This window comes from Nocardia sp. NPDC056100, from assembly GCF_042266325.1.
In the GTDB taxonomy this organism is placed as follows: domain Bacteria; phylum Actinomycetota; class Actinomycetes; order Mycobacteriales; family Mycobacteriaceae; genus Nocardia.
The window spans coordinates 1-86,930 of record NZ_JBHJVY010000008.1; the positions used below are offsets into that span (position 1 = coordinate 1).

The 86,930-nt window shown below is 66.6% G+C and carries 80 protein-coding genes and 1 other RNA gene; 42 read left to right on the plus strand and 39 right to left on the minus strand.

The window, feature by feature from the left end; translation table 11 throughout:
* Positions 1 to 346: 346 nt before the first annotated feature.
* From ACFC0O_RS43860 to ACFC0O_RS43875, 4 genes are all read right to left on the minus strand, one after another.
* Positions 347 to 937 carry a hypothetical protein gene (locus ACFC0O_RS43860; protein WP_375968252.1) on the minus strand — a complete coding sequence of 197 codons (591 nt, stop codon included), beginning with the start codon at positions 935 to 937 and terminating at the stop codon, positions 347 to 349.
* Positions 938 to 979: 42 nt separating this feature from the next.
* On the minus strand, positions 980 to 2,011 hold the full coding sequence (locus tag ACFC0O_RS43865) for a ParA family protein (protein ID WP_375968253.1): 1,032 nt from the start codon (positions 2,009 to 2,011) through the stop codon (positions 980 to 982).
* Positions 2,012 to 2,099: 88 nt separating this feature from the next.
* Positions 2,100 to 3,035, minus strand: coding sequence for a hypothetical protein (locus ACFC0O_RS43870; protein ID WP_375968254.1), 936 nt, complete (start codon positions 3,033 to 3,035; stop codon positions 2,100 to 2,102).
* Between the two features lie 116 nt (positions 3,036 to 3,151).
* The gene (locus tag ACFC0O_RS43875) at positions 3,152 to 4,024 is read right to left on the minus strand and encodes an alpha/beta fold hydrolase (RefSeq protein ID WP_375968255.1); all 873 of its coding nucleotides are present in this window, start codon (positions 4,022 to 4,024) and stop codon (positions 3,152 to 3,154) included.
* Between the two features lie 209 nt (positions 4,025 to 4,233).
* On the opposite strand from ACFC0O_RS43875, the gene ACFC0O_RS43880 reads away from it, so the two are divergent.
* Positions 4,234 to 4,857, plus strand: coding sequence for a hypothetical protein (locus tag ACFC0O_RS43880; RefSeq protein WP_375968256.1), 624 nt, complete (start codon positions 4,234 to 4,236; stop codon positions 4,855 to 4,857).
* Between the two features lie 16 nt (positions 4,858 to 4,873).
* On the opposite strand, the gene tuf is transcribed toward ACFC0O_RS43880, so the two are convergent.
* From tuf to ACFC0O_RS43895, 3 genes are all read right to left on the minus strand, one after another.
* Positions 4,874 to 6,070: an elongation factor Tu gene (gene tuf / locus ACFC0O_RS43885; RefSeq protein WP_375968257.1), complete on the minus strand. Its 1,197-nt coding sequence runs from the start codon at positions 6,068 to 6,070 to the stop codon at positions 4,874 to 4,876.
* Between the two features lie 163 nt (positions 6,071 to 6,233).
* Complete coding sequence (locus ACFC0O_RS43890) at positions 6,234 to 6,791, minus strand: RNA 2'-phosphotransferase (RefSeq protein ID WP_375968258.1); 558 nt, start codon at positions 6,789 to 6,791, stop codon at positions 6,234 to 6,236.
* A gap of 44 nt (positions 6,792 to 6,835) precedes the next feature.
* Entirely contained in the window at positions 6,836 to 7,441 is a 606-nt protein-coding gene (locus ACFC0O_RS43895; RefSeq protein ID WP_375968259.1) for a GNAT family N-acetyltransferase, read from the minus strand.
* Between the two features lie 91 nt (positions 7,442 to 7,532).
* Between ACFC0O_RS43895 and ACFC0O_RS43900 the strand changes: the two genes are divergently transcribed.
* The 6 genes from ACFC0O_RS43900 (at position 7,533) to ACFC0O_RS43925 (ending at position 12,797) form a co-directional block, all read left to right on the plus strand.
* Positions 7,533 to 8,306, plus strand: a complete 774-nt coding sequence (locus ACFC0O_RS43900) for a TetR/AcrR family transcriptional regulator (RefSeq protein WP_375968605.1) — start codon at positions 7,533 to 7,535, stop codon at positions 8,304 to 8,306.
* Between the two features lie 91 nt (positions 8,307 to 8,397).
* On the plus strand, positions 8,398 to 9,903 hold the full coding sequence (locus ACFC0O_RS43905; protein ID WP_375968260.1) for a leucyl aminopeptidase: 1,506 nt from the start codon (positions 8,398 to 8,400) through the stop codon (positions 9,901 to 9,903).
* A 123-nt stretch (positions 9,904 to 10,026) separates the two neighbouring features.
* Positions 10,027 to 10,365 carry a WXG100 family type VII secretion target gene (locus ACFC0O_RS43910; protein WP_375968261.1) on the plus strand — a complete coding sequence of 113 codons (339 nt, stop codon included), beginning with the start codon at positions 10,027 to 10,029 and terminating at the stop codon, positions 10,363 to 10,365.
* Positions 10,358 to 10,645 carry a WXG100 family type VII secretion target gene (locus ACFC0O_RS43915; RefSeq protein ID WP_375968262.1) on the plus strand — a complete coding sequence of 96 codons (288 nt, stop codon included), beginning with the start codon at positions 10,358 to 10,360 and terminating at the stop codon, positions 10,643 to 10,645. Before ACFC0O_RS43910 ends, ACFC0O_RS43915 begins: the two co-directional genes overlap by 8 nt.
* A gap of 160 nt (positions 10,646 to 10,805) precedes the next feature.
* Positions 10,806 to 12,182, plus strand: coding sequence for a hypothetical protein (locus ACFC0O_RS43920; protein ID WP_375968263.1), 1,377 nt, complete (start codon positions 10,806 to 10,808; stop codon positions 12,180 to 12,182).
* A gap of 18 nt (positions 12,183 to 12,200) precedes the next feature.
* A complete protein-coding gene (locus ACFC0O_RS43925) occupies positions 12,201 to 12,797 on the plus strand; it encodes a hypothetical protein (RefSeq protein ID WP_375968264.1) in 597 nt (198 codons plus the stop codon).
* Here the strand turns inward: ACFC0O_RS43925 and ACFC0O_RS43930 are convergent.
* A complete protein-coding gene (locus tag ACFC0O_RS43930; RefSeq protein WP_364650579.1) occupies positions 12,787 to 13,113 on the minus strand; it encodes an oxidoreductase in 327 nt (108 codons plus the stop codon). The two genes, ACFC0O_RS43925 and ACFC0O_RS43930, sit on opposite strands and share 11 nt — an antisense overlap.
* A gap of 390 nt (positions 13,114 to 13,503) precedes the next feature.
* On the opposite strand from ACFC0O_RS43930, the gene sucB reads away from it, so the two are divergent.
* The 6 genes from sucB (at position 13,504) to ACFC0O_RS43960 (ending at position 21,060) form a co-directional block, all read left to right on the plus strand.
* Complete coding sequence (gene sucB / locus ACFC0O_RS43935; RefSeq protein ID WP_375968265.1) at positions 13,504 to 15,282, plus strand: 2-oxoglutarate dehydrogenase, E2 component, dihydrolipoamide succinyltransferase; 1,779 nt, start codon at positions 13,504 to 13,506, stop codon at positions 15,280 to 15,282.
* Between the two features lie 8 nt (positions 15,283 to 15,290).
* On the plus strand, positions 15,291 to 16,190 hold the full coding sequence (locus tag ACFC0O_RS43940; RefSeq protein WP_375968266.1) for a TIGR01777 family oxidoreductase: 900 nt from the start codon (positions 15,291 to 15,293) through the stop codon (positions 16,188 to 16,190).
* A gap of 97 nt (positions 16,191 to 16,287) precedes the next feature.
* The gene (locus ACFC0O_RS43945; RefSeq protein WP_364650629.1) at positions 16,288 to 16,800 is read left to right on the plus strand and encodes an N-acetyltransferase family protein; all 513 of its coding nucleotides are present in this window, start codon (positions 16,288 to 16,290) and stop codon (positions 16,798 to 16,800) included.
* On the plus strand, positions 16,797 to 17,558 hold the full coding sequence (gene lipB / locus ACFC0O_RS43950; RefSeq protein WP_375968267.1) for a lipoyl(octanoyl) transferase LipB: 762 nt from the start codon (positions 16,797 to 16,799) through the stop codon (positions 17,556 to 17,558). Before ACFC0O_RS43945 ends, lipB begins: the two co-directional genes overlap by 4 nt.
* A 115-nt stretch (positions 17,559 to 17,673) precedes the next feature.
* On the plus strand, positions 17,674 to 18,657 hold the full coding sequence (gene lipA, locus ACFC0O_RS43955) for a lipoyl synthase (protein WP_375968606.1): 984 nt from the start codon (positions 17,674 to 17,676) through the stop codon (positions 18,655 to 18,657).
* A gap of 210 nt (positions 18,658 to 18,867) precedes the next feature.
* Positions 18,868 to 21,060: an elongation factor G-like protein EF-G2 gene (locus ACFC0O_RS43960; protein ID WP_375968268.1), complete on the plus strand. Its 2,193-nt coding sequence runs from the start codon at positions 18,868 to 18,870 to the stop codon at positions 21,058 to 21,060.
* Here the strand turns inward: ACFC0O_RS43960 and ACFC0O_RS43965 are convergent.
* A complete protein-coding gene (locus ACFC0O_RS43965; RefSeq protein WP_375968269.1) occupies positions 21,057 to 23,051 on the minus strand; it encodes an exonuclease domain-containing protein in 1,995 nt (664 codons plus the stop codon). The two genes, ACFC0O_RS43960 and ACFC0O_RS43965, sit on opposite strands and share 4 nt — an antisense overlap.
* 243 nt (positions 23,052 to 23,294) lie before the next feature.
* Here ACFC0O_RS43965 and ACFC0O_RS43970 point away from each other — a divergent pair, with 243 nt between their 5' ends.
* The gene (locus ACFC0O_RS43970; RefSeq protein WP_364650561.1) at positions 23,295 to 24,041 is read left to right on the plus strand and encodes a DUF4191 domain-containing protein; all 747 of its coding nucleotides are present in this window, start codon (positions 23,295 to 23,297) and stop codon (positions 24,039 to 24,041) included.
* A 173-nt stretch (positions 24,042 to 24,214) separates the two neighbouring features.
* Positions 24,215 to 25,081, plus strand: coding sequence for an alpha/beta fold hydrolase (locus ACFC0O_RS43975; protein WP_375968270.1), 867 nt, complete (start codon positions 24,215 to 24,217; stop codon positions 25,079 to 25,081).
* Positions 25,082 to 25,150: 69 nt separating this feature from the next.
* On the opposite strand, the gene ACFC0O_RS43980 is transcribed toward ACFC0O_RS43975, so the two are convergent.
* The 5 genes from ACFC0O_RS43980 to ACFC0O_RS44000 all read right to left on the minus strand — a co-directional run bounded on the left by ACFC0O_RS43980 (position 25,151) and on the right by ACFC0O_RS44000 (position 28,625).
* Positions 25,151 to 25,438 carry a DUF6510 family protein gene (locus ACFC0O_RS43980; protein ID WP_375968271.1) on the minus strand — a complete coding sequence of 96 codons (288 nt, stop codon included), beginning with the start codon at positions 25,436 to 25,438 and terminating at the stop codon, positions 25,151 to 25,153.
* Between the two features lie 2 nt (positions 25,439 to 25,440).
* Positions 25,441 to 26,250: a ferredoxin reductase gene (locus ACFC0O_RS43985; RefSeq protein ID WP_375968272.1), complete on the minus strand. Its 810-nt coding sequence runs from the start codon at positions 26,248 to 26,250 to the stop codon at positions 25,441 to 25,443.
* A 15-nt stretch (positions 26,251 to 26,265) separates the two neighbouring features.
* Positions 26,266 to 26,865 (minus strand): sulfite oxidase-like oxidoreductase, encoded by a 600-nt coding sequence (locus ACFC0O_RS43990; RefSeq protein WP_375968273.1) that lies wholly within the window; start codon positions 26,863 to 26,865, stop codon positions 26,266 to 26,268.
* A 111-nt stretch (positions 26,866 to 26,976) separates the two neighbouring features.
* The gene (locus ACFC0O_RS43995) at positions 26,977 to 27,876 is read right to left on the minus strand and encodes an alpha/beta hydrolase (RefSeq protein WP_375968274.1); all 900 of its coding nucleotides are present in this window, start codon (positions 27,874 to 27,876) and stop codon (positions 26,977 to 26,979) included.
* A gap of 215 nt (positions 27,877 to 28,091) precedes the next feature.
* On the minus strand, positions 28,092 to 28,625 hold the full coding sequence (locus ACFC0O_RS44000; protein WP_364650541.1) for an RDD family protein: 534 nt from the start codon (positions 28,623 to 28,625) through the stop codon (positions 28,092 to 28,094).
* Between the two features lie 437 nt (positions 28,626 to 29,062).
* Between ACFC0O_RS44000 and glnA the strand changes: the two genes are divergently transcribed.
* From glnA to ACFC0O_RS44020, 4 genes are all read left to right on the plus strand, one after another.
* On the plus strand, positions 29,063 to 30,499 hold the full coding sequence (glnA, locus tag ACFC0O_RS44005) for a type I glutamate--ammonia ligase (RefSeq protein ID WP_375968275.1): 1,437 nt from the start codon (positions 29,063 to 29,065) through the stop codon (positions 30,497 to 30,499).
* 433 nt (positions 30,500 to 30,932) lie between these two features.
* Positions 30,933 to 31,400: an SRPBCC family protein gene (locus ACFC0O_RS44010; RefSeq protein WP_375968276.1), complete on the plus strand. Its 468-nt coding sequence runs from the start codon at positions 30,933 to 30,935 to the stop codon at positions 31,398 to 31,400.
* 45 nt (positions 31,401 to 31,445) lie between these two features.
* Positions 31,446 to 31,841 (plus strand): hypothetical protein, encoded by a 396-nt coding sequence (locus ACFC0O_RS44015; RefSeq protein ID WP_375968277.1) that lies wholly within the window; start codon positions 31,446 to 31,448, stop codon positions 31,839 to 31,841.
* A 226-nt stretch (positions 31,842 to 32,067) separates the two neighbouring features.
* Positions 32,068 to 32,985 carry a tyrosine-protein phosphatase gene (locus ACFC0O_RS44020; RefSeq protein WP_375968278.1) on the plus strand — a complete coding sequence of 306 codons (918 nt, stop codon included), beginning with the start codon at positions 32,068 to 32,070 and terminating at the stop codon, positions 32,983 to 32,985.
* On the opposite strand, the gene kstD is transcribed toward ACFC0O_RS44020, so the two are convergent.
* The 9 genes from kstD to ACFC0O_RS44065 all read right to left on the minus strand — a co-directional run bounded on the left by kstD (position 32,978) and on the right by ACFC0O_RS44065 (position 44,119).
* On the minus strand, positions 32,978 to 34,645 hold the full coding sequence (gene kstD / locus ACFC0O_RS44025) for a 3-oxosteroid 1-dehydrogenase (protein ID WP_375968279.1): 1,668 nt from the start codon (positions 34,643 to 34,645) through the stop codon (positions 32,978 to 32,980). The two genes, ACFC0O_RS44020 and kstD, sit on opposite strands and share 8 nt — an antisense overlap.
* Before the next feature lie 43 nt (positions 34,646 to 34,688).
* Positions 34,689 to 35,282 (minus strand): TetR/AcrR family transcriptional regulator, encoded by a 594-nt coding sequence (locus ACFC0O_RS44030; RefSeq protein ID WP_375968280.1) that lies wholly within the window; start codon positions 35,280 to 35,282, stop codon positions 34,689 to 34,691.
* 103 nt (positions 35,283 to 35,385) lie between these two features.
* On the minus strand, positions 35,386 to 36,267 hold the full coding sequence (locus ACFC0O_RS44035; protein WP_375968281.1) for a LysR family transcriptional regulator: 882 nt from the start codon (positions 36,265 to 36,267) through the stop codon (positions 35,386 to 35,388).
* Complete coding sequence (locus tag ACFC0O_RS44040; RefSeq protein ID WP_364650518.1) at positions 36,264 to 37,034, minus strand: TetR/AcrR family transcriptional regulator C-terminal domain-containing protein; 771 nt, start codon at positions 37,032 to 37,034, stop codon at positions 36,264 to 36,266. The genes ACFC0O_RS44035 and ACFC0O_RS44040 overlap by 4 nt, the downstream gene beginning before the upstream one ends.
* 293 nt (positions 37,035 to 37,327) lie before the next feature.
* On the minus strand, positions 37,328 to 37,795 hold the full coding sequence (locus tag ACFC0O_RS44045; RefSeq protein ID WP_375968282.1) for a hypothetical protein: 468 nt from the start codon (positions 37,793 to 37,795) through the stop codon (positions 37,328 to 37,330).
* Between the two features lie 331 nt (positions 37,796 to 38,126).
* Complete coding sequence (locus ACFC0O_RS44050; protein ID WP_375968283.1) at positions 38,127 to 39,965, minus strand: hypothetical protein; 1,839 nt, start codon at positions 39,963 to 39,965, stop codon at positions 38,127 to 38,129.
* Positions 39,966 to 40,006: 41 nt separating this feature from the next.
* Positions 40,007 to 41,776, minus strand: a complete 1,770-nt coding sequence (locus ACFC0O_RS44055; protein WP_375968284.1) for a hypothetical protein — start codon at positions 41,774 to 41,776, stop codon at positions 40,007 to 40,009.
* Between the two features lie 148 nt (positions 41,777 to 41,924).
* Entirely contained in the window at positions 41,925 to 43,487 is a 1,563-nt protein-coding gene (locus ACFC0O_RS44060; RefSeq protein WP_375968285.1) for a flavin-containing monooxygenase, read from the minus strand.
* Positions 43,484 to 44,119 (minus strand): SRPBCC family protein, encoded by a 636-nt coding sequence (locus ACFC0O_RS44065; RefSeq protein WP_375968286.1) that lies wholly within the window; start codon positions 44,117 to 44,119, stop codon positions 43,484 to 43,486. The genes ACFC0O_RS44060 and ACFC0O_RS44065 overlap by 4 nt, the downstream gene beginning before the upstream one ends.
* Positions 44,120 to 44,294: 175 nt before the next feature.
* Here ACFC0O_RS44065 and ACFC0O_RS44070 point away from each other — a divergent pair, with 175 nt between their 5' ends.
* The 3 genes from ACFC0O_RS44070 (at position 44,295) to ACFC0O_RS44080 (ending at position 47,424) form a co-directional block, all read left to right on the plus strand.
* Entirely contained in the window at positions 44,295 to 44,963 is a 669-nt protein-coding gene (locus ACFC0O_RS44070; RefSeq protein WP_375968287.1) for a TetR/AcrR family transcriptional regulator, read from the plus strand.
* Between the two features lie 51 nt (positions 44,964 to 45,014).
* The gene (locus ACFC0O_RS44075) at positions 45,015 to 46,409 is read left to right on the plus strand and encodes an ABC1 kinase family protein (RefSeq protein ID WP_375968288.1); all 1,395 of its coding nucleotides are present in this window, start codon (positions 45,015 to 45,017) and stop codon (positions 46,407 to 46,409) included.
* A gap of 100 nt (positions 46,410 to 46,509) precedes the next feature.
* Positions 46,510 to 47,424, plus strand: coding sequence for an oxygenase MpaB family protein (locus ACFC0O_RS44080; protein WP_375968289.1), 915 nt, complete (start codon positions 46,510 to 46,512; stop codon positions 47,422 to 47,424).
* Here the strand turns inward: ACFC0O_RS44080 and ACFC0O_RS44085 are convergent, their stop codons facing one another.
* Positions 47,425 to 49,389, minus strand: coding sequence for a WD40 repeat domain-containing serine/threonine protein kinase (locus tag ACFC0O_RS44085; RefSeq protein WP_375968290.1), 1,965 nt, complete (start codon positions 49,387 to 49,389; stop codon positions 47,425 to 47,427).
* Positions 49,390 to 49,552: 163 nt separating this feature from the next.
* Between ACFC0O_RS44085 and ACFC0O_RS44090 the strand changes: the two genes are divergently transcribed.
* From ACFC0O_RS44090 to ACFC0O_RS44100, 3 genes are all read left to right on the plus strand, one after another.
* Entirely contained in the window at positions 49,553 to 51,205 is a 1,653-nt protein-coding gene (locus ACFC0O_RS44090; RefSeq protein WP_375968291.1) for a CocE/NonD family hydrolase, read from the plus strand.
* Entirely contained in the window at positions 51,202 to 52,608 is a 1,407-nt protein-coding gene (locus ACFC0O_RS44095; protein ID WP_375968292.1) for a M20/M25/M40 family metallo-hydrolase, read from the plus strand. The genes ACFC0O_RS44090 and ACFC0O_RS44095 overlap by 4 nt, the downstream gene beginning before the upstream one ends.
* Positions 52,609 to 52,757: 149 nt before the next feature.
* Positions 52,758 to 53,597, plus strand: coding sequence for an alpha/beta hydrolase (locus tag ACFC0O_RS44100; RefSeq protein ID WP_375968293.1), 840 nt, complete (start codon positions 52,758 to 52,760; stop codon positions 53,595 to 53,597).
* A gap of 4 nt (positions 53,598 to 53,601) precedes the next feature.
* Here ACFC0O_RS44100 and ACFC0O_RS44105 read toward each other — a convergent pair whose 3' ends face one another.
* Together ACFC0O_RS44105 and ACFC0O_RS44110 are read right to left on the minus strand one after the other, a co-directional pair.
* The gene (locus tag ACFC0O_RS44105) at positions 53,602 to 55,047 is read right to left on the minus strand and encodes a metallopeptidase (RefSeq protein WP_375968294.1); all 1,446 of its coding nucleotides are present in this window, start codon (positions 55,045 to 55,047) and stop codon (positions 53,602 to 53,604) included.
* 102 nt (positions 55,048 to 55,149) lie between these two features.
* Positions 55,150 to 56,187, minus strand: a complete 1,038-nt coding sequence (locus ACFC0O_RS44110) for an endonuclease/exonuclease/phosphatase family protein (RefSeq protein ID WP_375968295.1) — start codon at positions 56,185 to 56,187, stop codon at positions 55,150 to 55,152.
* A 199-nt stretch (positions 56,188 to 56,386) separates the two neighbouring features.
* Here ACFC0O_RS44110 and ACFC0O_RS44115 point away from each other — a divergent pair, with 199 nt between their 5' ends.
* From ACFC0O_RS44115 to ACFC0O_RS44125, 3 genes are all read left to right on the plus strand, one after another.
* Positions 56,387 to 57,205: a class I SAM-dependent methyltransferase gene (locus ACFC0O_RS44115; protein WP_375968296.1), complete on the plus strand. Its 819-nt coding sequence runs from the start codon at positions 56,387 to 56,389 to the stop codon at positions 57,203 to 57,205.
* Between the two features lie 3 nt (positions 57,206 to 57,208).
* Positions 57,209 to 57,541, plus strand: a complete 333-nt coding sequence (locus ACFC0O_RS44120) for a glyoxalase superfamily protein (RefSeq protein ID WP_375968297.1) — start codon at positions 57,209 to 57,211, stop codon at positions 57,539 to 57,541.
* Positions 57,542 to 57,607: 66 nt separating this feature from the next.
* On the plus strand, positions 57,608 to 58,996 hold the full coding sequence (locus ACFC0O_RS44125; protein WP_375968298.1) for a hypothetical protein: 1,389 nt from the start codon (positions 57,608 to 57,610) through the stop codon (positions 58,994 to 58,996).
* Between the two features lie 16 nt (positions 58,997 to 59,012).
* On the opposite strand, the gene ACFC0O_RS44130 is transcribed toward ACFC0O_RS44125, so the two are convergent.
* The 4 genes from ACFC0O_RS44130 to ACFC0O_RS44145 form a co-directional block, all read right to left on the minus strand.
* A complete protein-coding gene (locus ACFC0O_RS44130; RefSeq protein ID WP_375968299.1) occupies positions 59,013 to 59,501 on the minus strand; it encodes a hypothetical protein in 489 nt (162 codons plus the stop codon).
* Between the two features lie 83 nt (positions 59,502 to 59,584).
* A complete protein-coding gene (locus tag ACFC0O_RS44135) occupies positions 59,585 to 62,581 on the minus strand; it encodes a bifunctional [glutamine synthetase] adenylyltransferase/[glutamine synthetase]-adenylyl-L-tyrosine phosphorylase (RefSeq protein WP_375968300.1) in 2,997 nt (998 codons plus the stop codon).
* 143 nt (positions 62,582 to 62,724) lie between these two features.
* Positions 62,725 to 64,065, minus strand: coding sequence for a glutamine synthetase family protein (locus ACFC0O_RS44140; RefSeq protein ID WP_375968301.1), 1,341 nt, complete (start codon positions 64,063 to 64,065; stop codon positions 62,725 to 62,727).
* Positions 64,066 to 64,120: 55 nt separating this feature from the next.
* Complete coding sequence (locus ACFC0O_RS44145; protein WP_375968607.1) at positions 64,121 to 65,632, minus strand: alpha/beta hydrolase; 1,512 nt, start codon at positions 65,630 to 65,632, stop codon at positions 64,121 to 64,123.
* A gap of 261 nt (positions 65,633 to 65,893) precedes the next feature.
* On the opposite strand from ACFC0O_RS44145, the gene panB reads away from it, so the two are divergent.
* The 5 genes from panB to ACFC0O_RS44170 all read left to right on the plus strand — a co-directional run bounded on the left by panB (position 65,894) and on the right by ACFC0O_RS44170 (position 70,248).
* The gene (gene panB / locus ACFC0O_RS44150) at positions 65,894 to 66,745 is read left to right on the plus strand and encodes a 3-methyl-2-oxobutanoate hydroxymethyltransferase (protein WP_364650455.1); all 852 of its coding nucleotides are present in this window, start codon (positions 65,894 to 65,896) and stop codon (positions 66,743 to 66,745) included.
* A gap of 222 nt (positions 66,746 to 66,967) precedes the next feature.
* Entirely contained in the window at positions 66,968 to 67,447 is a 480-nt protein-coding gene (locus ACFC0O_RS44155) for a hypothetical protein (protein ID WP_375968302.1), read from the plus strand.
* Positions 67,447 to 68,403, plus strand: a complete 957-nt coding sequence (pip, locus tag ACFC0O_RS44160) for a prolyl aminopeptidase (RefSeq protein WP_375968303.1) — start codon at positions 67,447 to 67,449, stop codon at positions 68,401 to 68,403. Before ACFC0O_RS44155 ends, pip begins: the two co-directional genes overlap by 1 nt.
* On the plus strand, positions 68,404 to 69,351 hold the full coding sequence (locus ACFC0O_RS44165; RefSeq protein WP_375968304.1) for a CHAD domain-containing protein: 948 nt from the start codon (positions 68,404 to 68,406) through the stop codon (positions 69,349 to 69,351).
* 81 nt (positions 69,352 to 69,432) lie between these two features.
* The gene (locus tag ACFC0O_RS44170; RefSeq protein ID WP_375968305.1) at positions 69,433 to 70,248 is read left to right on the plus strand and encodes a methyltransferase domain-containing protein; all 816 of its coding nucleotides are present in this window, start codon (positions 69,433 to 69,435) and stop codon (positions 70,246 to 70,248) included.
* Here the strand turns inward: ACFC0O_RS44170 and ACFC0O_RS44175 are convergent.
* Positions 70,209 to 70,466, minus strand: a complete 258-nt coding sequence (locus ACFC0O_RS44175; RefSeq protein WP_375968306.1) for a hypothetical protein — start codon at positions 70,464 to 70,466, stop codon at positions 70,209 to 70,211. The two genes, ACFC0O_RS44170 and ACFC0O_RS44175, sit on opposite strands and share 40 nt — an antisense overlap.
* A gap of 120 nt (positions 70,467 to 70,586) precedes the next feature.
* Between ACFC0O_RS44175 and ACFC0O_RS44180 the strand changes: the two genes are divergently transcribed.
* Genes ACFC0O_RS44180 through ACFC0O_RS44190 form a run of 3 tightly spaced genes read left to right on the plus strand, consistent with a single transcriptional unit; the run spans position 70,587 to position 72,680 of the window.
* The gene (locus ACFC0O_RS44180; protein ID WP_375968307.1) at positions 70,587 to 71,084 is read left to right on the plus strand and encodes a pyridoxamine 5'-phosphate oxidase family protein; all 498 of its coding nucleotides are present in this window, start codon (positions 70,587 to 70,589) and stop codon (positions 71,082 to 71,084) included.
* A gap of 46 nt (positions 71,085 to 71,130) precedes the next feature.
* The gene (locus tag ACFC0O_RS44185; protein ID WP_375968308.1) at positions 71,131 to 71,538 is read left to right on the plus strand and encodes a YciI family protein; all 408 of its coding nucleotides are present in this window, start codon (positions 71,131 to 71,133) and stop codon (positions 71,536 to 71,538) included.
* On the plus strand, positions 71,535 to 72,680 hold the full coding sequence (locus ACFC0O_RS44190; RefSeq protein WP_375968309.1) for an RNA polymerase sigma factor: 1,146 nt from the start codon (positions 71,535 to 71,537) through the stop codon (positions 72,678 to 72,680). Before ACFC0O_RS44185 ends, ACFC0O_RS44190 begins: the two co-directional genes overlap by 4 nt.
* A 218-nt stretch (positions 72,681 to 72,898) precedes the next feature.
* Here the strand turns inward: ACFC0O_RS44190 and ACFC0O_RS44195 are convergent, their stop codons facing one another.
* The 4 genes from ACFC0O_RS44195 to rnpB all read right to left on the minus strand — a co-directional run bounded on the left by ACFC0O_RS44195 (position 72,899) and on the right by rnpB (position 76,504).
* Positions 72,899 to 74,446: an RNB domain-containing ribonuclease gene (locus ACFC0O_RS44195; protein WP_375968310.1), complete on the minus strand. Its 1,548-nt coding sequence runs from the start codon at positions 74,444 to 74,446 to the stop codon at positions 72,899 to 72,901.
* A 15-nt stretch (positions 74,447 to 74,461) separates the two neighbouring features.
* Positions 74,462 to 74,671 (minus strand): hypothetical protein, encoded by a 210-nt coding sequence (locus tag ACFC0O_RS44200; protein WP_375968311.1) that lies wholly within the window; start codon positions 74,669 to 74,671, stop codon positions 74,462 to 74,464.
* A gap of 523 nt (positions 74,672 to 75,194) precedes the next feature.
* Complete coding sequence (locus ACFC0O_RS44205) at positions 75,195 to 75,986, minus strand: slipin family protein (protein ID WP_364650422.1); 792 nt, start codon at positions 75,984 to 75,986, stop codon at positions 75,195 to 75,197.
* Positions 75,987 to 76,079: 93 nt separating this feature from the next.
* Positions 76,080 to 76,504: RNase P RNA component class A (gene rnpB, locus ACFC0O_RS44210), an RNA gene on the minus strand.
* Positions 76,505 to 76,534: 30 nt separating this feature from the next.
* Here rnpB and ACFC0O_RS44215 point away from each other — a divergent pair.
* Positions 76,535 to 77,422: an alpha/beta hydrolase gene (locus ACFC0O_RS44215; RefSeq protein WP_375968312.1), complete on the plus strand. Its 888-nt coding sequence runs from the start codon at positions 76,535 to 76,537 to the stop codon at positions 77,420 to 77,422.
* Between the two features lie 6 nt (positions 77,423 to 77,428).
* Here the strand turns inward: ACFC0O_RS44215 and ACFC0O_RS44220 are convergent, their stop codons facing one another.
* Both ACFC0O_RS44220 and ACFC0O_RS44225 read right to left on the minus strand, forming a co-directional pair.
* Complete coding sequence (locus tag ACFC0O_RS44220) at positions 77,429 to 78,628, minus strand: bifunctional RNase H/acid phosphatase (protein WP_375968313.1); 1,200 nt, start codon at positions 78,626 to 78,628, stop codon at positions 77,429 to 77,431.
* A gap of 225 nt (positions 78,629 to 78,853) precedes the next feature.
* Positions 78,854 to 79,591, minus strand: coding sequence for a zinc ribbon domain-containing protein (locus tag ACFC0O_RS44225; RefSeq protein ID WP_375968314.1), 738 nt, complete (start codon positions 79,589 to 79,591; stop codon positions 78,854 to 78,856).
* 167 nt (positions 79,592 to 79,758) lie between these two features.
* Between ACFC0O_RS44225 and ACFC0O_RS44230 the strand changes: the two genes are divergently transcribed.
* Positions 79,759 to 80,202: an OsmC family protein gene (locus ACFC0O_RS44230; RefSeq protein ID WP_375968315.1), complete on the plus strand. Its 444-nt coding sequence runs from the start codon at positions 79,759 to 79,761 to the stop codon at positions 80,200 to 80,202.
* A 137-nt stretch (positions 80,203 to 80,339) separates the two neighbouring features.
* Here ACFC0O_RS44230 and ACFC0O_RS44235 read toward each other — a convergent pair whose 3' ends face one another.
* Both ACFC0O_RS44235 and ACFC0O_RS44240 read right to left on the minus strand, forming a co-directional pair.
* The gene (locus ACFC0O_RS44235) at positions 80,340 to 81,470 is read right to left on the minus strand and encodes a Nif3-like dinuclear metal center hexameric protein (RefSeq protein WP_375968316.1); all 1,131 of its coding nucleotides are present in this window, start codon (positions 81,468 to 81,470) and stop codon (positions 80,340 to 80,342) included.
* 31 nt (positions 81,471 to 81,501) lie between these two features.
* Positions 81,502 to 82,593 (minus strand): pyridoxal phosphate-dependent aminotransferase, encoded by a 1,092-nt coding sequence (locus ACFC0O_RS44240; protein WP_375968608.1) that lies wholly within the window; start codon positions 82,591 to 82,593, stop codon positions 81,502 to 81,504.
* Positions 82,594 to 83,181: 588 nt separating this feature from the next.
* On the opposite strand from ACFC0O_RS44240, the gene ACFC0O_RS44245 reads away from it, so the two are divergent.
* The 4 genes from ACFC0O_RS44245 to sigJ all read left to right on the plus strand — a co-directional run bounded on the left by ACFC0O_RS44245 (position 83,182) and on the right by sigJ (position 86,814).
* Positions 83,182 to 83,673 (plus strand): low molecular weight protein-tyrosine-phosphatase, encoded by a 492-nt coding sequence (locus ACFC0O_RS44245; protein WP_375968317.1) that lies wholly within the window; start codon positions 83,182 to 83,184, stop codon positions 83,671 to 83,673.
* Positions 83,670 to 84,620, plus strand: coding sequence for an SURF1 family protein (locus ACFC0O_RS44250; protein ID WP_375968318.1), 951 nt, complete (start codon positions 83,670 to 83,672; stop codon positions 84,618 to 84,620). The genes ACFC0O_RS44245 and ACFC0O_RS44250 overlap by 4 nt, the downstream gene beginning before the upstream one ends.
* A gap of 79 nt (positions 84,621 to 84,699) precedes the next feature.
* Positions 84,700 to 85,635, plus strand: a complete 936-nt coding sequence (locus tag ACFC0O_RS44255) for a cobalamin biosynthesis protein (protein ID WP_375968319.1) — start codon at positions 84,700 to 84,702, stop codon at positions 85,633 to 85,635.
* 225 nt (positions 85,636 to 85,860) lie between these two features.
* Positions 85,861 to 86,814, plus strand: coding sequence for an RNA polymerase sigma factor SigJ (gene sigJ / locus ACFC0O_RS44260; RefSeq protein ID WP_375968320.1), 954 nt, complete (start codon positions 85,861 to 85,863; stop codon positions 86,812 to 86,814).
* Positions 86,815 to 86,930: the final 116 nt, after the last annotated feature.

Genomic DNA, 86,930 nt, shown 5'->3' on the forward strand with positions numbered 1-86,930 from the left:
ACCAATCCACACGGGGGTGTGGAAGGCCGGAACCAATAAATTATTGGCACTGACATTCATCGACACACTATTGAGTTCTCAAAGAACACACGCACACAAGATCTCACCACTCGGTAGAGCAGGGATTTCGTTGAGGCAACTTTTACAGCTTAGCCCACCCGCCGCAGCAGAACCAAATCCGCTGGTCAGGTCGAACTAGTGTGATAGTCAGGCGCTCCTCGTACAACCTCGTTTCCCAGGCCCTTGGGGCTCCGGGTCGGTGTCCGTGTCGCTCTGACTCGAATAAAGTTACGTATCGCTACGATCAAAGTCAAATCGCCTCCTGACCTGCAGGTTTTCCGGGCGATCACGATGCCGGGGTCTGCTCGTCCGCTTCCTCCCGGCGGATCTCCTCCACTTCGGCGAGAAGATCGTTCGCCAGCGCCGCGCAGTGATAGCGGGTGTAGGGGGATTGGCGGCGCATCAGGGTTCCGGTCAACTGCGCGGCCAGATAGTCGAAGTCCTGGTCCTGAAGGAGGGCATCGAAATCGATGTCGTCTTCCAGGAGCGCGGCGAGGTCGAGGTTCCAGGACCAGACCCGGGTGGTGCGGTAATCGGGGCAGCGAGTCCACACGCCTGCGGCCTCCAGGGCCAGTCGCTCATCGGACCAGCCGTCGGGGGCATCGATATTGATGGTGATCTCGACGGCGATGCCACCCTCCTGTTGGAGCTCGGTGACATAGAGGGTCTCCAGTCCCCCGCAGTTCAAGGTGAGCAGGCGACGCCGGCCCTTGGCCTTCTCGGTCGTCGGGAGCGCGGAGACGTTCCACTGCTCGGGTTGTGTGGCGGCCGGATTCGCGATCGACGCATGGATGTACGAGGCGACTACGCCGCGGATCTCCGGATAGACGGGATGGCTGCTCAGCTCCGCGAAGCGTGGATCCTGTTCTTGCGACACCGGATAGGAATACCAGGCGGGGCAACCACGGCGGATCCCTGGTCAGCGACCCCAGGCGAGCTTGATTCTGGTGGTGGCCATGAAGTCCGCCGTCAGCTCGCGCAGTGCCAGGAACTGGCCACCCTGACCGTACTTCTGGCGAAGGGTGCCGAAGTCGGTGAACTCGGCGGCCGCGGCGATCTGATTCGACTCGGGGATGCGGGTGGGGAAAAGACGCGGGAGGGTTGGGTTCTCACGCAGGGTCTCCAGGATGCGCTGATGGACCGTGGAGGAGCGGCGGTATTTGGTGATCACCACACCCAACTCGGTGATCGGCGCGGACCATGCGGTGGAGAGATGGCGCAGGTGCGATTGCAGCGGCGGGATGCTGTAGGTCGACATGACGTCGGGGATGGTGGGGATGAGATAGCCGTCGGCGATGCGCAGGCCGTTCTGGGTGATCGGGCCCAGGTTGGGCGGGCAGTCGATCAGGACGAAGTCATAGCCGGAGAGCACGCCGGTCAGGGCGGCGGCCAGCACGGTGGTCGGGTCCAACGTGGTTAGACGGGCCATATCGTCTTGCAGGGCAATCAGCTTCGGAGAGGACGCGAGCAGGTCCACTGACGTGACCGCCTGCATCGGCGATACCTGGCGTTGCACCAGGTCCACGGCATCGCGTGGGCGGCGGCCGGCCAGGGCGTCGGCGAAGACCGCGGCGAGTGTGTGGTCACCGGAATCCAGTTCGGCGGAGCGCTTTTCGCCGACCATCATGGTGGTCAGGTTGCGCTGCGGGTCCAGGTCTATGAGCAATACGCGCTTGCCGAACTCGGCGGACAGGATTTCGGCCAGGGCCGCTGTGGTGGTGGTCTTACCCACCCCGCCTTTGAGGTTGAACGTGGCGACCACGTACGGACGGGACTGGCCGGGAACGGCTTTGGTCTCCCAAATGCGCTGCGGGCGGTCGAAGTGCAGGGAGCGGTTCGGGGACTTGAGCCAGTCCCAGCCGAAACCCTCGGCCGCGATCGGCTGCGATCGCGCAGCATCATCCGGAACCACATCACCACGCAACTCCACCAAACCAGCACCCTTCATCACAGCGACCGCCGTGGCGGTCGGGCATCACACTAGTTACTCGAGGTCCGCCGAGGGGGCGCGACACGAGAAGCCGTGCGCTGGTGCTGGTTCATGTCCCGATGAGTTCCGGGTAGAGGCCCGGCAGCGGTGGTAGCGGTGTGCCGCGCCGTCGCAGCGTGATGATGAGCTCTTCGATGCGGCGGGCGGCGCGGAACCAATTGTCCAGGCGGTTGCGGGATTCCGTGCCGAGCACCGCTGTCGGGTCACAGCAGTAGGGCAGAAATGCCAGGTCGGCGGGATCGGTGATCGGTGCCGGGCGTGAATTCGCGGCAGCTGGGCCGACCGAGGCTCGCCACGCGCGTGCGGCGGCATCAACGGTGTCGAACGCATCGGCACGGAGTAGTTCGACAGGACCTGCGATGTATCGGCCGGACCAATCGATGGCGTTCGGCTCGAGTCGCTCATCTGGCTTGGCGCTCAGGTCGAAGAGGTAGACGTGCCGATCCGTGCCACCGGGATACTCGTAGCCCGCGATGAATGCGGTCCGGGCTCCATCAATGACGCTCAACCGCCATACCTCGCCGGTGGCCTGCACTCTGCTGGTGAGCGGGAGCCACGGCGGCTCGCAGTGCCCGGTGGTGGCGTCCAGCAGGTCCTGCACCGGATCGATGAGGAAGTCGACGGGGGCTATCGCGAGCAGGCCGTGCAATAACCACCAGGTGGATTGCTGATCCGGATCGGTGTGCGCCGCAGGGTCACTCGCGCAGGCGACCACCGTGGTGACCAATTCGGTGAACCACGAGTCGAAGTGCGGGGTGGCGGTGTGGGTGTTGAGCACCCGGTGCAGTTGTTCGCCGAGCAGCGCGGCGGTCGCCTGCTCCAACTCCCTGGGGCGTTTGGCGAACAGCACGGTGCGGCGGCGACGGAGGATATTCCGAATCGACGGGTCGAACCAGGACGGGTACGCCGCCGCGCGTTCGCGGCGGCGGGCGCGGGCCGCTATCTTGGCTCGGCGCTTGGACTTTCGAGCTCTCGAACTGGGCATGCATCGAGCTAAACAGGCTGGTGGGCCCGGGTCACGCGGGATCGAAGCTTCGCGCACCAACACGCCGAAATCGAATGGCGTGTTGGATGACGCGCGAGAGCTGATCGGACAAATCCCTACTCGGACAGCGACTTCCGCAGGGCAGCGGCGAAGCCGTCCGGATCACCCTGCTGGCCGTATTCGCCGCCCAGGAATCCGGCGTGATTGCTGGGGTACACCGTCGGCTCCACACCGATCAGCTCGGCCACGCCGAGGCCGCCGCGGTGCGCGAACTCACCCTCGGACTCGACTCCGACCGCGATCACGATGCGGGTGGACGCGGCGCGCAGAGCATCGAAATCATGCTCGTAATGGGTGCAGGAGATCAGGTTCTGGCCGAGTAGCGCGTCATTGCGGGTGCCGTCGTCCTCGGTGGGGAGGCCGAACATGGCGGGATCGACGGGCTGATCGCCGAAATCGGCCGGAATCTCACCCTTCAGGCCCACCACGGCGATGAACTGCGCCATCGCGGGGCCGAAACCCTTCTCCTGATAGGTCTTCGAGATGGCGGCCGTGGCGGCGAGCGCCTCCTCACGCTCCGGCAGCACTTGGGCGGCCGGAGGCTCGTGCGCCACCAGGACGCGGACCTGCTCCGGGTGCTTGGCCACCAGCGCAAGGGAATTCACCGCGCCGCCGCTGCTGCCGAACAGGTCGACCGGCGCGCCGCCGAGGTCGTCGATCACCCGGTGCAGATCATCGGCATGCTGATCGGGCGTGGATTCGGTGCTCGGATCGGCCTTGGTGCTGCGTCCGGTGCCGCGCGGGTCATAGGTGACGACCGTGCGATCGGGGAAACGGGCTGCGAGACTGACGAATCCGGAAGCGTCCATCGGCGACCCGACCACCAGCAGTGCGGGCTGATCGCCTGCCGTACCGGTCTCCGGCTGCCGCACGTCATAGGCGATTACCGCGCCGGGGGCTGCTACGGTGTAGGACTTGATCTCGGACATCGGGTGCTCCTTTTAGTTCGGTTGCTTAGTAGACGGGGCAGGCGAGCAGAACTAATCGGTCGGCCGAGAGGGACTCGCGACAGACGACGGTCTGTTGCGGTGGATCACCTGGCAAACACTCGGCGAGTCTGCCTGGGCGGACCGTCCGGGTGGTGCTTTCATGGGGCGGTTTAGGGAAGCGGTACAGCACAATCCGAGGAGATCCGATTATGCGTGGAAGCCGTTCTACTCGTCGTATTGCCGCCACGGCCGTGGCGGCTGCGGCATTTGTCGGAATCGCGAGCGCGCCCGCCAGCGGTGCGCCGGCGTTCGATTGGACTGCGGCCATTCAGGGGTTGCAGGCCACCGCGGCCGGGAATCCGGTTGCCGAGCAAGCTGTCAGCAGGCTGATCGCGTCGGGGCAGCGAGCCGGGGAGGTGGCGCTTCCCGCACAGCCGTTCCAGATTCCGGCGCAGTCCGATATCGGGCGCGGGGATGGGCCCGGGGTGACCGGATCCGGGATCGCGCTCGGGACCGATGGGTTCCGGTTCGGGTTCTTCGGCGGGCCGGGGACCATTTCGCCGAATCAGGGCGGGGCGAAGCTCGAGGTGATGTGGTTCAACCTGTCCAACGGTCGCAGCGGGACCAATCTGCTCATCGAGCATCAGGATGTGCCGGTGGACACCACGATTCGCACCGCGGTCATGGATCCGGGGCCGGGGATGATCGTGGCCGCGGTGTACGGCAGCGTGTGGCATCGCTGGTCGGTGCCGGTCAGCGATGCCAATCCCGACGGGTTCGCGTATCAGAAGAGCACCATCTCGGTGCCCTCGTTCGGAGCGGTCTACAACTGACGCGCGCGGGTGCGGGCTACTTGATGATCTTGGTGATTTGGCCCGCACCCACCGTCCGGCCGCCCTCGCGGATGGCGAATTTGAGGCCCAGTTCCATGGCGATGGGCTGGATCAGCACCACCGACATGGCGACATTGTCACCGGGCAGCACCATCTCGACATCCTTGGGCAGCGTCACCACGCCCGTGACATCAGTTGTGCGGAAATAGAATTGCGGACGGTAGTTGTCGAAGAACGGGGTGTGACGACCGCCCTCCTCCTTGGACAGGATGTACGCCTGGCCTTCGAATTCGGTATGCGGAGTGACCGATCCGGGCTTGATGACGCATTGCCCGCGCTCCACGTCCTCGCGTTTGATACCGCGCAGCAGCAGGCCGACGTTCTCGCCCGCACGGCCCTCATCGAGAAGTTTGCGGAACATCTCGATGCCCGTCACCGTGGTTTTCGTTGTCCTGGGCCGGATTCCGACGATCTCCACATCGGAGTTCACCTTCAGCACACCGCGTTCGATACGCCCGGTGCACACGGTGCCGCGACCGGTGATGGTGAAGACATCCTCGATCGGCATCAGGAACGGCTTGTCCACCTCGCGGACCGGGGTGTCTATCCAATTGTCCACCGCGTCAAGGAGATCGGTGATGCCGCTCCCCCATTCGCCGTCCGGATGCTCCAGCGCCTGATACGCCGAGATGCGCACCACCGGGGTGCTGTCACCGTCGAAGTCGTATTCGCTCAGTAGTTCGCCGACCTCCAGCTCGACCAGTTCGAGGATCTCCTCGTCTTCGACCATGTCGCACTTGTTCAGTGCCACAACCATTTTCGGCACGCCCACCTGGCGGGCCAGGATGACGTGCTCCTTGGTCTGCGGCATCGGGCCGTCCGTCGCGGCGACCACCAGGATCGCGCCGTCCATCTGGGCCGCGCCGGTGATCATGTTCTTCACGTAATCCGCATGCCCGGGGCAGTCCACATGCGCGTAGTGCCTGTTCTCGGTCTGATACTCCACGTGCGCAATGGAAATCGTGATTCCGCGCTGGCGTTCCTCCGGCGCCTTGTCGATGGCGTCGAACGGGGTGAACGGATTCAGATCCGGATATCTGCTGTGCAGCACTTTGGTTATCGCGGCGGTGAGCGTCGTCTTGCCATGGTCGATATGGCCGATGGTGCCGACATTCACATGCGGCTTGGTGCGCTGGAACTTCGCCTTCGCCACGGAGACCTCCTGTGCGATCCGAGGCGGGCACTCCATGGTCGTGGACACCGCGCGGTATGCCCGACAGCGGTGTCATATCCAGGGTATTTGCCGCATCCGGGCGGCGGGTTCGGATCCGGGTCAATCGGACGTCGATGCGGATTGACGGCTCGCGACGGGCCGATTACCGGGGTGTGGGCAGCAATTCGAGGAATTGCGGCGGCACCGCGTCCACCAGCCATACGCCATTGCCGGTGACGAAGAATTCGTGACCGGCGGCCCGCATGGCGACCGTATCGACCCGCAGCACCGCCGGACGGCCATGTCTGCCACCGACATTCACCGCGGTGGCGGTATCGGCGGACAGGTGCACCGCATGCCGCCGCATGGGCAGCAGACCCTCGGCCATGATCAGGCCGAGGGTCCGTTCGGCGGTGCCGTGATAGAGGATTTCCGGCGGTTCGGCGGGTGTGTACCCCAGATCGACCTCGATCGAATGACCCTGGCGGGCGCGAATCGAGGTACCGGAATCGTCGAATTCGAAGCGTTTCTTATTGTTCTGCTCGACCACCAGGTCGAGCTGGGTGCGGGTGAAACCGCGATTGTGCGCGGCCGCCTGGCGCAGCAGGTCCTGAACCCGCACCCACCCTGCCTCGTCCGGGCGCAAGCCGATGGCATCCGGGTTATGGCGGAGCCAGCTCGACAGGCGTTTGGACAGGCGGACCATTTCTTTCTCATTCATGTTCGGCCCACCGTCTCGCATCGGCGGGCCGGACGCAACCGAATTCAGCTCTGAAACCACATGGGGCGCAAGGTCGGACCGTTATCGGGGAGCACGATCTGATCGCCGATGCGGGCGAAGCCGCAGCGCTCGTACAGGCGCTGCGAACGCTCGGTGCTGGCTTCCAGATAGGCGGGGGTGGTGGCCGATTTCACGCGGTCGGTGATGATGGCCGCGCCTGCGCCCTTACCCCGGAACTCCGGGAGGGTCACGATGACCTGGAGGTACTGGTGCGGGAACTCGCGGGGATGACGCGCGGCCAGGGCCGTGGTGACCGCGGTGATGCGCTCGAACGGGCGGCCCGGCACCTGCCCGGCGAGGGCGCGCAGTTCCGCTGCTTCGACTTCGAAGCGGTCCGCGGAGGTGACCGTCTGCCAGATCGACACCGCCCAGATATCGGAGCCCGAACCCGCGAGCCAGACCTGATCCTCCTTCAGGGCATTGGTGATCATCTCCGGAGCGCGTTCGTTGCGGAAGTACTCGACGGCCTCGGGGCTGTCCTCCAGGACCCAGGCGGTGACCGCCTCATCGAGTGCGGCGCGGGCGAAGACGCGCGCCACCTCGGTCGCCTCGGACAGTTCGGCGCGACGGACCCGCGGCTGGTTCTGCATGCTTTTCCTCCTCGGTGCGAACGGTGTTCCGATTCCCAAAGTAGGGGTCGATACGAGGGTTTACGACCAATTCGTCACACTTGGTGGTGTGATGAAATGCGTGGTGTGCGGCGAGGAGATTCCGCAGCGGGAACGCGGACGGCGGCGGCAGTACTGCTCGCGGTCCTGCCAGGCCCGCGCGTACCGGGGGCGCAAGATCGCGACTCCCGCGCCGCGCAAGGTTCGGCCGGAGCGCCTCACGAATGTCGGAATTGTCAGGGCCGCAATCGAATTGGCGGATCGGGACGGGATCGACGGGCTGTCCATGCGGCGGCTGGCGACCGAGCTCGGGGTGGCCACGACCGGGCTGTACCGGCACTTCGCCGATCGGGACGCGCTGCTGGCGGAGATGGCCGAATTCGTGATCGGGGCACGGCCCGCGCCCACCGCCGCACCGGGGTGGCGGGCTCGGCTCACCGCCGAGGCGGTCGCAGAATGGCAGCTCTACCGGCTGCATCCGTGGATGCTGCCGGTGCTCGCCCAGACGCGGCCGCCGCTCGGGCTCGCGCTGCTGGACACCCTGGAGCGGTCGTTCGCGGCGCTGGATCTGCCGGGGATGAATCGGGACATCATGCTGTCGATCTATCTGTCGCTGTCGGGGCTGGTACAGGGGCTGGCACTGCTGCCCGGATCGGAGCGGACGCCCGTCGGGGTGAGTTCGGAGCATCCGATGCAGCTCGTCACGCCCGAGACGCATCCGACGCTCGTGCGCTATCTCGCCGATGACGCGGACGGGCTCGATACGGACTTCGATCGATTGCTCGCCGAGGGCATCGAGTTACTGCTCGACGGTGTCGAAGCCCGCTATTTCGCGCCGCGGGCATAACGGCCCGACCGGGGCGTATCGCGTTCACCGGGAGCGAATACGGGGCGCGCCGGGCGGGTGGGCGCGGGGGTCGCGCAGTAGCCTGGGGCGCATGACAGCTGTTGCAGATCGTTCGCTCGGGCCGGAACTGGTGCGCACCGAGAGCCTCGGCGCGGCCGATGCTCTGGTCATCGGACTCACGTCGTCGGAGGACGGGCCGGTTTTCGCGCCCGCGGACGCGTTCGAAGATGTACTGGATGCCGATACGCGTGCGGCGCTGCTGAGTTCGCTGCGGGCGGTCGGGGCCAAGGGCAAATCCGAGGAGATCACCCGGGTGCCGGCGCCGAGTGGGCTGGATGTGGATTTCGTACTCGCCGTCGGGCTGGGCGCGGTGGAGAAGATCGACGCCGAACAGGTGCGCAAGTCCGCGGGCGCGGCGGCGCGGGCGCTGACCGGGGTCGGAACCGCGGTCACCGTGCTGTCCGGGGTGGATTTGGGTGCGGCGGCCGAAGGGTTCTACCTCGGGGCGTACCAGTTCACCGCGTTCCGGTCGGCCAAGAGTGCGCCCAAGGCCGATGATCAGCCGGTGCGGCGGATCGAATTCCTGGTGCCAGACGCGGGATTCGGGGAAGAGGAGCTGTTCCGGTCGCAGGCGATCGCCGAAGCCGTCGCCACCGCACGGGATTTCGTGAACACGCCGCCGAACGAGCTGTTCCCGGCCGAATTCGCGGATCGCGCAGCGGAATTGGCTGCCGCCGCCGGGTTGCAGGTGGAGATTCTCGATGAGAACGAGCTGGCGGCCAAGGGGTACGGCGGGATCATCGGGGTCGGCAAGGGGTCGTCGCGGCCGCCTCGGCTGATTCGCATCACCTATGCGGGCGGGGATCAGCGGGTCGCGTTGATCGGCAAGGGGATCACGTTCGATACCGGCGGCATTTCCATCAAGCCCGCGCAGAGCATGGAGAATATGACCTCCGATATGGGCGGGGCGGCGGCGGTTATCGCCACCACGCTGCTCGCGGCTCGGCTGAGTCTGCCGATCACGGTGACCGCCACGGTGCCGATGGCGGAGAATATGCCCTCGGCCACCGCGCAGCGGCCGGGTGATGTGCTGGTGCAGTACGGCGGGACCACCGTCGAGGTGATCAATACCGATGCCGAGGGGCGGCTCATTCTCGCCGACGCGATTGTGCGTGCGGGAGAGGATGATCCGGATTACATCATCGATGTCGCTACCTTGACGGGGGCGCAGATGGTGGCGCTCGGCACCCGGACGCCGGGTGTCATGGGGACCGATGAGTTCCGGGATCGGGTGGCTCGGATTTCGCAGTCCGTGGGTGAAAACGGTTGGGCCATGCCGCTTCCCGCCGAGCTGCGGGGAGATATCAACTCCAAGATCGCGGATCTGGCGAATGTCGCTCCGCATCGGTGGGGTGGAATGCTTTCCGCCGCACTGTTTCTCAAGGAGTTCGTGCCGGAGGGTGTGCAGTGGGCGCATCTCGATGTCGCGGGGCCGGCGTACAACACCGGTGGGGCGTTCGGGTACACGGGTAAGGGTGGAACGGGTGTGCCGGTGCGCACGCTCATCGCTACGCTCGAGTCGATTGCCTCTGAGTAACTGAGGTTTGGCAGGGCTGCTGATAGCAGCCCTGCCACGGAGTGGAAACTCCGACAATCTGGCTATTCACATTCAGGGCTGAATATTGCCCACTTGTCGCCCGCGACAGCTAATCTCGTGTGCGTGGGCATTGGGGTGGATGTCGATCCGGTCGAGCTGCGCGCTGCGGCTGATGCGTTGGAGGGGTCCGCGCGGGAGTTGAGCGAGCGCGTCGATGCGCATATGCGCGCGGTGCGGGAGTTCATCGGCGGGGAATGGGTTGGGGCGGCGGCCGGATCGCATGAAGGACCGTGGGCCGAGTGGGAGAGGGGCGCTCGGCGGATCATCGACTCGTTCCGGGCTGATGCGGGGTTGCTACGACGAGCGGCCGAGGAGTTCGAGGCGCACGATCGGTCGTGGGCGTCGGCCGTCGACTCGGCAGGGGCGAGTCTGGATCTGCCCGGGGCGGTGAGCCTTGGGTGACTATCGAGTGGATCTCGATGGGCTGCAACGGCTCATAGACGCTACGGCCACGCTGGAAACATCGATCGAACAGCACGTCCGGACGATCGAAGGTCGTGTCGACGCGTTGCATGTGACCTGGGCCGGTGAGGCAGCCGCCGGGCATCGCGCCGCGCATGACGCGCGGGTCGCAGGTGTCGCTGAAATGCGCGGGGCCCTTGGCGAATTGCGCGGCAAGCTGCATACCGCCCGGGACTCCTATCGCGCGGTCGGTGAGACCAACCTTGGAATGTGGCCGTGATCGCGCAGGGAGTCGGCCATGGCGAGGCGTGCCGTGAGCAACGATGCTCGAGGTGGCCGTGAGCGCGCCCGCGGTCCCGCTCATCCTCTGCCGAGCCACCGAGTATCACTCCGCCGCAGAGGTATTCGGCACCATCGCGCAGGACGCCGCCTCCACTCACATGGCCCTGCTCGGCGTCCTCAACGCCGGAGCGGGCATGGCGGGCAGCGACAGCATCGGCCAATCCTGGGCCACCGCATACGACGAAGCCACAGGACTCGCCCTCGCCACCTCCGAACGCCTGATCACAGCGTCCGCCACCACCGCCGACCTCATAACCACCGGCGCGTACAACCACGAAACAGGCGAAGCCGCCGCGAATTTCAACGACCTGACTCCCCCACCCGCTCCCCCGGCCTGGCCGGTCCCCTGCGTAATTCCCCAAGCTCTGCCGGCCGCAGGCGACGGCATCCCCGAGCCCTTCGGCTGGTCCTTCATCAAAGACCTCGTCGGCGCGGCCTGGCCCAACGGCCACCAGGACGAACTCCGCGCCGCCCAAACCGCCTGGCTCACCACAGCCGCCGACCTCCGCACCCTCGCCCTCCGCATCCCCGACGCGTTATCCCTCCTCAACAATCAGCAATCCCCCGAAATCCCCACCGCCATCTCCACCTGCACCGACCGCCAATCCGACCTGCACACCCTCGCCGACATCTGCCAATCCCTCGCCGAAGCCTGCGGCTCCTACGCCCACCACCTCGACGAAGCCCACCACCAAATCCTCGAAGAACTAAAAGAATTCGCCCTCGAAACCGCCTTCGCCGAAACCCTCTTCGCCGTAGCGATCCCCTTGACCGGCGGCCTTTCCGAATTCGGCAACGTCGCCCTCGCCGCCCGCCTCACCTACAAAGCCGAGCGCGTGGCCACCATAATCAGCGAACTGGCCACCCGCGCAACCGCAATCACCGCCAGAACCTTGACGCCTCTCACCGAGCGCATCGGACCACTGCTGGCGAAGATCCGAAAGTGGGTGGAAGAAGCACAGCCCAAGCTGGTTGCCATCAGCCGACGCGCCGTACCGGTCCGAACACTGAGAACTACCTCGATGGATCGCCGATACCTGGGCGAACAGCTGCCGGGAAACTCCGTATGGCCGGGCCAACAGGTGACCTACCTGAATGCTGAAGAGCGACAGCGGTTTCAGCTGTTCATTCGCGATGGAAAAATGTACGACGCGGATGGCAATCTGTTCGACACCGCGCTTGCGGCGTCTCACTGGAACGGCGCGGGCAAAGCGATCTTCGTGATGGACAAGAACGGTAGTATCTACGCGTCGCTCTACCATGGTCCAGGCGAGTTCCACCATTCCAGTTTCCTTGCGGGAGCGCCTGTTGCCGGAGCCGGTGAGCTTCAGGTGGCAAACGGAGAACTCCGATTGATCACCGATGCCAGCGGTCACTACCGGCCCGGACCCGATTTCACGAAGCAAGTAATCGAAGAGATGCGACGACAGGGTTTGACGATTGATCCAGCGCAGATCATCACGACCCCGAGATGACGTGGAGGCCAAAGAACAATGACCCAGCAGTGGCGCGGCGTCGTGAACGCCGTCCTCTACGGTGTGCAATTCTCCGACACCCTCGGACCCGAGGAAGTGAGTCGAGTATCGACTGCATTGCTCACCGGACCACTGGGGGCCCTCACTCTCGACGAGAAGTACGGGGCTTTGGTAGCAGCCCTCGAGTCGAATGAGGAGCTGGACACCGTTGTTCGGATCAAGCACTCGGAATCCGAGCTGCGGGACTTTCTCGGCAGAGTCGTCGCAGAGCTCGACGGGAGGCGTCCGTGGACCGAGCCGGCATTTCGCGAACTGCCGCTATCCGAGTGGACGCGTTTCTCCGGATTCGCCCCTGTAGCTCGAGTCGATCTCGCGTGGCCCGCCATTCAAGGTCCACTGCGCCGAATGCTCAAGAAACCGGCGGGGGACGATCGCTACTGGCTGCTGCTCCGCATGAGGTCGGGAACCGAAGTCGCACTCGTCTGGCCGGGTTGGGCGGGCGAATCCGCGACCGCGCTGCTGGCGGATCAGGTGATACCCGCGCGGAATGTCGTCGAGGAAGTTCTGGGCGCGACAGCGCTCACTCCGTCGAATATTTCGATCATCAATCGCTGAGCCGGGCGCGTTGTTGTTCTATGCGGCGGCGGGCGTCGTGGTCTCGCATGCGTTGGGGGTAGCCGGTTTTGCGGACGTCGTAGACGGGGATGTTGAGGGTGGTGGAGAGGCGGTGGGCGCCTCGTTCGCCTACTACTCGGCGGGTCCATTCGCCGTCGTGGGCTACCAGGACGGCGGTTACGTCGGTGACCGTGGTGCGGGGTTCTATGAAGGCTTCTACGCCGTGGTGTGACCTGGTCCAGGTGATGAGGTGGGTCAGGTCGGACGGGGTTGTGGTCTTCGAGGAGCTTCGGGATAGGAAATCCAGGAAACTCATGGGGTGCCTCCTTCCCGGACGGGTGGGGCGCCGCCGGTAATTCGATATTGCCAGCGGTGGGAATGGGTGGACAGGGGGTGGTGGGGGTTCGAAGGCGCTGCTCAGGGACTTCTTGGGTGGCGTTCAGGAGCGGGCGGCTATTACCGCTGTTGGAATGGCGTTCGGGGGCCTCACCATCGAGTTTGTGACGCCGCGAGGTTCGGGGAAGGGCCGCCCTGTGACACGTTGCACGCGGCGGAGTGCAAGGATGGCAGCTGGAACAAGAACCAACATGGATCTCCGGATGCCACAGAATGATCGGTGGCGGTTGGACCCACATCGCGACCCGCGATGAAAGTCCGCCGGGGACAAACTGTTTAACCCGACGAGCAGTCAGAGGAGTCAACGGACATGGCCTTCTCCGTCCAGATGCCAGCTCTTGGTGAGAGCGTCACCGAGGGCACTGTGACCAGGTGGCTGAAGCAGGAAGGGGACACGGTCGAGGTCGACGAGCCGTTGCTCGAGGTATCGACCGACAAGGTCGACACCGAGATCCCGTCTCCCACCGCCGGCGTACTGGTCAAGATCGTGGCGCAGGAAGACGATGTGGTCGAGGTCGGTGGCGAACTCGGCGTGATCGGTGACGCGGGCGAGGCTCCGGCCCCCGCTGCCGCCCCGGCTCCGGCCGAAGCACCTGCCCCGGCCCCCGCGCCGGAACCCGCCCCGCAGCCAGAGGCCGCCGCACCGGCGCCCGCTGCCGCAGCCCCCGCACCCGCCGCCGAAGCCGCTTCCGGCACGCCGGTGAAGATGCCCGAACTCGGCGAGTCCGTGACCGAGGGCACCGTCACCCGCTGGCTCAAGCAGGTCGGCGATTCGGTCGCGGTCGATGAGCCTTTGCTCGAGGTCTCCACCGATAAGGTCGACACCGAGATTCCCTCGCCCGTCGCCGGCACGCTGCTGGAGATCACCGCGCAGGAAGACGATGTCGTCAATGTCGGCGGTCAGCTCGGCGTAATCGGAAGCGGCGCACCGGCTGCCGCTCCCGCGCCCGCCCCGGCGGCACCGGCTCCGGAACCGAAGCCCGCCGCTCCGGCCCCGGCTCCCGCGGCCGCCGCACCGGCTCCCGCGCCCGCCCCGGCTCCGGCGGCTCCGGCCCCGAAGCCCGCCCCGGCTCCGGCGGCTCCGGCCCCGAAGCCCGCCCCGGTTCCGGCCGCGGCGACCCCGGCGGACGAGCCCTCCACCAATGGCGGCGGCCCCTACGTGACCCCGCTGGTCCGTAAGCTCGCCACCGAGAACGGCGTCGACCTCGCCACCCTCACCGGTTCCGGTGTCGGCGGCCGCATCCGCAAGCAGGATGTGCTCGCCGCCGCGGAGGCCAAGAAGGCTCCGGCTCCCGCCGCTGCCGCACCGGCCGCGGCTGCTCCGGCCGCCGCGCCCGCCGCCGCTGCCCCGAAGTCGGACCTGGCGCACCTGCCCGGCACGGTCCAGAAGGCCAGCCGCATCCGCAAGATCACCGCGGCCAAGACTCGTGAGTCGCTGCAAACCACGGCGCAGCTCACCCAGGTGCACGAGGTCGACCTCACCAAGGTCGTCGCGCTGCGCACCAAGGCCAAGGAAGCGTTCAAGGCGCGCGAGGGCGTGAACATCACGTTCCTGCCGTTCTTCGCGAAGGCGGCGATCGAGGCGCTCGGGGTGCACCCGAACGTCAACGCCTCCTACAACGAGGAGACCAACGAGATCACCTACCACTCGGTGGTCAACCTGGGTATCGCCGTGGACACCGAGCAGGGTCTGCTCTCGCCGGTCATCCACAACGCCAACGACCTGTCGCTGGCGGGCCTGGCTCGCGCCATCGCCGATATCGCCAACCGGGCGCGCAACGGCGGCCTCAAGCCGGACGAGCTGTCGGGCGGCACCTTCACCGTCACGAATATCGGTTCGCAGGGCGCGCTGTTCGACACCCCGATCCTGGTCCCGCCGCAGGCGGCGATGCTGGGCACGGGCGCGATCGTCAAGCGCCCCATGGTGATCAGCGATAGCGGCAGCGAATTCATCGGCATCCGCTCGATGGCCTACCTGCCGCTGACCTACGATCACCGGCTCATCGACGGCGCCGACGCGGGCCGCTTCCTCACCACCATCCGGCACCGGCTGGAAGAGGCGGCCTTCGAGGGCGACCTCGGCCTGTAAGGGTTGGTATGAAAGTCGTGGTCGCCGGTTCCTCCGGATTGATCGGGACGGCGCTCGTCGCGGCCCTGCGCCGCGACGGACACCAGGTGGTTCGCCTGGTGCGCCGTCCCGCCCACGCTCGCGATGAATTCCAGTGGGATCCAACGCGAGCCGACCTCGACGATCGTGCGCTGCGTGATGCCGACGCCGTGGTGAATCTCTGCGGCGCCGGTATCGGCCGACGGCGCTGGAACGGCAGTTACAAACAGGAATTGCGCGACAGCCGCGTCGTTCCGACCGACGTCCTGGCCTCCGCGGCGGCAGCCGCGGGGGTGCCGACGCTCGTGAACGCGAGCGGCGTGCACTACTACGGCGGCGGCAGCGGCGATCGCGTCATGACCGAGAGTTCGCCCGCCGGAACAGGATTCCTGGCCGGACTGTGTCAGGACTGGGAAGCCGCGACCCGCCCCGCCGCCGAAGCGGGTGTGCGCACGATTCTGTTGCGCAGCGCGGTCGTGCTCGCCAAACAGGGCGGCATGCTCGCAATGCTCTATCCCCTTTACTTTTTGGGCCTCGGCGGCCGATTGGGCAGTGGGCGGCAATACGTTCCGTGGATCTCGCTCGATGACGAGATCGGCGCGATAATCTTCGCGCTCACCAATGAGTCCCTGAGCGGCCCGGTCAATATGGTCGGCCCGGCACCGGTGACGAACGCCGAATTCACCCGCGCGATGGGTCGCGCCCTGCATCGGCCGACCCCGCTGTTCGTGCCCGCGTTCGCGCTGCGCGCGGCGGTCGGCGAATTCGCCGATGAGGGAATCCTGCACGGCCCCAGGGCGATTCCCACCGCGCTCGAAGAAGCCGGCTATCCCTTCCAGCATCACACCATCGGCGCGGCGCTGGCCGCCACGGTCGGTCACCGCGCCTGATTCACGCCGCTGTGACGGGCGCGATACAGATCACACGGGGTGCGCGGATAGCGTGTTGCGGGTGAGCAATGAGACCTCTCAGCCGGTAGCCACCGAACTGCTGGTGCGCGATGCGCGGGAAAGCGATCTGCCGGAGATCCTGGCGATCCACAACAACGCCATCGCCGAGACCACCGCCATCTGGGATACCGAACCGGCCGACCTCGCCGAACGGCAGGCCTGGTTCGATGCGCGGACCGCCGCCGGATGCCCGATCCTGGTCGCCGAGATCGACGGCGCGGTCGCCGGGTACGCCAGCTACGGCCAGTTCCGGCCCAAGTCGGGTTACCGCTTCTCCGTGGAGAATTCGGTGTATGTCGCCGATCGTTTCCACCGGCGGGGAGTGGCGAAAACGCTCATGACCGAACTGCTGGAGCGGGCGCGGCGCGGGGACGTGCACGTCATGATCGCCGCCATCGAAACCTCCAACCAGGTCTCCATCACCCTGCACGAGAAGTTCGGCTTCGCGATCGTCGGGCAGATGCCTCAGGTCGGGCAGAAGTTCGGCCGCTGGATGGACCTGACGCTGATGCAGATCATCCTCGACGATGGCGTAGCGTCGCAGAGGTGAGCGACAGCAAGACGGTCACCGCCCCGGCACACCGTGGGGCATCGGCCCGGTTCGACAGCACACCCCTGCTGGTCCAGGAACTGGGTCTGATCGAGTACACGCGGGCGTGGGAGTTGCAGCGCGGCATTGCCGCCGAGCGCGCCGACGGCATCGGCCAGGATCGGCTGCTGCTGCTCGAGCATCCCTTCGTCTTCACCGCCGGACGGCGCACCGAGGCCCAGGATCTGCCCATGGACGGCAGCCCGGTGGTGGAGGTCGATCGAGGCGGGAAAATCACCTGGCACGGGCCGGGGCAATTGGTCGGCTATCCGATCATCCGGCTCGCCGAACCGGTCGACGTGGTCAAGTACGTGCGCCGGTTGGAGGAAGCCCTCATCCATGTGTGCGCGCAACTCGGGCTGGAAACCGGTCGGGTGGAAGGGCGTTCGGGTGTGTGGCTGCCCGCCTCGGAATTCCTGCCCGAGCGCAAGGTCGCGGCCATCGGCGTGCGGGTGCAGCGCGGGGTGACCCTGCACGGGGTCTCGCTGAACTGCAATTCCTCGCTCGACGGTTTCAATGCCATCGTGCCGTGCGGTATCCGCGATGCCGGGGTCACCACGCTGACCCGCGAGCTCGGCCGCGAGGTCACCGTCGCCGAGGTGAGCCCGCTGGTCGCCGAGGCCATCGCGCGCGCCCTCGACGGCGATCTGCCCATCACCGAACACCATCTGCCCAGGACCGCCGCCGTCACCCCACCGGTGGCCGTCAAAGCCGAATGATCACGAGCGTAGGGTGAGTTGAGTGACCTCCGTCGATACCCCGACATCGAACACCCCCGATCCCGCCGCATCCCGGCCGGGCTCGACCGCCGCCTCCGCACCCGCCGGACGCAAACTGCTGCGCATCGAGGCGCGTAACGCCGAGACCCCGATCGAGCGCAAGCCCAAGTGGATTCGCACCAAGGCGACCATGGGCCCGGAGTACACCGAGCTCAAGGGTCTGGTGAAACGCGAAGGGCTGCACACGGTTTGCGAGGAAGCGGGCTGCCCCAACATCTTCGAATGCTGGGAGGACCGCGAGGCCACCTTCCTCATCGGCGGTGAACAGTGCACGCGGCGCTGCGACTTCTGCCAGATCGACACCGGCAAACCCGCCGCACTCGATCGCGACGAGCCCCGGCGCGTGGCCGAATCGGTGCAGGCCATGGGACTGCGGTACTCGACCATCACGGGTGTTGCCCGCGATGATCTGGAGGACGGCGGCGCCTGGCTGTACGCGGAGACCGTGCGCGCGATCAAGCGGCTGAACCCGCACACCGGCGTCGAGCTGCTGATCCCGGATTTCAACGCCGTGCCCGAACAGCTCGCCGAGGTGTTCTCCACTCGTCCCGAGGTGCTCGCGCACAATCTGGAGACGGTGCCGCGCATCTTCAAGCGGATTCGCCCGGCGTTCCGGTACGAGCGGTCGCTCGCGGTGCTCACCGCCGCGCGTGAGGCCGGGCTCGTCACCAAGTCGAATCTGATCCTCGGTATGGGCGAGACCCCCGAGGAAGTCACCCAGGCCATGCGCGATCTGCACGAGGCCGGATGCGACATTCTGACCATCACGCAGTACCTGCGGCCGTCGCCGCGGCATCATCCCGTCGATCGCTGGGTGAAGCCGGAAGAGTTCGTGCAGCACTCGGATATGGCCAATGAGATCGGTTTCGCCGGTGTCATGGCGGGTCCGCTGGTGCGTTCGTCGTACCGCGCGGGCCGGTTGTACGCGCAGGCGATGGAGCATCACGGGCGCGAAATCGCCCCGGAGATGGCGCATTTGGCGCAGGGCGGCGCGGCTTCCCAGGAGGCCACCAGCGTGCTCGCGCGCTTCGGTTCCTGACGGGACCGCCGCGCCACCCGAGATCATCGGCGCGGATTCACTTCTTCTCGCACACCGGCTGGAATTCACCTCGAATTCCGGCCGGTTTTGTTGTGCGGACGCGCGCACCCGGATGTGGCGTGCCGACGCCATCTCGCCGGAATCGTGGACGGGAGCGGGCTGCGGTGGGAAGCTCGGAGTACCGCAGCAATCGACCCCGGAGCGAGCCTTATGGTCGAGCGAACCGCGTCGGCAGGCGCGAATGGCAAGGCAGTCACGGCCGAACGGCCCGACGATATCCGCAATGTGGTGCTGGTCGGCCACAGCGGATCGGGCAAAACGACGCTGGTGGAGGCCCTCGCGGTCGCCACGGGCGCGGTGCCCCGAGCCGGACGGGTGGAGGACGGCACCTGTGTCTCGGATTACGACGATATCGAGCAGCGACAACATCGCTCGGTGCAATTGTCGGTGGTGCCGATGGGCTGGGACGGGACGAAGGTCAACCTACTCGACACCCCCGGATACCAGGATTTCGTCGGGGAACTCAGGGCCGGTCTGCGAGCAGCGGACGCGGCCCTTTTCGTGCTCTCGGCCGCCGCCGGCGTGGAGGGCGTGAGCGGGACGACGCTGGCGCTGTGGGAGGAATGCGCGAGCGTCGGCATGCCGCGCGCCATCGTGCTCACCCATTTGGACACCGCGCGAGCCGATTTCGAGGAGATGACCGAGACGTGCGGGCAGATCCTCGGTGGTGGACGGGCGGAATCCATACTGCCGCTGCATCTTCCGGTGTACGGGGCCAAGGGCGCGGACGGGCATCGGCCGGTCACCGGGTTGATCGATCTGCTGACCCAGCATGTCTACGACTACTCCGCGGGCGCGCACACCGAAACACCCGCCTCCGATGAGCAACTGGAGCAGCTGGAGCAGGCGCGCAATCGGCTCATCGAGGGCATCATCGCCGAATCCGAGGACGAGACGCTCATGGAGCGCTACATCGGCGGCGAGGAGATCGACCTCGCGACACTGGTGCCGGATCTCGAAAAGGCCGTCGCACGAGGCAGTTTCCATCCGGTGCTGATCGCCGCGCCGCCGCCGGAGGGCGCGAAACAGGGGCTCGGGACAGTGGAGATCCTGGATCTCATCACCCGCGGATTCCCCACTCCCGCAGAACATCCCGTATCGGCGCTGTGCGGCGGCAAGGCCACGCCGCTGGTGTGCGATCCCAAAGCGCCACTGGCCGCCGAGGTGATTCGCACCGCCTCGGATCCCTATGTGGGGCGAATGTCATTGGTGCGGGTGTTCTCCGGGACACTGCGTGCCGATGACACCGTGCACGTCTGGGGTCATCGAATCGGGGCCGAAGCCGAGGACCACGACTCCGATGAGCGGATCGGCGCGGTCTCGATTCCGTTCGGGAAACAGCAGCGGCCACTCGGTCAGGGCATTGCCGGTGACATCGTGTGCGTCACCAAACTGTCGCGCGCCGAGACCGGGGATACCCTGTCCGCCAAGGATTCTCCGCTGCTCATCGAACCGTGGTCGATGCCCGATCCGCTGCTGCCGGTGGCGGTGAACGCGCACAGCAAGGCCGATGAGGACAAGCTCTCGATCGGGCTGTCGCGGCTGGTCGCCGAGGATCCGACGGTGCGGCTGGAACAGAATCCGCATACCCATCAGCTGGTGCTCTGGTGTCTGGGTGAAGCGCATCGCGATGTGGCGCTGGAGCGGTTGCGCTCGCGGTTCGGAGTCAATGTCGATGTCATCGAGCATCGGGTGGCGCTGCGGGAAACGTTCGCCAGCACCGCTTCCGGTAAAGGCAGGCATGTCAAACAGTCGGGTGGGCATGGGCAGTACGCCATCTGTGAAATAGAGGTCGCTCCCCTGCCCGGCGGCTCGGGTATCGAATTCGTCGACAAGGTGGTGGGCGGCGTGGTGCCGCGCCAATTCATCCCCTCGGTGGAGAAGGGCGTTCGCGCACAAGCGGCGCGGGGTGTCGCTGCCGGATATCCGCTGATAGATGTGCGGATCACGCTCTATGACGGCAAAGCCCACTCGGTCGACTCCTCCGACGCGGCCTTCCAGATGGCGGGCGGCCTGGCCCTGCGCGAAGCGGCGAGCGCCGCCAGGATGAGCCTGCTCGAACCCATCGCCGAAGTCCGGGTGATAGTCGCCGACGAATACGTCGGACCCATCCTCGTCGACCTCTCCGGTCGCCGCGGCCGAGTCCTGGGCACCGAACCGGTCACGTTGGGCCGCACCGAGATCCGAGCCGAAGTTCCCGAACTCGAACTCTCCCGGTACGCGGTCGACCTGCGCTCGCTGGCACACGGCGCGGCCTCGTTCACGCGCAGCTACACCCGGCACGAACCGATGCCAGCCCAACTGGCCGACACCATTCGCGACAAGACCAAATCGGCGGGCTAAGCGACGCTGATGCCGTAGCGAGTCGCCAACGCCGCGAGGTCGGTGGCATAGCCCTGCCCCAGGGCCCGCAGTCGCCAGGTCTCACCGCGCTGATACACCTCCGCGAGCAGCAGGGTTCGCTCCTCGGTGGCGGCGTCGAGGGTGGCGCGGGCGATCACGGCCTGGTCGCCACCGGGTGCGGCCTCGATCTCGATGGCTCCCACATCGCCGAACGTGATGCCCGGACCGTCGATGGCGGCGGCGATCGCGATGCGGCGGCAGTATTCGGGCAGATGATCGAGCGAGATGGACAGCGATTGCTCGCTGGGTCCTTCCACCGCCAGCTCCACCCCCTCGGCGGATCGCTGGTTGTAGAACACGAAATCCGGGTCACCGGTGACCATTTCGTCATCGGTGAGCAGGAAGGCGACCAGATCCACCTCCCAGCCGCCGTTCTGTTTCCACGAGGCGCGCAGGGTCCATTCGCCACCGCATTCGTCGACCGGAAGGTCCATCACCTGACCCCGGGCCAAGGACAGCGCTTCGACCGTGATCGGTTCGGGCGCGAGCGGTTCGGATGGGGCGGGCAGGCCGGGTTCGGCGTCCGGCCGGGGTTGATTCGGGTGCACTGCGGATTCCTGGTGGGCGGCTGTGAATTCCCCGGCGGTCAGCGAAGCGGGGCCGTGGATCGGCAGGCCGACGCCCGCCGCCCTACTGTATCGGCGGTCGGACGCGGCGTCGGACAGGGCCAGCACATCGGTGACGCTCGCCGAGAGATTCACCGCGACGGAGGCTCCGCGTGCGGTGAGATCGGCCGTGGCGGCGGCGCGTTCATCGTGGGTGCCACCGAGCACGAGAAACCGGCGGCCCGATAGTGGTCCCGAAGAGCGTTGCCGAGCCGCCGATTTCGCGGAACCGGTGGATGCGCCCTCGACGGAACCCGACCTGCCCTCGACCGTGGCGGACGCACCACCCTCGGCCGCGCCCGACGCGCCCCCGGCGGTACCGGTCCCACGCTCAGCGGTGCCGATCGCGCCCTTGGCTGTGCCGGATGCGCCTGTGGCCGTGCGCGATGTGCCCTCGACCGTGCTGGTCGCGCTCGCGCCCTTGGCGGTGCCGGGTGCGATATCGGTGAGCAGCGCCAGGAATGCCGATTCGGTGAGCAGGGCGGTGCCGAATTCGACGGCGTCGCGCACTTTGCGGCTCTGCGATCGTGACTCGTTCGTCACCAGCACACTGGTGCGACGGCTGAGCGAGGTCGTGACATCCAGACCGGCGGCCTCGGCGCGAGCCGCCAAAGCCGAACGCTCCATATGGGTTTCACCGGTGATCGCGATTTTCATGCCCTGCACCAGGCGGCCGTGTTCCTGGAACCGGCCGGGATAGGCGAAGGGGCACAGCATCTTCGGGCCGGAGCGGGTCTTCGGCCAGCGCCGGGAGGAGCGCCGCTGGTCGCGTTGCGGCGGCATGAGCGGGGGTGAGACGCCGAATCGCCGGGCGTCGGACATCAATCCGTGCAGGACGCCCGCCAGTACCCGGGTGTCGTCGAGTGCGTCGTGCGCGCGCGTTTGCCGCACGCCGTAGTGCGCGGCGAGCGTGCCCAATTTGAAGTTCGCGGTGGGCGGTGCCAGTCGGCGTGCGAAGGCGAGCGTGCACAGCTGCCGTTCGACCGGCAATATCGCACCGGCGCGGGTGAATTCCTCATGCAGGAAGCCGTAGTCGAACGAGGCATTGTGCGCGACCAGGACGCGGCCGGTGAGCAATTCCGCGAGCCGCGGCCGAATCGCCTCGAATGTCGGTGCACCGTGCAGCTTTTCCCGGGTCAACCCGTGAATCTCCACCGGACCGGGGTCACAGCCGGGGTTCACCAGGGTATGGAATTCGTGCTGTACGCGACCGTCGTCGGCGAGCGTCAGCACCGCCACCGACAGCACCCGATCCTCGGACGCGGACAACCCGGAGGTTTCGACGTCGACCAGCGTGAACGAACCGAATTCGGCATTGGCATGCACTGTGATCGGACTGCCCTCTCGGCTCGAATTGGACTCTCGCCGTGTGGAATCCGAGAATCGTCCGGAGCCGTTACCGCTCGTCCGGCGCGTCGCGGAAGCCGACCTCGCGGTCCGTTGAGCGGGTGAGCACTCGCCCGGGATGGCAGCGGCTCCGGCGCGGCGAACACTGAGACTCAGATCACATGGCCGCGTCCGAATGGTCCCGTCGCGAACCGGGCGGTACCGGGCCACTATCCTGGACGCATGGCAGCAGGTAAGGGCGGCAATAACCCGTCGAAGGAAGCGAAGGCCGCGGCTAAGGCGGCGCGCAAGCAGGCGTCGAAGGAACGCCGCCAGCAGCTGTGGCAGGCGTTCCAGATGCAGCGCAAGGAAGACAAGCTGCTGCTGCCGCTGATGATCGGCGCGTTCGTCGGTGTGACGGTGCTGTTCCTGGTGGTCGGGTTGATCTTCGGGTTGCAGTGGTTCCTGCTGCCGATCGGATTGCTGCTCGGCGCGCTGGCCGCGTTCATCCTCTTCGGCCGCCGCGTACAGAAGAACGTGTACGCCAAGGCCGAGGGACAGGCCGGAGCGGCGGCATGGGTGCTCGACAACCTGCAGGGCAAGTGGCGGGTGACGCCGGGCGTCGCGGCCACCACCCAGCTCGACGCGGTGCATCGCGTGGTCGGACTGCCGGGCGTGGTGCTGGTCGCCGAAGGCTCGCCGCAGCGGGTGAAGTCGCTGCTCGCGCAGGAGAAGAAGAAGGTATCGCGACTGGTCGGCGATACGCCGATCTACGACGTGGTCATCGGCAACGAGGGTGATCAGGTGCCGCTCAAGGAGTTGCAGCGGTATCTCACCAAACTGCCGCGCAATATCGACGCCAAGCGGATGGACCTCATCGAGGGTCGGCTGTCGGCGCTCGCGACGCGCGGCGGACCGGCGCTGCCGAAGGGTCCGCTGCCCGCGGGCGCGAAGATGCGTGGCGTGCAGCGCAGTATTCGCCGCCGCTGACGTCATCGAACTATCGAGGCCCCACATCCTTCCGGATGTGGGGCCTCGCTCATTTTCCGGCGAAGAGTCCGTCGGCGAAAAAGTTCGGTCGCGCGGGAATGATCCGTGAACCACTAACCTTCTAACTATCGATAGCCGGTTATAAGGATCGGCGCGAGCGTTAGGACACAGCGATGACCACCGTGCGACACCACACCCGCGAGATCCAGGGCCAGCAGGTCTTCTATCGGGAAGCGGGCGATCCGGCTAACCCGACACTGGTACTGCTGCACGGGTTTCCCACCAGCTCCGCCATGTTCCGGCCGCTGCTGAGGGAGCTGAGCGACCGCTACCACCTGATCGCGCCGGATCACATCGGGTTCGGGCAGTCGTCGATGCCGCGCGTGGACGAATTCGAGTACAGCTTCGAGAAACTCACCGCGATCACCCTGGAACTGCTCGACACTCTCGGCATCGAGCGGTTCGCGCTGTACATCCAGGATTACGGCGCGCCGATCGGACTGCGCATCGCATCCCGCAATCCGGAACGGGTCACCGCGCTGATCGCGCAGAGCGGCAACGCGTATCTCGAAGGGTTCACCCCGTTCTGGGAGCTTCTGTTCGCGCACGCCGAGGATCGGGTCGCGAATGAGGCGGCGGCGCGGGAGCTGCTCACGGCCGACGCCACGAAATGGCAGTACACGCACGGTGTTCCGGCCGACCGGCTGTCGCTGATCAGCCCGGATACCTGGACGCTGGATCAGGCGTATCTGGATCGCCCGGGCAACAAGGAGATTCAGCTCCAGCTCTTCGTCGATTACAAGGTCAACCTGGACAGCTATCCGGCCTTCCAGAAGTACTTCGCCGAATACCAGCCGCCCACCCTCATCACCTGGGGTGCGAATGACGAGATCTTCGGAGCCGACGGCGCTCGCGCCTACCTGCGCGATCTCCCCGACGCCGAACTCCACCTCCTGGACGCCGGACACTTCGCTCTCGAATCCCACGGCCCCGAAATCGCCTCGCTCATCCGCGATTTCCTGGGCCGCAGCCTGTCCTGACCAAAATCAGGGGGTAATGGCATCCCGCGAGAGCTCCGCGCCGCCATTACCCCTTTACCGAGCGGCCGACTATTCCTCGGGAATCGGGAGGCAGAGGGCCGCGCCCTCTCCCAGATCGAGCCAGCGGCCGGACGGCGTGGTGGTGATGCGCAGGACCACCGCCGAGCAGTGCGAGCAGCGGGCCACGGTGCCGGGGCAGCAGAAGTAGACCAGGGCTCGGGCCACCGGTTCCACCACTCCGCATGCGCCGCAACGACATCCGCAGGAGGTGAGGTCGGCGGCGAAGATCTCCGAGAGCAGCCCGGCCAGGACATTGCCGTCGAGATAACCCTTCGGGGAGGTGTACTGGGGCGACATGGCTACCTTCCCGTCGGTCCGAAGCGTTCGGTTCTGATCAGAGCCGGATCGTGCCCGGCGGAAACCAGTGCGGCGGCGGCGAATTCGACGAAGGGGGTCGGTCCGCAGACGTAACAGGTGACATCGGCGGCGGGCGGCAGGGAGTGCTTCGCGATCTCCTCCGCCGTCAGCCTGCCGGGGGCACGGGCATCGCCCGGCGGGGCGCTTCGGCTGTAGGCGAGGAAGACGTCGATATCCTCGCCATGCACCACGAAACCCTTGGTGGGCGTGCCTGATTCGAGCACACTGGACGCACCCGACAACGAGGTGCGGCCGGGGTCGAGACCCATTGGATCGAGGCCGAAAAGCTCATCGCGGTAGTAGACGTCCTCCGGGGTTCGGAGGGCATAAATAAGCCGGAAGGGGTTGGGCGAAGTCGCTTTTCGGCGGGCTCGGAGGATTGCCGCCAGGGGGACGATGCCCGAGCCGCCCGCGATGAGGGTGGCCGGGCCGCCGATGTCCGGATTCCAGGTGAACCAGCCGCCAACGGGCCCGCGCGTCTCGATCCGCGCGCCGAGGGGGAAATCGTCGACGAGGTAGGTGGAGACTTCGCCGTCGGGAACGCGCTGAATGGTGAGTTCGATGTCATCACCATCGGCCGGGGCGGCGAGGGAATAGGTGCGTTCGGCGTGATAGCCGTCGGGTGCCGTCAACCGGACGTCGACGTGCTGGCCGGGAAGGTGACCTGGCCAGCCGGGAACGCGCAGGGTGAGGGTGCGGGCGGATGGGGTTTCGAAGTGGGCGGCGGTGAGTTCCGCGGGCTGCCAGCGCATTTCAGCCGCCGGCCGTCAGTCGCCCTGGTAGCGCTGTTCGCGCCACGGGTCGCCGTAGCTGTGATAGCCCGCGGTCTCCCAGAAGCCGGGCTCGTCGTAGTCGAGCAGGCGGATCGACTTCACCCATTTCGCGGATTTCCAGAAGTACAGGTGCGGGACCAGCAGGCGCGCGGGTCCGCCGTGTTCGGGATCGAGGTCCTGGCCGCCGAAACTGTGCACGATCCAGGCCTTACCGTCCAGCAGGTCCTCCAGCGGGAGGTTGGTGGTGTAGCCGCCGTAGCTGGTGATCGCCGCGAATTCCGCTTGGGTTTCGACGTTTTCGAGCAGGGTGTCGACCGAGACACCCTGCCAGGTGGTGTCGAGCTTGGACCACCGTGTCACGCAATGGATGTCGACGTGCGGTTTGCTCTGCGGCAGCGACATGAATTGCGGCCAGCTCCAAGCGTATTGGCGGCCGGTCTCATTGGTGACGGTGAATTGCCAGCGGTTCAGGTCGACGCGCGGGGTGGGGCCCGCGGACAGCACCGGGAAATCCTCGGTCAGGTATTGGCCGGGCGGCAGCCGGTCGGTCTTGGGCCGGGGTCGGCCCTGGAAGCCTGGCGAAAAGACATTCATGTGATCCCTCCGGCGGTACGGGGTACATGGCCGCGTCTGCCTCGCGGCATCTGAAAAGACTACGCCCCACCCGACCGGGAACCCGGCCTTTCGGGCGCGGGATCACCCATTTCAGCGGACGTGCGAGCCCAGGAAGCGCACGACGTCGGGGGTGATGGTGCTCCAGTATTCGTCGTTGTGCGCGCCCGGCGTCACCAGCGCGACCTCCAGCCGGGCCCGGCCCATGAACTGGCGGCAGCCGTCGATGAAGCGGTCGCGGTCGCCCACCCAGACGCCGGTGGGCGACGGGCCGAGCTTGGCGATGTTCTGCAGCGGGTCCAGGGCGGACCATTCCTCGGCGGTGGCGAACGCGTTGCGCTTGCTCATCTCGTTCCACGAGGTGATCAGACCCGGCGAGATGGCGGCGATGGCATTGGTGGGACGGCCGCGTTCGGCGCGACGGCGGCCGTAGACGAGCGCGCCGAAGCCGCCCATCGAGGTGCCCGTGCAGGCGAAGGGTTCGGTATTGAGCCCGCGCGCACCGAGCCAGCCGGGTGCCTCGTCGAGCAGCATGGTCATCGGGTCGTCACCGGAAAAGTGCTGGTGCCAATAGTTGTCGCCACCGTCGATGGCCATGAATCCGAAGGCGGGCACCAGGCGGGCGGCCACCGCCGCGGCGAGCACCCCGCCGATATCGCCGATGGCGGCGGTGCGGGCGGTGCCGTGCAGACCGTGCAGCAGCAGCGACATGGGCAGGCCCTCGGTGGGCACACCCGGCGGCACAATGGTGATGACATCCACCTGACGCCCGCGCGCGGCCGAGTACACGCGATCGGTGCGGACGATGGGTTCGATGCCGAAGATGGTTTGCGGACCGTGCGGCAGGGCATTCTGCAGACTGTCACCGTCGGGCGCGGCGTTGACGCCCGCGCTCACCGCGGCACCGGTGGCCGCCAAGCCCAGCAGACCGGTGGTCGCGAGCAGCGACCGCCGGCTGAAACTCCGCGCGGCAGCCCGGTAGCCCGTACCCATCGATCCTCCATCAGCACATCAACAGCTATCCGCCGATTCGCAAGCTCATCGAGCGCGCCCCGGCGGACCGCCTGCGACCCTACCGATCGAAGGCAACACGGGGTGAACAATGGGCTACGGCCGCACGGACATTTACATGGCAAAGCCATGATGTACCTGGATGTATGAGTTATTCATGAGGATTCGGATCCCGCCGAATCGAATGGACGCGCTGTTCAGCGGCTGTAGACGAGGGCGGTTCCGGTGGCGCGGTCGTGCATGCCGCGGCCGTCGCCGTCGGTGAAGAGGGCGGGCACCACGAATACCAGGATCGCTTGCCGGGCGAGTGCTCGAACGAATCCGACCGGTCCGTCGATATCAATGCGGCTGACCCGGATGCGCAGGAAATACTGGCCCGGGGTGAACCCGAACAGCGTCACCGTGGCAATCCCCAGCACGAACCACACCCCGAGATTGGGCGTGGCGAGCGAATTGATGATCACCTCGAAATGCGAGGGCGGCGTCTTGCCGGGATTCGCGCTGACGAATTTCGCGATGAGCGCATCGGCATTGGGGCGGACCAGAATCGCGGTCAAACCGAGCGAGATGAACCAGTCCAGGATCAGCGCCGGAATGCGCCGTGTCATCGGAGCGAGCGCTCCCACACCGGTTTTCGGCAGCCCCAGTTCCTTGCCCTGGTAGTCACCGGACGGGCTGTCTCCGGAATCGGCGTTCGGTCCGGAGAGCCAGGAGCCGGTGATGCGTGCCATGGGTCCACCTTATTCGCCGCCGCTCCCCCGGTATCCGCACCCCTGCCTCGCACGAGATGCGCGGACGCCGAATCGGTGCGAAGCTACCTCGCACATGCCGACGACCGGACGGCATGCGGGTTAACCGGACGGCTGCCGCGAGCGGTGAGGATTCTCACGGCCAGCGCGCCCGACACGGCAAGACCCCTATCTTTTCGGAGTCTTATCGGTGTTGCGACCGAGGTCGATGGCAGGATATCGGTGCTGGTCGAACGCCACTCGGCGACCGACGCGTGCGCTCCGGACCCTCGGGGACACCGCCGAACCCCCGGCCAGCTGTACGTGTAACACTGGCGAAACACAGCCTTGATTGCGGGGAAACACGGCGTCCATAGCGTCTGGTCGCGACGAACCCATGCAGTTGAACTGGCTGGGAACCGATCCGTAAGGAGTACTAAGTGGCGTTCAGCACGGCCGACGAGGTCATCAAGTTCCTCAAGGAGGAGGAGGTCGAATACGTCGACGTACGGTTCACCGACCTCCCCGGAGTGCAGCAGCACTTCTCGATCCCGGCGAAGGCTTTCACGGCCGATCTGGCTGAAGAGGGCCTCGCGTTCGACGGTTCGTCCGTCCGCGGCTTCCAGTCGATCGACGAGTCGGACATGCTGCTGCTGCCCGATTTCAGCACCGCTCGGATCGATCCGTTCCGTGCCGCGAAGACGCTGAACCTGAACTTCTTCGTGCACGACCCGTTCACCCGTGAGGCGTACTCCCGCGACCCGCGCAACATCGCGCGCAAGGCCGAAGAGTTCCTGCGCTCGACCGGTATCGCCGACACCTGCTACATCGGTGCCGAGGCCGAGTTCTACATCTTCGACTCGATCCGCTACGACTCGGCCATGAACGGTTCGTTCTACGAGATCGATTCGATCTCGGGTTCCTGGAACACCGGCGCCGAGTACAACTCGGACGGCACCCCGAACCGTGGCTACAAGGTTCGCAACAAGGGTGGTTACTTCCCGGTCGCGCCGTACGACCATTACGTGGATCTGCGCGACAAGATCTCGACCAACCTGCAGAACGCGGGCTTCGAGCTGGAGCGCGGCCACCACGAGGTCGGCACCGCCGGTCAGGCCGAGATCAACTACCGCTTCAACTCGCTGCTGGGCGCCGCTGACGACCTGCAGCTGTTCAAGTACATCGTGAAGAACACCGTGTGGCAGGAAGGCAAGACCGCCACCTTCATGCCGAAGCCCCTCTTCGGTGACAACGGCTCGGGCATGCACGCCCACATGTCGCTGTGGAAGGACGGCAAGCCGCTGTTCCACGACGAGGCCGGTTACGCGGGTCTGTCGGATCTGGCGCGTCACTACATCGGCGGCATCCTGCACCACGCCCCGTCGCTGCTGGCGTTCACCAACCCGACGATCAACTCGTACCACCGTCTGGTGCCGGGCTACGAGGCCCCCATCAACCTGGTGTACTCGCAGCGCAACCGCTCGGCTGCCGTGCGTATCCCGATCACCGGTTCGAACCCGAAGGCCAAGCGCATCGAGTTCCGCGCGCCGGACTCCTCGGGTAACCCGTACCTGGCGTTCGCCGCCATGCTGATGGCCGGCATCGACGGCATCAAGCGCAAGATCGAGCCCTTGGCTCCGGTCGACAAGGACCTCTACGAGCTCCCGCCCGAGGAGGCCAAGAACATCCCGCAGGCCCCCACCTCCCTCGCGTCGGTCATCGACCGCCTCGAGGAAGATCACGAGTACCTCACCGAGGGCGGCGTGTTCACCGAGGACCTGATCGAGACCTGGATCGACATCAAGCGCACCCAGGAAATCGCCCCGGTCAACCTGCGCCCGCACCCCTACGAGTTCGAACTCTACTTCGACGTCTAAATCGTCCCCGTAGCACCAGAATTCACGGAGCCCCATTCGCCTCAGCGAATGGGGCTCCGCCCGTTTCTCCGATAGAACATGAGTCATGGCACGTAAACCCCGATCGCTGCGGGAGCAGTTGGGAACACCGACCGGACTCGTGCTGTACCGAACGCCCGATCGGTGGCGATGGGCCGCGTTCTTCGATCGTGGCGGCATTTTGGACGGGGCGTTGGTGACTCCCGCTCCGGGCGCTGACCGATCGGAGGCTCAGGACGAGTTGCGACGGGTGATCGAGGAAGTCTTCCGGTGCGAGCTGCGGTTGAGGTGGGAGACTGCGGAACAGCCTGATCGGTGGGTGGCTGGAGTTGTTGGGGTGGAGTGGGATACGCCCGGTGGGGAGGGAGTCTCGTAGCTAGAATCTGTTCTAGTTCGGGAGATGGAAGGTGTGGTTATGGCGGTTTTGGTTGTTGATGGGGGGCCGTTTCAGGTGAGTCGGGCGGTGGAGGTGGGGGCGCCGGCTGGGGAGTTGTTCGCGATGGTGGGGGATCCTCGGCGGCATTGTGAGGTGGATGGGTCGGGGACGGTGCGGGAGAACATTCGGGTGCCGGAGCGGATGGGGGTGGGGGCTCGGTTTTCTACGAAGATGCGGATGTATGGGGTGCCTTATCGGATGACCTGTGTTGTGACCGCGTATACGCCGGATGAGGTTGTCGAGTGGCGGCATCCGTTCGGGCATTTGTGGCGGTGGGAGTTTCGGGCGTTGTCGCCTACGCGGACGCTGGTGACCGAGACGTTCGATTATCGGGGGACGCCGATCAAGAATCGGGTGAAGTATTACGAGGCAACGGGTTTCGTGCGGGGGAATATCGCGGGGATCGAGGCGACGCTGCAGGGGTTGCAGGATCGGTTCGGGAGCTGAGGTTCGGCGGCCGTCGAGGTTTCGATGGTCGGTAGATTGGGCCGCATGGGTGATGACAGCGTTGTCGATGAAGTTCGGGTGTTGCACGCCGATTTGGCGGAGTGGCTCGGGACGGCGGGGGCCACGGCGGCGTTGGAGCGGTTCGTCGGACAGTTGGACGGCGAATTCTCGATGGTGACGCTCGAGGGGCAGATCGCTCGGTACGAGGAGCTCAGTGCGGGGTTGCGGGGGGCGGGGAATGCCGCGCCGGGGGTGGCGATCGAGATCACCGATATCGAGGTGCTGCATCGCACCGGGGACGGTGTTGTCGTGCGGTTCAAGGAGATTCATCGGTCGGCGGGCGCGGAAGCCGCGCGGTGGACGACTGCCGTGCTGGTGGCCGATGCGGCGGGGCGCAATGGGTTGCGGTGGCGCAGCGTGCATGAGACCGCCATCGACTGAGCCCGATTCGAGCCCGAGTCCGAGTCGTCATGTGACTGACCGGAATACGAAAGTGTGACTAGTCGAAATATGTTTCGCTAGAATAGCTTTGCGCTCCCACGCGTTCTAGGCGATGCGATTCCACTGCGGTAGAGCCAGTCTCGGTGAGAGGGCCTCGGGTCCTGTTGTGCGGGTGCGGTTCACCGAATCGGATGGGCGCTGGTAAGCCGCGTTTAGCGTCGCGCAGATGAAATTCTTTGATATTGCTCGAAGTCGACGGTCCGCTATCTCGGTTGCGATTGTTCCGCTCGCGGTGGCGATGCTCAGCGCGGGATCGGTCGGGGCGGCAGATGCCGCACCGGACGCCGCCGGTGCCGGTGGCCCCGCCAAGATCGAGTTGCAGGGGGCGGTGAATGTTCGGGATCTGGGCGGATACCGGACCTATGACGGCGCGAAGGTCAAGAGCGGGAAGGTTATTCGATCGGACGCGCTGGGCAAACTGACCGATGCCGATGTGCAGAAGCTGGGGTCGCTGCACCTGCAAACCGTGATCGATCTGCGAACCCCGGCGGAGGTGCAGGCCCTCGGCGCGGACCGCCTGCCTTCGGGAGTTCCACTGGTGGCGCGCGCCATTGACGACACCGGGATGTTCACGAAGATGTACCAGGCGATCGGATCGAAGGATCCGGTGCAGCAGGAGGCATTGCTCGGCGGCGGCAAGGCCGAGCAGATCATGGGCGATGTCTACCGGAGCTTCTTCACACCGGATTCCCTGACCAAGTTCGGGCAGAGTGTGCGGGACCTGGCGAACACCGGCAATGCCACCCTGTTCCACTGCACCGCCGGTAAGGACCGCACGGGCTGGCTGTCCTATGTGACGCTGCGCGCCATCGGAGTGCCCGAGGGCACGGCCCGGCAGGACTATCTGCTGTCGAATCAGTACCGGGCCGCGGCCGATGCCGCACTGCGGGCGCAGCTGAAGCAGGGCGGCATCATGCAGAACCCGGACCTGCTGATCCCGCTGCAGGAGGTGCGTGAGGACTACCTGAATATCGCTGTATCCCAAGTGGATTCCCAGTTCGGCGATTTCGGCAAGTTCCTCACGCAGGGCCTCGGACTCGATGCCGGGACCATCCTGAAACTGCGCAAGAACCTGGTCAGCTGACGCGAGCGGCGTCGAGGGCGGCCAGGTAGCCGAATACCAGGGCGGGACCGATGGTCGCGCCTGGCCCGGCGTAGGTGTGCGCCATGACCGGCGCACTGGCATTGCCCGCGGCGTAGAGCCCTTCGATCACCGAACCGTCGTCCCGCAGTACGCGGGCGGCGGTATCGGTGACGAGGCCGCCCTTGGTGCCGAGGTCGCCGGGAACGAGTTTCGCGGCATAGAACGGACCCTGTTGCAGCGCACCGAGATTCGGATTGGGCCGGTTGCGCGGATCACCGTAGTAGCGATCGTAGGCGCTCTCACCCCGGCCGAAATCCTCGTCACGGCCGGTGTGGGCGAAGGTGTTGAAGCGGGCCACCGTCGATTGCAGCGCGTCCGCCGAAATACCCAGCTTGTCCGCCAATTGCGCCAGCGTATCGGCGCGGGTGAGCGCTCCGGATTTGAACCACCGGCCCGGCAGCGGCTGACGCGGCGGCAGCCCGGCGAACAGATACCGGTTCCGGTAGCGCTGATCGAAAATCAGCCAGGCGGGCAGGTTTTCACCCGGCCCGGGACCGAGCCCGTTCTCACCACCGTACATCCGGTGGGTCGCTTCCACATAGGGCAGCGATTCGTTCATGAACCGTTCGGCGCGATCGTTGACGATGAGACTGCCGGGAAGATTGCGCTCGGCCAGGCAGAACCAGGGCTGACGCGGCAGCCGAATGGACGGCCCCCACCACGAGTCATCCATGAATCGCACTGCCGCACCGAGGGATTGGCCCGCCCGGATACCGTCACCGGTGTTCCCCTGCGCGCCGACCGTCCATTCGGTGCCGATGGGGTCACGCTGATACTGCTTGCGCATGGATTCGTTGTGGTCGAACCCGCCCGCGGCGATCACCACGCCCCGCCGGGCGGTGATGACCTGTTCGACGCCGTCGCGCAGCACCACCACACCGCTGACGCGACCATCCTCGACCTGGAGTTCGAGCACCGGAGTATTCAGTCGCAGTGGAACATTCACCGCGTTCAGACCTTCGCGCAGCATGGCGCTGAGCGCCTGTCCGCGCGCCAGCAGATGCTGCCGCAGCAGTTGCCCCTTCGCCCAGCGCGCACCGATGCGAAGCACCCGGAAGGGCGCGCGCGGATTGCGCAGCCCGAGGTGGAATTGCCGGAAGTCGGCCTGGGTGGCGACGAAATTCTTCGCCGCGGCGGCGTAATCGGGTTCCAGGGTGGCCAGATCGGCACCCACACCCTTGGCGTCGTACGGCTTCGGTTCAACCGAGCGGCCGTGCGCGCGCCCGCCAGGAGCCTCCGGGTAATAGTCGGAATAGCCTGGCACCCACTGCAATTCGAGAGCCGAATGCTCGGTGAGGAAGTCCAGGGCTTCCGGCCCGCGATCGATGTAGGTGTCGATGCGTTCGGCGTCACCATATTCCCCGGTGATCGATTTCAGGTAGGTGCGAGCGGATTCGATATCGTCCGCCGGGGCCTGCCGCCGGAGCACGGAGTTCCCCGGTATCCACACTCCCCCGCCGGAGCGGGCGGTGGAACCGCCCCAGTGTGCGGCCTTCTCCAGGATTATCGCGGATAGCCCATGGTGGGCGGCGGTGAGCGCGGCGGCCATTCCGGCCGCGCCGGAACCGACCACGACCAGGTCGAATGCTTCATCGGACATGTTTGTACCCCAGGTGTGAGTGTGACGGTGAAGAGGTCCGCGCTCAGTGCGCGGTGCGCCACTGTTCGCCGATGACGGCGTTCAGTGCGCCTTCGACGCATACCGGCAGCGAGGCTCCCGGATGGTCGGTGCTGCGCAGCCATTGCAGGTATCCGAATTCGGCGGCGGCGAGCATGAGGTGCACCAGCAGCCCGGGTGTGCTGTCGGCCCGCGGATCACGCGACATGCGTTGTGCCACAAGCTCTATCAGCCGGGCACGGTGTTCGGGGGTGATGAGAGCCACCCGGTCGAGCAGATGCGGTGCGGTGGCGAAGGCGGATCGCCACTGTTCGAGTTCGGCCGCGGCGAGGGTATTGGATCGCGTCAGAATCGACTGTGCCAGTGCGATATCGGCCGGTTCGGCCGCATCGCGCTCCTCGAGCAGCGTGGTGATGCCCGCACCGCCCTCGCGCACCGGTTCGAGCAGCAGATCCTCTTTGCTGCGCACATGCCGGAAGTACGTGCTGGGCGAGATGCCCGCCGCCGCCGCGATCTGCTCGGTGGTGACCTCGTCGAATCCCTTGTGCGCGAACAGTTCGAAGGCCGCGCGCTGTATCTCGGCTCGAATCTGCCTGCGTTGCCGTTCACGTAGTGACATCGGCGTTCCTCCAAGTCGTGCGCGGCTGCGGGATCGACCACCGCGATCTACCACGCCGTGACAGTATCTTGTTTCATGACAGAGACTGTCAAGAAGGAACTTGCTACCGCGCCAAGCTCGCCAGCTCCCGGACCCGCGGGTTGTCGGTGTCATTGCGCCACAGCAGCACCACGTGCACATCGGACATGCCGGTGAACGGTACGAACACCACATCGGGATGGACGAAATGCAGCGCCATGGCGGCGGTGGTCACGAAGACGCCCGCACCGTGCGCCACCGCACCGAGCATTTCGGGTTCGGTGATGGCGGTGATGCCGCGCCGGATGGGCCTGCCCGACGGGGTGACCTCCGGCGGCCAGAAGCTGCGCGCCAGTTCCGGCGGCACCGAGGGCGGGCCGATGATGGTGAGTTCGGCGAGATGCTCGATATCCAGCGAGGGCGCGGCGGCGAGCGGATGTTTGCGGGCGATGGCCAATCGTCGTGGGAAGACCCCGATTTCGGGTCCGACGGTGAGATCGGGCTGTTCCACCGGCAGCAGACAGGTCTGGATATCGACCTCACCGCGACGCAGCGGTCCGTAGACATCGCTCCAGGACAGCTGGGTGAGCGTCACCTCGCAGTCGGGGTAGCGCTCCCGCAGTCGCAGCAGCGGACCGTCCAGCGTGCTGAAGTACGGACCCAGGAATCCGATGCGCAGGCCGTCCGCGGCCGCGCGGGTGCCGACAACCGCGCGGCGCAGATCGTCGAATGCGGGCCGGACATCGCGAAGTAGCCTCTCCCCCAAGGGATTCAACTCGACGCGACGGCTGGTGCGTTCCACCAGTCGCCGTCCCACCCGGCGTTCGAGCGAGCGCAGCAATTGACTCACCCGAGGCTGGGACAGTCCCATCCGCTCGGCGGTGCGGCCGAAATGCAGTTCCTCGGCGAGGACCACGAAGGCTTCCAACTCGAGCGGATCGATGCGGCCGAACTCCACGCCGGTCATCCCGCCCACCCCGGCAGCCGGGTCGCGAGCCCGTCGAGGATGCGCTCCAGTCCATACCGGAACTTGGTCTCGCGCACCGCGCCGATACCCGATTCCGCCCGCGCCACAATGGATTCCCCGATGCGCCGATGCGCGGAGGTGATGCGCTCCAGGGTGGGCAGCAATTGGTCGACGAGTTGCTGTTCGTCCGCACCACTGCGCGCGACCGTGGTGAGCCAGGCCGCCTCGCTCAGGCAGATGCCGACCACATAGCCCATGACGGTGCTGATGGCGGTATCGGTTTCATTGCGCGGGAATTCGGCGGCGTCGAACACCCGGAGCAGGAATTCGTTGAGCCGCAGTACATTCGGCCCCAGATAGGCGAGTCCGACCCCGGGCAGCGCCTCCGCGATCCACGGATGCCGCAGGATCACCTCGCGCATGCTCTCCGCGCAGGTGGTGACCGCCTCCCGCCACTGTCCGGCCACCGCGAGTTCGGGAATGGCGATCTCGCCGTATACCGCGTCGACCGCGAGTTCGATGAGCTGATCCCGGGTGGCCACGTGCCGGTAGATCGAGGTCGCGCCCGCGTTCAGGCGGGCACCGAGGGTGCGCATGCTCAGCGCCGCCATACCTTCGGCGTCGAGCAGCGTAACCGCCTCGGACACAATCAATTCCCGGTTCAGCGCCGGTCGCGGCCGGCGCTGCGGGCGGGTCCACACCGACAGGCCGGGATGCGATGCGGAGATGATGCCCTCCTGCTGCGGTAGCTCCGCTCGACGATCCACCGCACCTCCGTTCCGGCTCGCGGTCGCGCCCGGAGGCGACGGAAACCGCACGCGGATCACAGTAGCGCACAGTGTGCGCATCTGCGAACGATCGACGCAATCGTCCTATGACCAGAGACCGGAACATGCCCCATCAGCGTCGATAGCCGATACGAATGATCAACCCGGTGAACGAGCCGCGCGGGAACCAGCGCGCGAACGTACCTGGCCGACAGGCTGATCAGTCCCGCGGACGAACGCATCCCGCGCACGAACCGATCGAATCTCAACGGACGAACGCACCCGATGAACGGCTAGCCGAGACCCCGGCGAGCGATCGGCCCGAGCACGCTGAGATCGAGATCGCTATTGGCCTCGGTCCAGCCGGAGGCGCGAAGTTCGGTCGGCGAGGCGATACCGAGGGCGTCGTGCAGGCCGATGACGGCCGACAGCGCCAATTCGGCCAACCGGCTCGGCGGGATGGGCCAGAGCAGGGTCTGCCGCCAGTTCTCTATTTCCCGTTTCGGCACCGGAGCGGTCCAGCCCAGCTCGCGCAGCCGCTGGGCGGCGGGTTCCGTAATCGGTTCGGCGAGATAGTAATTGCCGGTGAGCTCGGCGGAAAGCCGGATGTCGAACTGCTGGAACTGAACGTATCGATTTCCGGTCGCGGCAATGACGAGCGTGGCACGCGAGGGTAATTCCGCGAGTACGCGCGCGAGGGCATTCGCGAACACGTCCCAGTCGGTTATCGCCTTCTGGTCGTGCCGCGCCCTGGTGCCCATCCTGGCCGATCATACGCCGTCAGAACCACCGGGACACCGAATAATCATGGCGCACTTGCGCTACCGCCGCGCGATCCCTCCACCGAGCACACCGAGCGGTGAGCAGGCGATCGCGCGCGCGGTGCGTTCATCCGGCGTAAAACTCTGCCGTGCAATGAATTCGCGCAGCTGAGCTCGCATAACACTCAACAAGGCCCCTGATCGCGCCATTGGCAAAGCGTGCACCGAGCTCATCGCACTCCCGTTCTCTTCGATTCTCCCGAAAAGAACACTCTTCCAAACAAAAGCCCAGGTGGCCGTTAATCTCTCGTGAAAATCAGCGCACGAACCATCAGGGCCGGGTCAGGAAGTCGGCGATGAGAGTGCTTGCCATCTCGGGCATTCCATTGTTCTGCCGTTCCGCGGCGGTGATCACGTCGTAGTGGCGATACCCGGGGATCAGCTTGGCGTTTGCGGGCAGCAGACCCGCGTAACCCGCGTTCTGCAGCGGCGAATCACCCGCCAGCAGGGTGAGATTGCGCTGCCCGGCGGGGGTGCTCTGCCAGCGATCGCCGTGCAGCAGGAAGTTCAGCACCCCACCGCTGCGGTTCTGCAGTTGTTGCAGCTCACCGTCCCGGCCGAGGCCGAGCGCGAAGATCGTATCGGTGATGATGCGCAGCGGCGTGAACTCCTCGAAGAAGTCGGTCGGCTGCCAGCCCGGGTTCATGGCGTGCGCGAATTCGCGGATATCGGTGACCTCGTGATCGCGGTCGGTCGGGTTGCCGCGCACCGGATCGATCCCGTCGATGGTGGACGCGGGCACCCGGTCGTAGTTCTTCCATCCGCACAGCTGCCCGTGATCGACCGGGGTGTAGTTCTGCCCGTAGCCGACTCGCATGGGAATGATGAACAGCGTCGGCCCCAGCACCGGCACCGAGGCCAGCCCGTTCGGCACCGGATAGGTCTTGCCCGCGGTCGCGCAGTCGTAGAATCCGAGCCCGGCCTGCATGACGTACTCCGCCGAGTTCTGATCGAACAGCATGCCGAGTTCTGCGGTGTTGGTGAGCCGGAAGTCGCGGGGCAGGTTATTGCCGGTGAACAGGTCCAGATAGTCCTTGCCGTACATGAGCCGCATCCACGGTTCGGCGCGCAGATCGGTCGGCACCAGGGTCTTCAGATCGCTTTCCGCGTCCGGCTGCTGATCGGCGGCCATGGCTGCCAGCTGGTAGGCGTTCATCACCTCGCTGGCGGCCATGACCGGCCACTGCGCCACGCCCAGACCGTTTTTCAGCAGGGCGTCGACCGCGGGCCGCAGCGCGCCGCCCACCGCGGACATGAACGCGTCCAGCGGCGGAACGCCGGAGAAGCCCGCCGGATCGGTCATGGCGAACCCGTCCTCCGGGACGCTGCCGCCGCCGCACAGGTTGAAGCCCGCGTCCTCGACGGTGGCCGGATTCCGATCGAAATCCCATGCCATCATCGGGCCGACGAGGAACGCGCCGAGCGAATGCCCGCCGCAAAAACTCTTGTGCCGGTCCCCGGCATCGGGCAGCAGGTATTGGATCACCACCCGCCAGTCGTCCATGGTGAGCGCCAGCCCGTACTCGCCGAGGTAGCTCAGGTCCTGCGGGGTCTGGTAGCGGTAGGACCGGCCGTCCACGGTTTTGCCGTGGAAGTAGTAGTCCGCCGCGACGCGGTAGTCCCCCGCCTGCTGCGCGGCCGTCCAGCCGGTGTGGTCCTCGGCGCAGTTGGCGCGCCGATCCATCGAAATGTATTCGGCGAACTTGCCGTTCGCGGCGGCCTTGCGAACCACCTGCGGCGCTTGCGGATTCAGGTTCGCCGCACCGGAGAAGGTGCCCGGCTGCATGGTCAGCACGGCGTCCGCGTCGGAACTCCGCTCGGGCCCGCTCCTGGCGCGATATCGGACGAAGGAAATCCAGTCGCACGCTTCGGGATGCGCCATGGTGGAGTACGGGCTCGGATAGTGCAGCCGGACGTAGGTCGCCTCCACATCGTCGCCGAGTCCGGGATCACCGGTGATGGGGCTGATCTCGGCCCGGTCCGCACCGGCCGGAAGCTCCGGTGCGGCAGCCGATTCCGGGATCGGGACGCCCGCGAACAGCAGCAGTGCGGTGACGGCCAGGGGAATCCCGATGGACAGCGCGGTCCTGATGCGTTGGGTGAGCGGCATCGCTCTCCGCCTTCCGGGGTATTCGGTGGTGAATGCTGTTGTCATCGCAGGCTCTTCACGAAATCGGCCAGGGTCTGCGCACTGGCGTCGGGCCTGCCGTCGTTCTGCACCCGGGCCGCGCCGATGGTGTCGACGTGGCTGTAGCCGGGCAGGGTGACCACCTGCGCGGTGGGCGGCGGCGGCACCACGATGCCGACGCCCTGCTGTACGAAACCGTCACCGGCGTAGGCGATATAGCTGGGCTTGGTGCGAGCCATATTGTGGTAGCGCAGATTCGTCATATCCCCGCCGCGCGCACCGCCGTAGCCCGCGCCGATATCGATGAACAGCCGCGCCGGGGTGTAGGTCTCCCAGTACGCGTACGGTCCACCGGTGCCGAGTTGTCTTGCGGCGTCCCGGATATCGGATGCCTCATGATTCGGCGAGGTGTACGGCACATCCCGCACATCGTCGTAGTTCCGCCAGGTGTAGAGCACCGTGGGATCGGTCGGCCGCACTCGCGGCTGCGGACCGGCGACGGCGCGCAGGAAACCGCCGAGCAGCGGAACCTGGGTGACCGAACCCGGTACCGGGAAAGCCTTGTCCGACACCGGACCTCCGGACAGCGCACCGACGCCCTGCTGGAACAGCGCGAAATTGCCCGAGTTGTTGTCGATGAACTCACCGAGCAGCGCGGTATTGGTGAACCGGTAGTCGCGGATATTTCCGGAACCGTCCGCGCCATTGGTGACGAACCCGGACAGTGACCCGGAGAACATGTAGTCCAGCGTCGCGTCGATATCCAGATCGTGCGGAAGATGTTTCAGCAGTTGGCTTTCCGCGTCCGGTTCCAGATGCGCGGCCAGCCCGGCCAGCCGGTAGATCATGAAGGTCCGCGCCCCGACGATCGGCACCGAGACCAGCGCGCGCGGCAGCAGGCCCACATTCGCGACGGCCTTCACCACATCATTGGTCGGCCCGACGATGGCGTTGGTGAGATCGTGCAGGAACGGCGTGTTCTGAATGGCCACCGGATCCGAGGTGATCATGGTGTCCTGCGCGGCGAAGGCGGCGCACTGGTTGTAGCCCGCATCGCGGGTGGTGGCCGGATTCCCGTCGAAATCCCAGTCCGAGAAGAACCCGGTGACCAACCCGCCGAGCGAGATGCCGGTGCAGACATATTTGCGCTGGCGCACAGCCTGATCCGGGATCTCGTTCAGCATGATCTCGTACTGATCCCGGATGACGCGCTCCATACCCATACCGTCGAGCACGGCCAGATCCGGCGACTCCTTGAATCCCGGGAACAGCTTGCCGTCGATCGGCTTGTGATTGAAGTAGTAGTCGACCGCGTCCAGGTAATTACCGGTGCGCAGCGCGTAATCGAATCCCTCGTTCTCGTCGAGGCAGGCGCTGCGCCGCGCCAGCGCCCAGAACTCGAGGTGCTGCCCCGAAGCCTGCGCCGCGGCAACGGTATTCGCGGCGACGCTGTCGGAATTCACCGCACCGCCCATCGCGCCCGGCTGCTGCACGATGACATGGTCCGCATCGCTGGACCGCTCCGGTCCGCCCACCGGCCGATACCGCAAGTACCCGGCGCGATCGCAGGCCGCCGGATGGGCCGGAGCCCCGGCGGGCAGCGGCAGGAAATAGCTGACGCTGGAGACGATCACACCGTCCCGGACCTCCAGCACCCGCTCCTGCCGATCGGTCGCGATGCCGATCGGCTCGGGTTCCTCGGCCGCGGCGCCACCCATCGGCAGCACCGCGGTCGCCACCGCCACGGCGACCGCGAGTACGGCCCATCGCCGCAAATTGTCGAGCGCAGGCACGCACCGGCCCCTTTCGTAAATCCCAATGGCATGACGACGGGCGCGGTGAACCGCTCGACCACATCGTCGACGCACAGCACATCACCGGCGCGTACACGGGCACCATTGACATTTCCGAGAAAGCGGAGCGCACCGATAGTGCATATGCTCAGCCGCGCGCGAGCTCCACGGCCGGGACGTCCGCGGGATCCTCGAATACGACGGCGGGGCGATAGCTGTAATCGTCACGGTCGAATCGGGTGGCCTTGCGATAGGTCTTCAACAGCGACCAGGGGCGAATGTACGGGGATTTGCCCTGGGAATTGACGAAATAGCTGTTGGAGCCCTCGCATCGGGTTTCCAGGTAGTAGGACAGGTTTCGGCCGCTGCGCAGCATGTCGGCATGGAATCGGCGCTGCGACTCGGGGCGCACTTCCACGACGGTCGCACCCCGCCGCCGGGTCTCGTCGATGACGGTGGCGATATGGCGCATGGCGTTCTCCACGAAATAGTGGAAGGCCGTGCCGGTCCAGGAATACGGGCCGATCATGATGAACCGGTTGGGCACCTTCGCGACCGAGGTGCTGTAGTACGCCTGCAGTCCCTCGGTGTTGTAGAAGACGCCGAGATCGAATCCGTCACGGCCGATGACGGTTCCGGGCTTGTAGCTCTCCGGATCGGAGAAGACCTCATAGCCCGTGGCCAGGATCATGGCATCGATCTCGCGTTCCACACCGTCGGCGCCGCGAATGCCGGTCGGGGTGATCTCGCTGATGCGCGCGGTGATGAGGTCGACGTTCTCGCGATTGAGCGTGGGCAGATAGTCGCCGCCCGCCCCGCCGCGAATACAGACGATGCCGAAGTCCGGTCGCAGCACCTGTCGGGTTGCCCTGTCCCGCACCTTGATTCGCACCCATCCGGCATAGGCGTTGCGGCCGACGAGATCGACCGCGCGCGCCGCCGAGCGCCAGAGCGGCGCGGGCGTGTAGATGGCGACCCGCAGCGCCGAATCGATGACGGTCTGGGCAATGCCGTTGGCGATCGCCGAACCGCCGGGCAGTGCGAGCAGGCGCTGCATCCACGGCCGCAGCACGAAATCCGGCTTCGGCAGATACACCTGGGGAGTGCGCTGATAGATATCCAGCCGCTCCACCCGCTCCGCGAGTTTCGGCGCGATCTGCATGGTGCTGGCCCCGACACCGATAATGCCGACCCGTTTACCGGCGAAGTCGTAGTCGTGATCCCACTGCGCCGGATGCATGGAAACACCAGTGTAGGAAGACAATCCGGGGATGTCCGGGGTGGTCTTGGGGTTGATGTACGCACCGACCGCGCTGATCACGAACCGCGCGGTGAGCACCTCCCCGGATTCGGTGTGCAACTGCCACAGTCCGTTCGCGTCATCCCATTCCTCGCGAATGACGTTGGTGTGGAACCGCATTCGGCGCGGCAGGTCGTAGTCGGCGGCGACCTTTTCCAGGTATTCCAGAATCTGATCGCGTTTGGCGAAGAGCCGGTCCCAGTCGGGTTTGCGGGCGAAGGAAAACTGGTAGGTGGTGCTCGGGATATCGCAGCCCGCATCGGGATAGCTATGGCTGTACCAGGTGCCGCCCAGCCCGCCCACGCGGTCGATGATCAGGAAATCGTCGATGCCGATCTCCTGGAGTTTGACCCCGGCGCAGATGCCGCCGATGCCCGCCCCGATGACGATTACCTCGTATTGCGGTGTCATTTCACGCCTTTCCCGGTGCGACGGTTACCCACCGCCGCGGCGGCCTTGCCGTTGGCCTGGACAACTCGCGGTGGCGGTGGGAGGGTCCGCGCGACCTGCCGCACGCGCCGGTCGAACAGCGGGCCGATGCCCCCGATCCGATAGGCGGCGCGCCACAGCGGCGGAGCCCAGGTGGAGAAGCGCAGCGGCAGGCGCGGGGTGACCGCGACCGTCCAGGCCAATCCGGTCCGGTCGTTCCCGATATCGGTGAAGGTCATATCCTCGGCGTACTGGCTGACCAGCAGGTATTGCATCCAGTTCCCGCTCACCACACCGAAGGTGATGCGCCGGTTCGGTTCGTAGCGCCAGAATTTCTCGCGCTCGACCCACAGGAACCGCAGTGGTTCGAAGACCGATCCCATATCCCGCACCACCCCGACCCCGCGCAGGGGCGAGTCGTAGCGCACGCCCAGGCGCGGGAACGGCAGCCAACTCCAGGCGCGATCGTCGTCGATGGCGGTCCACACCGCGCGCACCGGTGCGTCGATGGTGCGCTCGATGGTGAAAACCAGTGCGGCGGTGTCGAAGACCGAATCGTCGACCGGTTGCCGCGCGGCGTGCTGGGTGTGCAGGAATGAAGTGATGCCCGTCATGGAGCGACTCCTTTGTCTCACAACGTCCGATAGCCACGAATGCCGGTCTGACGTGCACTCAATTAGCGGACGAAGGTGTCACTAAACTAAACCGTCCCAGACAGATGCGCAAGAGTCGGATCCCGCGCACCCGCATCCGGCGGCGCCACCGGAACGGGCGCATACGATGTGCTCGATGACCGAACCAGCCAAGCGCGGACCCGGACGCCCCCGCGATGAGCAGAACACCGAGCGGCGCCGGCGCGAGCTGATCGCGGCCGCCTACCGCGTGTTCACCACCAAGGGCTACGCGACGGCCTCCACGGCCGATATCACCGCCGAGATGGGCATCGGCTACGGCACCTTCTACCGCTATTTCGACAGCAAGCGCGCGATTCTGGACGAGGTCGTGGACTACGGCCTGGATCGGCTGCTCACCGAAATCGCCGGGGACGTCTTCGAACCCGCGCTGCTGGACCGCGAGTTCACCGTCGAGGAATTGATCCAGACCTGGTCCGGCGCGGTCGAGCGGATGTGCCATATCGCCGAATCGGATCCGGCGCTGATGAACGCCATGCTGTTCGAACTGCCCGGCATCGACGATGAGCTCAACACCAGAATCCTGGGCCTGGGCGGCATACTCGCGGCGACCGTTGACCGATTCCTTTCCCGGGCAGTCGATTCCGGCGTGATCCGGGACGACGTGGACACAGGCGAGGTGTCCTGGATGCTGCTGGCCCTGACCATTCCGCCGGTCATGCGCACCCTGCAGGGCCGCGGCGGATCGGATCGGCGCGCCTATATCGACGCCGCGATCGCGGTGCTCACCCCGGGCCTGCGCGCGCTCCAGCCGGAAACGGATTAGTCGACACCGACGTCTGTTAATCTCGCAGCTCTCGCCGGAATGAGGTCGCCGATGCCGAACGATATCCCCGTCTCCCGGGCGCGACGCGGCGCCGAACTGGGCAAACTCGTTGCGGGCCAAGCGGTTCGAGGCGCGGGCGTGCGATTGTCGATGGTCCGCGATACCGAGGAACAGCGCATCGCCCGCACCGAACGCGCCCTCGTCGAGGCGGCCGAGGACATCGTGACGGTGCTGGGCAGCATGAAGGGCTTGGCCATGAAGGCCGGGCAATTGCTGTCCATGTTCGATCCGCTGGCCGCGTTCGGCGATCGCGCGGTATCGCCGCGACAGCGGGAACGCTTCCAGCGCAAGCTGGCCGCGCTCTACGACCAGAGCGCGCAACTGCCTTTCGAGCAGATGCGCACGGTCATCGAGGGCGATTACGGCCGTCCGCTCGACGAGGTGTTCGCCGAATTCGACGAAGCGCCGATCGGCGCGGCATCGATCGGCCAGGTCTATCGGGCCCGGCTAACCGACGGCCGCGCGGTCGCGGTCAAGGTGCAGTATCCGGGTATCGATATCGCGATCCGGGCGGATCTGAAGAACCTCGCACTGGTGATGCGACTGCTGCGCGGCGTCGCACCGGCGGTCGCGGATCACACGCTGGTCCGCGAACTCGCGACCCATATCGCGGCCGAGATCGACTACCGCGCCGAGGCCGAACACCATCTGACCATCGCGCGAATCTTCCAGGGCCACCCGTTCATTCGCATCCCGGCCGTCGAAGTCGAACTGTGCACCGCCCGGGTGCTGGTCACCGAATTCGTGGAGGGTCTGCGATTCGACGAGATCACCGCGCTCGGCGATGCCGAACGGGATCGGGTCGGCGAGATTCTGATGCGCTTCTACATCGGATCGATGGTGCGGGAACGACGTTTCACCGGCGACCCGCACCCCGGCAATATCCTGCTCACCGCCGACGGCGGGGTCGCCTTCCTGGATTTCGGGCTGTTCAAGCAGATGGACGCGACGGCGGTGGAATTCGAACTCGACTGCGCCCGCGCGGCTGCGGAGTACCGCGGCGCGGACCTGCGCACACTGCTGGTGGATTACGGTGTGCTGGAACAGCATTCGCCGGTCACACCGGAGGAGTGCCTGCGGCTGATGTACGAGGTGTCGGGCTGGCTGCTGACCGATGCCGAGACCCGCGTCGGCGCGGATTCGGCGTCGAACGCCCTGCTCGCCGTCATCGATCCGCGCCGGGGCTATTTCGACAATCTGCGCCGCGAATACGCCCCCGCCGAACACGCACTCGCGCGCCGCGCCGAATACGGCACCCTCGCCCTGCTGGGCAAATTGCGCGCCACCGGCAATTGGCATCGCATCGCGCGGGAGTGGTCCCACGGCGAGGAATCCCGCACCGAACTGGGCGCACTCGAACAACAATGGCTGCGCGCACGGGCGTGACGGTTGCCACCCGGCCGACAAGATGAGAAGATTCGAACGTAACTCTCTCATCCTGTCGGAGTGTGGCGCTGCGGCAGGACCGTGATCAAAGGAGATCACCATGACCGCCGCCGTCGCGCCGATCGATCATGACTCCCGAGCACCCCGGCCCGAACGCCGTCCGTTCGCACCCGGCAGTCAAATGTGGGAGCAGACCGGGCTCATCACGTTCTCCCTCACCGCCGGCTCGGCCTTCCTGTTGCAGACCATGGAGCCGACCATCGCCGCGGTGGTGGACGAACATTCGACTTTCCGCACCGATCCGGCCGGACGCGCCTTCCGCAGTATCGCCTCGGTCATGATGTGGATCTACGGCGGCGATGAGGCGCTGGCCGAAGCGGATCGACTGCGCGCCATGCACGCGAGCCTCAATAGCGTTGACGCGCACGGCAATAAGCATCAGGCGCTGTCCTCGGGACCGTGGGCGTGGGTGCTGCACACCGCGGTCTTCGCCTTCACCGAGGGCAATAAGTACTTCTCCACCGTGAAACTCAGCGAGGCCGACAAGGAGGCGTACTACCGCGAGGTGGTGCAGCTCATGCGCAATTTCTCGGTGGCGCCCAAGGAGATTCCGGCGACCTTCGCCGAATGGGAGCCGTGGTTCCGCGATCAGGTCGAGAACCATCTGGTGGCAACCAATGTCGCCGACGACTATCTGCGGGTGATTCAGAAGATCGCCCCGCCCAAGCAGATTCCCGCACCGCTGCGCCCGCTGTGGCGCACCGCCACCAAACCCGTCGGCCGCCTGCAGTACTTCTTCACCGTCGGCACCACACCCGAGATCATTCGCGAAAAGCTGGGCCTGACATGGACTTCCAGCGATGAGCGCACCCTGCGCGCGCTGGGCTGGGTGATCGGCCGCACCGTACCGGTACTGCCCGAACGGGTGCGCTACTTCCCGATCGCCTATGAGGCGCGCCGCCTGGAACGCGACCGCGCCCGGCTGCGCAAGATCATCGACCTGCGGCCGATGTAGTCAGCGCAGCTCGGCGAGATTGCGCAGGCACACCCGATCATGGTGTGCCGCGGCGAAAGTGATGCCGTCGGGGGCGAACACCACCGGCGGCGGCATATCCGGGCCGAGCTGCCTGCGGCTGTCGATATCCCAGATGCGCACCAGCGCACGGGTGCTCACCGCGAGAAGCGCGCCATCGGCGCTGAAGGTCACCGAGCGCACCGGACCGGTCCCGGTGTCGAGCGGGAAGTGGATCGATTGCCCGGTGCTCCGGCTCCAGCACACCACCCGATCGTGATTGGCGACCGCGAAGCGGCTGCCGTCGACGCCGAACGCCGCCTCGACCTCGGTCCCGGTCAGTTCCATCGGCAGCAGCAGTTCGACGCGATAGCGATCATCGGCGCAATCCCACAGCCGGGCAACACGATCGCTGACGGTGAGCAGCGTGCGACTGTCCGACGTGAACAGCACGCGGCGGACATGTTCACCCGCATGCGCCAAGATTGCGCGCTGCGCGCCGATGGCCGAACCCCGGGGCGCGGCCCCGCGGTGGTAGTCGCGCAGGATGACCTCGTCCCGGCGGGCGATGGCGAAGACGGTGGCGTCCGGGCTGAAGGCCAATGAGCTGTAGCCCAGACCGAAACCGGGATGCATCTCCAGCTTCCCGAATCCATTGCGCTCGGGCGTATCCCAGAGCAGTACCGATTGCGGGTTGGTGGCCGCCAGTACGGCCGCATCGGGGCCGAACACGGGTGTGGACGGCAGCGCGGTGTACACGTCATCGCAGATCCGCTGTGCGCTCTCGACATCCCACAGGCGCGCACTGCGGCCGCTCGCCGCGGCCAGCAGACTGCCGTCGAGGCTGAAGGCCAGCGCGTGCACCGCGATATTCACCGCCAGCGGAGCGCCGATCTGCTTACCGCCGTGGGCATCCCAGAGCCGGACCGTCTGATCAGCGCCCGCGGTGACCACCCGCGCACCCCAGGGGTCGAAGGCGATGACGCGCACCGCGCCGGTATGCCCGATCAGATCGACCGCCGCGCGTACCGGCGGCGGGTTCGACAGCGGCGTCGACCAGACCGGCGGCTCCGCTCCGGCGGCCGGGCGCACCGAATCACCCTGCGGCGGAGCGGTGCTCATCGGTTCCGGCCACAGCGGTTCGCGAATCGCGGCCAGCGCCGCCTCCGCCATTTCACCGCACGAGCGATAGCGCGCGCCGGGCGATTTGGCCATGGCGGTCGCGATCACCTCGTCCAGCGCGGCGGGCACGTCCGGGCGGCTCAGGGATACTCGCGGCGGCGGAGTGTTCAAGTGCGCGTTGACAATCGCGAACACGGTTCGCAGCGGGAACGGCACCGCGCCGCTCAGCAGATGAAAGAGCGTGCAGCCCAGCGCGTAGACATCACAGCGGTGGTCCACCGGCCCGCCGCCGAGCTGTTCGGGTGCGGCATAGGCGAAAGTGGCGCGCACCGAACCGGTCGCGGTGGTGCGCTCCCCCAGTCCGCGGGCAATGCCGAAATCGGTGATCTGCACATGCTGCTGACCGGTGTGTTCGCTGATCAACAGGTTGGCGGGCTTGACATCCCGGTGCAGGATGCCCTTGCCGTGCGCGTAATCCAGTGCGGCCGCGGCCTGCCGGACGATCTCCACCGCGCGCGCGATCGGCAGCGGGCCGGCTCCGGCCAATCGCTCGGCATCCGATCCGGAGACGAAATCCATGGCGATCCAGGGTGTTTCGCCATCGGTGCCGCAGTCGTGCACCCGCACGATATTCGGATGCTGTAGCGCGGCGGTGAGCCGGGCCTCGCGTTCGAACCGGGCCAGCGCCTTGGGATCGCTGCTGCCGACATGCGCGGGCAGCACCTTGACCGCGACATCGATCTGCAATCGCGGATGTCGCATCCGGTAGACCGTGCCCATCCCGCCCGATCCGGCTTGCTCCAGCACCGTATAACCCGCGAATACCGATCCCGGCTCGAGTACCACCGGTGACCCGCCTTTCCACCCCCGTACGAGCGCCCGTGTTTCGGACGTCGCCCGCACGATTATGTCCGAGGGATCCCGTGCGCACCCGCCGATCGCCGCCGTGCACCCTGTTTCCGGGGGCTGGTCTGCGACGACGTCAGGCACCAAGGTCACTATGGTGATCATGCGGATGGTGTTGTGGCGGGCCCTGCTCGGGCTGCTACTGGTGTTGGGAGTGCTGGCGGTGCCGGGGCAGGCGGTCGCCGATCAGGGGTTCGTGTGGAAGCAGGAGTACATCACCGCGGCCGATGGGACGCGGCTGCACGCGGATATTCTGCGGCCGACCGGGATCGCCGATGACGCGAAGACACCGGTGATCATGACCGTGAGCCCGTATCGATCACATCTGGCCTATCTCACCTCACCGCTGCTCAAGGGCGGGCCGTCGACCGAGAATCTGCCGGTGGCCGCCATGCTGGCCGCCGGGTACACCTATGTGATCGTGGATCTGCGCGGTTTCGGCGGCTCCAACGGCTGCCCGGATTTCGGCGGACCGGGTGAGCGATCCGATGTGAAGACCGCGGTGGAGTGGGCGGCCGGACAGCCCTGGTCGACCGGCAAGGTCGGACTGATGGGGATCTCCTATGAGGCGTGGACCGGGCTGATGGGCTTGGCCGAGAAACCCGCCGGACTGGCGGCGGTCGCGGCGTTCGAACCGGTCGTCGACCCCAATTCGTACCTGTACATGCAGGGCATCGCATGGAAGTTCTCCGGTAAGCCGGTCACCGAAACCGGGGTCCGGCCGGGCGATTTCGCGGGACTCGAGCATCTGCTCATCGCCTCGACGCCGGGCAGCTGGGCGGATTCGCCGGAGTACCAGGCGAATGCGGTCAGCATCGATCCCGCCTGCTATAGCAATTACGCGAACCAGATCATGAATCATGATGCGTCCTCGGCGTTCTGGCAGGACCGGGATCTGGTGGCGAAGCTGAAGGGCAACACCATTCCGCTGTTCCTGGGACAGGGATTCATCGACTACAACACCAAACCCGATCGCGTCTTCCAGCTCTGGAACGAGCTCGGACCCGGCGAGCACAAGGCATGGTTCGGGCAGTGGGGGCATCGCACCTGCGATGACAAATGCGGCACACCGCAATTCACCTCCGAGCTGATCGGGTTCTTCGATCGGCTGGTGGCGGGTAAGGACGCACCGGTCCCGGGACCGCGCATCACGGTGGGACAGTTCGACGGTCGGTGGCGGTCCGAAACACAGTGGCCCCCGGCGGATATGCGGCAGGTGCCGGTGGATCTGCGCACCGGCGCGTACACCGATCGCGGTCTGATTCCCGGCCCCGATCGCGAAATCTGGTCGGTGAGTCAGCCTTTGGCGCAGGATCAGCAGCTCTCGGGCACGGTCACCGCGACCCTGGGCGTGGACGGGCCGCCGCAGGCCAGCGTCACCCTGGAAATGTACGACGTGGACCCGAACGGCCGCGGCATCGTCATCACCCGGGGTATCGCACCCGCGACCCCGACCACCGAGCTGCGACTGCTGGCCCAGGATTGGCCGATCGCGGCCGGGCATCGCATCGCCTTCCGCATCACCGACATCCTCGATGACATCTGGGCGCATCCCGCATCGCTGGCCAAGGTCACCGTGACGTCCGCACGCGTGCGACTTCCGCTGCTCAACGCGGTGCGCACCCCGGATCTGACCGGCGGCATCTCCGAGGGCATCCCGAAGTGGAGCAATGAGAAGGCCCTCATGGTGCCCGCGGACGCGCTGAACAATGCGACAGTGAATATCGACTTCCCACCCAGGACCGGAGATCGATGACCCAGACCGCAGCCGCCACCCCGGCCGTCGACGACGCCACCGCCGAGCGACTCGGGGCGGCGCTGCGCTGCGCCACCGTCTCGCGTGAGGATCCCGCCGAGACCGACCTCGGCGAATTCGAGCGCCTCACAGCTCATCTCGAAGCGTGCTTCCCGCTGGTGCACGCGCATCTCGAATGCGAGACCTTCGGCCACGCCCGCCTCTACCGCTGGCCGGGAAGCAGGGACGCGGCGTCCGGATCGGGCGATGACCCTGCGGGTGGCATCGCGCCGACCCAACCGGTCGCGGCGATCCTGCTCGCACATATGGATGTCGTCCCGGTCGATGACGAACGGGGCTGGACGCATCCACCGTTCGCGGGGGTGGTGGATGACGACTTCATCTGGGGACGTGGGGCCATCGACGACAAGAGCCGGGTGATGGCGATCCTCGAGGCGGTCGAAGCGGCGCTCGCCGACGGGGTCCGGCCCGCGCGCACCGTATATCTGGCCTTCGGACATGACGAAGAGGTGTTCGGCAATACCGGGGCCGGGCGAATGGCGCAGCGGCTGCGGTCCGCCGGGGTGCGGGCCGAACTGCTGCTCGACGAGGGCGGCGTCATCACCACCGATGTGGCCGACGGTATCGACCTGCCCGTCGCCACGATCATGGTGGGCGAGAAGGGTTTCGCGACCGTTCGCCTGTCGGTGACCGCGATCGGCGGGCACTCCTCCATGCCGGGCAGGCAGACCGCCGTCGGGCAGCTGGCCCGGGCGGTGGCCCGGATTCAGGACCGGCCGTTCCCGCTGCGGCTGACCCCGGTCACCGTCGATATGCTCACGCGGCTGCGGGGATTCATGTCCGAACCGCGCCGCACCCTGCTCGGCCTGATCGGTGTGGCCGGACCCGCGATCGCGCGCGTACTGGCCGCCGGGCCGACCACCGAGGCGCTGGTGCGCACCACCACCGCGCCGACCATGATCCACGGCGGCGTGACACCGAATGTGCTGCCGCAGCGGGCCGAGGCATTCGTGAATTTCCGTATCCTGCCCGGTGATTCGGTGTCCGATGTGGTCGCGCACTGCCGCCGCGTCGTCCGCGACCGGGGCGTCGCCATCGAACTGATGGGCCACGCGTCCGAACCCTCCGTGAATCCTGCGGCGGGTCCGGCCTTCGATCTCATCGCCGACCTCACCCGCGCGGTGGTGCCCGGCGTCGCGGTCACCGTCGGTCTGGTGCCCGGGGCCACCGACTCCCGCTATTACGACGATCTCGCCGTCACCCGCTGTAATTTCGCGCCGATCATCCTGACCGCACAGGACCTCGAGCGCATCCACGGCACCGATGAGCGCATCTCCCGCGCCAATTACGCGCGCCTGATCACCTTCAACCGGCTCCTGATCGACCACCTCGCCCGGCGCTGAACCCGCGCGCACGAAATTCGGGGCGTGACGCGGCGGGCGCGGCGGCGGTGCGCGAGAATGACTCGGCCGGGTGGCGACAAACCGGGCGAAGCGCCCCGGAATGTGCGCGGTCGCCCCGGCGTGCGATATCCGACCGAGAGGGAGCGACGATGACCCGAAACGAGACCGGCGAATTCCAGGGCAGCGCGGGGCGGGTGTACTGGCAGGCCTGGCTGCCCGACTCCGAGCCCCGGGCCGTTGCCGTGATCGTGCACGGGTACGCGGAGCATTCGGGCCGCTACGCCCACGTGGCGGCGCGCCTGAACGATGCCGGGATCGCCGCCTACGCCCTCGACCACATCGGGCACGGGCGGTCCGAGGGCGGGAAGGCGAATGTCGTCTCCCTCGACGGCGCGGCCGACAATGTCAAAGCGCTGCTGGACATCGCCGTGAAGGAACATCCGGGACTGCCCAAGTTCGTCATCGGGCACAGCATGGGCGGGCTCACCGTCGCCTACCTCGCCACCCGCGCACCCCTGGACGTCACCGGCGTGGTGCTCTCCGGTCCCGCGATCGTGGTCGACGCGGGCAATGCGGTACAGCGACTGCTCGCACCGGTCGTCTCCAAGCTGCTGCCGAATCTGCCCGTGCTGAAACTGGATTCGAAGCTGGTGAGCCGCGATCCGGAAGTGGTGCGCGCCTACGACACCGACCCGCTGGTGTACCACGGCGGGGTGCCCGCCCGCACCGGCTCCGAAATGCTGCGCGCCGGAACGTATGTGCTGGCGAACCTGGACAAGCTCACCGTTCCGGTGCTGGTGCAGCACGGCACCGCGGACGGACTGGCCTCACCCGAGGGCGCGGATCTGATCGAGCGCGATGCGGCGTCGCAGGACAAGACCGTCATCCGCTATGACGGTCTCTTCCACGAGATCTACAACGAGCCGGAACAGGACAAGGTCATCGCCGATCTGGTGAATTGGCTGAACCAGCACATAGATCCGGCCTAGGCGATTACTTGTAGGTGCTCAGGCAGGCGTTGTCGCCGTCCAGCACTCCGGTGCGGAAGGCTTCCAGCCGCACGAAACCGCTGGGCACCACATTGCCGTTGACGTCCGAGGCGGCGAGGCCATCCGCGAGCAGTCCGGAGATGGCCTCGTCGAGATCCCCCGCGGAGAGCCGGATTTCGCCGCCCGGCTGACTGATCTTGGTGCTGAACGCCCCGGACAGGCAGGCGGTGCGCAGTCCGGCGGTCTCGGCACCGGTCAGCCCGAGCTTGCGATCCTGTTGCAGCGCAAGCATATAGCGGGAGATGAAGATGATGAATCCGTTGTAGTCGCCCGCCACCATGGCCGAGAGCACCGCGCTGTCACCATCCCCGCGCGCCCGTTTGGCCAGTGCCGAGACATCGACGCCGATGGCATTATTCGAGGGGCAGTACGAAACCGGTTTGGTCACGGTCACATTCGCGCAGGACTTGCTCACCCCGGTGTAGTCGTACACCGGCTGCCGGGTGATCGGATCGTTGGTCGCGAGGGTCTGGGCGATCATATCCAGCGATGAACGGTCCACCGGCAGTTGCTGATTCGCCTCATTGGGCGTGGTGTAGCTGGTCGGCAGGGTGCCGCGCCGGGAGGCCAGCTCCTTGCGCGTGATGGTCTTACACGCCTGCGCCCCATCGGTATAGCCCATCTGCACCGCCGTCACGCGCTCGAATGCCGAACCGTGTTCATCCTTGCTCGCGCCCGGTTCGCTGTCCCGCACGGCGATGGTCGCGCCGAGCACGCCATTGAGGCCGTCGGTGGTGTTGAGCGTGAAATGCCGCGAATTCCCTTCCGCCACAGAGCGCAGGAAGACACCGGCGAAACAGTCCGCCTGCTGTTCCCGGATCACATTCGCGGTGAAGAAGCCGTTCAGTTTGGCCTGCGCCTGCACCGAATGCCCGTACTCGTGCGCCAGCACCATGACCACCGACATGGCCCCGAATTTCTTGACCAGCTCCGGCAGCAGCGTGCCGCGATCCCAGCCGATGGTCTGATCGACCGTGCAGTACGCGGCATTCACCTCCTGAAAGGTGCTGGCGCGGCAGAACTGCACGGCCTGACTGCGCGGGGCGGTGGAATCCCAGGAGATGAATCGGTTCACCGGGGTGAAGGTGCCGGGAAAAGTCTTGGCGTACTGGGCGGTCCAGTACTCCTGGAGATCGGCGAGGGTATTGAGCGCCAGCTTGTCGATGCTGCCGCCGTCCGCGTTCTCGGCGGTGAGCGTGGTATCCGGCACCCCACTGCGTGGACCGTTCGGCCCGGTCGCCGACACCGCCCCGCTGAGTTCGAAGGGATTGTCCACCGGGGCCGTAATATTCTGTGGCTCACTGTTTTTCACGACGGTACAACCGCCGATCACCAGCCCCGCCGCCAGCAATCCGATGCCGAGCCCCAACCGCAGCCGTGTATTCCGCATAACGCCTCCCGAGTACCGCTCCGGGCCCAGCCGCGGTCCCGGCACCCCGAGAACGGCCGGACTCGGCCGGGCCGCGTCTCCGGGTTGCTCTCGTTGTATCGCTCAGAGGCGCAGGCGCGCAACGACAGCGCGATGATCGGATCGGGGAATTGTGAGTGAACGAACCTGCGTGGCATGCCCGCCCGCGACCAGCACCCGATCCAGACCCAGCAGCGGACCCCAGGACCGGTCGTCCGGCCAGGTCGGCATGGCGCCGATGCCGAGCAGCTCACCGGCGTCGGCGTACCTGCCGCGCAACAGCTCTCGGAAGGGAGCGTGATCGAAGGTGGCATTGAAATCACCGCCCACGATCACCTGCCCGGGCTGTTGATCGAGCAGATCGCGAATCGTGCGCAGCTCGTTGCTCCAGGCGTCGAAGTTCAGATTCGGCGGGATCGGATGGAACTGGAAGACCGCGACCGGACCCCGATCGGGGTGAATCATGGTGGCGCGCACATTGTTCAGCAGGAAACCGGACAGCTTGCTGCCCGCCTCCAAGGGGTAGCGGGTGAAGATGCCCGAACCCGCGCCACCGGCGGCGGCCTCGACGTGACGGTAGGGCAGCAGTTCGGCCAGACCCGCGCCGTCCAGGCGGGCGAGCGCCTCGGGCGTGAGCTCCTCCAGCGTGAGCACCTCGATCCCGTTCTCGCGCACGGCCCGCACCACCGCATCGGTATCGGCATTGCCGAACAGCAGATTCGATTGCATGACGGCCACATCCACGCCCGGCCCGGCGGTGCCGTCCGGCCACAGCATCGGCAATTGCGACCAGAGCGCGGCGGCGGTGACGAGCAATGCCACCAGCGCACCGCGCCAGGCACGCGCCAGCAACAGGATCACCAGGGCGAGCACCGCGAACAGCATCAGGTACGGGGCGAAAGAGGCGGCGAGCATGGCCGACTCCGACGACATCGTGTTGTAGTGCAATCCGACACCGGTCAGCCCGGCGAGCAGCGCGAGCCAGCCCAGCACCACCGCCGCCCAGCCGAACCAGCCCCTCGGGCGTTTCGACACGAGCATCGAGCGGATCCGGCCGCGCCGCCGCTTCGGCTCACGCGGCAGCACCACCGTGACCTCGTCCGCCTGCTGATATTCGACCACTGCTCCCCCATCCGGCGCACACCGCGCCATTCGGCCATATGCCGCATCCCATTCGAGCGCGGCGGGACAAACCCGCCGAAACCCCCACCCACGGCAATCGCTGACCACCCTACTGCACGGTCGAATGCCGCTGACCTGCGTGCGACCCGCGTACAAATGAGGAGCGCGGGGCGGTGCGAGCGTGGCACAGTCAGTGGACGTGACCGATTACCGTACTTTCAATCGCGACAATTGGGACGAACGCGCTCCTCTGCACGCCGCGTCCGCCGATTACGCCTTCGCCGAATTCCAAGCCGATCCGAGCTTTCTGAGCGAGGTGGTGCGCTTCGATCTACCCCGGCTCGGGGATATTCGCGGACTGCGCGGCGTCCATCTGCAATGCCATATCGGCACCGATACGCTCTCGCTCACCCGGCTCGGGGCCGATATGACCGGACTCGACTTCTCGCCCGCCTCGCTCGCCCAGGCGCGAAAACTGGCCGAGGACACCGGAACCGCCATCGAATTCGTGGAATCCGATGTGTACGAGGCGATTCCGGTGCTCGGCGCGGAACAATTCGATCTGGTGTACACCGGAATCGGCGCACTGTGCTGGCTGCCCGATGTGCGGCGGTGGGCCGAGACCGTGGCCGGATTGCTGCGGCCGGGCGGGCGATTGTTCATTCGCGAAGGGCATCCGGTGCTGTGGTCCATCGATGAGACACAGGATCGGCTGGTGATCGGATATCCGTATTTCGAGACCGCCGCGGCCACGGTCTTCGACGATGGGAGCACCTACGTCGAGACCGACGGGGAGATCACCAAAACCGTTACGCACGAATGGAATCACGGCCTCGGCGAGATCATCGGGGCGCTGCTCACCGCCGGACTGACACTCACCGCCGTGACAGAACACGACAGCGTGCCATGGGAAGCGCTGCCCGGCAAGATGATTCACGATAAGCACGGCGAATGGCGACTCATCGAGCATCGCGAGCGGCTGCCGCTGTCCTACACCCTGCAGGCGCGAAAGGACTGAACCGTGAACGAAGAGATCGTCCCGGTGCTGCGCGTGGCCGATGCCGCCGTCGCGGTGCCCTGGTACGAGCGACTCGGCTTCGTCAAACAGTGGGAACACCGCTTCGAACCGCATTTCCCGGCATTCGTCGAAGTCGCGCGCGGGGAAATGCGAATCTTCCTGTCCGAGCACACCGGTGACGCGCGACCGGACACGCTCATCTATCTCCGAATGCGGGATGTGGACGGCATCGCCGCGGAATTCGGCGTCACCCCCGAGGATCAGCCCTGGGCGCGCGAAATAGAACTGCGCGATCCCGACGGCAACCGACTGCGCATCGGGACGCCATTCGACTAGGGCCGCGATCTGCGGAACCAACCGCTCCCGCCGCGCGTCCAATCGGTAGGTGGAGAGGGGGAATCCGTGGATCCGGAAAAGCTGCGCCACAGCGCGGAACAGGCCCAGCGGGGGGCGCAACGCGAACAGGGGCGAATCTCGCAGGACGGGGTGGACCCCGATTACATTCAGCGGCTCGAACATTTCCCGGGGCTCTCGCACGCGGAAATCTATGCCAACGCGCAAGCCATGGATCCCGGCACCATGCACGCGCAGGCCGCCGTCTGGGTGGATATCGCCGATAACCTCACCGGCGCGATCACCGGCCTGCACAGCACCGTGCAATCGGCACTGGCCGACGGCATCCGGGGTCATATCGGTGACGCCGCCGCCCGCACCGCTCGCGAATTCGTGCGGTGGGCAACCGATATCACCGAAATCGCGCACAGCACCGGCCACCGCATGATCGCCGCCGCCTACGGAGCCGAAGCCGTTCGCCGCACCGTCCCACCGCCCTCGGCCGCCGGCACCGACCCCCTCACGCCCTACCTGTCCACCCTCATCGGCACGACTCCCGGCGCGCATTCGCGCGAGGACGCCCGCGAGGAGCTCCATCACATCGCCGTCGCCGCGATGGAAGCCAACTACATTCCGACCTACCCGCCCGCCGGATCCGGTGTACCCGCCTTCACCAGCCGCGATATCAGCGCCGACGGGAACCCCTCGGATGGACTCGAATCACCGCCCGCACAGCTGAATTCCCTGCGCGGCGGCGCACTCCCCCGCACCGAGCCGATCGGCGCGATACACCGCGCCGATCCCCGCCCAGCTAATCGCTCGGAGCAGGCGGGACTCTCCGGCGACCCGAATCACTCGGCGGCACAGCGCAATAACGGACAACCGAACCGCGGCGACCATCCCGCCGCACTGTCCGACGAAGACACCTCCCCGGCAGCGGCCGCATCGGCCGCCCGAGACGGCATCGCCCCGGACCCCGATCGAACCGCCAACCCCATCACCACACCGGCGAGCACTCCCGGTGGCGGAAATCCACTCACCCCGGTCGCCCCGAACCGATCACTCGGCACCACGCCACGTTCCCCGATCGGACTCCCGACCGCCCGCACCCCACGCGAATTTCCGACCCTGCGCCAATCACCCGGAGCCACGCCCGATCCCGGCCGCAGCTACCCCGGTCCCCCACCGCCCGGAACCCGCTCCGCACCAACACCTTCCGCCGCCCCGACCGGCCCCGCCGCCCAGTCGACGAGCTTCCTGCCCGGCATGCACCCGGCATCGGGCCGCCCCTCCTCCGACTCCGATGCCACCCACCGCACCCCCGACTGGCTCATCCGCAACCGCCAGCAGGAACTCCTGGGCACCCCGCCACCCACCGTCCCCGCCGTGCTCGGTGCCGAAATCCCAGCGGCCGGAACCGATCTCGACTACACCGGCACGGCACCGGAAACGCTGTGAGCCCGGATCCGAATGATCAGCGGGGTGCGGGAACCTCGATGGTGAGTTCGCCCGGGGTGGGGTTGGTACTGACGGTGACCGAGACGCGGCCCGAACCGGGGAGGCTGAAGGAGGCCGCGTTCCAGCCGTAATGGCCGTCGTGCTGGGTGGTGCGGGTGTCGGTGGTGGTTGCGCCGGTGTCGATATTGCGCATGGTGACCGTGGTGGTGACCTGGCAGTCGTTATTGGCCGGGGAGGCGGACAGCGAGCCGAGCGGGTTGTTCGCGGCGTCGGGGGTGAAATTGACGCTGACCCGGGCCGAGCTGTCGATGAAGTCCGCGAATTCGCCCGCCTGCTGGCCCTGGCTGGCGGACAGTTCGGCCTTGACCGTGCCCGCGCAGCCCGGACTCACATCGACGTGTGCGGGGTCGAACGACACCGGATCCGCGGACGCGGGTGCGGCGGATACCGCCAGTGCGACCAGCGGCGGAACCGATACCGCCATGACCTTCAGAATGCCTCGCATTTTCGACTCCTGTCCTAGCGGATCAGTCGTGCATGACCGGCACGGCCGAATTCGGCCGGTAACTGCACGGTACCCGGCGCGGATCAGCCGCCGAACACGCGCTCCACGACTGTTTTCGCACGGCGGGTGACGCGCATGTAGTGATCGAGGAATTCGCTGCCGTCGTCATTGGGCCAGCCCGCCACCCGGGCCACCGCGGACAGCAGCGGGCCGGGACCGGGGAGTTGGTCGGCCGGTTTGCCGCGCACCAGGACCAGGGCATTGCGGGCCTTGGTCGCGGTCAGCCAGGATTCCCGGAGCAGGGACACATCTTCCTGATCCACCAGATCGGCCGCCTCGATGGCGTCCAGGCATTGCAGGGTGGAGGTGTTGTGCAGGGCCGGGACATCATGGGCGTGCTGCAATTGCAGCAGCTGCACGGTCCATTCGATATCGGCCAGGCCGCCGCGCCCCAGTTTGGTGTGGGTGGCCGGGTTCGCGCCGCGCGGCAGGCGTTCGGCATCCACGCGCGCCTTGATGCGGCGGATCTCCCGGACACCCTCGGGGGACATGCCACCGCTGGGATAGCGGACCGGATCGACGGTGTGCAGGAAGCGCACACCCAATTCGGGATCACCGGCCACCTGGCGCGCACGCAGCAGCGCCTGCACCTCCCAGGGCTGCGCCCACTGTTTGTAGTAGGCGGCATAGGCGGCCAAAGTCCGCACCAGGGCACCATTTCGGCCCTCGGGACGCAGACCCGCGTCGACCTGTAGAGGCGGATCGGTACTGGGCGCACCGAGCAGCCGCTGCACCTGTTCGGCCACGCCGTTCGCCCATTTGACGGCGACCGTCTCGTCCACGCCGGGGCGCGGATCGCAAACGAACAGCACATCGGCGTCCGAGCCGTAACCGAGTTCCATACCGCCCAGACGCCCCATGCCGATGACGGCGAAATCGGCGGGCTGCGGGCCGCCCGCGCGAATCACAGCCTGTAGCGCGGCTTCCAGGGTCGCGATCCACACCGAGGACAGCGCCTCGCAGACCTGCGGCACCTCGAGCATGCCCAGCACATCGGCGGAGGCGATGCGCGCGAGTTCATGCCGCCGCAGCGAGCGCGCGGTGGCGACCGCACGCCGCGGCTCGTCGTAACGCTTTGCGCCGGAAAGGATTCCGCGCGCCACATCGGCGGTTGCGGGGGCCAGCAGCAGCGGCCCGTTCGGGCCGTCCGCGTACATGCGGATGGTTTCCGGCGCGTTGATCAGCAGATCCGGCAGATAGGCGGAGGAGCCGAGCACGATCATCAGGCGCTGTGCGATGGCTCCCTCATCGCGCAGTTCGCGCAGGAACCAGATCTCATTGTCCAGACCCTCGGACACCCGCCGGTACGCGAGCAGTCCGGCATCGGGATTCGGTGTCTCACCGAGCCATTCGAGCAGGGTCGGCAGCAGCAGCGCTTGAATCCGGCCCTTGCGCCCGACCTCACCGGTGAGCGCCTTCAGATGCCCGAGCGCGTTCTCCGGGGCCGCGTAACCCAGCGCCGCCAACTGCCGCACGGCCGCCGCCGGGCTCAGCCGCAGCGAGTCCGCGTCAAGGCGCGCAACCGATTCCAGCAGCGGGCGGTAGAAGAGCTTGGCGTGCAGGCGGCGCACCCGCACCGCATTGCGCCGAATCTCGCTGGTGAGCACGCCGACCGCGTCCTGCCGGCCGTCGGGACGCATATGCGCGGCGCGGGCCAGCCAGCGCATACCCTCCTCGTCCTCGGGCGCGGGCAGGGTGTGCGTGCGCTTGAGGCGCTGCAATTGCAGGCGATGCTCGAGCAGGCGCAGAAACTCATAGGAGGCAGTCAGATTCGCGGCGTCATCGCGGCCGATATAACCGCGCGCGGCGAGCGCGCCGAGCGATTCCACCGTGCCCTGGGTATGCAGCGCCTCATCGGCCTTACCGTGCACCAATTGCAGCAGCTGGACCGCGAATTCGACATCGCGCAGACTGCCGTGCCCGAGCTTGAGTTCGCGCTCGCGCAGATCCGCGGGCACCAGATCCTCGACCCGGCGGCGCATGGCCTGCACATCGGTGACGAAATCGGGGCGCTCCGAGGCCGCCCACACCATCGGCATGAGCGCTTCGCGATACTGCTGCCCGAGTTCGAGATCGCCGGTGGCGGGCCGCATTTTGAGCAGCGCCTGGAATTCCCAGGTGCGCGCCCAGCGCTTGTAATACGCGATATGCGAATCCAGGGTGCGCACCAGCGCACCCGCCTTGCCCTCGGGCCGCAGCGCCGCGTCCACATCGAAGAACGCCGCACTGCCGACGCTCATCATTTCGGCGGCGAGCCGGGTGGAGGTGGTGTCGGCGGGTTCGGCGACGAAGATGACATCCACGTCCGAGACGTAATTCAGTTCCCGCGCACCGCATTTGCCCATGGCGATGACGGCCAGCCGGGCGGGCACCTCGCGATCGACGCAGACCCGGGCCACGGCCACCGACAGCGCCGCGGTCAGCGCGGCATCGGCCAGATCGGTGAGATGCCAGCCGACCTGCTGATACGGCAGCACCGGTTCGTTCTCCACGGTGGCCGCGAGATCGATGGCGGCCAGCAGCATGAGCTCATCGCGATACCGCTTGCGCAGCAGCGCAACCGCGTCCGGTCCCGAGATCCCGGCGCGGAACAGCATGGGCCCGGCGTTCGGCCCGGCCTCCGGCGTCGCGTGCACGGCATCGAGCAGCGAGGTGAGCACCTCATCGCGCGAGGGCAATTCGGGCCGCAGCAGTAGCTGCCAGCACCCCGGATCGGCCACCAGATGATCGGCGAACGCGCTCGACGACCCGATCAGCGCGAACAATCGCCCGCGCAGCGAGGTATTGGCCCGCAACGCCGAATCCAGCGCGCCCCAATCGCTTCCGAGCTGCTCCCGCAACCGCATGAGCGTCAGCAGCGCCAGATCGGCATCGGGGGAACGGGACAGCGCCCACAGCAGCGGAACGCTGTCGACGTTGTCCCACGCCAACTCTCGTAAGGAATCGGCGGCCGACGGCTCCATCAAACCGAGCCGGCCGACGCCGGGGACAGCGGAACGAGTCGTCGGTGGCCGGACCATGTCGTTCAAATTACATGTCACATTCCGTCGGCGGACGACCGAACCCTCCGATACCGGACAATGTGGCCGAGCCGAGTCCGGGTGACCACTTCCCCGTCATCCCGGCAGAGCTTCGGCCAGGACGACGAGACGCGTAGCGACCTTTACAGGCCGAGGTATTCCTTCAACTCGTACGGCGTCACCTGGTTGCGGTAGCCCGCCCATTCGCGGCGCTTGTTGCGCAGGAAGAAGTCGAAGACGTGCTCGCCCAAGGTCTCGGCGACCAGTTCGGACTTCTCCATGTTCTTGAGCGCCTCGTCCAGGCTGGCGGGCAACTCGCGGAAGCCCATGGCGCGACGCTCGGCGGCGGTCAGCGACCACACGTCATCCTCGGCCTCGGGCGGCAGGGTGTAGCCCTTCTCGATACCGCGCAGACCGGCGGCCAGGATCACCGCGAAGGCCAGGTACGGGTTGCAGGCGCTGTCGGGACTGCGCACCTCGACCCGGCGCGAGGACGACTTGTTCGGCGTGTACATCGGAACGCGAACCAGCGCAGAGCGATTCGACCGGCCCCAGGACGCGGCCGTCGGCGCTTCGCCACCGTGGATGAGTCGCTTGTACGAGTTCACCCACTGGTTGGTGACGGCACTGATCTCATGCGCGTGCTCGAGAATGCCCGCGATGAACGCGCGCGCGGTCTCGGACAGGTTGATCGGGTCATCCGGATCGTGGAAGGCGTTCTGCTCACCCTCGAACAGGCTCATATGCGTATGCATGGCCGAACCGGGGTGATCGGCGAACGGCTTGGGCATGAACGTGGCGCGCACGCCCTCGTCGATGGCCACTTCCTTGATCAGGTAGCGGAAGGTCATGACGTTATCGGCCATGGACAGCGCATCCGCGTAGCGCAGGTCGATCTCCTGCTGCCCGGGCGCGCCCTCGTGATGGCTGAACTCGACCGAGATGCCCATGGACTCCAGCGAGTCGATGGCGTGGCGGCGGAAGTTCGGCGCCTCGTCGTGCACGGCCTGATCGAAGAAGCCGCCCTGATCCACCGGGATCGGGGTGGAACCGTCATGCGGTCCGGGCTTGAGCAGGAAGAATTCGATCTCCGGATGCACATAGCAGCTGAAGCCCAGGTCGGCGGCCTTGTTCAACTGCCGGCGCAGCACGTGCCGCGGATCCGCCCAGGACGGCGAACCGTCCGGCATGGCGATATCGCAGAACATGCGCGCCGAATGCTGATGCCCCTTCGAGGTGGACCACGGCAGCACCTGGAAGGTGGACGGGTCCGGCTTGGCCACCATGTCGGCCTCGGACACCCGGGCAAACCCCTCGATGGCCGAACCGTCGAAGCCGATGCCCTCCTCGAAAGCGCCCTCCAGCTCGGCGGGCGCGATCGCTACGGACTTGAGATAGCCCAGCACATCGGTGAACCAGAGTCGCACGAAGCGAATATCGCGCTCTTCGAGCGTGCGGAGGACGAATTCCTTCTGACGGTCCATGACCGCGAGCGTAGGCACCCGGAGTTAAATCCGTGTTACATAGCGGGTGCGAACCTCAGCATGTAAGACCCGCCGCGGGTGTGGTCAGGTCGACCAGGTACGCGATCACCGGGTCGTCGACGCATTGCACGCCCGAGAGCGACACCGTGTGCCGGTCCCCGTTGAACGTGATCAGACTGCCTTTGAGCTGGTCAGCCAGGTCGACACCGGCCTGGTAGGGGGTGGCCGGATCGTTGGTGGTGGAGATCACCACGGTCTTGGGCAGGTTCGGAATCGAAATGCGGTGCGGGGTGCTGGTGTTGGGCACCGGCCAGATCGCGCACAGCTCCAGCGGCGCGGCGTCGCTGCCGTGCGCGTCATCCAGGAAGGGCGCGCCCTTGCGATATTCGGCGTCCTGTTTGGCGGCGACGGCGCGATCGGTGATCGGCGGATCGTCCACGCAGCGAATCGAGTTGAAGGCGTCCTGACTGTTGTCGTAGGTGCCGTCCTCGGCGCGGCCGTCGTACATATCGGCCAGCTTCAACAGCGTGTCGCCGGTTCCGGTGGCGAGTTCGCGCAGGCCCTTGGTGAGCACGGGCCAGAACCGGTTGGTGTACAGCGCCTGCTGGGTACCGGTGATGGCATCGCCGTAGTGCAGGCCGCGCGGATCATCGGTGGGAACGGGCTTGTCCCACAGCGGATTCACCAGGGCGCGATAGCGGGCGACGAACTGGGCCGGATCGGTGCCGAGCGGGCAGTCCGGTTTGGTGGCGCAGTCCTGCGCGAATTTGGTGAAGGTGTTCTGGAAGCTGGTGGCCTGCAGCACCGATTCCTTGACCGGATCCTGCGAGGGGTCGAGCGCGCCGTCCAGCACGAGCGCGCGCACCTTGTCCGGGAACTTCTCGGCGTAGGCGTAGCCCAGGCGGGTGCCGTACGAGTACCCGACATAGCTGAGCTTGGCATCACCGAGCGCGGCGCGGATCACGTCCATGTCCTGCACGACCTCGCGGGTGCCGACGTGCGCGAGGAAATCCTTACCGGTCCGCTCGACGCATTTATCCGCGTACTGCTTGTTCTCGGTCTCGGCGGCCGCGATGCCCGCGGGCGAATTGTCCTTGGGCGCTTCGGCGCGTTCGGCGTCGTTCTCCTTGGAGGTGAGGCATTTGATGGCGGGCTGCGAGGAGCCGATACCGCGCGGATCGAAGCCGACGCGATCGAAGCGCTCGGCCAGCGGGGTGCCGTCGGCGATATTCACCATGGATATCCCGGGCACGCCCGGTCCGCCCGGGTTGAACAGCAGCGAACCGATCTTGTTACCGGTGGCCTTGATTCGCGAGACGGCGATCTTCGCGGTGGCCCCGTCGGGATTCTCGTAGTCGACCGGCACGGTGACCCGGGCGCATTCGGCTCCGGAAGGCATATCCCCCTCCCCGAATTCCGTGCAGCTACCCCAGTTGACCTGCTGGTTGTAGTACTGCCCCATACCGGCCGGCGCGACCGCCGTGGGATTCCCATCCACCACGGTCGAACAGCCCGCCGCGGTCATGACCAACGCCGCCGCTATCAAAACGACCCGGTTGGTTCGCATCAAACCCATCCCCCGATCGTGCCATCCCGCTGTACGCACCCTCGAATCCCTTCGGTCACCGCGCCGTCTGCCCTACTGGATCGCGTCCGCGGCACGCACCCGCAACAACGCGAGAGCATCGCAAAGAGTTCGGAGCCGCGAGTGCCCGCGAGTGTGAGGAATTACATCCGGATGCGGAGCGGTCGCGGTGGCAGACTGAGAGGCGTCATTTGAACCCGGGGACCCGCATGGGCCTCGAGGAGCGACGAAAGAGGGACGACGATGTCCGTATCCGATGCGGAAACCCCCGCCTACGGTGCCGCACCCGCCAAAACCGCCAAGCGCAAGACGCGTGTGCAGCATCTGCAGCAGATGAAGACCGAGGGTGAGCGCTGGTCGATGCTCACCGCGTACGACTACTCCACCGCGCGACTGTTCGAAGAGGCCGGGATTCCGGTGCTGCTGGTCGGCGATTCCGCGGCCAATGTGGTGTACGGCTACGACACCACGGTCGCCATTTCGGTCGACGAGTTGATTCCGCTGGTGCGCGGTGTGGTGCGCGGCGCGCCGCACGCGCTGGTGGTGGCGGATCTGCCGTTCGGCAGTTACGAGTCCTCGCCGGAGCAGGCGCTGGCCACGGCCGTCCGGTTCATGAAGGAGGGCGGCGCGCACGCGGTGAAGCTGGAGGGCGGCGAGCGCATGGCCGACACCATTCACAAGATCACCGCCGCCGGCATTCCGGTGATGGCGCATATCGGGTTCACGCCGCAGAGCGTCAACACCCTCGGCGGGTTCCGGGTGCAGGGGCGCGGTGACGGGGCCGAACAGCTCATCGCCGATGCCATCGCGGTGCAGGAGGCCGGGGCGTTCTCGGTCGTCATGGAGATGGTTCCGGCCGAACTGGCCGGGCAGGTCACTCGCAAGCTGACCATTCCGACGGTCGGCATCGGCGCGGGTTCCGAATGTGACGCGCAGGTGCTGGTGTGGCAGGACATGGTCGGGTACACCAGCGGCAAGACCGCGAAGTTCGTCAAGCAGTTCGCCGATGTGGGTGGTCAATTGCGCAGTGCCGCAGCCACTTACGCGGATGAGGTGCGGCGCGGGGTGTTCCCCGGGCCGGAGCACAGCTACTGAGTTCCGAACTAGGGTTCTGATGTGTGGAACGCCCTCACCGGATAGCCGGTGGGGGCGTTCGCTTATACGCGACGGGCTGCCGTGCGACTCGCCACGAGTGGGTACAGCCGCCTTGCATAGCGGATTGCTATTTATTCGCGGTTCCGCACCGTCTTCACAAACCACCTTCACATTTTGGTGGCAGAGTGGGAGCAACGAGCACGTCCGACCAAAGGGAACTTCATGTCGCATCGCCGTTGGATCAGTAGCCGCCGAGTTCTGCGGGTACCGCTACTCGTCGGCACGGCCGCCGTCCTCGCATTGACCGCCGCGTGTGGCGGCGGCAGCACCTCGGGATCGTCACAGCCGCAGGGCTCTTCCTCACCGCTGACGAGCACCAACGGCAAGCCCGCGCCGTCCGGCAGCAGCAGCCCGACCACCTCCGGATCACAGGTCACCGTGTCCGATGAGGCCGGAAAGCAGTTGTGCGACATGCTGCGTCCGCAGCTCTCGGATTGGCGGGTGCAGGGTCCGACGCTGGGCAAGATCTCGCTGAACGCGAGCGTGCACGAGTGGGCGCTGCGCAATGGCGGCATCAACCTGCAGGTGCTGGGCGATAAGGATGTGGTCGACCGGGTCACCACCAAGAACTGCTCCGACGTTCGCGACCAAGCGATTTCGGCGCTGGAGATCCCGAATCTGGCGTCCGGGCTGGCGGGCTGATGCGCACTCTCTATCCGCCGATCGAGCCGTACGAGCGGGGCGTGCTCGACGTCGGCGACGGTCAGCAGGTGTATTGGGAGGTCAGCGGCAATCCGGACGGTAAGCCGGTGGTGTTCCTGCACGGCGGGCCCGGTGGCGGTACCGCGCCCTATCACCGGCAGTTCTTCGATCCGGCGGCGTACCGCATCGTGCTGTTCGATCAGCGCGGGTGCGGGCAGTCGACGCCGCATATCGCGGACGGGGCGAGTCTGGAGGCCAACACCACCTGGCATCTGGTCGCCGATATCGAGGCGCTGCGAACGCATTTGGGCGTCGAGCGGTGGCAGGTGTTCGGCGGATCCTGGGGTTCGACGCTGGCGCTGGCGTACGCGCAATCGCATCCGGAGCGGGTCACCGAGCTGATCCTGCGCGGGATATTCCTGTTGCGCCGCAAGGAAATCGATTGGTATTACAATGGCGCTGCGGGGTTCGTCTACCCCGATGAGTGGGAGAAGTTCCTGGCGCCGGTTCCGGTGGCCGAACGCGGCAGCGATCTGATCGAGGTCTATCACCGCCTGCTGCACTCCCCCGACGAGAAGCTCGCCCGCGACGCGGCCGTCGCGTGGTCCACCTGGGAGGGCGCCACGAGTTCGCTGCTGCCCCAACCGGATCGGGTTGCCGAAACCGCCGATCCGCGCTTCGCGCTGGCGTTCGCGCGCATCGAGAACCACTACTTCCACAATCGCGGTTTCCTCGACGAGGGCCGTCTGCTGCGCGATATCGATCGCATCGCGCATATTCCCGGCGTCATCGTGCAGGGCAGACATGACATCGTCTGCCCCGCGGTCAGCGCGTGGGATCTACATCAGGCGTGGGCGAATTCGGAACTGCATATGGTTCCCGACGCCGGGCACGCCGCCTCCGAACCCGGCATCACCCATCATCTGGTCGAGGCCACGGACAAATACAGGACGTAAATGAACAGCACAGCCGGTCCCGCCCTGGTCGACGCTCTGACCGCCGATGTGGACCGGCTGCGTGCGGCCGAACCCGAAGTGCGGCAGGATCTTCCGGATTCGGTACACAAGATGCGGGTGGCCACCCGGCGATTGCGCAGCCTGCTGCGGTCGTATCGGGGGGCCTTCACGCGTAAGGCGGGCGGCGAACTCAGTGATGAATTGCGCTGGCTGGCAGGGCTGCTCGGGGTGGCGCGCGATGCCGAGGTGCGCGGGGAGCGGTTCGCGGCACTGCTCGGGGAGGGCGGCGGGCTGTTCGACGATACGGTCGAGGAGTCGCCGAAACGGAAACCGGGCGGGAAGAAGAAGCCGTTACCGGACGAGGCCGCTCCAGATGAGAAGCCAACGCCGCGAATGGATTTCGGCGCGCAACTGGTGGCCGAGGAGCGAGCGCGCTACGAAGCCGCGCACGCCGAGGCGGTGGCGGCATTCGACACCCACCGGTACCGGGTGCTCCTCGATCGCCTGGGTGCGATGCTGAACGATCCGCCATTGCGCTCGGCGCAGGCGGACGCACCCGCCACCGAGGTCTTCACCGACGTACTGCGGCACGACTTCCGCGATCTGCGCCGCCTGGTGCGCACCGAACCGCAGGGGTCCGAAGCCGAACGCATCGAACGCCTGCACGATATCCGCAAGGCCGCCAAGCGATTGCGCTATTCCGCCGAGGCCGCCGTCGCGGTGCTGGGCGAACCCGCCACCCTGCTGGGGCGGCGGGCCAAACAATTGCAGACCGTCCTCGGCGATCATCGCGATGCCATCGAAGCCCTGGAAACCCTCCGCGCCCACACTGCGGCCGCCGATGAGCCCGGCTATCAACGCATGTGCGATGCCGAGGAGGCCGCAGCCGCCAAGGCGCTCGAGGAGTATCCGGCAGCCATCGAATTCCTACGCCATCACGCGCTCTGACCACGCTGCAACGTACGGCCCCTTCGGCATTCACACCGCTAAATCGATTGTTCGGCACGGGAATCGGGGCCAGGATTCGGTATGGGATCTGATCTTGTGGGGCACTATTCCGCAGCGGCCGAGGGGGAACGGCTGTTCCGGAGTCCGCATGGGCGGTTGGAGTTTCTGCGCACGCGGGAACTGATTCGGCGCCGGTTGACCGGAGCGGTGCGAGTGCTCGATATCGGCGGTGGGACCGGCGTGCACGCGGAATGGCTGGCCCGAGATGGGCATTCGGTGCATCTCATCGATCCGGTTCCGGCGCATGTCGCGGCCGCCGCGACCCTGCCGGGGGTCACCGCGATGGTCGGGGATGCGCGCCGACTGCCCGTCGCCGACCACACTGTCGATGTGGTGCTGATGCTCGGGCCGCTGTATCACCTCACCGAAGCCGCGGACCGGGCAATCGCATTGGGTGAGGCGATACGCGTGCTGCGGCCGGGCGGGCTGTTGATCGCCGCGGCCATCAGCCGATATCTCTCGGTTCTCGAGACCGGGACCAATGGCACACTCGACGAGGCTCTGTTGCCGTCGGTACGCGAGGTCATCGACACCGGGCAGTACGACGAGCATGCCGGATTCGTTGCGACCCATTGGCATACCGCCGACGAACTGCGCGCCGAACTCGCGGCCGCAGGCATGCGCGAGGTCGAGATCTACGGCATCGAAGGACCGGCATGGCCCACCCTCGACCGCGCCGGTCTCGATAACTTCGGACCACTGGTTTCCGCCGCCCTGCACTGCGCCCGCCTGGTCGAACAGGACCCCTTGCTGATCAACACGAGCGCGCACCTACTGGGGATCGCGCGCGTGCGGGATCAGACCCAGTCGTCGAGCCAGTCCCAGCTTTCGTGCTGATCGCGGAGTCGGCGTAGGCCGCGGCTGACGCATTGGCCCAAGGTGCGGGCGTCGACGCGGAAGGCCGTATCCGAGTCCAGCGCGGGTCCGCCGAAGGCCAAGGTCCAGTGCGGGGTGTTTTCGTTGTAGCGCTCTACGTCGACGCGGAGCAGCATCGAGACGCCTGCTTCCGCCAGGCGCTCCATCAGGATTTCCAGGTCCGCGGCTTCGGTCCACATGGTCGGGATCGTAGTTTCAAAGTTTTTTCGGTGGGGATGTCGAGAACTGTCGGGTGGCTCCGTCCCAGGGGTATGAGCGGCCCGGAGCGGGTCGGTGACATCGACGAAGGAGTAGGGATCATGGACGCGGATCAGGTTGCCGAGGTTTTGGGGCGGGCGTTCAGCCGGGAGCTGTTGCAGCGGGATGTGTTGCGGATGGCGTATGTCGCCAAGGATGGGACGCCTCGGAATGTGCCGATCGCGTTCACCTGGAATGGTGCGGAGATCGTGGTGTGCACTACGAAGAACGCGCCGAAGCTGCATTCGCTGCGGGCGAATCCGGCGGTGGCGCTGACCATCGATACCGAGGTGCATCCGCCGAAGATCCTGCTCATTCGCGGGCGGGTGGAGCTCGATGAGGTGGACGGGATTCCGGAGGAGTACCTGCAGATGAACGGCAGCTACGACATGAGCGCCGAACAGCGCGTGGAGTGGGAGGCCGAGGTGCGATCGCTGTATGACGGGATGGTGCGGATTGTCATCACGCCCACCTGGGCCAAGCTGATCGACTTCGAGAACACGCTCCCGACCGCCGTCGAAGAGCTGGTGCGGCAGCGCGCCGAGCGCCAGAACGCCTGAACCGTCCGACGACCCCAGAATAAGAACGAACCGAGGAGAACACATCATGGCCAAGTACCTGCTGCTCAAGCATTACCGAGGCGCGCCCGCATCGGAGAACGATGTGCCGATGGACCGCTGGACCCCGGACGAGGTGACCGCCCACGTGCAGTACATGGCGGATTTCGGCAAACGTCTCGAGGAGACCGGCGAATTCGTCGAACATCAGGCGCTGTCCCCGCTGGGCACCTTCGTCCGCTCCGATGGCGAAGGCCGCCCGCCCGTCACCGACGGCCCGTTCGCGGAGACCAAGGATCTGATCGCCGGATGGACGATCATCGACGTCGAGACCTATGAGCGGGCGCTTGAATTGGCCGCGGAACTGTCGGCGGCCCCCGGCGCGGGCGGCAAGCCCATCCGGGAATGGCTGGAGGTGCGCCCCTTCTTCACCGGATTGCCCACGGTGACCGAGTGAACGAGGCCCTGCTACGCGAACTCGTCCCGGCGGTGATCAGCATCCTCGTGCGGCGCGGAGCCGATTTCGCCGCGGCCGAGGATGCGGTGCAGGAGGCGCTGATTCGAGCGTTGGAGACCTGGCCGGATGATCCACCGCGCGATGCCAAGGGCTGGCTCGTCGCGGTGGCCTGGCGCAAATTCCTCGATGCCGCCCGCGCCGAAACCTCCCGGCGCGGCAGGGAACTGGCCGTGGAGGATGAGCCCGAGGCCGGTCCGGTGCCCGGCACCGATGACTCGCTGTGGCTGTACTTCCTGTGCGCGCATCCGTCGCTGTCCCCCGGTTCGGCCGTCGCATTGACCTTGCGCGCGGCCGGTGGCTTGACGACCAAGCAGATCGCGACGGCCTATCTCGTCCCCGAAGCGACTATGGCGCAACGGATCAGCCGCGCCAAGAAGCGCATCGCCGGGCAGTCTTTGAACCAGCCCGGCGACCTCGCCACCGTGCTGCGCGTGCTGTACCTGGTCTTCAACGAGGGCTACAGCGGCGATCTCGACCTGGCGGCCGAGGCGATCCGCCTCACCCGCCAGCTCGCCGCCGCGACCGACGCACCCGAGGTCGCGGGCCTGCTCGCCTTGATGCTGCTGCATCATGCCCGCCGCGCCTCCCGCACCGGTCCGGCCGGTGACCTGATCCCGCTCGCGCAACAGGACCGAACACGATGGGACACAACCCTTATCGCCGAGGGCGTCGATATCCTGCAGACCGCCCTGGCCCGCGACCTCCTGGGCGAGTACCAGGCCCAAGCCGCGATAGCCGCCCTGCACGCGGACGCCCCGAGCACCGAGGAAACCGACTGGGTCCAGATCGTCGAATGGTACGACGAACTACTCGCGCTGACCGACAGCCCGGTGGTCCGGCTCAATCGCGCGGTCGCGATCGGCGAAGCGGACGGCGCACCGGCCGGTCTGGCCGCACTGGCCGACCTGGACCCGAATCTGCCGCGCCACACCGCGGTTCGCGCCTACCTCAATGAACGCGCGGGCAACCTCGAACAGGCCGCCGCCCTCTACGTCGAAGCCTCCCGCACCGCCACCAACCTCCCCGAACGCGACCACCTCACCCGCGAAGCAGCCCGCATACACCGCGCCCTGAACCCCTGAACCCGACTGCCGCAGAACAGCACTCGCCCAGTCTGCCGCCGATCACGTCGGGCGAACATGGCAGGCGGACACGCGCATTAGGCAAGCGCGCGGACCGCTACTCCACAGTGACCCGCACACGGCGATTGGGCGGGGACCGCCGCTCCACACTGCCGGCTACGCGGGCACGCGTAGCGAGTGGGCACTCCACACGCACGCGTACTGCGATCGGCGGACCGCTACTCCGCCACTGCCGCGGGATCGGGTTCGGGGGTGTACGTGAAAGTCACTGTGCGCGTGGCCGGGTCGGCGACGGTGAGGCGGACGGTTACGTTCTTGCCTTCGGGTGGGCCACCGGCGCATTTGGCGAGTACGGGTGGGTCCGCGACGAAGATTTCAGCGGGGCGGGTGCCGTTGGCTTCGCGCAGGACTATCGCATCGAAGTCGGTGCCGGTGCGCGCCGCCAGCAGGGTGGATTCGGTGAGGTCGATGCAGGCGCGTTCCAGCTTGCCCGCGACGGCGTCGCCGCGCCGCATGGATTCTGCCGCCGCACCCAGCCCATCCCGAACCCATTGGGGTACTTCGGTTCCCGCGCAGCGGGCAAGGCAGATCTCGGTGCTGTACCGGTCGGAGAGTCGGCGCAGCGGTGCCGTCACGTGTGCGTACGGCGCACCGATTCCACTGTGCTGCACGGTATCCGGCGGCTGCCCGTTGAGCAGCGTGTACGAAGCGCCGCGCAGCAGCCCGGTGGCCTCGGACATGAGAACCAGGGCCGCTGGAGTATTGGGGTCGAGCCCCGCGAGCACGCGCCCGACCGAATCCCCCTTGGGCCACGGGACCCCGACGGCTGCGGCCGTGCGGCGCATGGATTCCACCGTGGATGCGGCGGGCGGCGGCATGGTGCGGAGCAGGCCGAGGTGGTCATCCCCCTCGCCCTTCAGCATGATCAGCGCGGCACACATCCCGGTGAGCAGCGATACCTGCTCATTCCAATCATCGGCGGCCGTGCGCGGTTCGATCACCAACTGCCAATGGTCCAGGCCGGTAACCGGGGCCCGCCCGGAATCGTCCGAGCGGGAATGCTGTGCGGCATCGGGCGCATCGGCGGCTCCGGCCTCGAGGCCCGTTGCCTGATCGACTCGAATCACGCTCTGGGCAGGCAGCCGCAAACTGATCGCGCCGCGATTCAGTCCGGCCTCGATACGAAGCCGCCCGAAATCGGGCAGCGCGGCAATGGAGGGGTGCAGCTCGCCCGCATCGGCGGCGGCCTGCACGGTGGCGTAGTCGAGGCGAGCCCGGGAGCGCACCAGTGCGCGCGTCACCGAATAGTGTTGCGGCTCAGCATGCTCATCGCAGTCGATGATCCACAGCGCGGCCGCACGATCCTGATCGGGCAGCAGACTGGCCCGCCCCTCGGACAGCACCTGCGGATGCAGCGGCACGGTGCCGTCGGGCAGATAGAAGGTTTCTCCGCGAGCCAGCGAGACCCGGGCCAGTGGCCCGTCGGGGCGAACGAACGCCGCCACATCGGCTATCGCGTAGTAGAGCCGGAACCCTCCGGCGGGAGTGCGCTCGAGCGCGAGCGCCTGATCCAAATCCATGGCGCCGGGCGGATCGATGGTGACGAGTTCGATATCGCGGCGATCGACCCGGGCGCCCGCGAACGCGTCGACCGCGTCGCGAGCTTCCGAGACGGCCTCGGACGGGTAGTCCGAGGCCAATCCGAATTCGGTTCGGACGGCGCCGAAATCGACCGGCGCCGACAGAATCCGCTGATGCAGTTCCACTGAGCTGCGCTGTCCCTACTGCAGGGCCAGCATGGTGCCGTTCAACTGATCGAACGGGCCGTACACCGTGAAGACCACGCGACCGTTGGGGAACTGAGTCGAGAGCGCCGCCGCCGAATCGAGCGATTCACCGAAGGACGCGGCAGACGGATGCGGCAGGCCCGCGATCGCCTGCCCGATGTGGGAATTCGCCACCCAGGCGGTATCCGCCGGGGTGAGATCCACCTGAACTCCGCCGGGAAGCGGAGTCACCGCGAATGCGGAGGCCGAGCCGGCGCCGAGGACAACCGAAACGGAAGCGGCAGCGGCGAGGAGGGCACCGGCTGCCAATTTGCGAGCAATTCGCATATAGACGAGACCTGCTTTCCGAAGTTCGATGTTGAGACCCTTTGCCCGTTGCAGGCCGCAACGGAACTTTCCAACGCGCAACACTTTATGACGTCGATCACGTTCGATGCCAGTTCCGGGCCGATAACCCAGTCGACACGCCGAGCCGCGCCGAAACACGCCATGCACGCGCCGTCATTCTCGCCCAACTCGGCGGATCTCGCACAGCTCCTGCGAAGCGGTGTATCTCACCTCGTCGTGAGGTTTGAACAGTGCCGGGGACGGTGTTGTCCGGCTGTTTGCGCGCTATCTGTCGCGCAGGCCGTTCGGCAGCGTCGCGGAGAGCAGCTTGAACAGATAGGCGATAGCGAAAAGTACTAACACGGCCAGCGGCTGGATCAGCATCGAGGTGGACATGGGCTCAACCTTCTTCTTTATCTTTCTCATTGCGGAGGGTCCCGCTCTCGAGGAAGCGCAGCAGCTCGACCGGGAAAGGCAGGACGAGCGTCGAGTTCTTCTCGGCCGCAACCTGAACCACCGTTTCCAGCAGTCGCAATTGCAATGCGGCCGGGGCAGTGGACATGCGGGCGGCGGCCTCGGTGAGCATGGTGGAGGCCTGCAATTCGCCTTCGGCGGAGATGATGCGGGCGCGGCGTTCCCGTTCGGCCTCGGCTTGGCGCGACATGGAGCGCTTCATCGAATCCGGTAGTGCCACATCCTTGATCTCCACGCGATCGATGTGCACGCCCCAGCCCAGGGCCGGATTGTCGATCATCATCTCCAGGCCCTTGTTCATCTCCTCACGATTGGAGAGCAGATCATCGAGTTCGCTCTTACCGATGATCGAACGCAGCGAGGTCTGCGCGACCTGCGCGATCGCGAACAGATAGTCCTGCACCTCGATAATGGCGCGCGCCGGATCGATGACCCGGAAATAGACGACCGCGTCCACCCGGACCGTCACATTGTCGCGGGTGATGCCCTCCTGCGCGGGCACCGGCATGGTGATCACCTGCGTGGAGATCTTGCGCATCTTGTCCACGCCCGGCAGCAGCAGGCGCAGACCGGGTTCTCGTACCGCGCGCACCCGGCCCAGCCGGAATACCACGCCCTTTTCGTACTGGGCCACTACGCGGACGCCCGAGGCGACCACCCACGCTCCGATGAAGAACAGCACTGCGATTGTGGCCGCCAGGCCATACAGCACGCCCATGGTGTTTCGCCCCCGCGAATTTCCAACTGTGCCACGGGTATCCGGCCGCGGCCCACCCTCAATCATGGCACCGCGAGATCGCCCCCGAAAGGGCGGACGAGTCGGTATATAAGCCGGATCCTGTCCCCGGTGCGAACACCGGGTGGCGACCATCCATCTGGACACACCGTTGCCGGGTGCCTCGAGCAGTCAACCCGCGAACTCGGGCGAGCAGCCCTCGAACGTCCGCGCAGCCGCACTCTCGCGAATGCGACCTTCGACCTTGCTCCGGGCGGGGTTTACCTAGCCGTGCCGGTCACCCGGCGCGCTGGTGCGCTCTTACCGCACCGTTTCACCCTTACCGGCGTTCCGCTCTCGCGAGCGGAGCACCGGCGGTTTGTTTTCTGTGGCACTGTCCCGCGGGTCACCCCGGGTTGCCGTTAACAACCGCCCTGCTCTGTGGAGTCCGGACTTTCCTCGACGACGGGCGGCGGCATTCACATGCCCGTTCCCATCGCCGCGGCCGCCCAACCGACTCGTCCGCGGCCACCAAGGTACCGTAACGGGCCATGGAGCGTGTCGAGGTGGGGTTCCCTTCCGGTGGTGAGCAGTGTGCGGGATGGCTGTATCTGCCGGATGGGCCGATACGGCCACGTCCCCTGGTAGTCATGGGGCACGGGCTCGGAGCCGATCGGGAAATGGGATTGGATCGCTATGCGCGGCGTTTCGCCGCGGCGGGAATCGCGGTGCTGGCGTTCGATTATCGGCATTTCGGGGGTAGCGGGGGTGAGCCGCGCAATGTCATCAATATCGCGCGCCAACGTGAGGATTGGCATGCGGCGATCGCCTACGCGCGCACCATTCGGGGAATCGATGCGACGCGAATCGCACTGTGGGGCAGTTCTTTCGGGGGCGGGCATGTGCTTTCGGTCGCACCGGACGATCACTACATCGCGGCCGTGGTCGCGCAGTGCCCATTCACCAGCGGCTGGTCCTCGGCCATGGCGAAGGGGCCGATCAGCCTGGTGAAAACCGGGACGCTGGCATTGACCGACATCATTGTCAGCCCGGTGATCCGGCGGCCGATCTCGGCGCGATTGGCGGGTAAGAAGCATTCGGCCGCGTTGATGAGCGCGGCCGACGTTCCGGACGGATATGGGCGGCTCGCGGAGGAATCCAGTCAGTATCGGCCGAAAGTGCCCGCGCGCATCGGCATGTCGACGCTGTTCGATTCACCTGCCCGGCGCGCCAAGGACATCAAAGCGCCGGTGTTCTACGCCATCTGCGATAACGACAGCGTCGCGCCCGCCAAACCGACGCTGCGCGCGGCCGAGCGCACCAAGCACGCGGTCGTGAAGCAGTATCCGATCGGGCATTTCGATATCTACTTCGACGAGTGGTTCGAGAAGGCCGTGCACGACCAACTCGAATTCCTCACCGCCACACTGCGTCCCTGATGTGTTCTAGAGATATGAGGTGTCGTTGGCCAGCCGGACCGACGAACCGCCGTCGGGATAGAACTCCGCGATGGACAACGACGCCAAATCCAGGTGCAGGCGATACAGCAGCGATGGGCCCACGCCGAGTGCGAGTTGCAACAGCATCTTGATCGGCGTGACATGGCTCACCACAAGCACATTCGCACCCGGATACAGCGCGACCAGATCGCGCCGCACGCTTTCGACGCGTTCGCGCACCTGATCGAAACTCTCACCGCCGGGCGGGGCCACCGCGGGATCTCCCAGCCAGCGCGCGTGCAATTCCGGATCGTGATCGCGGGCCTCGGCGAACGTAAGCCCCTCCCACGCACCGAAATCCGTCTCGATCAACCCGTCGAGCACCCGCACCGGCAACCCGAGCGCCTTCCCCGCCGCCTCCGCGGTCTCGCGCGCCCGCCCCAGCGGGGAACACACGATCGCCGCGATATTCCCCTTACCCGCAAGCATTCTCGCCGCATTGGCAGCCTGCTGCCGCCCCAATTCCGTCAACGGCGGATTCCCCCGCCCCGAATACCTGCGCTCCACAGACAATTCCGTCTGCCCATGCCGCAACAGCAATAACCGAGTAGGCCGCCCCACCGCCCCTGTCCACCCCGGCGCAGGCGTCGAAACCGCCTTACCCTGTCCGGTCGCAGCGAGCGGATCCGAATGCGTGGACGCCGCAGCGAGGGCCGAGCCCGTGCCGGAGTCACGCTGCGCCGGAGCCGATTCCGTCGCCACCGGCTGGTTCAGCGCGTTCCGCACCTCACCTACGACTTCCGCGTCATCCATGGCTTCATTGGCGAGCTGATCAGCATGCGAATTCTCTTTACGCGGAATCCACGCGAAACTCACCCGATCGAATCCCGCGACCAACCGCCGAGCCCGATCGGCCAGCGGAATCATGGCCTCGTGCTTGACCTTCCACCGCCCGGACATCTGCTCGACGACCAGCTTGGAGTCCATCCGCACCGAAACCTCACGCGCACCGAGTTCGGCGGCGGCCTCGAGCCCGGCGATCAACCCGCGATATTCGGCGACGTTATTGGTCGCGACCCCGAGGAATTCCTTCCGCTCGGCGAGCACGGCCTCGCGCCCGGCATCCCAGACGACCGCCCCGTACCCGGCGGGCCCGGGATTCCCCCGCGACCCACCGTCAGCCTCGACCACAACCTTGTCCGTCACCGCTTCTCACCCTCCAAAGGTGTCTGCCGCTCGACGGTTCCACTGTCGCGATTCCGCCGAGGGAACGTCCGATCCGGGTCCGCGGACCCGACTCAACTCCGACTGCGCCACATCCTGCCAGCCGACCGCCCGGCATCGACGACGCCACCCGCGCCACCGCCGAACAGCAGCGACGTAGGCCGGTCGAACTCGATTCCGGCCGCAGGGGCCGCGCAGGGCGGGTGTTTACAGCCCGGAGTGCTTGGTGCGCACCAGGATCGCGTTGCATTCTGGGCAGCGGACCACGGCGTCGGGGGCGGCTTTGGCGATGCGGGAGATTTCGCCGCGGTCGAGTTCGATGCGGCAGGCGCCGCAGCGGCGGGCCTGCAGCAGGGCCGCGCCGATACCGGCGGTGGCGCGCTGCTTCTCGTAGGCGGCGAGCAGGTCGGCGGGGAAGCCGCCGGACAGGGCGGCGCGATCGGATTCGCAGCGCTGCTGGGCGACGTTCAGGTCGGCGACGGCGTCATCGCGGCGGCGTTCGGCATCGACCAGATCGGCTTCGGCCTTGTCGAGGTTCGCGCCGGCGTGCGCGTGATCGGCGGCGGCGGCCTCGCGGCGCTCCATGACATCGATCTCGTCATCCTCGAGCACCTTGCGGCGGCGCTCCAGGCTGGTGAGCTCGTGCTGCAGCTCCGAAAGCTGTTTCGCGCCGACCGAACCCGAGGTCAGCATGCCGCGGTCGCGATCCTCACGCTTGCGGACGGCGTCGATCTCGCCTTCCAGCTTGCGGATATCGCGGTCCAGATCGTCGATGAGGATTTCCACCTTCACCGACGCGTCCTTACGGGCCGTCCGCTCGGTTTCCAGCCGCTGCACCTCCTGCTCCTCGGGTAGCACCTTGCGGCGATGCTCGATCCGGGTCAGTTCGGCGTCGACGGCGGCGAGGTCGAGCAGCTTGGACTGGATCGAAGGTTCGGCATTCAACGCGGAAGGTCTCCTGGACGCTATGGACGGTGCAAGACTCCCACCGTACCCGTCCGAGCCAGTCGGATTGTCCAACCCCACCGCAACCTGGACATTTGATCGCGACCGGCCGGGGCGCGCGGAAAATCGACGGGCGCGCGACCAGCCCGATATGTCAGGGTCGATATATGGGCGAACACCGCTATGAGGTCGAGGTCACGTGGTCCGGCGCGACCACCGGATACCGGGACTACACGCGCAATCACGAACTGCTCGCGGACGGGCGGCCGAGCATTCCGGCCACCGCCGATCCGAAATTCCGGGGCGACAAGACGCGCTGGAATCCGGAACAACTGCTGGTCGCGTCGCTATCGGACTGTCACATGCTCTGGTACCTGCACCTGTGCGCGGAGGCGGGCGTGGTGGTCACCGACTATCACGACACCGCCGTCGGCGTCATGGACGACGAACGCTTCCAACTGGTCACCCTGCGCCCCCGCGTCACCGTGCGCGAGCCCGGGATGATCGACACCGCGCGGCAACTGCACGGGGAGGCGCATAAGCGCTGCTTCATCGCGAACTCGGTGAATTTCCCTGTGGCACACGAGCCCACGATCATCAGCGAAGGCTGAAGCCCTGAACTTCTCGTGCAATCGAGCACCTGATTCGACGGGTTTCCCGCAGCACGCGCCGACGATTGCACGAAAAGTTCAGCCACCCAACCCGGATCGCACGACCTCCGGGGCAGCGCGCCTCGTCGGCGCGGCTGTCAGCAATCCGCCGCACCCACCGTCCACGGGTCGGTGCGGATTGCGGAGACTCGGGTCTCGACCGTCGACAGTGCCGCCTGCACCACGCCTTCCGCCTGTGCGCACCAGGGGAATTCGGTGGCCCAGTGGGCGGCGTCGATGAGGGCTGGACCGCCCGCGCGCAGGTGTTCGTCGGCGGGATGGTGGCGCAGGTCAGAGGTGACGTAGGCGTCGACGCCGAGGCGGGCGACGGTGTTCAGGAAGGAATCGCCCGCGCCGCCGCAGACGGCGACCGTGCGGATCAGGCGGTCCGGGTCCCCGGCGGCGCGGACGCCCCAGGTGGTCGCGGGCAAACCCTTGCGGACGCGAGCGGTGAACTCGCGCAACGTTTCCGGGGCCGCGAGTTCACCGATGCGGCCGATACCGCGCGTGGAGGGCAGCTTGGCGCGCTCGGTGACGTGGTAGGCGGGCTCTTCGTACGGATGCGCGGCGCGCAGGGCCGCGAGGACGGCGGCGCGGCGCGATGGCGGGGCGACCACCTCGAGGCGGTCCTCATCCTGACTGTGCAGTTCGCCGATCGCGCCGACGGCGGGGTTCGCGCCCTCGACCGGGCGGAACTGGCTGGTGCCCGCCGAGCGCCAGGCGCTGTCGCGGTAGTTTCCGGTGCCGCCCGCGCCCGCGATGAACAGGGCTTCGAGTACCTGTTCGGTATGGGTGCGCGGGACGATGATTTCCCATTCATCCAGGGCGGTAAGCGGTTTCGGCTCCAACGGGCCGGTGACGGTCAGGCCGATGGCGTGCGCCAGCGCGTCCGAGACGCCCGGATCGGCGGAATCGGCATTGGTGTGCGCGGTGAACAGCGCACAGCCGGAACGGATGAGCCGGTGCAGCAGTGCGCCTTTCGGGGTATCCGCCGCGACGGTGTCGACACCGCGCAGCAGTAGCGGGTGATGCACCACCAAAGCCTGTGCGCCCCATTCGATCGCCTCGTCGACCACGGCGGCGGTGGCGTCGACCGCGAACAGCACCCGCGCTACCGCCTCGTCCGGATCACCGGCGACCAGGCCCACCGAATCCCATGATTCGGCCAGTCCGGGCGGATACGCCGCGTCCAGCGCCGCCATCACCTCGGCCAATCGCACCGTCGCCATCACCGAACCTCCTCCGACACAGTTGTTTTCACTAGAGCCCGAGCTCGGCGATGGCGTCGATCAGCACATCCACCTCCGCCGCGGGCCGTACCGCCAGCCGCAGGAATCCCGATTCCAGCCCGGGGAAGGTATCCCCGCGCCGCACCGCGATCCCCTTGCCCGCCAGCCGCTTGCGCAATAGTTCCGCATCCGGCACCCGAATCAGCAGAAACGGCCCGCGCGCCGGTTCACACACCTCGATCCCGAGTGCCCGCAATCGGGGAATCATCGCATCCCGATGCGCCGCAATGCTTTCGGCCAGCCGCTGCGACTCCGCCACCGCCTCCGGCGTGCAGGTGGCGGCGATCGCCTCCAGTTGCAATGTCCCCAACGGCCAATGCGCTCGCCCCTGATTCAACCGCGCCAGCAAGTCCGGATGCCCCAGGAAGTACCCGCACCGCAACCCCGCCAGCGCCCAGGTCTTGGTAAGACTCCGCAGCACCAGCACATCCGAATAGCTCTCCCCCGCAAGCGATTCCGTCTCACCAACCACGGCATCCGCAAAAGCCTCATCGACAACCACAACCCGCCCCGGCTGCCGCAGGGCCAGCAGACTCTCCCGCGAATGCAAGACCGAGGTCGGGTTGGTCGGATTCCCCACAACAACCAGGTCCGCCGCCTCCGGCACCCACGCCCCCCGCGTCCCAGGCACCGACGCTTCAGCCTTACCACCGACCGCACCGACCGCACCGACCGCACCGACCGCACCGACCGCACCGACCGCAGATTCAGGTATATTCGCCTGCCCCGCAACCGATTCCAAGCTGTAGGGCGGCTCCAGCACCACGCGTGCGACCGGAACCCCGGCCTCCCGCAGTGCGAGTTCGGGTTCGGTGAAGGACGGGTGAATCACCGCCGCCAGCCTCGACCTCAGCCGAGGCAGCATCGCGAATCCCTCCGCGGCCCCCGCCAACAACAGCACCTCATCGGCCCGCCGCCCATGCCGAGCCGCCACCGCCTCCCGAACGGCCCGCTCCTCCCCCGCATCCGGATACCGCCCCAACTCCCCCAACCGCCCGGCCAGCCGCTCCCGCAACCACTCCGGCGGCCCACTCCCCTGCACATTCACCGCGAAATCAACCATCCCCACCCGAGTCTCCACATCCCCGTGATGCCGCAACTTCGCGTAGTCGGCATCATCGAGGCCACTCACGCCACTCACATCGCTCAATTCGCGGCCCGTCGACATGTCGACCGCACGAGCCGCCCGGCCCGCGCGATGCTCTGGACACGCGACACAACGTCCGAAACGCTCTCGGGCACGCGGCCCAGGTCAGCGACTACCTCGTGCTCACGTGCGGGAGAGGACCAAGCGCTTGATTCCACACCCGAAGCGCTTCGCGGCGCGTGACGCGCGTCGGCAGCTGCCGCACCACCGGTCGGCAGGTTCGTCCGCCAATCGCTCCCTTCGGCGGCGAGATCGCCGGACGGCACGGACTTCATCCGATCGTTCGCCTCGGCGGCTGACGTCTTGCCAGGTGCGACAGTCCACCGCGCATCGCTCGGTGCGGCGAGTGCGGCATTGCCGGGCGGCATCGTGTTCGGCGCATGGGTTCGGGAGCCGTGGGCGCTGGTTTCGGAGCGGGCCGGGGCGGCTGGGGCGGGGCGCAGGGTGGTGTGCTCGGGCACAGCGAACACCCTACGTGGCCGCGCTCGAGGGGTTCGGGACAGAATGGCTGTCGTGGGCGACCTGCATGTGACCTTCATCTGCACCGGCAATATCTGCCGGTCTCCGATGGCCGAGAAGATGTTCGCGGCGCATCTGGAACGGGCCGGGCTGGCCGATCGGGTGCGCGTGAGCAGTGCCGGGACCGGGAGCTGGCATGTCGGGGATGAGGCGGATCCGCGGACGAATGCCGAATTGCGGAGTCACGGGTATCCGGTCGGGCATAGCGCGGCGGTGATCGGCGACGATCATCTGGACGCGGATTTGCTGATCGCGCTGGATACCGGGCATGAGCGGGCGCTGGCACGCATGGGGGTGCCGTCGGACCGACGGCGGCTGCTGCGGAGTTTCGATCCGGCCGCCCATGGAACGGATGTGCAGGATCCGTATTACGGGGATCAATCCGATTTCGCGCTGGTGCGCGAGCAGATCGAGGCCGCGGTGCCGGGACTGCTCGACTGGGTGCGCTTACAGCTCGGCGAAGGCGATCGCGCATGAGTTCCGGTAATTCCATGCTTCGTCGGCTCACGTTTCTGTTGCGACCCAGCTGGGTGATTCTCGCGGTGGTGGTTGCCGGGTTCGCGTACCTGTGTTTCTCGGTGCTCGCGCCGTGGCAGCTGGGCAAGAACACCTCGACCTCGGAGCGCAATACCCGCATCGCGGATTCGGTGCACGCCGATCCGGTCGATGTGAGCAGTATGTTCGGCGGCTCGGATAAGAACACCGAATGGCGGCGGGTCACCGCCAATGGCAGTTATGTCCCGGATTCCACGGTGCTGGTGCGCCTGCGCCACCTCGATTCTGCTCCGGCGTTCTCGGTGCTGACCGCGTTCACCCTCGATGACGGCCGTACCGTACTGGTGGATCGCGGTCTGGTCGCCGCCGTGAACGGCTCCCGCCCGCCCGTGATCGCCACCCCGCCGACCGGACCGCAACATCTCGAGGCCCGGGTCCGCGCCTCCGAGGGCATCGTGGACACCAAGCCGCCGCTCACCGAGGACGGCTACCGCCAGGTCTATTCCATTGACACCCAACAGGATTCGACGGTCCTGAACCTTCCGCTGACCCCCATCCCCACCGATGGCCGCGGCGGCTACCTGCAACTGGACGAGAACCAGCCGGGCGCGTTCAGCCCCGTCCCGCTCCCCCAATTGGACGCGGGCCCGTACCTCTCCTACGGCCTGCAATGGCTGGCCTTCGGCATCATGGCTCCCCTCGGCCTCGGCTATTTCATCTACGCCGAGATCCGAGCCCGCCGCCGCGAACGCGCCGAATCCACGGCCGCACCGGCTGCGAGCACCGCGCCTGCCACAACCCCGGCCGACACGGATCCGGATGCGGAACCCACCACCGCAACCGCAGCACCGGTACCGACCCCTTCGATTCCGAAACCTCCGACGAACGAAGCCCGTCTCGCCGACCGCTACGGCAACACCCGCCGCTGACTCCACACCGGGTGAACAATCGCAGCGCTGTCGTAGAGGTGGTGTCCACCGGGTGCGGCGGAGTCGATAACCTCGGCTGGTGCGTTCCGGGAGTGTTGCTGCGGCTGGCTTGTTGATCGGCTTCGCGGCGGATCGCGTCTTAGGCGACCCGCGCCGCTGGCACCCGGTGGCCGGGTTCGGCACCACCGCAATGAAGCTGGAACAGGTCACCTATCAGGATCATCGCCTGGCCGGAGTTGTGCACGAGGTCGTACTGGCCGGCGGCGTCATCGGCTTGGGCATCATCGCCAAGAAAACCATTCGCGGGTCGGTCGGCGAAGCCGCGATGATCGCGGCCGCCACCTGGACCGTGCTTGGCGGAACAACCCTGGCCGAGACCGGGCGGCAAATGGCCGATCTCCTGGAATCCGGGGATATCGCAGGCGCTCGGGAGCTGTTGCCCTCCCTGTGCGGCCGCGATCCCGAACTGCTGGACGCGGATGGCCTGGCCCGGGCCGCTCTCGAGTCGATCGCGGAGAACACCTCGGATGCGACTGTCGCACCACTGTTTTGGGGTGCGATCGCGGGGGTGCCGGGACTGCTCGGGTATCGCGCGATCAACACGCTCGACGCCATGGTCGGATATCGAAACGAGCGCTACAACCGGTTCGGCTGGGCGGCGGCGCGCACCGATGACGTCGCGAATCTCGGCCCGGCCCGAGTCGCCGGATTGATCACGACGGTGCTCGCCCCGGTGATCGGCGGCCGATCCGCCGACGCCTGGCGCGCCTGGCGTCGAGACGCGGGCAAGCATCCGAGCCCGAATGCCGGTGTGGCAGAAGCCTCCATGGCAGGCGCGCTGGGTGTGCAGCTCGGCGGACTCACCCAGTACCGCCACGGCACCGAAATGCGCCCGACCCTCGGCGACGGCCCGTCCCCGCGCGTAGCCGATCTACGCCGCGCGGTCCGCCTCTCGGAGGCAGTGCAGCTCGCCACCGCACTCGTCGCCGCGACCGTCGCCTACGCCCGCCGCTGAAAGGTGTGGATCCCGGCCAAAAGCGCGCCGGGATGACGGGGGCGGTCAGTGCGTCGACCTTCATGCCACGACAGCGATCCGGCGATCGCAGCACGAATGTTCGGCAGTCTCAGGCGAGGTCGCGTTCCGGCTCGGAGCTGGGGAATGTCACAGTGTGGGGAGTTGGTTCGTCTGGTTGGTGAGGGTCGTCCGGATGGGCGCGTGGTCAGGAATGGTGAGGCGGCAATGAGCGACGGACAGCACGGGGTACCCGATCAGGCCGAGTTGGCGCGGCGGTTCGAGGAGCATCGGGGCTATTTGCGGCGGGTCGCGTACAGCACGCTGGGGAGTCTGAGCGATGCCGATGATGTGGTGCAGGAGGCGTGGCTGCGGCTGCAGCGGTATTACGAGACGAATGACGGTGCGGAGATCGAGAATCTGCGCGCGTGGCTGACCACGGTGACGGGGCGGCTGGCCTTGGATCATCTCGGATCGGCGCGGGCGCGGCGCGAACAGTATGTCGGTGAATGGCTGCCGGAGCCGGAGATCACCAGTTGGGTGGATGATCCGGCCGATCGGGTATCGCAGGATGAGCGGGTGACCACCGCACTACTGGTGGTACTGGAGTCGCTGTCCCCGGCCGAGCGAACCGCTTTCGTGCTGCAGGATGTCTTCGGCATGACAGGTCCAGAGGTCGCCGAGGTGGTGGGCCGCACCCCGGCGGCGGTGCGCCAGTTGGCTTCTCGCGCGCGCAAGCATGTGGAGTCCGGCACCCCGCGCTTCCCGGCCGATCCGGCCGAGCACGAGAAGGTGGTGTCGGCGTTCGCGGTGGCATGGCGCTCGGGTGATCTGAGTGCCCTGCTGGGCGTGCTGGATTCGAATGTCACCTTCACCGCCGACGGCGGCGGCAAGGTCAATGCCTTCCGGCATCCGCTGCACGGTGCGAGCAAGGTGGCCGAGACGCTGGTGGGCTTCCTGCGGTTCGCGACCGAGGTCGGTGGCGGCTGGGGTCGTTCGATCATGGTCAACGGCCGTCCGGGCCTGGTGGTGTTCGACGGCAAGAACACCGGCGTGTTCTCCTTCACCATCGATGACGGCCGCATCACCAATATCGATGTGGTGCGCAATCCGGATAAGCTGCGCAACCTCCCCGAGGACGGCGAGCCGGACTGGGTGCTGAACACCAACGCCCCCGAATAGATCGCACAGTGGTGGGCCGCCAACCCAAGAGGTTGGGGGCCACCCCACTGTACAATACCGAAGGTTAAAAGGGCGCGCAGAAAGGCCGCCGGGGGGAGGCCGGGGGGCGCCGGGAC

Coding starts and splice junctions, on each gene's coding strand:
- ACFC0O_RS44230 (WP_375968315.1), top strand. CDS start 79,759: ATGGGCGAACACCGCTATGAGGTCGAGGTCACGTGGTCCGGCGCGACC.
- ACFC0O_RS43970 (WP_364650561.1), top strand. CDS start 23,295: ATGGCAGCAGGTAAGGGCGGCAATAACCCGTCGAAGGAAGCGAAGGCC.
- ACFC0O_RS43920 (WP_375968263.1), top strand. CDS start 10,806: ATGGCCCTGCTCGGCGTCCTCAACGCCGGAGCGGGCATGGCGGGCAGC.
- ACFC0O_RS43985 (WP_375968272.1), bottom strand. CDS start 26,250: ATGCGCTGGCAGCCCGCGGAACTCACCGCCGCCCACTTCGAAACCCCA.
- ACFC0O_RS44135 (WP_375968300.1), bottom strand. CDS start 62,581: ATGGTCCGGCCACCGACGACTCGTTCCGCTGTCCCCGGCGTCGGCCGG.
- ACFC0O_RS43960 (WP_375968268.1), top strand. CDS start 18,868: ATGGTCGAGCGAACCGCGTCGGCAGGCGCGAATGGCAAGGCAGTCACG.
- ACFC0O_RS44155 (WP_375968302.1), top strand. CDS start 66,968: ATGTCGCATCGCCGTTGGATCAGTAGCCGCCGAGTTCTGCGGGTACCG.
- ACFC0O_RS44080 (WP_375968289.1), top strand. CDS start 46,510: ATGACCGCCGCCGTCGCGCCGATCGATCATGACTCCCGAGCACCCCGG.
- ACFC0O_RS44215 (WP_375968312.1), top strand. CDS start 76,535: ATGGAGCGTGTCGAGGTGGGGTTCCCTTCCGGTGGTGAGCAGTGTGCG.
- ACFC0O_RS44030 (WP_375968280.1), bottom strand. CDS start 35,282: ATGTCACTACGTGAACGGCAACGCAGGCAGATTCGAGCCGAGATACAG.
- ACFC0O_RS44105 (WP_375968294.1), bottom strand. CDS start 55,047: ATGCGGAATACACGGCTGCGGTTGGGGCTCGGCATCGGATTGCTGGCG.
- ACFC0O_RS44060 (WP_375968285.1), bottom strand. CDS start 43,487: ATGACACCGCAATACGAGGTAATCGTCATCGGGGCGGGCATCGGCGGC.
- ACFC0O_RS44185 (WP_375968308.1), top strand. CDS start 71,131: ATGGCCAAGTACCTGCTGCTCAAGCATTACCGAGGCGCGCCCGCATCG.
- ACFC0O_RS43905 (WP_375968260.1), top strand. CDS start 8,398: ATGACAGCTGTTGCAGATCGTTCGCTCGGGCCGGAACTGGTGCGCACC.
- ACFC0O_RS44010 (WP_375968276.1), top strand. CDS start 30,933: ATGGCGGTTTTGGTTGTTGATGGGGGGCCGTTTCAGGTGAGTCGGGCG.
- ACFC0O_RS44240 (WP_375968608.1), bottom strand. CDS start 82,593: ATGGTTGATTTCGCGGTGAATGTGCAGGGGAGTGGGCCGCCGGAGTGG.
- ACFC0O_RS44205 (WP_364650422.1), bottom strand. CDS start 75,986: ATGGGCGTGCTGTATGGCCTGGCGGCCACAATCGCAGTGCTGTTCTTC.
- ACFC0O_RS43900 (WP_375968605.1), top strand. CDS start 7,533: ATGAAATGCGTGGTGTGCGGCGAGGAGATTCCGCAGCGGGAACGCGGA.
- ACFC0O_RS44020 (WP_375968278.1), top strand. CDS start 32,068: ATGAAATTCTTTGATATTGCTCGAAGTCGACGGTCCGCTATCTCGGTT.
- ACFC0O_RS44170 (WP_375968305.1), top strand. CDS start 69,433: ATGGGATCTGATCTTGTGGGGCACTATTCCGCAGCGGCCGAGGGGGAA.
- ACFC0O_RS43930 (WP_364650579.1), bottom strand. CDS start 13,113: ATGAGTTTCCTGGATTTCCTATCCCGAAGCTCCTCGAAGACCACAACC.
- ACFC0O_RS44245 (WP_375968317.1), top strand. CDS start 83,182: ATGGCTGTCGTGGGCGACCTGCATGTGACCTTCATCTGCACCGGCAAT.
- ACFC0O_RS43875 (WP_375968255.1), bottom strand. CDS start 4,024: ATGTCCGAGATCAAGTCCTACACCGTAGCAGCCCCCGGCGCGGTAATC.
- ACFC0O_RS44035 (WP_375968281.1), bottom strand. CDS start 36,267: ATGACCGGCGTGGAGTTCGGCCGCATCGATCCGCTCGAGTTGGAAGCC.
- ACFC0O_RS44250 (WP_375968318.1), top strand. CDS start 83,670: ATGAGTTCCGGTAATTCCATGCTTCGTCGGCTCACGTTTCTGTTGCGA.
- ACFC0O_RS43895 (WP_375968259.1), bottom strand. CDS start 7,441: ATGCAGAACCAGCCGCGGGTCCGTCGCGCCGAACTGTCCGAGGCGACC.
- ACFC0O_RS43880 (WP_375968256.1), top strand. CDS start 4,234: ATGCGTGGAAGCCGTTCTACTCGTCGTATTGCCGCCACGGCCGTGGCG.
- ACFC0O_RS43890 (WP_375968258.1), bottom strand. CDS start 6,791: ATGAATGAGAAAGAAATGGTCCGCCTGTCCAAACGCCTGTCGAGCTGG.
- ACFC0O_RS43980 (WP_375968271.1), bottom strand. CDS start 25,438: ATGTCGCCCCAGTACACCTCCCCGAAGGGTTATCTCGACGGCAATGTC.
- ACFC0O_RS44050 (WP_375968283.1), bottom strand. CDS start 39,965: ATGCCGCTCACCCAACGCATCAGGACCGCGCTGTCCATCGGGATTCCC.
- sucB (WP_375968265.1), top strand. CDS start 13,504: ATGGCCTTCTCCGTCCAGATGCCAGCTCTTGGTGAGAGCGTCACCGAG.
- ACFC0O_RS43995 (WP_375968274.1), bottom strand. CDS start 27,876: ATGGGTACGGGCTACCGGGCTGCCGCGCGGAGTTTCAGCCGGCGGTCG.
- ACFC0O_RS44045 (WP_375968282.1), bottom strand. CDS start 37,795: ATGGGCACCAGGGCGCGGCACGACCAGAAGGCGATAACCGACTGGGAC.
- ACFC0O_RS43870 (WP_375968254.1), bottom strand. CDS start 3,035: ATGCCCAGTTCGAGAGCTCGAAAGTCCAAGCGCCGAGCCAAGATAGCG.
- ACFC0O_RS44015 (WP_375968277.1), top strand. CDS start 31,446: ATGGGTGATGACAGCGTTGTCGATGAAGTTCGGGTGTTGCACGCCGAT.
- sigJ (WP_375968320.1), top strand. CDS start 85,861: ATGAGCGACGGACAGCACGGGGTACCCGATCAGGCCGAGTTGGCGCGG.
- panB (WP_364650455.1), top strand. CDS start 65,894: ATGTCCGTATCCGATGCGGAAACCCCCGCCTACGGTGCCGCACCCGCC.
- ACFC0O_RS44000 (WP_364650541.1), bottom strand. CDS start 28,625: ATGGCACGCATCACCGGCTCCTGGCTCTCCGGACCGAACGCCGATTCC.
- ACFC0O_RS44075 (WP_375968288.1), top strand. CDS start 45,015: ATGCCGAACGATATCCCCGTCTCCCGGGCGCGACGCGGCGCCGAACTG.
- ACFC0O_RS43925 (WP_375968264.1), top strand. CDS start 12,201: ATGACCCAGCAGTGGCGCGGCGTCGTGAACGCCGTCCTCTACGGTGTG.
- ACFC0O_RS44065 (WP_375968286.1), bottom strand. CDS start 44,119: ATGACGGGCATCACTTCATTCCTGCACACCCAGCACGCCGCGCGGCAA.
- ACFC0O_RS44180 (WP_375968307.1), top strand. CDS start 70,587: ATGGACGCGGATCAGGTTGCCGAGGTTTTGGGGCGGGCGTTCAGCCGG.
- pip (WP_375968303.1), top strand. CDS start 67,447: ATGCGCACTCTCTATCCGCCGATCGAGCCGTACGAGCGGGGCGTGCTC.
- ACFC0O_RS44070 (WP_375968287.1), top strand. CDS start 44,295: ATGACCGAACCAGCCAAGCGCGGACCCGGACGCCCCCGCGATGAGCAG.
- kstD (WP_375968279.1), bottom strand. CDS start 34,645: ATGTCCGATGAAGCATTCGACCTGGTCGTGGTCGGTTCCGGCGCGGCC.
- ACFC0O_RS43940 (WP_375968266.1), top strand. CDS start 15,291: ATGAAAGTCGTGGTCGCCGGTTCCTCCGGATTGATCGGGACGGCGCTC.
- ACFC0O_RS44165 (WP_375968304.1), top strand. CDS start 68,404: ATGAACAGCACAGCCGGTCCCGCCCTGGTCGACGCTCTGACCGCCGAT.
- ACFC0O_RS44140 (WP_375968301.1), bottom strand. CDS start 64,065: ATGGACCGTCAGAAGGAATTCGTCCTCCGCACGCTCGAAGAGCGCGAT.
- ACFC0O_RS44100 (WP_375968293.1), top strand. CDS start 52,758: ATGACCCGAAACGAGACCGGCGAATTCCAGGGCAGCGCGGGGCGGGTG.
- ACFC0O_RS43990 (WP_375968273.1), bottom strand. CDS start 26,865: ATGAATGTCTTTTCGCCAGGCTTCCAGGGCCGACCCCGGCCCAAGACC.
- ACFC0O_RS44095 (WP_375968292.1), top strand. CDS start 51,202: ATGACCCAGACCGCAGCCGCCACCCCGGCCGTCGACGACGCCACCGCC.
- ACFC0O_RS44130 (WP_375968299.1), bottom strand. CDS start 59,501: ATGCGAGGCATTCTGAAGGTCATGGCGGTATCGGTTCCGCCGCTGGTC.
- ACFC0O_RS44090 (WP_375968291.1), top strand. CDS start 49,553: ATGCGGATGGTGTTGTGGCGGGCCCTGCTCGGGCTGCTACTGGTGTTG.
- ACFC0O_RS44175 (WP_375968306.1), bottom strand. CDS start 70,466: ATGTGGACCGAAGCCGCGGACCTGGAAATCCTGATGGAGCGCCTGGCG.
- ACFC0O_RS44145 (WP_375968607.1), bottom strand. CDS start 65,632: ATGCGAACCAACCGGGTCGTTTTGATAGCGGCGGCGTTGGTCATGACC.
- ACFC0O_RS44235 (WP_375968316.1), bottom strand. CDS start 81,470: ATGGCGACGGTGCGATTGGCCGAGGTGATGGCGGCGCTGGACGCGGCG.
- ACFC0O_RS43975 (WP_375968270.1), top strand. CDS start 24,215: ATGACCACCGTGCGACACCACACCCGCGAGATCCAGGGCCAGCAGGTC.